General features: G+C 35.0%; 121 protein-coding genes, 2 tRNA genes and 2 pseudogenes. 94 read left to right on the forward strand and 31 right to left on the reverse strand.

Annotated elements, in window-relative coordinates:
• The 3 genes from H964_RS07805 to H964_RS11990 form a co-directional block, all read right to left on the reverse strand.
• The coding region (locus tag H964_RS07805; protein ID WP_039766367.1) for a hypothetical protein at positions 1–1,939 on the reverse strand (1,939 nt) is incomplete at its 3' end.
• A complete protein-coding gene (locus tag H964_RS13540) occupies positions 1,936–2,085 on the reverse strand; it encodes a sigma factor-like helix-turn-helix DNA-binding protein (RefSeq protein WP_083931491.1) in 150 nt (49 codons plus the stop codon). The genes H964_RS13540 and H964_RS07805, both read right to left, overlap by 4 nt.
• A 28-nt stretch (positions 2,086–2,113) precedes the next feature.
• Positions 2,114–2,431, reverse strand: coding sequence for an RNA polymerase sigma factor (locus H964_RS11990; RefSeq protein ID WP_051109322.1), 318 nt, complete (start codon positions 2,429–2,431; stop codon positions 2,114–2,116).
• A gap of 169 nt (positions 2,432–2,600) precedes the next feature.
• Here H964_RS11990 and H964_RS07815 point away from each other — a divergent pair, with 169 nt between their 5' ends.
• The 4 genes from H964_RS07815 to H964_RS07830 all read left to right on the forward strand — a co-directional run bounded on the left by H964_RS07815 (position 2,601) and on the right by H964_RS07830 (position 5,593).
• A complete protein-coding gene (locus tag H964_RS07815; RefSeq protein ID WP_039766369.1) occupies positions 2,601–2,999 on the forward strand; it encodes a flagellar protein FlaG in 399 nt (132 codons plus the stop codon).
• Positions 3,000–3,013: 14 nt separating this feature from the next.
• Positions 3,014–4,639: a flagellar filament capping protein FliD gene (gene fliD / locus H964_RS07820; RefSeq protein WP_039766371.1), complete on the forward strand. Its 1,626-nt coding sequence runs from the start codon at positions 3,014–3,016 to the stop codon at positions 4,637–4,639.
• 97 nt (positions 4,640–4,736) lie between these two features.
• Positions 4,737–5,114: a flagellar export chaperone FliS gene (gene fliS, locus H964_RS07825; protein WP_039766373.1), complete on the forward strand. Its 378-nt coding sequence runs from the start codon at positions 4,737–4,739 to the stop codon at positions 5,112–5,114.
• Positions 5,115–5,128: 14 nt separating this feature from the next.
• Positions 5,129–5,593, forward strand: a complete 465-nt coding sequence (locus tag H964_RS07830) for a flagellar protein FlgN (RefSeq protein ID WP_039766375.1) — start codon at positions 5,129–5,131, stop codon at positions 5,591–5,593.
• A 59-nt stretch (positions 5,594–5,652) separates the two neighbouring features.
• Here H964_RS07830 and H964_RS07835 read toward each other — a convergent pair whose 3' ends face one another.
• The 3 genes from H964_RS07835 to thpR are packed head-to-tail and all read right to left on the reverse strand — an operon-like array spanning position 5,653 to position 7,766.
• On the reverse strand, positions 5,653–5,970 hold the full coding sequence (locus H964_RS07835) for a DUF2442 domain-containing protein (RefSeq protein WP_039766555.1): 318 nt from the start codon (positions 5,968–5,970) through the stop codon (positions 5,653–5,655).
• Positions 5,971–5,991: 21 nt separating this feature from the next.
• On the reverse strand, positions 5,992–7,167 hold the full coding sequence (locus H964_RS07840; RefSeq protein WP_039766378.1) for an MFS transporter: 1,176 nt from the start codon (positions 7,165–7,167) through the stop codon (positions 5,992–5,994).
• A 44-nt stretch (positions 7,168–7,211) separates the two neighbouring features.
• Complete coding sequence (thpR, locus tag H964_RS07845; protein WP_039766380.1) at positions 7,212–7,766, reverse strand: RNA 2',3'-cyclic phosphodiesterase; 555 nt, start codon at positions 7,764–7,766, stop codon at positions 7,212–7,214.
• A 120-nt stretch (positions 7,767–7,886) separates the two neighbouring features.
• On the opposite strand from thpR, the gene H964_RS07850 reads away from it, so the two are divergent.
• From H964_RS07850 to larC, 12 genes are all read left to right on the forward strand, one after another.
• On the forward strand, positions 7,887–8,189 hold the full coding sequence (locus H964_RS07850) for a hypothetical protein (RefSeq protein WP_039766382.1): 303 nt from the start codon (positions 7,887–7,889) through the stop codon (positions 8,187–8,189).
• A 17-nt stretch (positions 8,190–8,206) separates the two neighbouring features.
• On the forward strand, positions 8,207–9,028 hold the full coding sequence (gene proB, locus H964_RS07855) for a glutamate 5-kinase (RefSeq protein ID WP_039766384.1): 822 nt from the start codon (positions 8,207–8,209) through the stop codon (positions 9,026–9,028).
• Entirely contained in the window at positions 9,025–10,284 is a 1,260-nt protein-coding gene (locus H964_RS07860; protein WP_039766386.1) for a glutamate-5-semialdehyde dehydrogenase, read from the forward strand. The genes proB and H964_RS07860 overlap by 4 nt, the downstream gene beginning before the upstream one ends.
• Positions 10,285–10,357: 73 nt before the next feature.
• Positions 10,358–12,721 carry an endonuclease MutS2 gene (locus H964_RS07865; RefSeq protein ID WP_039766388.1) on the forward strand — a complete coding sequence of 788 codons (2,364 nt, stop codon included), beginning with the start codon at positions 10,358–10,360 and terminating at the stop codon, positions 12,719–12,721.
• A gap of 85 nt (positions 12,722–12,806) precedes the next feature.
• Positions 12,807–13,364 carry a signal peptidase I gene (gene lepB, locus H964_RS07870; protein WP_011917232.1) on the forward strand — a complete coding sequence of 186 codons (558 nt, stop codon included), beginning with the start codon at positions 12,807–12,809 and terminating at the stop codon, positions 13,362–13,364.
• A gap of 41 nt (positions 13,365–13,405) precedes the next feature.
• On the forward strand, positions 13,406–13,930 hold the full coding sequence (locus H964_RS07875; protein WP_039766392.1) for a DUF6106 family protein: 525 nt from the start codon (positions 13,406–13,408) through the stop codon (positions 13,928–13,930).
• A 30-nt stretch (positions 13,931–13,960) separates the two neighbouring features.
• Positions 13,961–15,427: an IMP dehydrogenase gene (guaB, locus tag H964_RS07880; RefSeq protein ID WP_039766394.1), complete on the forward strand. Its 1,467-nt coding sequence runs from the start codon at positions 13,961–13,963 to the stop codon at positions 15,425–15,427.
• A gap of 19 nt (positions 15,428–15,446) precedes the next feature.
• A complete protein-coding gene (locus H964_RS07885) occupies positions 15,447–16,319 on the forward strand; it encodes an aldose epimerase family protein (RefSeq protein ID WP_039766558.1) in 873 nt (290 codons plus the stop codon).
• A 19-nt stretch (positions 16,320–16,338) separates the two neighbouring features.
• Positions 16,339–17,151, forward strand: coding sequence for an ATP-dependent sacrificial sulfur transferase LarE (gene larE / locus H964_RS07890; protein ID WP_039766396.1), 813 nt, complete (start codon positions 16,339–16,341; stop codon positions 17,149–17,151).
• Positions 17,152–17,175: 24 nt separating this feature from the next.
• Complete coding sequence (gene larB / locus H964_RS07895) at positions 17,176–17,937, forward strand: nickel pincer cofactor biosynthesis protein LarB (protein WP_039766398.1); 762 nt, start codon at positions 17,176–17,178, stop codon at positions 17,935–17,937.
• A 29-nt stretch (positions 17,938–17,966) separates the two neighbouring features.
• On the forward strand, positions 17,967–18,704 hold the full coding sequence (locus H964_RS13245) for a LarC family nickel insertion protein (protein WP_272943686.1): 738 nt from the start codon (positions 17,967–17,969) through the stop codon (positions 18,702–18,704).
• 2 nt (positions 18,705–18,706) lie between these two features.
• Complete coding sequence (gene larC / locus H964_RS13250) at positions 18,707–19,078, forward strand: nickel insertion protein (RefSeq protein WP_272943687.1); 372 nt, start codon at positions 18,707–18,709, stop codon at positions 19,076–19,078.
• 77 nt (positions 19,079–19,155) lie between these two features.
• On the opposite strand, the gene ychF is transcribed toward larC, so the two are convergent.
• The 6 genes from ychF to H964_RS07925 form a co-directional block, all read right to left on the reverse strand.
• Entirely contained in the window at positions 19,156–20,244 is a 1,089-nt protein-coding gene (ychF, locus tag H964_RS07905; RefSeq protein WP_039766400.1) for a redox-regulated ATPase YchF, read from the reverse strand.
• Positions 20,245–20,421: 177 nt separating this feature from the next.
• Complete coding sequence (locus tag H964_RS12615) at positions 20,422–20,577, reverse strand: hypothetical protein (RefSeq protein ID WP_187147297.1); 156 nt, start codon at positions 20,575–20,577, stop codon at positions 20,422–20,424.
• A 51-nt stretch (positions 20,578–20,628) separates the two neighbouring features.
• On the reverse strand, positions 20,629–21,294 hold the full coding sequence (locus H964_RS07910) for a lytic transglycosylase domain-containing protein (protein WP_039766402.1): 666 nt from the start codon (positions 21,292–21,294) through the stop codon (positions 20,629–20,631).
• Positions 21,295–21,325: 31 nt separating this feature from the next.
• Positions 21,326–21,583, reverse strand: a complete 258-nt coding sequence (locus tag H964_RS07915) for a hypothetical protein (RefSeq protein ID WP_039766404.1) — start codon at positions 21,581–21,583, stop codon at positions 21,326–21,328.
• A gap of 23 nt (positions 21,584–21,606) precedes the next feature.
• Positions 21,607–23,424 (reverse strand): heme NO-binding domain-containing protein, encoded by a 1,818-nt coding sequence (locus H964_RS07920; RefSeq protein WP_011917243.1) that lies wholly within the window; start codon positions 23,422–23,424, stop codon positions 21,607–21,609.
• Positions 23,425–23,542: 118 nt separating this feature from the next.
• Positions 23,543–23,743 carry a hypothetical protein gene (locus H964_RS07925; RefSeq protein WP_011917244.1) on the reverse strand — a complete coding sequence of 67 codons (201 nt, stop codon included), beginning with the start codon at positions 23,741–23,743 and terminating at the stop codon, positions 23,543–23,545.
• 98 nt (positions 23,744–23,841) lie between these two features.
• Between H964_RS07925 and H964_RS07930 the strand changes: the two genes are divergently transcribed.
• From H964_RS07930 to H964_RS07940, 3 genes are all read left to right on the forward strand, one after another.
• Positions 23,842–24,273 carry an EamA family transporter gene (locus H964_RS07930; protein ID WP_011917245.1) on the forward strand — a complete coding sequence of 144 codons (432 nt, stop codon included), beginning with the start codon at positions 23,842–23,844 and terminating at the stop codon, positions 24,271–24,273.
• A 52-nt stretch (positions 24,274–24,325) separates the two neighbouring features.
• Positions 24,326–25,147: an AraC family transcriptional regulator gene (locus tag H964_RS07935; RefSeq protein WP_039766406.1), complete on the forward strand. Its 822-nt coding sequence runs from the start codon at positions 24,326–24,328 to the stop codon at positions 25,145–25,147.
• Between the two features lie 101 nt (positions 25,148–25,248).
• Positions 25,249–25,977, forward strand: coding sequence for an SIMPL domain-containing protein (locus tag H964_RS07940; protein WP_039766407.1), 729 nt, complete (start codon positions 25,249–25,251; stop codon positions 25,975–25,977).
• A 67-nt stretch (positions 25,978–26,044) separates the two neighbouring features.
• On the opposite strand, the gene trxA is transcribed toward H964_RS07940, so the two are convergent.
• Complete coding sequence (gene trxA / locus H964_RS07945; protein ID WP_011917248.1) at positions 26,045–26,371, reverse strand: thioredoxin; 327 nt, start codon at positions 26,369–26,371, stop codon at positions 26,045–26,047.
• Between the two features lie 44 nt (positions 26,372–26,415).
• Positions 26,416–26,685 (reverse strand): metal-sensitive transcriptional regulator, encoded by a 270-nt coding sequence (locus H964_RS07950; protein WP_011917249.1) that lies wholly within the window; start codon positions 26,683–26,685, stop codon positions 26,416–26,418.
• Positions 26,686–27,103: 418 nt separating this feature from the next.
• Here H964_RS07950 and H964_RS07955 point away from each other — a divergent pair, with 418 nt between their 5' ends.
• On the forward strand, positions 27,104–28,264 hold the full coding sequence (locus H964_RS07955) for a glycosyltransferase family 4 protein (protein WP_039766408.1): 1,161 nt from the start codon (positions 27,104–27,106) through the stop codon (positions 28,262–28,264).
• Positions 28,261–29,343 carry a D-glucuronyl C5-epimerase family protein gene (locus H964_RS07960; protein ID WP_039766409.1) on the forward strand — a complete coding sequence of 361 codons (1,083 nt, stop codon included), beginning with the start codon at positions 28,261–28,263 and terminating at the stop codon, positions 29,341–29,343. Before H964_RS07955 ends, H964_RS07960 begins: the two co-directional genes overlap by 4 nt.
• Positions 29,344–29,347: 4 nt before the next feature.
• Here H964_RS07960 and H964_RS12620 read toward each other — a convergent pair whose 3' ends face one another.
• Positions 29,348–29,500 carry a hypothetical protein gene (locus H964_RS12620; RefSeq protein WP_164742588.1) on the reverse strand — a complete coding sequence of 51 codons (153 nt, stop codon included), beginning with the start codon at positions 29,498–29,500 and terminating at the stop codon, positions 29,348–29,350.
• 106 nt (positions 29,501–29,606) lie between these two features.
• Here H964_RS12620 and H964_RS07965 point away from each other — a divergent pair, with 106 nt between their 5' ends.
• From H964_RS07965 to cysK, 6 genes are all read left to right on the forward strand, one after another.
• Positions 29,607–30,269: a tRNA (adenine(22)-N(1))-methyltransferase gene (locus H964_RS07965; protein ID WP_039766410.1), complete on the forward strand. Its 663-nt coding sequence runs from the start codon at positions 29,607–29,609 to the stop codon at positions 30,267–30,269.
• Positions 30,263–31,363, forward strand: a complete 1,101-nt coding sequence (locus H964_RS07970; RefSeq protein WP_039766413.1) for a Nif3-like dinuclear metal center hexameric protein — start codon at positions 30,263–30,265, stop codon at positions 31,361–31,363. Before H964_RS07965 ends, H964_RS07970 begins: the two co-directional genes overlap by 7 nt.
• 35 nt (positions 31,364–31,398) lie before the next feature.
• Positions 31,399–33,420: an NAD-dependent DNA ligase LigA gene (ligA, locus tag H964_RS07975; RefSeq protein WP_039766415.1), complete on the forward strand. Its 2,022-nt coding sequence runs from the start codon at positions 31,399–31,401 to the stop codon at positions 33,418–33,420.
• Between the two features lie 5 nt (positions 33,421–33,425).
• Positions 33,426–35,069, forward strand: coding sequence for an ABC1 kinase family protein (locus H964_RS07980; protein ID WP_039766560.1), 1,644 nt, complete (start codon positions 33,426–33,428; stop codon positions 35,067–35,069).
• Positions 35,070–35,090: 21 nt separating this feature from the next.
• Entirely contained in the window at positions 35,091–35,399 is a 309-nt protein-coding gene (locus H964_RS07985) for a phasin family protein (protein WP_011917256.1), read from the forward strand.
• Between the two features lie 97 nt (positions 35,400–35,496).
• Entirely contained in the window at positions 35,497–36,423 is a 927-nt protein-coding gene (gene cysK, locus H964_RS07990; RefSeq protein ID WP_039766417.1) for a cysteine synthase A, read from the forward strand.
• A gap of 40 nt (positions 36,424–36,463) precedes the next feature.
• On the opposite strand, the gene H964_RS07995 is transcribed toward cysK, so the two are convergent.
• Both H964_RS07995 and H964_RS08000 read right to left on the reverse strand, forming a co-directional pair.
• Entirely contained in the window at positions 36,464–36,826 is a 363-nt protein-coding gene (locus tag H964_RS07995; RefSeq protein ID WP_039766427.1) for a hypothetical protein, read from the reverse strand.
• A 29-nt stretch (positions 36,827–36,855) separates the two neighbouring features.
• The gene (locus tag H964_RS08000; RefSeq protein WP_039766434.1) at positions 36,856–37,752 is read right to left on the reverse strand and encodes a KaiC domain-containing protein; all 897 of its coding nucleotides are present in this window, start codon (positions 37,750–37,752) and stop codon (positions 36,856–36,858) included.
• Positions 37,753–38,089: 337 nt separating this feature from the next.
• On the opposite strand from H964_RS08000, the gene H964_RS08005 reads away from it, so the two are divergent.
• From H964_RS08005 to H964_RS08015, 3 genes are all read left to right on the forward strand, one after another.
• The gene (locus H964_RS08005) at positions 38,090–38,305 is read left to right on the forward strand and encodes a FeoA family protein (RefSeq protein WP_011917260.1); all 216 of its coding nucleotides are present in this window, start codon (positions 38,090–38,092) and stop codon (positions 38,303–38,305) included.
• Positions 38,306–38,328: 23 nt separating this feature from the next.
• On the forward strand, positions 38,329–40,158 hold the full coding sequence (feoB, locus tag H964_RS08010) for a ferrous iron transport protein B (RefSeq protein ID WP_011917261.1): 1,830 nt from the start codon (positions 38,329–38,331) through the stop codon (positions 40,156–40,158).
• Positions 40,159–40,414: 256 nt separating this feature from the next.
• Positions 40,415–40,858 carry a Fur family transcriptional regulator gene (locus H964_RS08015; protein ID WP_011917262.1) on the forward strand — a complete coding sequence of 148 codons (444 nt, stop codon included), beginning with the start codon at positions 40,415–40,417 and terminating at the stop codon, positions 40,856–40,858.
• 12 nt (positions 40,859–40,870) lie between these two features.
• Here the strand turns inward: H964_RS08015 and H964_RS08020 are convergent, their stop codons facing one another.
• Together H964_RS08020 and sleB are read right to left on the reverse strand one after the other, a co-directional pair.
• Complete coding sequence (locus H964_RS08020; protein WP_011917263.1) at positions 40,871–41,176, reverse strand: hypothetical protein; 306 nt, start codon at positions 41,174–41,176, stop codon at positions 40,871–40,873.
• Between the two features lie 17 nt (positions 41,177–41,193).
• A complete protein-coding gene (sleB, locus tag H964_RS08025; RefSeq protein WP_011917264.1) occupies positions 41,194–41,874 on the reverse strand; it encodes a spore cortex-lytic enzyme in 681 nt (226 codons plus the stop codon).
• 207 nt (positions 41,875–42,081) lie between these two features.
• On the opposite strand from sleB, the gene H964_RS08030 reads away from it, so the two are divergent.
• Positions 42,082–43,179: a D-alanyl-D-alanine carboxypeptidase family protein gene (locus tag H964_RS08030; protein ID WP_408605219.1), complete on the forward strand. Its 1,098-nt coding sequence runs from the start codon at positions 42,082–42,084 to the stop codon at positions 43,177–43,179.
• Positions 43,180–43,195: 16 nt separating this feature from the next.
• On the opposite strand, the gene H964_RS08035 is transcribed toward H964_RS08030, so the two are convergent.
• Together H964_RS08035 and H964_RS08040 are read right to left on the reverse strand one after the other, a co-directional pair.
• Positions 43,196–43,274 (reverse strand) — tRNA-Pro (locus H964_RS08035).
• A gap of 45 nt (positions 43,275–43,319) precedes the next feature.
• A complete protein-coding gene (locus H964_RS08040) occupies positions 43,320–44,444 on the reverse strand; it encodes a glycosyltransferase family 4 protein (protein ID WP_039766435.1) in 1,125 nt (374 codons plus the stop codon).
• 78 nt (positions 44,445–44,522) lie between these two features.
• On the opposite strand from H964_RS08040, the gene H964_RS08045 reads away from it, so the two are divergent.
• From H964_RS08045 to H964_RS08115, 15 genes are all read left to right on the forward strand, one after another.
• On the forward strand, positions 44,523–45,458 hold the full coding sequence (locus tag H964_RS08045) for an RluA family pseudouridine synthase (RefSeq protein ID WP_039766436.1): 936 nt from the start codon (positions 44,523–44,525) through the stop codon (positions 45,456–45,458).
• Positions 45,455–46,702: a CapA family protein gene (locus H964_RS08050; RefSeq protein ID WP_039766442.1), complete on the forward strand. Its 1,248-nt coding sequence runs from the start codon at positions 45,455–45,457 to the stop codon at positions 46,700–46,702. Before H964_RS08045 ends, H964_RS08050 begins: the two co-directional genes overlap by 4 nt.
• 27 nt (positions 46,703–46,729) lie before the next feature.
• Positions 46,730–48,538, forward strand: coding sequence for a translation elongation factor 4 (gene lepA, locus H964_RS08055; protein ID WP_039766443.1), 1,809 nt, complete (start codon positions 46,730–46,732; stop codon positions 48,536–48,538).
• Positions 48,539–48,555: 17 nt separating this feature from the next.
• Entirely contained in the window at positions 48,556–49,686 is a 1,131-nt protein-coding gene (hemW, locus tag H964_RS08060; RefSeq protein ID WP_039766444.1) for a radical SAM family heme chaperone HemW, read from the forward strand.
• A 111-nt stretch (positions 49,687–49,797) separates the two neighbouring features.
• Entirely contained in the window at positions 49,798–50,829 is a 1,032-nt protein-coding gene (hrcA, locus tag H964_RS08065) for a heat-inducible transcriptional repressor HrcA (RefSeq protein ID WP_039766445.1), read from the forward strand.
• Between the two features lie 21 nt (positions 50,830–50,850).
• On the forward strand, positions 50,851–51,504 hold the full coding sequence (gene grpE, locus H964_RS08070) for a nucleotide exchange factor GrpE (RefSeq protein WP_039766446.1): 654 nt from the start codon (positions 50,851–50,853) through the stop codon (positions 51,502–51,504).
• Between the two features lie 40 nt (positions 51,505–51,544).
• A complete protein-coding gene (gene dnaK / locus H964_RS08075) occupies positions 51,545–53,365 on the forward strand; it encodes a molecular chaperone DnaK (protein ID WP_039766447.1) in 1,821 nt (606 codons plus the stop codon).
• A gap of 133 nt (positions 53,366–53,498) precedes the next feature.
• A complete protein-coding gene (gene dnaJ / locus H964_RS08080) occupies positions 53,499–54,662 on the forward strand; it encodes a molecular chaperone DnaJ (RefSeq protein WP_039766448.1) in 1,164 nt (387 codons plus the stop codon).
• Positions 54,663–54,695: 33 nt separating this feature from the next.
• Complete coding sequence (prmA, locus tag H964_RS08085; protein WP_039766451.1) at positions 54,696–55,604, forward strand: 50S ribosomal protein L11 methyltransferase; 909 nt, start codon at positions 54,696–54,698, stop codon at positions 55,602–55,604.
• 22 nt (positions 55,605–55,626) lie between these two features.
• Positions 55,627–56,355: an RsmE family RNA methyltransferase gene (locus H964_RS08090; protein WP_039766453.1), complete on the forward strand. Its 729-nt coding sequence runs from the start codon at positions 55,627–55,629 to the stop codon at positions 56,353–56,355.
• 15 nt (positions 56,356–56,370) lie between these two features.
• Entirely contained in the window at positions 56,371–57,519 is a 1,149-nt protein-coding gene (locus tag H964_RS08095) for a cysteine desulfurase family protein (protein ID WP_039766454.1), read from the forward strand.
• Between the two features lie 12 nt (positions 57,520–57,531).
• Positions 57,532–58,710 carry a tRNA uracil 4-sulfurtransferase ThiI gene (gene thiI, locus H964_RS08100; protein ID WP_039766455.1) on the forward strand — a complete coding sequence of 393 codons (1,179 nt, stop codon included), beginning with the start codon at positions 57,532–57,534 and terminating at the stop codon, positions 58,708–58,710.
• Complete coding sequence (locus tag H964_RS08105) at positions 58,703–59,425, forward strand: pseudouridine synthase (protein WP_083931495.1); 723 nt, start codon at positions 58,703–58,705, stop codon at positions 59,423–59,425. The genes thiI and H964_RS08105 overlap by 8 nt, the downstream gene beginning before the upstream one ends.
• 25 nt (positions 59,426–59,450) lie before the next feature.
• Positions 59,451–60,566, forward strand: coding sequence for an aminopeptidase (locus H964_RS08110; RefSeq protein WP_039766457.1), 1,116 nt, complete (start codon positions 59,451–59,453; stop codon positions 60,564–60,566).
• A gap of 72 nt (positions 60,567–60,638) precedes the next feature.
• Positions 60,639–60,941, forward strand: coding sequence for a hypothetical protein (locus H964_RS08115; protein ID WP_011917281.1), 303 nt, complete (start codon positions 60,639–60,641; stop codon positions 60,939–60,941).
• Positions 60,942–61,003: 62 nt separating this feature from the next.
• Here the strand turns inward: H964_RS08115 and H964_RS08120 are convergent, their stop codons facing one another.
• The gene (locus tag H964_RS08120; RefSeq protein WP_039766458.1) at positions 61,004–61,192 is read right to left on the reverse strand and encodes a hypothetical protein; all 189 of its coding nucleotides are present in this window, start codon (positions 61,190–61,192) and stop codon (positions 61,004–61,006) included.
• 187 nt (positions 61,193–61,379) lie between these two features.
• On the opposite strand from H964_RS08120, the gene H964_RS08125 reads away from it, so the two are divergent.
• The 4 genes from H964_RS08125 to truA are packed head-to-tail and all read left to right on the forward strand — an operon-like array spanning position 61,380 to position 64,602.
• On the forward strand, positions 61,380–62,216 hold the full coding sequence (locus H964_RS08125; protein WP_039766563.1) for an energy-coupling factor transporter ATPase: 837 nt from the start codon (positions 61,380–61,382) through the stop codon (positions 62,214–62,216).
• Entirely contained in the window at positions 62,201–63,073 is an 873-nt protein-coding gene (locus H964_RS08130; RefSeq protein WP_039766464.1) for an energy-coupling factor transporter ATPase, read from the forward strand. The genes H964_RS08125 and H964_RS08130 overlap by 16 nt, the downstream gene beginning before the upstream one ends.
• Positions 63,073–63,861 (forward strand): energy-coupling factor transporter transmembrane component T family protein, encoded by a 789-nt coding sequence (locus H964_RS08135; protein ID WP_083931497.1) that lies wholly within the window; start codon positions 63,073–63,075, stop codon positions 63,859–63,861. Before H964_RS08130 ends, H964_RS08135 begins: the two co-directional genes overlap by 1 nt.
• Before the next feature lie 6 nt (positions 63,862–63,867).
• On the forward strand, positions 63,868–64,602 hold the full coding sequence (gene truA / locus H964_RS08140; protein WP_039766466.1) for a tRNA pseudouridine(38-40) synthase TruA: 735 nt from the start codon (positions 63,868–63,870) through the stop codon (positions 64,600–64,602).
• Positions 64,603–64,632: 30 nt separating this feature from the next.
• Here truA and H964_RS08145 read toward each other — a convergent pair.
• A tRNA-Val gene (locus tag H964_RS08145) sits at positions 64,633–64,709 on the reverse strand.
• A 164-nt stretch (positions 64,710–64,873) separates the two neighbouring features.
• Between H964_RS08145 and H964_RS08150 the strand changes: the two genes are divergently transcribed.
• The 26 genes from H964_RS08150 to H964_RS08275 all read left to right on the forward strand — a co-directional run bounded on the left by H964_RS08150 (position 64,874) and on the right by H964_RS08275 (position 87,333).
• Positions 64,874–65,458, forward strand: coding sequence for a YdcF family protein (locus tag H964_RS08150; RefSeq protein WP_039766467.1), 585 nt, complete (start codon positions 64,874–64,876; stop codon positions 65,456–65,458).
• A 259-nt stretch (positions 65,459–65,717) separates the two neighbouring features.
• On the forward strand, positions 65,718–66,218 hold the full coding sequence (gene infC, locus H964_RS08155; protein WP_039766565.1) for a translation initiation factor IF-3: 501 nt from the start codon (positions 65,718–65,720) through the stop codon (positions 66,216–66,218).
• Between the two features lie 29 nt (positions 66,219–66,247).
• A complete protein-coding gene (rpmI, locus tag H964_RS08160; RefSeq protein ID WP_011917289.1) occupies positions 66,248–66,445 on the forward strand; it encodes a 50S ribosomal protein L35 in 198 nt (65 codons plus the stop codon).
• 34 nt (positions 66,446–66,479) lie between these two features.
• On the forward strand, positions 66,480–66,836 hold the full coding sequence (gene rplT, locus H964_RS08165; protein ID WP_011917290.1) for a 50S ribosomal protein L20: 357 nt from the start codon (positions 66,480–66,482) through the stop codon (positions 66,834–66,836).
• A 36-nt stretch (positions 66,837–66,872) separates the two neighbouring features.
• Positions 66,873–67,688, forward strand: a complete 816-nt coding sequence (locus tag H964_RS08170) for a TrmH family RNA methyltransferase (protein WP_011917291.1) — start codon at positions 66,873–66,875, stop codon at positions 67,686–67,688.
• A 76-nt stretch (positions 67,689–67,764) separates the two neighbouring features.
• A complete protein-coding gene (locus H964_RS08175; RefSeq protein WP_011917292.1) occupies positions 67,765–68,019 on the forward strand; it encodes an IreB family regulatory phosphoprotein in 255 nt (84 codons plus the stop codon).
• Positions 67,967–69,469, forward strand: a complete 1,503-nt coding sequence (locus tag H964_RS08180) for a hypothetical protein (protein WP_039766476.1) — start codon at positions 67,967–67,969, stop codon at positions 69,467–69,469. Before H964_RS08175 ends, H964_RS08180 begins: the two co-directional genes overlap by 53 nt.
• A complete protein-coding gene (locus H964_RS08185; RefSeq protein WP_039766478.1) occupies positions 69,456–70,403 on the forward strand; it encodes an aldo/keto reductase in 948 nt (315 codons plus the stop codon). The genes H964_RS08180 and H964_RS08185 overlap by 14 nt, the downstream gene beginning before the upstream one ends.
• A gap of 26 nt (positions 70,404–70,429) precedes the next feature.
• The gene (gene ruvX, locus H964_RS08190; protein WP_011917295.1) at positions 70,430–70,846 is read left to right on the forward strand and encodes a Holliday junction resolvase RuvX; all 417 of its coding nucleotides are present in this window, start codon (positions 70,430–70,432) and stop codon (positions 70,844–70,846) included.
• An 80-nt stretch (positions 70,847–70,926) separates the two neighbouring features.
• On the forward strand, positions 70,927–71,838 hold the full coding sequence (gene nadA, locus H964_RS08195) for a quinolinate synthase NadA (RefSeq protein ID WP_011917296.1): 912 nt from the start codon (positions 70,927–70,929) through the stop codon (positions 71,836–71,838).
• Positions 71,839–71,860: 22 nt separating this feature from the next.
• Complete coding sequence (nadB, locus tag H964_RS08200) at positions 71,861–73,471, forward strand: L-aspartate oxidase (RefSeq protein WP_011917297.1); 1,611 nt, start codon at positions 71,861–71,863, stop codon at positions 73,469–73,471.
• Positions 73,472–74,311, forward strand: a complete 840-nt coding sequence (nadC, locus tag H964_RS08205; protein WP_039766481.1) for a carboxylating nicotinate-nucleotide diphosphorylase — start codon at positions 73,472–73,474, stop codon at positions 74,309–74,311.
• A 23-nt stretch (positions 74,312–74,334) separates the two neighbouring features.
• Positions 74,335–76,269 (forward strand): molybdopterin-dependent oxidoreductase, encoded by a 1,935-nt coding sequence (locus tag H964_RS08210; protein ID WP_039766482.1) that lies wholly within the window; start codon positions 74,335–74,337, stop codon positions 76,267–76,269.
• Complete coding sequence (locus tag H964_RS08215) at positions 76,266–76,865, forward strand: molybdenum cofactor guanylyltransferase (protein ID WP_011917300.1); 600 nt, start codon at positions 76,266–76,268, stop codon at positions 76,863–76,865. The genes H964_RS08210 and H964_RS08215 overlap by 4 nt, the downstream gene beginning before the upstream one ends.
• Positions 76,828–77,424, forward strand: a complete 597-nt coding sequence (locus tag H964_RS08220) for an NUDIX hydrolase (protein ID WP_039766484.1) — start codon at positions 76,828–76,830, stop codon at positions 77,422–77,424. The genes H964_RS08215 and H964_RS08220 overlap by 38 nt, the downstream gene beginning before the upstream one ends.
• Positions 77,425–77,441: 17 nt before the next feature.
• Positions 77,442–78,611, forward strand: a complete 1,170-nt coding sequence (locus tag H964_RS08225; protein WP_039766486.1) for a class I SAM-dependent rRNA methyltransferase — start codon at positions 77,442–77,444, stop codon at positions 78,609–78,611.
• 27 nt (positions 78,612–78,638) lie between these two features.
• The gene (locus H964_RS08230) at positions 78,639–80,006 is read left to right on the forward strand and encodes an RsmB/NOP family class I SAM-dependent RNA methyltransferase (protein WP_011917303.1); all 1,368 of its coding nucleotides are present in this window, start codon (positions 78,639–78,641) and stop codon (positions 80,004–80,006) included.
• A gap of 1 nt (position 80,007) precedes the next feature.
• A complete protein-coding gene (locus tag H964_RS08235) occupies positions 80,008–80,706 on the forward strand; it encodes a pseudouridine synthase (RefSeq protein WP_039766487.1) in 699 nt (232 codons plus the stop codon).
• 33 nt (positions 80,707–80,739) lie between these two features.
• The gene (locus tag H964_RS08240) at positions 80,740–81,324 is read left to right on the forward strand and encodes an ECF transporter S component (protein WP_039766489.1); all 585 of its coding nucleotides are present in this window, start codon (positions 80,740–80,742) and stop codon (positions 81,322–81,324) included.
• A 13-nt stretch (positions 81,325–81,337) separates the two neighbouring features.
• Positions 81,338–81,688 carry an Asp23/Gls24 family envelope stress response protein gene (locus tag H964_RS08245; RefSeq protein ID WP_039766492.1) on the forward strand — a complete coding sequence of 117 codons (351 nt, stop codon included), beginning with the start codon at positions 81,338–81,340 and terminating at the stop codon, positions 81,686–81,688.
• A 20-nt stretch (positions 81,689–81,708) separates the two neighbouring features.
• Positions 81,709–83,349 carry a DAK2 domain-containing protein gene (locus H964_RS08250; RefSeq protein WP_039766494.1) on the forward strand — a complete coding sequence of 547 codons (1,641 nt, stop codon included), beginning with the start codon at positions 81,709–81,711 and terminating at the stop codon, positions 83,347–83,349.
• Positions 83,350–83,356: 7 nt separating this feature from the next.
• A complete protein-coding gene (recG, locus tag H964_RS08255) occupies positions 83,357–85,396 on the forward strand; it encodes an ATP-dependent DNA helicase RecG (RefSeq protein ID WP_039766496.1) in 2,040 nt (679 codons plus the stop codon).
• A gap of 99 nt (positions 85,397–85,495) precedes the next feature.
• Positions 85,496–85,693, forward strand: a complete 198-nt coding sequence (locus tag H964_RS08260; protein WP_011917309.1) for an alpha/beta-type small acid-soluble spore protein — start codon at positions 85,496–85,498, stop codon at positions 85,691–85,693.
• A 124-nt stretch (positions 85,694–85,817) separates the two neighbouring features.
• Complete coding sequence (rsmD, locus tag H964_RS08265) at positions 85,818–86,372, forward strand: 16S rRNA (guanine(966)-N(2))-methyltransferase RsmD (RefSeq protein ID WP_039766499.1); 555 nt, start codon at positions 85,818–85,820, stop codon at positions 86,370–86,372.
• Positions 86,369–86,875 carry a pantetheine-phosphate adenylyltransferase gene (coaD, locus tag H964_RS08270; RefSeq protein WP_011917311.1) on the forward strand — a complete coding sequence of 169 codons (507 nt, stop codon included), beginning with the start codon at positions 86,369–86,371 and terminating at the stop codon, positions 86,873–86,875. The genes rsmD and coaD overlap by 4 nt, the downstream gene beginning before the upstream one ends.
• Entirely contained in the window at positions 86,875–87,333 is a 459-nt protein-coding gene (locus H964_RS08275) for an ATPase (RefSeq protein WP_011917312.1), read from the forward strand. Before coaD ends, H964_RS08275 begins: the two co-directional genes overlap by 1 nt.
• Before the next feature lies 1 nt (position 87,334).
• Here the strand turns inward: H964_RS08275 and H964_RS08280 are convergent, their stop codons facing one another.
• A complete protein-coding gene (locus H964_RS08280; protein WP_039766502.1) occupies positions 87,335–88,312 on the reverse strand; it encodes a nucleoside recognition protein in 978 nt (325 codons plus the stop codon).
• 63 nt (positions 88,313–88,375) lie between these two features.
• Here H964_RS08280 and H964_RS08285 point away from each other — a divergent pair, with 63 nt between their 5' ends.
• Positions 88,376–89,134, forward strand: a complete 759-nt coding sequence (locus tag H964_RS08285) for a patatin-like phospholipase family protein (protein WP_039766505.1) — start codon at positions 88,376–88,378, stop codon at positions 89,132–89,134.
• On the opposite strand, the gene H964_RS08290 is transcribed toward H964_RS08285, so the two are convergent.
• Positions 89,123–90,325, reverse strand: a complete 1,203-nt coding sequence (locus H964_RS08290; protein ID WP_039766508.1) for a nucleotidyltransferase — start codon at positions 90,323–90,325, stop codon at positions 89,123–89,125. The two genes, H964_RS08285 and H964_RS08290, sit on opposite strands and share 12 nt — an antisense overlap.
• 191 nt (positions 90,326–90,516) lie before the next feature.
• On the opposite strand from H964_RS08290, the gene H964_RS08295 reads away from it, so the two are divergent.
• The 16 genes from H964_RS08295 (at position 90,517) to H964_RS08370 (ending at position 106,621) form a co-directional block, all read left to right on the forward strand.
• Positions 90,517–91,662 (forward strand): acyl-CoA dehydrogenase family protein, encoded by a 1,146-nt coding sequence (locus H964_RS08295; RefSeq protein ID WP_039766510.1) that lies wholly within the window; start codon positions 90,517–90,519, stop codon positions 91,660–91,662.
• 18 nt (positions 91,663–91,680) lie between these two features.
• Positions 91,681–92,469, forward strand: a complete 789-nt coding sequence (locus H964_RS08300) for an electron transfer flavoprotein subunit beta/FixA family protein (RefSeq protein WP_039766514.1) — start codon at positions 91,681–91,683, stop codon at positions 92,467–92,469.
• A gap of 42 nt (positions 92,470–92,511) precedes the next feature.
• Positions 92,512–93,507 (forward strand): electron transfer flavoprotein subunit alpha/FixB family protein, encoded by a 996-nt coding sequence (locus tag H964_RS08305; RefSeq protein ID WP_039766517.1) that lies wholly within the window; start codon positions 92,512–92,514, stop codon positions 93,505–93,507.
• A gap of 26 nt (positions 93,508–93,533) precedes the next feature.
• Positions 93,534–94,415, forward strand: a complete 882-nt coding sequence (locus tag H964_RS08310) for a ComEC/Rec2 family competence protein (protein ID WP_039766519.1) — start codon at positions 93,534–93,536, stop codon at positions 94,413–94,415.
• A gap of 17 nt (positions 94,416–94,432) precedes the next feature.
• Positions 94,433–95,218 carry an LPS biosynthesis protein gene (locus tag H964_RS08315; RefSeq protein ID WP_039766521.1) on the forward strand — a complete coding sequence of 262 codons (786 nt, stop codon included), beginning with the start codon at positions 94,433–94,435 and terminating at the stop codon, positions 95,216–95,218.
• Positions 95,219–95,255: 37 nt separating this feature from the next.
• Positions 95,256–96,365 carry a DegT/DnrJ/EryC1/StrS family aminotransferase gene (locus tag H964_RS08320; RefSeq protein ID WP_039766568.1) on the forward strand — a complete coding sequence of 370 codons (1,110 nt, stop codon included), beginning with the start codon at positions 95,256–95,258 and terminating at the stop codon, positions 96,363–96,365.
• A complete protein-coding gene (locus tag H964_RS08325; protein WP_039766524.1) occupies positions 96,365–97,678 on the forward strand; it encodes a nucleotide sugar dehydrogenase in 1,314 nt (437 codons plus the stop codon). The genes H964_RS08320 and H964_RS08325 overlap by 1 nt, the downstream gene beginning before the upstream one ends.
• An 18-nt stretch (positions 97,679–97,696) precedes the next feature.
• On the forward strand, positions 97,697–98,821 hold the full coding sequence (locus tag H964_RS08330) for a Gfo/Idh/MocA family protein (RefSeq protein ID WP_039766526.1): 1,125 nt from the start codon (positions 97,697–97,699) through the stop codon (positions 98,819–98,821).
• Positions 98,818–99,558, forward strand: coding sequence for an acyltransferase (locus H964_RS08335; protein ID WP_039766528.1), 741 nt, complete (start codon positions 98,818–98,820; stop codon positions 99,556–99,558). Before H964_RS08330 ends, H964_RS08335 begins: the two co-directional genes overlap by 4 nt.
• Complete coding sequence (locus H964_RS08340; RefSeq protein ID WP_039766530.1) at positions 99,524–100,720, forward strand: O-antigen ligase family protein; 1,197 nt, start codon at positions 99,524–99,526, stop codon at positions 100,718–100,720. The genes H964_RS08335 and H964_RS08340 overlap by 35 nt, the downstream gene beginning before the upstream one ends.
• Positions 100,698–101,984, forward strand: coding sequence for an O-antigen ligase family protein (locus H964_RS08345; protein WP_039766532.1), 1,287 nt, complete (start codon positions 100,698–100,700; stop codon positions 101,982–101,984). Before H964_RS08340 ends, H964_RS08345 begins: the two co-directional genes overlap by 23 nt.
• On the forward strand, positions 101,981–103,078 hold the full coding sequence (locus tag H964_RS08350) for a glycosyltransferase family 4 protein (protein WP_011917327.1): 1,098 nt from the start codon (positions 101,981–101,983) through the stop codon (positions 103,076–103,078). Before H964_RS08345 ends, H964_RS08350 begins: the two co-directional genes overlap by 4 nt.
• A 39-nt stretch (positions 103,079–103,117) precedes the next feature.
• The gene (locus H964_RS08355; RefSeq protein WP_039766535.1) at positions 103,118–104,455 is read left to right on the forward strand and encodes an LCP family protein; all 1,338 of its coding nucleotides are present in this window, start codon (positions 103,118–103,120) and stop codon (positions 104,453–104,455) included.
• A gap of 85 nt (positions 104,456–104,540) precedes the next feature.
• Complete coding sequence (locus H964_RS08360) at positions 104,541–105,047, forward strand: CarD family transcriptional regulator (RefSeq protein ID WP_039766538.1); 507 nt, start codon at positions 104,541–104,543, stop codon at positions 105,045–105,047.
• A gap of 13 nt (positions 105,048–105,060) precedes the next feature.
• Positions 105,061–105,963, forward strand: a complete 903-nt coding sequence (locus H964_RS08365; protein WP_039766542.1) for a YesL family protein — start codon at positions 105,061–105,063, stop codon at positions 105,961–105,963.
• A gap of 55 nt (positions 105,964–106,018) precedes the next feature.
• Positions 106,019–106,621: a 50S ribosomal protein L25/general stress protein Ctc gene (locus H964_RS08370; RefSeq protein ID WP_039766544.1), complete on the forward strand. Its 603-nt coding sequence runs from the start codon at positions 106,019–106,021 to the stop codon at positions 106,619–106,621.
• A 288-nt stretch (positions 106,622–106,909) separates the two neighbouring features.
• Here the strand turns inward: H964_RS08370 and H964_RS13030 are convergent, their stop codons facing one another.
• From H964_RS13030 to H964_RS13545, 4 genes are all read right to left on the reverse strand, one after another.
• Positions 106,910–107,224, reverse strand: coding sequence for a hypothetical protein (locus H964_RS13030; RefSeq protein WP_237738245.1), 315 nt, complete (start codon positions 107,222–107,224; stop codon positions 106,910–106,912).
• 128 nt (positions 107,225–107,352) lie between these two features.
• Entirely contained in the window at positions 107,353–107,613 is a 261-nt protein-coding gene (locus H964_RS08380; protein ID WP_039766549.1) for a hypothetical protein, read from the reverse strand.
• Between the two features lie 744 nt (positions 107,614–108,357).
• The gene (locus H964_RS08385; protein ID WP_039766552.1) at positions 108,358–108,621 is read right to left on the reverse strand and encodes a hypothetical protein; all 264 of its coding nucleotides are present in this window, start codon (positions 108,619–108,621) and stop codon (positions 108,358–108,360) included.
• Positions 108,622–108,623: 2 nt separating this feature from the next.
• Entirely contained in the window at positions 108,624–109,073 is a 450-nt protein-coding gene (locus H964_RS13545; protein WP_442855729.1) for a DUF6973 domain-containing protein, read from the reverse strand.
• Here H964_RS13545 and H964_RS13035 point away from each other — a divergent pair.
• Positions 109,070–109,424: pseudogene (locus tag H964_RS13035) on the forward strand (ISNCY family transposase); the annotation flags it as partial. The gene H964_RS13545 and the pseudogene H964_RS13035 overlap by 4 nt on opposite strands.
• Positions 109,425–109,490: 66 nt before the next feature.
• Here the strand turns inward: H964_RS13035 and H964_RS13040 are convergent.
• Together H964_RS13040 and H964_RS13335 are read right to left on the reverse strand one after the other, a co-directional pair.
• Positions 109,491–109,697: a hypothetical protein gene (locus tag H964_RS13040; RefSeq protein WP_237738246.1), complete on the reverse strand. Its 207-nt coding sequence runs from the start codon at positions 109,695–109,697 to the stop codon at positions 109,491–109,493.
• Between the two features lie 642 nt (positions 109,698–110,339).
• Positions 110,340–110,480, reverse strand: a pseudogene (locus H964_RS13335) (argininosuccinate lyase); the annotation flags it as partial.

The raw sequence follows: 110,480 nt of genomic DNA on the forward strand, positions 1-110,480 counted from the left end.
CGCTTTTTTCAGCATTATAAATATAAAGTAAATTTGTTTTTTCAAAATTTGTTTCAATTACTAAAGCATGATTTTTCCAATAAAGAGTTCTACAATTAGTGACATCCTTGTTTTTAAATAAATCATTGACATACACCTTTTTATTAGTTTTTAGGTCATAAACAGCGACGAAATTATAAAATTCGTTTTTTGCATTTGCTGATAAATCCAAAGCAATATGGTCGCCAAAATTATCAATGAAGAGATTGACAATTGTTATATCGTACTTATTGTCGATGTGGTCAATTTTATCTACGAATTTTAGTTCTTTAGTTTGAGGTCTGTAAGCAAATAATAATACATATCCCTTATTCATTTCCTGAATTGTAAAGATAAGTAGGTCATGTTTTTGTGAATATGCAAGCGATGAAAGCCTAAAATTGTTTTGTGGCAAAAATGATTTTGGAATCTCATCAAGGGTAAGTAAAGTTTTAGTTTTACCCATGTCTTTTCTTAAAACTAAACTTTTCCCGTTATTAATCGAATAGGACGAAAATACCTCTATCTCTTCTAAAAGTTCCATTTTAATAATTTTGTATTTGCCATCTTTTGGTTCTAAATAAAATCTTGTTCTATTTATACTCCAATATGCATTAGCTGTATCAGAGTAAAATATATCTGCATCCACCGTTTTAAACTTGTCTTTTTGTCCTTCATTTAAAATGTCATACCCTACAACATGTGGATTGCTCCATGTAAGAAATTGAGGAGGATTTTCCATTAAAGTTTTAGCAAAATCATCGTCTCGGCGAACTAATGCTTGGATAAAAATTTCAACTGTTTCTTTTGGGGATAAGCTATTATAATCAGCACTGATTTTAATTATTCTAGAAGGTATTCCTTCAGTATTATATGTTTTTATAGCATATATTTGTTTAGAGTTTTTACTGAAAATCGGATTGTAATAGCTATACATTCCTTCCTCTGAAAAAGTGGTATCGGTCGAGTTTTTAATATATTTTTTAGGTAAATTATTAGTCATGCATTTTTTTGTTTTTAAGTCAAAATCAGCAATCCATATGTTACTTAACACTGCCTTGACTGTTATTTCATTTTCTAATTTGTAGTCAACTGTTGAGGGTTTGACATACACTATATATTTTTTATCAGGTGAAATAGAGGGAAATTTACCTTCGTCAACATAAGTTTCTTTATTTTTCTTAATATCTTTCAAAAATATCTTCCCATTTCTCTCAAATACAATGTAATCATCAACTCCGGAAGGTGAAAAGCCATCTGCTAATTTTGAACTCATTCTTTTTGTTTTTAAATTAATCTTGTATATTCCTGCCTCGACTATATCAAATCCATGTGTTTTTCGGGGTTTTATAACTTCTTTAACAAATACAATGCTGTCATTTGATAAAAATTTTGCATCACTATAATATACATAAGGAGTCTTGTTTGTAAAGATTTCCAATACTTTACCTGTAGAAAGGTCTAAAAGCTTTATATTACCGTTATATGAAATTACCAAAAACTTGCCATCAGGTGAAATGCTAATTGTTTGGGCGTTTTCGCTGGAAATCATTTTTGTACCATTACTGTTGTATCTAAATATTCCCTTACTCTCAATAGAAAAGTAAATAGAACCATTGTATTCACAAATGTCTAAGAAGTTTCCTTCTGCTATATCAATAAAAGACACTTGGTCAGTTACGTATAAATTTTCTGCGCGGGTTTTCTGGAAACTTACCTGGGGTAAATAAAAGAATACCAAGGCAAAAGAGATGGCTATCACAATGGGAAATAAGCTTACTGTGACAAATCTTAAAATTCTGTTACTTTTTTTGTTTTGATTAATTTGAAAGTTATTTTTGAGATTTTCTTTCAATTCAGTATTAACTGGAATTTGATTTCTGAGGTTTTTCAATTGTTTACTCACATAATAATTTATCATATTTTACCACCTTCCGAATATTTTTTGATATGTACCCTCAGCTTTTCAATAATTCTTTTACATTGCATTTTCAATGCTCCCTCACTCTTATTTAGCACAGTGCTAATTTCTTTAAAACTAAGTTGCGAAAAAAATCTTAGGTTAATTAATTCTAATTCTTCCTTATTAAGAGTTTTAAGTGCTTTTTTTTAGAGTATTTAATTCTTCTTTTTCAACGAAAATCTCTTCAAGATCATATGAATAAAAGTCTTTATAGCTATCTTCCAAGCAAAAATTTTTCTTTCTTCTGTAGTAATCAGTTATAACATGTTGAAGTGTAACGAACAAATATACTTTTGGCGAACTTTTTATATTGCTAAAATTCTCATATACTCTTTTAAATGCTTCACTTACTATGTCATCTGTATCCCATTTGTTTCCCACTTTGAAGAACACATATCTATAAGCGTTGTCAAAATATCTGTTAAAAAAATTGAGGAATTTTTCATCCAAATACACGTACCTCCTTTATTTCTGTTTCTATTATATAAGACGTAGAAACTGGGCAAAAGTAACAACATTTTTCTCAATTATTTTATAAAGAAATAAGCCAATAATAAACTTTTAGCCTTTCAAAACCGATAATATAATAAGAAAAGACTAAAAAGAGAGGGAAGCGAAAATGGTTGTTGATGGCATTGGAGTCAAAGCCGTTGATATATCGAATACAGTCTCAAGAGTTCAAGACAGCAGAGCAAAACTTGAAAATATCGAAGTTAGCTTGCAGGAAGAAAAGAGTATAAACAAAGAAGAAGTTAATGATAAGCTGGCAGACAAGAACACCAGAAAAGAGCTTGATGAAGATACACTTATTAAAATGATAAATCAGGCAAATAAAGCGTTTGAGGCAAAGTACACAAGGCTTGAGTTTTCGATACACAAAGAGACACATGAAATTGTTGTCAAAGTATATGACAAAGAAACAAATGAGCTTATAAGAGAAATACCTCCCGAGAAGATTTTGGATATAATTGCAAAGCTTTGGGAACTTGCAGGCATTTTTGTGGATGAGAGAAGATAGGTGGTGATGAAGTAATGAATATAAGCTCAACGACCTCTACAAATTACACAAATCCATACAATGTTTACAAATATTACACAAGAATTGGTGGACTTGCAAGCGGGCTTGATACAGACTCAATTATACAAGGCTTAATGAGTATTCAGAAAGCAAGATATAATAAACTATATCAGCAGCATCAGCTTCTTCAATGGCAAAGAGAAGATTATATGAATATGGCAAAAGAAATCTCAAGTTTTAAAGATTATATATTTAATCTTAAGCTTTCAAGTAACTTTGTTAAGTTCAAAGCAACAGGTCCGGCAATTGATGGCGGCTATATAAATGTTACTGGAACGGCCAATGCTTTAGAGGGTAATTATGAAATAACAATAAATAGTATCGCAAAACCTTCTACGATGGTGCTTTCAAATATTTCTGCAACTTTTGATAGGCTAAAATCTAATAATATCAGCACACTATATGTCAATATTAGCACTCAAACAGACGCCGATATAAACACCTTCGATTATGTAACAGTAAAACTTTCAACTACTCAACCATCCACCTCTGATTATCTTACTATAGATGTGACAAAATTTTCTGATGCAAATAGTTTTGCAGCAGAGTTAGTATCCAAACTAAATTCTACGGGCACAGTGAGTGCTTATTATGATTCGACATTGGGAAAGCTTCTTGTTACCACAAAACAAACTGGTTTAATAGAACTTAAGTTAGATACTGGTGGAGACCCAAACTTATCAGATCTGACGGTAGATAGTAGGACACAAGGAACTAATGCAGAAGTGTCTATCAACGATTTGGCAAGAAATGTTGCTTATTTAAATTTAAAATATTCCCGAAATTCATTTAATTTTTTAGGAATGGTTATAACGTTGAATAAAGATACGACTGGGGCAACAGTGGGATTTACTGTCTCTAAAGACATTGATGCGATTGTAAATAATGTAAAGGATTTTATAAATAAGTATAATGACCTAGTTAGCAAGATTTACAGCAAAATTACAGAAAAAAGAAATAGAGACTATCCACCTCTCACAGAAGACCAAAAGGCTCAGATGAAAGAAGAGGACATTAAAAAATGGGAAGAGGCAGCAAAAAAGGGACTATTGAATAATGACCCTATATTAAGCAGTTTTCTGAACAATATAAGGTATTACCTCTATAAAGCAGTACCTGGTCTTCCTTCAAGTTTGGATGTTATTACAGAAGCAGGGATTGAAACATTTAGTTACTTTGAGAGCAAAGAAGGGAAGCTTTATATAAGAGACGAAGGCAAACTTAGAGAAGCAATATCTAATAATTTAGATGCATTTGTAAAACTTTTCACTTACACCGACTCAGATCCCGATACACCAATAGAAAATCAAGGAATTTTACAAAGATTTTACAAGCTGGCAAATGATACTTTGAAGAAAATTTATGACACAGCAGGCAAGCCTTACTTTACAAATTATTATGATCCCAACAGCTATATTGGTAAACAATTAAGAAGCATTGCAGATCAAATGAATGCTGAGCAAGAAAGATTAAAACAAATAGAGGATAGATACTACAGACAATTTACTCAGCTTGAACGACTGATTGCTCAAATGAATACACAAAGCTCATGGCTTTCTCAACAATTCAGTGGTAAGTAATGAAGATGACAAGAGTTCGGACAATAGAAGTGTTAAATGAAACATAGAGGAGAAACAAAAACTTCAAGTTTAAAAAATATGAGGGGGAAGAGATTTTATGGATGCTGCAGCAAGATATCAAGAAGAGGTTATAATGACAAAACCACCTGAAGAACTAACTTTAATGCTATATGATGGTTGTATCAGGTTTATTAAAGCTGCAATGCAAGCAATTGATGAAAAAAAGCTTGACAAGGCAAATGAGAACATTATAAAAGCCGAAAATATCATCACAGAGCTTATGTCAACCCTTGATATGCAATATGAGATATCAAAAAATCTTATGAGTTTATATGATTTTATTTACAGATGGCTTATCCAGGCAAATTTAAAGAAGGACAAAAAATATCTACAGGAAGCTCTTGAAATTGTTGAAGAGATGCGGGCTACATGGGCAGAGGCAATTAAGATTGCAAGACAGCAAAAAAATAAATAAAAGGGTTGGGGTTTATGTATGAAAAACTGATTAGTCTTCTTGAAGAAAAGGAAAAGCTTGTTGATAAGTTTTTAGAGCTTACAAATCTTCAACAAGATTATATTTTAAATGACAATTTTGATGAGTTGTCTAAAATTGTTGATATGAAGGCGAAGTTAATTGAAAGGATAAATACCCTCGACGATGAGTTTATAAAGGAGTTTGAGGGGATAAAAAAGGCAAAAAATATCAAAAGCTTTGATGAGATAACTGACATAGACAAAGAGACAGGGATTTTACTCAAAAGTTTGACTTCATCTATTATGGAAAAGCTAAAAGTGATAAAGGACATTGACGAAAAAAATAATATCCTTGTTCGCGCAAAGTTTGATGAGGTAAAAAGGACTATAAAAACATTTAGATACAAAAAAGAGGCTATAAAAGATTATACATCTTATAAACAAATAGACTATCACTCTGGATTTGACAAAAAGGAATAAAAGGGTCCCTTTACTTTAACAAATCAGAACCACCAAAGAAGAGGGACCCTTTTTCTTTGCTATTTAGTATTTTTGTCCTCACTTTGTTTAAACAACCATTCTGGTTCGTCAACATCAGGACAGGTCTGATACAAAACAAGTGGGTCTAAATCAAGACAGGTTGTTTCATCATAGTTGCCGCTCACATCCCATGCAAGCGTACCATTTAAAACTGTGCACCTTTCCATAAAAAACTTTTTGTCTTTAAGTCTTTGAAATTCACCCTTTTCAAGAAGACTTGAAGCATCAAAGAGTTTTATGCTGCCGTCATCAAAGTAAATATAAACTTTATAGTCTTCTGTCGGTATAACCTGAACAACCTCAGGATAATATTCCATCATGTTTAAAATCCCCTCCTTTCAAATTTCTATCTTCCTCACAAAATACAAATTCCCCAGCGCAAAGAGAGCTGCAAGTAAGAACACATATTCATACCCAAACTTATTCCACAAAAAGCCAGATAGCATAGGAAGGCTCATAGAAACTGCATGGTCCATGCTTGTACCTGTTGAAAGAGTTGGAGTAAGATCATCAGGATGTTTTATAATTTTCTTTATGTACGTTGACCTTGCCATTGATGTTGCAAACATTAGATTATCAATTATATAGCACGCATATGCCAAGCCCAAAGCCAAGCTTTTTATCTTTATGTTCTCGGTCATAGCATATCCTATGCAGATTAAGAAAATAACAATCGCATCAAATGTCAAAACCTTCTTTTCACCAAGCTTGTCAATAAGCCTGCCTATAATGTTTCTAAATCCAATTCCTAAAATGGAGCAGATTATTCCAACCAGAGCAAAATTTGAAACAGGCTGTCTAAATATTTTAATCAACACCCAAGGAGCAAATGTGATAAAAATCTGCTTTCTTGCACCAAAGAAGATAGAAAGAACGTAGTAGAGCCAGTAATCTTTTTTGATTACAAACTTTAGACCTTTGTGATTTCTTACATTTGGCATTTTGATTGGCATCAAGAAAATTACAGCAAGGATGTACATCATTGCAGCAATGAGGTAAGCTGTTTTGAATGAAAAACTCAGGAATTTAAATCCGACCATGACAATGAAATACCCAATAATTGCAGCGGCGGTTGAAACAGAGCCAATAAGCCCTAAGGTTTTGCCGTAAGAGTTTTCTTTTGAAAGTTCCATTCCAATGCTTGATGTCAAAACCATGTTAAGGTGTGTGCCTGTGTTGTAAAAAGCTGTCCATAAAATCAAAAGAGCAAAGCTTGGCGCAAAATAGCCAAGTCCAACCAGAGATACAGAGCAAAGAAATGTCGCTATAATGCTTACTCTCAAATCCCCAAGGAAGTATAAAAAGCCTATTAAAAAGATTATCAAAAACCCTGGTGTCTCGCGAGGAAACTCAAGCACACCTCGTGCCACAGGTGAGATTTTAAAAGTTGCTGCAATATAGTTATTGAATATGGTGTCATTAATCCCACCACCAATTCCCATAAATGCATTTGCCAAAATAAAAAGTGAAATAGCTGAGAATGCAAATCTAACGCTACCCTGTGTCTTTTGCATATTAAAATCCTCAGTCCTTTCTAAAAATTTTTTATTAAATTTACTTACTTTAGCTTTATCTCAAAAAGTGGTGTGTAGACTCTTTTTCTGTCAATCTCTTCGCTTAAAAATAAAATAACACTCTCAACAGGAATTAGGTCAAATTTGTAATTTTCAACGTACTGCTTGAACTTGTCAAAAGACTCATCCAAAATAACATCCTGAGCAATTGTTATATGGGGAGTATAGTCTCTTTTTTCTTTTTCAAAACCGATTGAATAAAGAGAGTCTTCCACTATTTGATAAAGATTATTTAACTTATCTAAATCACCATCTGGCTTTAAATATACAACACGCAAAGCGTTTTTGCTTCCTTTGAAATATCCACAAGAGAAAATCTTAAGTGAAAAAGAAGAAAAACCTTCTAAATTCTTTGTTAACACCTCTTTAATCTTCTCAACATGGTCATATTCTATCTCACCTAAGAATTTTAAAGTAAGATGAAAGTTATCGATGTACTTCCACCTTCCCTTTTTACTGATTGATTTTAAATAGCTCTGTGCTTCGACTATTTGCTCTTTTAGCTTTCTTGGGAAATCAATTCCAATGAAGGTTCTCATTTTGGTTTTTCTCCTTTCTTTACATCATTTTTTCAAAAACCTTTGAATGCGCGCATACAATTTGGTAGAATTAAAAAGGAGGAAGGTCTATTTTTAAATTTTAGCAGGGGGAAAGAGGCAATGGAAGCACTTTATAACACAAAGCTTCTATATCCCACAGACAAACCTGTATCGCCAGGAATTATCAATGTAGAGATATACAAACCGCAAAAAGGAAAGCTTCCAATCTATGTAAAAAGCCTTGATGAAAATGACATAAAAAAGTATATACCAAACATTGCCACAATTATCCAAGAAGAACTTCTAAGAAGAATCAATATCGATTTAGTTACACAGACAGATTTTTACATCGTCGAAGAAGATAATAAGTATCATGTATATTTTAACAAATCCCTTGAAGATTTTAAAATAGAAAAAGAATAGGTACTGGGGGCAGGCTAATGAGGAATTTTGCTGATGTCAAGAAGATTGTAGTTAAGGTTGGAACAAGCACTGTTACATATCCAACCGGCAAACTAAATCTTTCGCGACTGGAGAAACTTGCAAGAGTTCTTTCTGACATAAAAAATGAAGGAAGAGACGTTGTGCTTGTCACATCTGGCGCTGTTGCCTCAGGTTTGGGGCGGCTTGGGCTTACAAAAAATCACAAAACAACCCAGGAAAAACAGGCGCTTGCAGCTATTGGTCAGGGAATTTTAATGCAGATTTACGAAAAGCTTTTTGGTGAGTATGGAGTTGTTGTTGCCCAGGTACTCTTGACAAAAGATGTTGTTGATGAAGAAAAAAAGATGCTGAATGTTAAAAACACTTTTGAGCAGCTTTTCAAGTTTGGTGCAATTCCAATTGTAAATGAGAACGACGTTGTTGCCATCGAAGAGCTTGAATTTGGCGACAATGACACGCTCTCTGCCTATGTTGCAACGATAATTGGTGCAGACCTTCTGATAATTCTTTCTGACATAGACGGACTTTACTCATGTGACCCTAGACTGAACAAGGATGCAGAACTTATAAGAGAGGTTTTTGAGATTGACTCATACATAGAGAGCATCGCAGGAGGAGCTGGGTCTTTGAACTCAACTGGTGGTATGCAAACCAAAATTGAGGCAGCAAAGATTGCAATGCAAAATAAAATTCCTATGGTAATTGCAAATGGAGAAAATCCATCAGTTTTGAGGGATATCTTAGCAGGGAAAGATGTTGGCACACTGTTTATTTGCAAAGAAGTATTATCAAAGAGGGAGAGTGAAGTGAAAAGATGAGTGACTTGATTTACAAAGCAAAAAAGGTGAAAGAGGCTTCAAAAAAACTTATGAATCTTTCTGAAAGCCAGAAAAACCTTGCCTTGAGCTGCATATCAAAAAAGATTTTAGATAACATGGAATACATTCTTGTTGAAAACCAAAAAGACATGGAAAATGCACAAAACAAAGGTATAAAGGGTGCGCTTTTAGACAGGCTAAAACTAACAGAAGATAGAATAAGACAGATTTGCAAAGGGATAGAAGATGTTATAAAGCTTCCAGACCCAGTTGGCGAGGTTATTTCTATGTGGAAGCGCCCAAACGGGCTTATTATTGGACAAAAAAGAGTGCCAATTGGGGCAATTGGTATAATCTATGAGGCAAGACCAAATGTGACAGTTGACGCAGCTGTGCTGTGTTTAAAAGCAGGAAATAGTGTTCTTTTGCGAGGCGGCTCAGAAGCTATAAATTCTAACATTGCACTTGTCAAGACAATGAAAGAGGGATTGATTGAAGCAGGGATTGATGAAGGTAGCATAGAGATTGTAGAAGATACATCAAGAGAGACAGCAGTTGCAATGATGAAACTCAATGAGTATTTAGACCTTTTGATTCCGCGCGGAGGAGCAAATTTGATAAAGACAGTTGTTCAAAATGCAACTGTGCCTGTAATTGAAACAGGTGTTGGCAACTGCCATGTGTTTGTTGATGAGAGCGCTGATTTTGAGATGGCGGAGAAAATTGTGATTAATGCAAAAACACAGCGGCCTGGTGTTTGCAATGCAGCTGAAAAGCTTTTAGTTCATAAAAATATAGCAGAGAGTTTTTTGCCAATGATTGTAAAAAAGCTTATGACAAAAGGTGTTGAAATAAGAGGTTGCAGTAAGACAGTTGAAATCTGCAAGCAAAACGGTATAGAAGTAAAAGAGGCAACTGAAGATGACTGGTACACAGAGTATTTGGATTTGATAATAGGTGTGAAGGTTGTTGATAGCATTGATGCGGCAATAGAACACATAAATAAGTACGGTTCGAAACACTCAGAAGCAATTGTTACAAGAGATTATTTCAATGCACAAAAGTTTTTGGACTTTGTTGATGCAGCAGCTTGCTATGTAAATGCCTCAACAAGATTCACAGACGGATTTGAATTTGGCTTTGGCGCAGAGATTGGAATCTCTACTCAAAAGCTTCACGCAAGAGGTCCTATGGGACTAAAAGAGCTCACAACTATAAAATACATTATTCTTGGAAGCGGGCAAGTAAGAAATTAAGAAGCCCGCTTTTGTTTTGTGGTATAATTAAAACTTGAGAACTTAAATTTCATATAAGAAGGGGTTTTGAAAGTTGAACCAAAAGACACTCAAAGCGTTGGAGTATGACAAGATAGTTGAGATTTTAAAAAACATGGCAAAGTCAATTCCAGCAAAGGAATATTTTGAAAACCTTATTCCATCAACCAATGTTGCAGATATAGAAAATGAACTTAATAAGGTTGATGAAGGCTACAGGTACGTTCTTAAGTATGGAAATCCACCTACTTTGGAGTTTGAAAATATACTGCCAAGCCTTAAGAAATCAAAGCTTGGGGCAACTTTAAATCCACAAGAGATTTTGCAAATTGGAAAAGTGTTGAAACTTTCTTATGAGATGCGAACTTATCTTTCTTACACACAAGACTTTAGTTTTCTTGAAAGTATGAAAAAAAGACTTGTAAATTTAAAAGAAGTAATCTCAAGAATTGACCAGACATTTTTAACACCAGATGAAATCTTAGATACAGCATCGTCAAAGCTCAAGGAGATAAGAGATAAAATCAGAAAACTTGAAAATAAAATAAGAGACGAGTTAAATAGCATGATTCGCGACCCAAAAATCCAAAGGTTTTTGCAAGAACCAATTATAACAATCAGAGGCGAAAAGCTTTTACTTCCTGTTAAGGCAGAGTTTAGAAATGAAGTGAAAGGAATTGTACATGACCAGTCAGCAACAGGTGCAACTTTATTTGTTGAGCCTTTTGTTTGCGTTGAGATATCAAATCAAATTAGAATTTTGAAAAATCAAGAAAAAGAGGAAATAGAAAGGATTTTACAAGAGATATCTTCTTTGATAGCAAGCTGCAGTGATGAAATTGAAACATCTTTTTATGCACTTGTTGAGCTTGACATAGTATTTACGAAAGCTATTTGGGCAAAGGAAATGAACGCAAGCAAACCAATAATAACTACAGATGGCATTATAAATCTCAAAAAAGCTCGGCATCCATTAATAGAAAAAGACAAGGTTGTTCCTATTGATATTCATTTAGGCAAAGAATTTGACGTTCTTATAATAACAGGCCCAAACACAGGTGGAAAGACTGTAACACTAAAGACGGTTGGTCTTTTTTGCCTTCTTTGCCAGAGCGGAATATTCATCCCAGCAGATGAGGGTTCTGAGCTTTGCATATTTCAAAAGATTTTTGCTGATATTGGAGATGATCAAAGTATAGTCCAGAGTCTTTCCACTTTTTCAGCACATATGAAAAATATTATTGAAATAACAAAAAATGTAGATGATAAAACTCTTGTGCTATTAGATGAGATTGGAGCAGGTACAGACCCCGAAGAAGGTGCGGCTTTGGCGAAGGCAATCTTGAAATATCTTTCTGAGAAGGGCAGCAAGGTGATAGCTACAACACACTATGGTGAGCTAAAAATATTTGCTCAGCAAGAAGATCGGTTTGAAAACGCTTCTTGTGAGTTTGATGTAAAAACCCTACAGCCCACCTACAGGCTTTTGATAGGGATTCCTGGAAGGAGCAATGCGCTTGTAATTTCATCTAATCTTGGGCTTGACAAAGGTATTGTTGAGATGGCAAAAGGGTATTTGTCTCAAAAGACAATTGATCTTGACAGAATAATAAACGAAATGGAACAAAAGAGAAAAGAAGCTGAGGAAAACCTTGAACTTGCTCAGAAATTGAAGCTTGAAGCACAAGCTTTAAAGGCAGCGTATGAAGAGGAAAAGAAAAGGTTTGAGACTGAAAGAGAGAGAATTCGCAAAAAGGCCATAAATGAGGCAAAAGAGATTGTAGAAAGAGCACAGTATGAAATAGAAAATCTTTTTAAAGACCTTCGAAAACTTGCTGAAAACTTAAAAGAAAAAGAGGTTTTAAAGGAGTTAGAAGAGAAAAAAAGAGAATATGAAAGGTTGATTCAAAGCATATCGCAGCAGGAAAAACAAGAAGCTGAGTCCAAAACCAAAAAAACACTGCAAAATATTCGCTTAGGTCAAAAGGTGTATGTCAGAAGCTTTGATGCTGTGGGGTTTGTCGAGAGCCTGCCCGACTCAAAAGGAAATTTGACTGTTCAGATAGGAATTATGAAGCTAAATGTCAATATCTCTGATATTGAAGAAGTGGAAGAGGGAGAAAAAAAAGTTTATCAAACGACCTCAAAAAATGTCAAGCTCAGAGAAAAAAGCGTTGATTTATCTATTGATGTCAGGGGAAAGACCAGTGACGATGCAATTTTGGATGTAGATAAGTATTTAGATGATGCATATACAAGCGGCCTGAGACAGGTGACAATAATTCATGGAAAAGGGACAGGGGTTTTGCGCCAGGCAATCAGGAACTTTTTAAAACGCCATCCGCTTGTAAAGTCTTTCAGAGACGGAACATACGGTGAGGGTGAGCAAGGGGTTACCATTGTTGAGCTGAGAGACTAACTTCTAATTATTGACTTGATAAATAAATTCATTTAAACTTATATTTAAGCCTTTAATTCTATTTTTTGCAAAGAAGGAGACGGTCATGAAAATGGAAGAGCAAACATTAAAACTACAAAACAAGGTACTCAAAGAAGTTATTGAATGGATTTTGTGGATAGGCGGAGCAGTTTTAGTTGCCCTTATTTTAAGAACATATGTCTTTTCGCTTGTAATTGTTCCCACAGGGTCGATGCTAAACACAATTCAACTCAATGACAGGTTGTTTGTGTACAAGCTTGGATACGCTCTGCATATCCAAGATGTAAAACGAGGCGATATTGTTGTGTTCAAGTACCCTGACGACAGAAAAACACTGTATGTCAAAAGGGTAATTGGACTTCCGGGCGATACAATAGAGATAAAAGATGGTGTTTTGTACATCAACGGAAAAGTGTACAAGGAAAACTATCTAAAAGAGCCAATGGTAGGGAGCTTTGGACCGTATAAAGTGCCACCTGGGCATTATTTCATGATGGGTGATAACAGGAACGACTCACACGACAGCCGATTCTGGGAACACAAGTATGTTCCCCGTGATGATATTATTGGCAAGGTTGAATTTAGAATATGGCCTCTTTCCAGAATAGGGATTGTAAAATAGTTTTTTAAAGATAAATTGAGGCGGAGGGTTGATATTTAAATATGAATGATGTATTTCACGAACAGTTGATAGTCAGAAGAAAGACCTCAAGCGAAAGGGCAAAACAGGTTTTGATAATCATAGGTGGGATACTTTTAGGACTTGCTACCTTTTTCATTCCAATTCTAAACACATTAGGACCGGTTCTTTTGGTCTTGGTAATCTGGGGAGCAGTCTATCTTTCGAAAAACTACAATATTGAATTTGAATATGCTGTAACAAACTACTATCTTGATATAGACAAGATTATTGCCCAGAGGAAACGAAGCAGAGTTGTGTCTTTAGACATTCGAAAGATTGACTATTTCATATCCTCAAAAGATAGCAGTATGTACAACGCTCAAAAAAATGACAAAAGCATTGTCCAGTCGTTTGACTGCACTTCTAACAAAGGCGAAGAAAACGTGTATGCTATAATTGCAAACGTCGATGGCAAAAAGACACGCATTTTGTTTGAACCAAATGAAGAGATTGTCGAAGCGATTAAGAAATTTTTGCAGAAAAAGCCTTACCAGATTTACAGGTAACAAAACTTTTCTAAAAGGAGACTGAGAAAAATGGGTTTTAAAGACAAAGTGATAAAAGAGGCACTGACTTTTGATGATGTGTTGCTTGTGCCACAGTACAGTGAAGTGCTGCCAAAAGATGTTGACGTTTCTACTTATCTTACAAAGACAATAAAACTCAATATTCCTCTTATGTCTGCAGGGATGGACACTGTTACAGAGTCGCGTATGGCAATTGCAATTGCGCGAGAAGGCGGTATTGGTGTTATACACAAGAACATGACAATTGAAGAGCAGGCAAGCGAGGTTGACAAGGTCAAAAGGTCCGAGCACGGGGTTATAGTTGATCCGTTTTACCTGTCACCAGAAAATAAGATCTATGAAGCTATGGAGCTGATGGCAAAATACCGCATCTCAGGTGTTCCAGTTACAGTTAATGGAAAGCTTGTTGGAATTATAACAAACAGGGATATTCGGTTTGAAACTGACTATTCAAAGCCTATAAAAGAGGTTATGACATCAAGCAATCTTATCACTGCAAAAGAAGGAATTACTTTAGAAGAAGCAAAGGAAATTATGAAAAAACACAAGATTGAAAAGCTTCCAATCGTCGATGATGAGGGTAACTTAAAAGGGCTAATTACAATAAAAGACATTGAAAAGGCTGTCAAGTATCCAAATGCAGCGAAAGACAGCAAAGGAAGGCTTTTGTGTGCTGCAGCAGTTGGTGTGTCAAAGGACACAGAACAAAGAGTTGAAGCACTTGTAAAAGCTCAGGTTGACGTAATAGTTGTTGACACAGCTCATGGACATTCAAAAGGTGTTATCGAGACAGTCAAGAAGATTAAAGCAAAATATCCAAATCTTCAGGTTGTGGCTGGTAATATTGCAACAGCAGAGGCTGCGCATGACCTTATCAAAGCAGGGGCTGACTGCATAAAAGTTGGAATTGGTCCTGGGTCAATCTGTACAACAAGAGTGGTAGCTGGAATTGGTGTTCCACAAATAACAGCTATCATGGACTGCGCAGAGGTTGCAAAAGAATATGGGATTCCTGTTATTGCAGATGGCGGTATAAGGTATTCAGGTGATATTACCAAGGCTTTGGCGGCTGGTGCAGATGTTGTTATGATAGGAAGCTTATTTGCTGGCTGTGAAGAAAGCCCTGGCGAGTGTGAGATTTATCAAGGCCGAAGGTTTAAGGTTTACCGTGGCATGGGCTCACTTTCTGCAATGAAAGCAGGAAGCAAAGATAGATATTTCCAAGAAGATGCTTCAAAGCTTGTACCAGAAGGTGTTGAAGGAAGAGTGCCATATAAAGGGCCGTTAGAGGATACAGTGTTCCAGCTTGTTGGTGGTCTTAAAGCTGGAATGGGTTATTGCGGTGCAAGGACTATCAAAGAGCTTCAGGAGAAGGCAAAGTTTGTGAAAATTACACAAGCAGGTGTGAGAGAAAGCCATCCGCACGATATTTATATTACAAAAGAGGCACCAAATTATTCACTGCATGTTGAGTAAAAAAAGGGAGGAAGAAAGCTTGGATTTTGTAGAAAGCTATGTAGAAAACGGTTTGGAGTTTATTAAAGTATACTCAAAGACAAAAAACTCATATTTTACAGTTGCACCCGAACGGGGTGCAATTGTTGTTTTACTGAATTTAAGTGGCAAAGACATACTGTATCTTAACAAAGAGACACTGTTTGACAAAACAAAGAATATCCGAGGCGGAATTCCTATTCTATTTCCTATATGTGGAAGGGTTGTGGACGGCAAAATTACATTCAAAGGTCAAGAATATCCAATGAAGAATCACGGGTTTGCACGAGATACTGCTTGGGAAGTTGTAGGTTATATAGATGAGCTTTCTCAAAATGGGGTAGTATTAAAGCTTTCAAGTAGTGGCTTCACAAAAACATTTTATCCATATGACTTTGAACTTTTCATCAAGTACACAATAAACGATGAAATTTTTGGAGTTGAGATGATTGTAAAAAACAACGACAGAGACGAGTTGCCATTTTATGCAGGGTTTCATCCATATTTTCTGTGTAACAAGGATGAGTTTACCCTTAAGCTTGACTGCGAGAAATGTTTTGATGATGTTGAGAAGAAATTTGTTGACCTTGGAAATTTCAAAGAACTTGACTTTTCAAAACCTGAGATTAACCTTGATTTTTTTGATGTTGGAAGCAAGAGCATTGAGTTTACTCTTGACAAGGACAAAAAGCTTTTACTCGTAAAAGACAAAAGCTTTAAAAACATTGTCGTGTGGTCTTTAAAAGACTACGATTTTGTTTGCATAGAACCGTGGATGGGAGAGCATGAAGGATATCTTCAAAACAAGTACTATTATTTAAAACCAAATGATATTTTTAAAGCAACATTTGCGATTATATTGAATAAAGAATAAAAAGGAAGGTTTTGAATAAATGCTTGATCCAAAGCTTTCTTATGAGAAACTTGAGAAATTAAAAGATCTTTTACAGTCATACAAGAGCGTACTTGTCGCGTTTTCAGGGGGAGTTGATTCTACATTTTTATTAAAAGTCTGCCATGATGTTTTGGGCGAAAATTGCGTTGCTGTTTTTTCAAGCTCTGCCTTAAGTCCCAAAAGAGAAAAGCAAGAAGCAGAAAAACTTGCTGGTTCTATAGGAGCAAAACTAATTGTGCTTGAGAGGGATATATTTGCCAATGAGGATTTTTTAAAAAATGACATGTTCAGGTGCTATTATTGTAAAAAGGACTTGATAAAAAAACTGAAAGAGTTAAAAGAAGATCTGAAGATAAACCAAATAGTTGAAGGCTCAAACATAGATGACTTAAAAGATTTTCGGCCCGGAAGAAAAGCCTTAGAAGAAGAGAACATAAAAAGTCCTTTATTGGAGGTTGGATTTACCAAGGATGAGATAAGATTTTTGTCAAAAGAATTTGGTCTTCCTACTTTTGATAAGCCATCAATGGCGTGTTTAGTTACCCGTATACCCTATGGTAGCCAAGTGACCTTGCAAAAACTTGAGATGATTGAAAAGGCAGAAGAAGTTTTGCTTGAAAAAGGCTTCAAACAAGTACGAGTTAGGCACCATGGCGATATTGCCAGAATTGAAGTTGATTTTGAGGAGTTTCCAAGATTTTTTGATTTAGAGCTGATAAAAGATATTTCAAACAAAATCAAAGATCTTGGATTTAAGTTTGTCACACTTGACCTGTCTGGTTATAGGATGGGAAGTATGAACCAGAAATAAAAAGATTAAAATGGAGAGAAGGCTATGGATATAAGAAAGATATTAGAAGATGTAAAAGAAGATAAACTATCTATTGACGAAGCTCTCAAGATACTTTCCAGACTTCCATTTGAAGATATAGACTTTGCAAAGATAGACCATCACAGAAAGATTCGCCAAGGTATGTCTGAAGTGGTTTTTTGTGAAGGGAAAACTGAGCAGCAAGTTTTGAAGATTTTTGAAAGGATGATTGAAAAGGGAGAGGTAAATATTATCGGTACACGTGCGAGCAAGGAACTTTATGAATATCTAAAAGAAAACCTAAAAGAGGATATAGTCTATTATGAAGTTGCAAGGATTGTCTGTGCAAAAAGGGTTGAGGTAAAGAAGAACCCCAAAGGCCATGTAGCAGTTGTGTCTGCTGGAACTGCTGACCTGAAAGTTGCTGAAGAGGCAGCAGTTATTTTAGAGATTTTGGGGAATAATGTAAAAAGAGTATATGATGTTGGTGTTGCAGGAATTCACAGGCTATTTTCTCATCTTAATGAGATTCAGTCGGCAAACGTGATTATTGCAGTTGCTGGAATGGAAGGTGCGCTTGCATCTGTTGTTGCTGGGCTTGTGTCAAGGCCTGTGATTGCTGTGCCAACATCTGTGGGGTATGGAGCAAACTTTAAAGGACTTTCAGCGCTTCTTACCATGCTAAACTCGTGTGCAAATGGTGTTGCGGTTGTCAACATTGACAACGGGTTTGGTGCGGCAGTTGTTGCGCATATGATAAACTCTTTGGCAAACGAAAATTTGTAAAATTTTGAAAGAGGGGATTTGAGAAAACTATGGTTATCTATTTTGATGCACCATCTGGAATTGCTGGTGATATGCTGGTTGGCTCTTTGATTGATGCGGGAGTTGATTTTGAGTATATAAAGTCAAATATAGCTTTGCTTGGGCTTGATGTTGAAATAGACCTTAAAGAAAAAATGGTGAACGGTATTAAAGCCCAAAATTTTGTTGTAAATGTTTTGCAGCATCATCACGATGATTATGCTCACCATCATCATAGAACCTTTAAAGATATCAAAAAGCTTTTACAAGAAAGTAAGCTGCCAGAAGCTGTAAAAGATTTGTCAATCAGAATTTTTGAAAAGATTGCAAAGGCCGAAGCAACTGTTCACGGTATGGACATTGAAGAGATTGCATTTCATGAGGTAGGCGCTGACGATTCAATTGTGGATATTGTTGCATTTTCACTTTGTATTGAGTATTTAAAGCCTCAAGAGGTTTTGTTCTCACCACTATCTGATGGAAGAGGGTTTACAAAATCAATGCATGGAATAATCCCTGTGCCGGCACCTGCTGTTTTGGAGATAGCAAGACAAAATGGTATTCCAATTGCAACTATAGATATTGGTACTGAGCTGATAACTCCGACTGGTATAGGGATTGCAGCAGCAATTTCAAACGGTTTTGCGAACATGCCAAGGATGCAAATAGAAAAAATTGGGTATGGCAGTGGAACAAAAGACCTTCCCATTCCTAATATAGTAAGAGCAATCATAGGAAAAAAAAACTAAACTTGGATAGCGAATACTTTGAAATATTTGCTAACATTGATGACATGTCAGGTGAGGAGTTGTCGCTTGCTCTTGAGAAGATAATGCAAGCTGGTGCATTAGATGTGTATTTTACTCCCATTTATATGAAAAAAGGAAGACCTGCGTATAAGCTTGGGGTAATTGTGAAAAGTGAAAGTTTTGAAGATGTAGTAGATGCAGTATTCAGATGGACATCTACAATAGGTGTTCGATATGTTGAGCTAAAGCGCATAGAGATGGAAAGAAAACAAGAAAATATGAAAGAAGTGCCACTTAGGTTAAAAATTAGCTCGTATAAAGACATAAAAAGGCTAAAATTAGAGTTTGAAGACATCAAAAAATTGACAGAATAAAGTTTCAAAAAAGGGCTGGCGATTGCCGACAACTTGGGTAAATAATCGCCAGCCCCTTTAAATATGTTTTCTTTCATTTACACATTGAATCTGAAAATTACAACATCGCCGTCCTGCATAACATAATCCTTGCCCTCTGAGCGTACAAGTCCCTTTTCCTTTGCCTGAGCAAATCCGCCGCATTCAACTAATACGTCAAACGGAACAACCTCAGCCCTGATAAACCCTCTTTCAAAATCGCTATGAATCTTGCCTGCTGCCTGTGGAGCTTTTGTGCCTTTTTTGATTGTCCAAGCCCTTACTTCCTTTTCACCAGCTGTTAGGAAAGAAATGAGCCCTAAAAGTCTATACCCTGCCTGGATTAAATTGTCAAGTCCTGATTTTTCAATTCCCAGCTCTTTTAAGAATTCCTTCTTTTCTTCATCTGGCAGAGCTGCAATCTCTTCTTCTAACTTTGCACAGATAACAATTACCTCTGAGCCTTCTTGTGCGGCAATTTCTTTTACAACTTTTACATATTCATTTTCTTTTCCAATGTCTTTTTCAGATATATTCGCAGCATATATTGTGGGCTTGAATGTAAGGAGGTTTAAAGAGTTTACAAACTTTAAATCTTCCTCATCATCAAACTTCAAAGTACGCGCCATTTTGCCACTTTCCAAAGTAGAATATATCTTCTCTAAGATTTCAAGCTCATGGGCTGCTTCTTTGCTGTTTTTTGCAAGTTTCCGAGTTTTTTCAAGGCGTCTTTCTAAGACCTCCAAGTCGGCAAAGATTAGCTCTAAATTAATTGTCTCGATATCTCTTTTTGGGTCAACACTTCCTTCAACATGTACTATCTCAGAGTCATCAAAACATCTTACCACATGAACTATTGCATCAACCTCTCTTATATGAGACAAAAACTTGTTGCCAAGACCTTCGCCCTTGCTTGCGCCTTTTACAAGCCCTGCAATGTCGACAAACTCAATAAATGCAGGTGTTACCTTTTCGGGATTATATATCTTTGCCAAAACTTCAAGTCTCTCATCAGGTACAGCCACAACTCCAACATTTGGCTCAATTGTACAGAATGGATAGTTTGCTGCCTCTGCACCAGCTTTTGTAATTGCATTAAAAAGGGTGCTTTTGCCCACATTCGGAAGTCCAACAATTCCAAGTCGCATCTTAATTTTTTGCCTCCTATAAAAACTTTTGTGTAAAAGAATTTATTTACAAGTAAAGAGTATAGAACAAATCAAAAGGAAAATCAATCTATGTAAAAAATAAATTCTTGGTAAAATAAAAAGGCTGCTTTGCTCAAACAGCAAAAGCAAAACAGCCTACCTAATTTCCCACTTTTTTCAGTCCCTTTTTAACTTCTTTCCAATGAGTATTCCTAACATCATACCTTTGCAAAGTCCAGTTAGATACATTCCAAGCATTTTTAGCATATTTTTCTTGCGCTTTAGCATGTTATACATTTCTTTGTGCCTATTATAAAGCTTTCTTGTTCTCATATTACTCATCACACCCCTCTTACAATTAATATGCTCAAAACAAGAGGGGTTTTATACATCATACACTCTATATTTCTGGGATAGCAAAAGCACTTTTTGAACATACTCTACAGTTTCATCAAAAGGTGGGATACCGCCATACTTTATGACATTTGCAGGTCCTGCATTATATGCTGCAAGTGCAAGTTCAATATTACCTCCGAATTGTTCAAGCTTTTCTTTTAGATATCTTATTCCACCATCTAAATTTTCAATTGGGTCATAGGGGTTAACACCAAGCGCTTTTGCAGTTTCTGGCATGAGCTGCATAAGTCCAATTGCCCCAGCTTTTGATATTACATCTTGTCTAAAACCAGACTCTGCTTCAATTACACTCAAAACTAAGCTCGGCGCAAGTCCATACTCTTTTGCCTTTTTTGTTGCAATGCTTATTATTTCACTTTTGCTAAGATTTGTAAATAAATTAAAAGGTGTATAACTTGACTTTTCAAGTTCATAGACTTTATTTGCAAAGCTTTGGTTTTGCAAGGCCTTTGTACTTTCAACGTTTGATAGCTGCTGATAGGTGGTAATTGCTACATCTTTATTTATAGAAGCTGTAAAACTATTTTGGAAAATGGTTTTAAAACTCTGTGGCAGATTATTATTGTTTGCAATCCTCACAGCAATCTCTTCAAACTTTTGGGCTATTATCTCATTTACGTTTGGAATATTCATCTTTCTCTTTCACCTATATCCAAAATTTCTTTTAACATTCTAATTTCATCATCTGAAGTTTTACATGTTCTAAAGTTTTAATGTCACTTTCAAAAGCTTTTATCTCCTCTTCTTTTGCCTGCATGTGAAGAATAATAAGTCCTTGATTTGAACAGCTGTCGCTGCCAGCTTCATGTATACCAAGTCTTGTTTTGATTAAGCAGCCATGTTTTGTCAAAATTTCTTGTAGTTTTGGAGCATCATGGAGCCTGTTGTCAACCAAAATAGCAACAATAAAAGTTTGGCACATTTTAAAAATCCCTCCCTTTAAATTTATAATCGGTATTTTGAAAGCTCTTCTTTAAATACATTTGAAAGATTCTCAAGGTCGGCTACTTTTGTCAAAAGGTCTTTGATGCTCTCTGCGTACATAGAGATTGAAGCTGCCATCTCCTGAGCTGATGCCGAGTTTTCTTGTGAGATTGCAGAAAGTGAGGTAATTGTTTCAAAGACAGAAGAAATCCTTTCTGCCTCAGAAGACAAGGTTTCTATCTGAGAAATTAAAGTCTCAACCACGTTAGATATTCTCTCGATATTTTGGCTGTTCTTATTCACAACCTCATTCAAAGTGGATTCACTTTTAACAAGCTTTTCAAACTGCTGTGTTAAAGTAGTAGAAAGCATTTCAACCTCTTCTACAAATGTCTTTAAACTCTTGTTGATTGTCTTAGCAAAAGACATTGTACTGTCTGCAAGTTTTCTGATTTCGTCTGCCACAACCGCAAACCCAACACCAACATTTCCTGCCCTTGCTGCCTCAATTGATGCATTTAGCGCAAGCATATTTATCTGATTTGAAATCTCAGCAACAGTTGATGTAATCTTCATAACCTCATTAGCTTCTTCAGATAGCTTTGAACCTTTTTGAACTATCTCAGAAAACTCTGTAGAAAGAAGATTGATGTCTTTTGCAGCACTTAAAATATCTTTGCCTGAATTGTTAAGCGTCTGGTTTACATCAGCAAGGACATCTTTTGTTTGAATTTGTTGAGATACAATTGACTTTAAATTTTCTATATTTTCATTTAAAATGGTAACAGCTTTTTCGATTTCCTCTGCCTGATGAACAGCACCTTGGGCCACGTCATTTACAATTCCAGAAACAGAGTCTGAAAGATTTTTCATCTTATCAGCAATCTCTTTGATGTTTTTTGAAAAGTTATAAATCTCATCACTTCCACCTTTTAGCAAAAGCAAATCCTTTTTGATAGAAGACTTTGTTATTGCGACAATCTTTGAAAAGTCTTCAAGCTTGTCATTTGTCTTTATGAAAAGTGAGCCACTAAAATCAAGGTTTTTAAGAGAGCTGAGCTCATCTTTTATAGGCTTTAGAGGTCGTAGGATGAAAAATGCGGCAATGAATGTTGTAATGAAGGTAAGTCCAGCCATAAGAAGATGATTTGCGTATTCTTCTTTGTTGGGATCAAAGAGAAAACTTAAGATAATTACAGCTATTGTAGAAAAGATGGAAATCTTAAACTCTAATGACCTTATAAATCCTAACCCTGCAATTATATTAAATTGTGCTTTTTTAACCTTTCGGTTTGTCTTTTCAAATCTGATTCTTATTTTTAAATGATAAAAACCTTCTTCGTCCTTAAAACGCTCAATTTCTTCAAAATCCAATTTTTCATTAAAAAACGCAGCACTTCCTTCTAAAAGTCCCAAAAAGTAGTCATAAAAACCACGCTTTGAGACATATGTTATGTATGCTTCATTTGCTGAGATTTCTTCAAACAAAATGCGTGGGGGATTTGCTCCTTTTATCATGCGAGTGAGCTGAGAGTGTACATCGTCCATATACTCTAAAAAGCCTTTTAAAGAGAGCCTCTGGAAATATGACGGAAACCATTTGCTAAACGTTTTTATATTGTTTTTTCCAATCTCTCTCCACATCTGCTGAGGCAAAATGTTTGCCTTTTCACATGCCCTTTCGATCATCTTGTGAACTAAACTATCATCAATGTCATCTGTCGGAGAAATTATGGTTGAATCATCTAAACCTATTCCCTTCTCAGCATATCTTTTTACATCGTCTCCCCATATATTTCCAATTGTTTCAAGCCATGTTAGAACTACTGTACCTTTCAATGCTCCATTTCCCCTTTCTAAAGTGTGCGATATATTTTAATAATACCACAAAAATATTGTGTTTTGTCATCAATGTATAATAAAAAATTAAAACTTGAAATAAAAAAAGAGCACATTTTTAAGTGCCCTTTTCATTTCTTCTCTTGGCTTCACTTTCAACAAGCCTATCTAAGAATATTGACTTTTCAAACACCTCTTTCCTGGCGATAATACCCTTGTCGACAAGAACCTCTATCAATGATGTTATCATCAAGGTATTTTTGTAATCAACCTCTTTCAGTTGAGCTATTTGAGATAAAACATCAACTGTCTGTTTCAATTTTTATCAACCCTTTCTTTAAGTTGTAATTGATATCATTTTGATTATTGTCTAAAATGTAATTAGTTATACATCTTTGATATTGGAGGGAAAAGATTATGAACTATTTGTGGCTCATATTTGGACTTTTATCAGCTCTGTTTGCCTCTCTTGTTGCAATCTTTGGCAAGATTGGTCTTAAAAATCTTGACACAAACGTGGCAACAGCAATAAGAGCGGTCATTATGGCCTTATTTCTAGTTTTAGTAATCATATTTCAAGGTAGGCTAAACAAAATAGGAGAAATATTGGCAAGCAAAAAGGCTATTTTGTTTATCGTTTTAAGTGGTGTTGCAGGGGCACTGTCATGGCTATTTTACTTTTTGGCTCTCAAAAATGGAAAGGTTCAGCAGGTTGCACCAATTGACAGGCTTTCTGTTGTGTTTGCAATAGTGCTTGCTGCAATTTTTCTTGGAGAGAAGATTTCGTTTTATACAGGCTTAGGAGTTTTGCTTATCGCTATCGGGTCCATTTTTGTTGCTCTTGGCTAATATAATATGAGATAGAGATTTTATTTGACAAGAAAGGTGATAGACTTTTGCTATGAAAACCTGTTTTATTGTCAATACATCACTTGAAAAAGGGCTTCCAATCTATCTCAAAAGCGTTGGTTCTAATGAATACCAAGAACATGTTATAAGAAAAAATGGGCATCCTGATTATCATTATTTGCATACATTAGAAGGAAATGGATATTTGATTGTTGATGGGCAAAAGTACTTAGTTGATGAGAATACAGCCTTTTTCTTGTATCCAGGCATTGCCCATGAGTATTTTGCAGCAACATCTAAGTGGTCGACCATTTGGCTTACTTTTAATGGACCTGCATCAGAAACAATTCTCAAAACAATGGGAATAAGACCTTTTGAAATATTCAAGCTCACAAACAAAAAGTACTTGGAAGGAATGTTAGAAGCAATATCGAACAAAGCAAGTGTCTATAATTACATTGTGTCAATTGAATGCTCTCAGCTTATCTACAGCTTTATTCTTCACATGTTTTTAAACCTTCAAAATAAGATTGAAAAAAACTTTGAAAATAACTATTTAAAGCTTTTACCAGTACTTCAGTACATTGAAGAAAACTATAAAAAAACTATTTCCCTTGATGAGATATCAAGCATAGTAAATCTTTCGCCACAGCATCTGTGCACAGTATTTAAAAAAACATTTCAAACAACTCCTTATGAGTACTTAATAAGGGTTAGAATTCAAAAGGCAAAAGAACTTTTGATGAGGCAAAGCTCAATTCAAATAAAAGAGGTTTGCTATGAAGTTGGTTTTAAAAATCCAAGCTATTTTTGCTACATGTTCAAAAAATTAGAGGGCATTACCCCTTTGCAGTTTAAAAGGCTTTTTGGATAGATTTTAAAAAGTAAACGCAACATTTACCAAAGTGGAGGCGTTATAATGTTTAGAAAACAGTGTGAAAAGAATTTTATTATTTTTATTTAGGAGGGATTTTAGTGAAAACAAAAAGATTAAAGGTAATGCTAATAGTAATTGGTCTATTGTTTGTAAACGCCTTTATATTTTCTCTATGGAGAGCTGAAGCCTCGTCAGCTCCAGCATCTCAGTCAAAGACAGAGATAAATGTTAAAGGAGTAGCTTCAGTTTTTGCAGAGCCTGACATTGCAGTTGTGACGTTTGGTGTTTTGAGTGAAGATATTAGTGCAGATGCTGCTTATTCCAAAACATCTTCAAAGATAAACAAAATAATAGATGCAATAAAAAAACTTGGCATTGATTCAAAGGATATAAAGACACTTAGAATTAGCGTTTACCCAAAATACTCATATAACAAGGACGACAACGCATCAAAGATAATTGGTTTTTATGCATCAACAGACCTGACAGTCACAGTGAGAAATATATCCCAGGTAGGGAAAGTTGTTGACATTGCATTTAAAAACGGCGCAAATACTTTTTCTGATCTGCGATTTGACATTTCAAACGTAGGAGCATATTATAATCAAGCCCTTGCAAAGGCACTTGAAAATGCAAAAGAAAAAGCAAATGTTCTGGCAAAAGGGCTTGGGGTTAGTTTAGGAAAACCAAGAATTGTGAACGAAAATACCTATGTAAACGCACCACCAATTGTATACAAGACTCAGGAGATGGCACTTTCAGCGTCATCTTCACAAGTACAAGCAGGGACAATAGAAATAAAAGCAGAGGTTACGCTTACTTACTAAAATTTTTTCAAAACAAAAGCAAAAAACAAATGGCAGCACTTTAATAGTGCTGCCATTTTTGAGGTCTTTATAAGTTTCTGTTTATGAAGTTTACAAAATCACTCTTTGGTCTTGCACCAATTATCTTGTCAACAGCTTGACCATTTTTAAAGAGCATGATAGTTGGTATACTCATAATTCTAAATGCATATGCAATATCGCCATAGTCATCAACATTTAATTTTGCGAACTTGACTTTGCCAGCATACTCTTGAGCGAGTTCTTCAATAACAGGCGCAACCATTCTGCATGGTCCACACCATGCAGCCCAAAAATCAACAACTACAGGGATATCCGATTGTAATACTTCCCTTTCAAAGTTTTCGCTTGTTAAAGTTACAATGTTGTTTGCCATCTTTATCACAGCTCCTTTCAATTTTTATATATACCCATTTTTATTTATTTGATAAACCTTAGTAAGGTTTCTATCAGCTCATCAATGCTTTTTTCATTTTCGGTGTTTTTGTACTCAGCAATACATGACTTTGAATACTTTTCAAGAATAATTGCACCTACCTTGTTGAGTGCAGCCTTGACAGCTGCTATTTGAGTTAAAACCTCATTACACGACTTGTCATTTTCAATCATCTTCTGGATACCCTTTATTTGTCCTTCAATTTTGCGAAGTCTCAAAAGCAGATTTTCTTTTTCTTTATAAAGCTCATCCATTTTTCAACCCTCCGTATACCATATACCCCTATCACTTATTTATTATACCCACTTTCATTATTTTGTCAACAGAAATTTATAAGAAAATAAATGGTATTATTGATACAAAAATACATAAATAAGAATTTTGAAGAAAATTAAAGCTATAATTAGTATTACGGCTGAAAATCTTATTAAATAATTGCTAAAAGCTAAAAATTGCAAAAAATCGAGTTAATATCAACTTGACAAAAATTCGCAGATATTTATAATGAAAATCAAGGAAGGTCAAAGTAAAACAAGTCAGGGTATAAAGTCTAAACTCCATGTCGTTCGCGGTTTTCCAGAAGGCAGAATAAAAAGGTATAGTGCAAGATAAATAGGGAAAAATAATTATGTCCTTTTAGTAATTAAAATTATTGAAAAGGGAGGGATTAAAGTGTCTATCAAACCAGTTTTTGTAAGCACTTATCCCCCAAGAGAATGTGGTATTGCCACATTTACACAAGATTTGGTAAATGCAATTGAAAAATATAATGATGTAAGACATTGTTATGTAATTGCACTTAGCAAGGACAAACATCTTTATGACAATAGAGTTTTGTATGATATAAATCAAGATAAATTTTCTAATTATGTAAAAGCTGCTAATTTAATTAATGTGTCAGATATTGATGTTGTTATAATTGAGCATGAGTATGGTATATTTGGTGGGGAGGATGGGGACTATATAGTTCCATTTGTAAAGCTTATCAAAAAGCCAATCATTACAACATTCCACACAGTTTTGAAAAATCCAACAGCAAAACAATTTGAGATACTCAAAAAACTTGCTGATGCAAGCTACAAGGTAATAACTATGGCAAAGACAACAAAAGAGATATTGACGGATGTATACGACATTGAAGAGGAGAAGATAGAGATAGTTCACCATGGAGTACCATATATGGACTTAGAAGATAAAGAAACCTTAAAAAGAAAATACAATCTTGGTGGGAAAAGGGTTATAAGCACATTTGGATTAATTAGTCCCGGCAAGGGTTTGGAGTATGCTATACAAGCTATGGACAAAGTAAGAAGGGAATTTCCGGATACAGTGTATTTGATTTTGGGTCAGACACATCCAAATATAAAGAGGCTCAAAGGTGAAGAGTACAGAGACAAGCTTGTAAATTTGGTAAGAGAATTAAAATTAGAAAACAATGTGATATTTGTTGACAAGTATCTTACAAAAAGAGAGATAATGGAATACCTGCGCCTATCCGATATCTACCTCACTCCTTACATAGGGAGGGAGCAGGCGGTATCAGGGACACTGGCATATGCAATTGGCAGCGGCAAGGCAATAGTATCAACACCATACACTTACGCACAAGAGATGCTCTCTGACGGAAGAGGAATGCTGGTTGAATTTGAAGATGCTCACTCTATTGCAGATGCTATCATAACCCTCTTGAGGGATGAAAACCTCAGGAAAGAGATTGAGAAAAAGACGTTGGAGATTGGAAAAGAGATGTACTGGCACAATGTTGCAAAAAGGATGATTGATATATTCTACGATGTAGTACAGCTTAATAAGAAGGTTGGGGTGATAGCATGAAGAAAGGTATGAAACGCCTTGTCCTACCTTCGTTAAACACAAAGCACCTGTTTAGAATGACAGATTCAACTGGTATTTTGCAGCATGCAAAATTCTCTGTTCCAAACTACAAAGAAGGATATACAACAGATGACAACGCACGAGCTTTAATTGTTGCACTCAGGCTTTTTGAAAAGACAGGTGACAAGGCATATTTAGATTTGGTTTACAGATACATGGCATTTTTGTATAATAGCTATACTGACGATGGATATTTCAGAAACTTTATGAACTACTCAAGGGTGTTTATTGACGAAAAGGGAACAGAGGACTGTTTTGCAAGGTCACTCATAGCCCTCTCTTATGTCTATTCTTCTGATGTGCTTGACAGCAGCATAAAAGAGCTCTCATATGTAATGTTAAAGCGCTCGCTCAGAAATGTCCTTGAATTAAAGCATCCTATCAGTATGGCATACGCGATCATAGCTCTGTCTATGCTGCATGACATTAAAGAATTTTCAAATGAGGCAAAGATGTACTTAGAAGTCCTCTCTGAAAAACTTCTTAACCTTTACAGAAAACATTCCGATGAAAATTGGAAATGGTTTTCTGACAAACTCACATATGCAAACGCGATCATTCCTTATGCACTTTTCAGGGCATTTGCGGTAACCGAAAAAGAAAAGTATCTAAAGGTTGCAAAAGAGTCACTTGATTTTCTTACAACCATTTTATTTGAAAATGGAATTTTGCGTGTGATTGGTAACAGAGGCTGGTATGAAAAGGGGAAAGAGCGTTCATACTTCGATGAGCAGCCAATAGATGCATGTGACTGTGTACTTGCGTATACAGAGGCGTATAAGATTACTGAAGATAAAGAGTACAAAGAAAAAGCACTAAAAGCGTTTAGATGGTTTTTGGGCGAAAATGTCCACAAACAGCCTTTGTACGATGAAAAAACTGGCGGGTGTAGAGATGGAATTGAAGAAGATGGAATAAATCAAAACCAAGGTGCAGAGTCTACAATTTGCTACCTTTTAGCAAGACTTTACATTGAAGATTTGATAAAAAGTGAAGAGAAGAGCAAAGAGGTTGTGTAAAATATCACAACCTCTTTTTTTCTTCTAATTTTTTAAAAATTGACTGGTTTTGTTTTTCGATGGTGGTTGTAAGTTCATCTTGCAAACTTCCTTTGTTTACATGAAGAAAATTCTGGAATGTTTCTCTTTCGCTTTCAAAATCCTTAAGTTTTTTCATTTTTTAGTCATCTTCTTTTTTAACAAAAGTTTGATATTATTATTTACAAAAACTATAATTGTTATTAGAAAAATTTTTAAAACATGAAAAGAAGGAAAGAGCACAGGTGTATTCAAAACGAATAGAAGCAATTTTGAAAATTTTAGAAAAGTGCACCACGCTTGCTGACATTGGCTGTGACCATGGCTATGTTGCTGTTGAGGCAATAAAAAGAGGGCTTGCATTGAGGGTATTTGCAGTTGATATAAATCAAAAACCTCTTCAAAAAGCAATAGAACTTTCAAAAAAAGAAGGAGTTTTTAATAAAATAGAGTTTTTCGTGGGAAACGGATTTGAACCGATTAGAGAGCCAGTTGACCAAGCTGTTATTGCTGGAATGGGTGGAGAGACAATCTCAAATATTTTGTCTTCTGCTAAAGACAAGGTTAAAAACACAAAGCTCATTTTGCAGCCCATGAAGGATATAGAACTTTTAAGAAGATGGCTTTTTGAAAATGGATTTGATATAAAAGAGGAATTTGTTGTAAATGATAAAGAAAGATTCTACGTAATAATGAAAACAGAAAAGTCATTTAATATTGAATATTCGGAGATTGACGTATATGTAGGAAGACACGTTCACAATAAAAGTGAGGAATCATTAGAATATCTTTTGAGAAAAAAAGAGAAACTGAAAAAAATAGCAGAGATGAAGAAAGAAAATAAAAAAGATTTTTCGGAAGAAAAAAAGGTCTTAGAGATGATTGAGGAGGTTTTAAATGAATGGTAAGCATCCAAGAAATTGCAACGTTTTTGGAAAACTACTTTCCTAAGAAACTCTCATATGATTGGGACAATGTAGGGCTTCAGGTGGGGAGTTTTTCAGCAAAGGTAGACTCAATATTGATTTGTGTTGATGTCACAGAGGATGTTTTAAATGAGGCAAAAGACCTTGGGGTGAGACTCGTTATCTCACATCATCCTTTAATCTTTCAGGGGTTAAAATCAATTAAAGATGACACACCTGAGGGAAGATTAATAATAGATACTATAAAAAATGATATAGCTATTTTATCTTTTCACACAAATGCAGATGTCTCAAAGCATGGTATAAATTTTTATCTTGCAAAGCTATTAAACCTTGAGAATATAGAAGGTTTGAGTGTAAAACAAAAGAATGGGTATTTTAAGATTGTTGTGTATGTTCCCTCAGATTACAAAGATGAAGTATTAGAAGCAATGGCACAAGAGGGTGCTGGTTTTGTAGGAAAGTATAGCCACTGCTTTTTTGCAGTTGAAGGGCAAGGTTGTTTTAAGCCGCAGGAGGGTGCAAATCCTTTTGTAGGAAAGATTGGCGAGCTTGAGAGGGTGGACGAGGTAAGGCTTGAGAGCATTGTTCCAGAGGAGAAGCTCCAAAAAGTGATAAAAGCCATGCTAAAAGCCCATCCGTATGAGGAGGTTGCGTATGATATATACAGGCTTGAAAATGAGATTTCGTATGAGTGTATAGGTGTTATTGGACAAAGGAGTATTGAAGCTGAAAATCTTATAAAGGAATTGAAAGAAAAACTTAATCTCTCATTTGTAAAAGCAAGTCTTGTAAAAAATCAGTTTAAGAAGATTGCAATTGTTAGTGGCTCTGGCAAGGATTTTATAAAGGATGTTTATTTTAAAGGTGCTGACTGTTTCATTTCTGGTGAGATAGGGCATCATGGGATACTTTTAGCAAGGTCGCTTGGACTTAGTACAATTGAGATTGGTCATTATGAGAGTGAAAAGGTTTTTATTGACATAGTTTTTGAGCTCTTTGACAAATTTGATAAAAAGGATAAATTAAAAATATACAAATCACAAGTAAATACAAGTTATGCTAAGATTTACTGAAGTAGAATTAAACCAAAAAAGAGGGTGGGAAGTGTATGAGTGAGTTTATTAAAAAGAGGATTCGAGAGCTTGTTGACCTTATAAATTATCACGATTATAAGTACTATGTTGAAGACAATCCAGAGATAAGCGACTATGAATATGATATGCTCTACAGGGAGCTTGTTGAGCTTGAAAAACAGTATCCAGAATATATCTTTCCTGACTCCCCCACACAAAGGGTTGGTGGCAAGGTAAAAGAAGGGTTTAAAGAGGTGGTTCACAGGGTACCGCTTTTGTCACTTTCGAATGTGTTCAGTGAAGGGGAGCTTTATGACTTTGATAGGAGACTGAGAGAACTTCTTGGTACAGATGATTTCAATTATGTTGTTGAATACAAGATTGACGGGCTTTCTGTTGCGCTTGAGTATGAAAATGGTCTTTTTGTAAGAGGCGCAACACGCGGCGATGGCAATGTAGGTGAAGATGTTACTGAAAACCTAAAAACAATTAGGTCAATTCCATTAAAACTTAAAGATGATATAAACATAGTTGTGCGTGGCGAGGTATTTATGCCGAAAGACGAGTTTATCAAGCTTAATCAAGAAAGAGAAGAAAATGAAGAGCCGCTTTTTGCAAACCCACGAAATGCCGCAGCAGGGTCGCTTCGCCAGCTTGACCCCAGAATAACGGCACAGAGAAAGCTTGATATATTTGTTTTCAATGTTCAATGGTGTGAAAAAGAACTCAAAACTCACGATGAGGCGCTAAGGTATCTAAAATATTTAGGATTTAAAGTTTCACCTGACTATGTTGTTTGTAGCAACATAAAAGAGGCATATGAGGCGATCAAAAAGGTAGAAGAGAAAAGGGGGTTGCTTCCTTTTGAGATAGACGGTGCTGTTGTGAAGTTAAATCAATTAGCCCTGCGTGATGTGGCAGGCTCAACTGCAAAGTCGCCAAGATGGGCAGTTGCTTACAAATTCCCGCCAGAGAAAAAAGAGACAAAGCTTATAGACATTGAAGTAAATGTAGGTCGCACAGGTATTCTCACTCCAACTGCAGTACTTGAACCTGTTAGAATATCAGGGTCGGTTGTGTCCCGTGCAACCCTTCACAATATGGACTATATAAGGCAAAAGGATATCAGAATTGGTGACACAGTAATAGTTCAAAAAGCTGCGGAAATAATACCAGAGGTTGTTGAGGTTGTGTTTTCAAAGCGCACAGGAAATGAAAGGATTTTTGAGATGCCAAAAAAATGTCCTGTGTGCGGAGCAGATGTTATAAAGTTTGAAGATGAGGTTGCATACAGATGCACAGGTGTTGAGTGTCCTGCAAAGAGCTATAGGTTAATTTTGCACTTTGTATCGCGTGATGCGATGGACATTGCTGGCATGGGCGAGATGATAGTAAAAAATCTATTTGAAAGGGGTTTAATCAAGACACCTGCTGATATTTATGATTTGACATTTGATAATTTGGTAAATCTTGAAAGATTTGGAGTTAAATCTACAAACAACTTATTAAAGGCTATAGAAGCATCTAAAAAACGGCCTCTTGACAGACTAATATTTGCCCTGGGTATAAGACACATTGGGCAAAAGGCTGCAAAGACATTAGCAGAGCATATATCCTCAATTGACGACCTTTTTACAATTACTGAAGAAGAACTTCTTAAACTTCCTGACTTTGGTGAGAAGATGGCAAAAAGTGTTGTGACCTTTTTCCGTCAAGATCAAACTAAGCACCTAATTGAAAGGCTCAAAAAAGCAGGGGTTAATACTGTAGCTGAGAAGAAAGCAAAGTCAGACCTTTTAAAAGGATATACATTTGTGCTAACAGGTGCTCTTTCAAAGTACTCAAGAAGCCAAGCAAAAGAGATTTTAGAGTCTTTGGGTGCAAGAGTGAGTGAAAGTGTCTCTAAGAAGACTACTGCTGTGATTGTTGGTGAGGACCCTGGCAGCAAACTTACAAAAGCCCAAGAGCTAAACGTAAAGATTTTGTATGAGCAAGATTTTGAGAAGTTAATTTCTGCAAAGTCACGTGAAGAGGTTGAAAAGATTTTAATGGAGTGAGTTTGTTGGCAAACGCAAGAAAAAGAAGAATCAATAGGTTAAAATATATCACTAATGTGTTTATAAAACATGGCTTTGGATATGTGTTCAGCAGCACTCCACTTGTGCGATTTAAAAGATTTTCTGAAAATAGGATAAACAGAGGCCAAAGACTAAAAAACGCTTTAGAGGAGCTTGGCACAACATTTATCAAGATGGGCCAGCTTCTTGCAAACAGACCAGATTTGGTTCCAGAAGACATTATTGTGGAGCTAAAAAAATTACAAGAAAATGTAAAGCCCTTTTCTTTTGAAGAAGTAAAAAATGTATTAAAAGAGGAAAATTTGCTTGAAAAGTTCGAATACATTGAAAAAGAGCCAATTGCAACAGCGTCAATTGGGCAGGTTCACATCGGATATGTAAATGGTCAAAAAGTGGCCATTAAAGTAAGAAGACCAAATATTGACAATGAAGTAAAAACTGATATAGAGATATTGAGAAAGCTTGCATCTATTTTAGACAGGTACTCACCAGTTAAAAGTATTATAAGCTTTTCTGAGATTGTAAATGAGCTTGCAAATGTCCTTTTGCATGAGATTGATTTTAGGTTTGAACAGAGCAATATGAAAAAACTCAAAAAAGCTCTATCAAACAAAGAAGTTATCATTCCAGATGTCTATGATGAACTTTCATCAGATAAAGTTTTGGTTACAAGCTTTATTGAAGCGAAAACTTTAAATGCTATTGACGTTGATTCTCTTCCTCAAAATGAGAGAGTAAAACTTGGGAAAAAGCTTATAAATCTTTACCTATCACAAATATTTGAACTTGGAATATTCCACGCAGACCCTCACCCTGGTAATATTCTAATTACAAATGACCATGACATTGCGTTTGTAGATTTTGGTATGATAGGAAGACTCAGTAGCCAAGACAAAGAAAGCCTTTCAACTTTGTTACTTGGAATAGTTCTAAATGACAAGAAAATGGCAATAAAAGCGTTTAAAGAGCTTGGAATTATTGGCAGAGGTGTTGATCCTAACAGGTTTTACAGGGAAATTGAGAGTATAGTTAATCACTATATCAACCAGCCTATTGCTTCAATTAAAATTGCGGAGATATTCAATGACGTGTTCAAACTCACATTTAAGTATAAGCTAAAAATTCCTGAGCAGCTTGTTTTACTTGGGAGAACTCTGAGCCTTCTTGAAAATAGCATAGCAATTTTGAAGGTTGATTTGAACATCTTAGAAGCAATTTTACCTTATGTAAACAGGCTAATTTTGAAGAGTAGATTGTCAAAGCTGAGACTTACAAATATCCTAAATGTGCTATTTTCATATTTTAATTTATTTGAATTTTTGCCCAAAAAAGTTGAAACAATCCTTGACAAGCTTGAAGATGATGAGTTTATCTTAAACATTGAGCTAAAGAATTTAGACAAGGTACTGCAGAGAATTGAGAGGCTTGCAAATAAATTTTCACTTTCGATTATACTTCTGTCTGTGAGTATAATAATTGCAGGGATGACAGTTGGGGGGCTTTTGTCCCCTGCATTATATAAAACAATTTTATCTACTTGGTATTTATGGGCTTTAAGATTGGGTATATTAATATTGATTAGCCTTATTATTGTCATGCTTTTGATGATTATAAGAAAAGAAAAATAAAATTATGGAGGTGTAAAAAAAATGAAAGACCTTTTAGAAAAGGTTATCAACATTGGGCTTGGTGTATTTGCGCTATCTAAAGAAAAGGTAGAAAGGGTTGTGAACGAACTTGCTGAGAAAGGTGAGATTAGCAAGAATGAAGTACAAGAGGTAATTCAAAAGATAATGGAAAAAGGTGAAGAACAGAAAAAAGAGCTAAACGAGTATATATCAAAACAGGTTGAAAGTATATTGAAGAAGATGAATCTTGCAACAAAGTCTGAGGTTTTGACAGAAGAAAGAATAAGAGAGATTGTAAGAGAGGAAATTTCAAAGTCTCAAAATCAATAAATAAAACTACTTTTTTTAATTTTTTTTGACATATTGATGAGAAAGTTATATAATAAAATAAAAACCGACTATTTCGATTGGATTTGGGGGTATATAAATGATTTACAACAATATAACTGAGTTAATTGGAAAGACACCGCTTGTGAGGCTAAATAAGCTTTCAAAAGAACTTGATGCAGAAATCATTGCAAAGATAGAGTATTTCAATCCTGGCGGAAGTGTTAAAGACAGGATAGGTCTTGCAATGATTGAGGATGCTGAGAAAAGGGGACTAATTAACAAAGACACAGTGATCATTGAGCCAACAAGTGGCAATACAGGTATTGCTCTTGCAATGGTATGCGCTGTAAAAGGCTATAAACTCATTTTGACCATGCCAGAGACAATGAGCATTGAAAGAAGAAAGCTGCTTCGGGCGTATGGTGCAGAAATTGTTTTGACACCTGGTGAAAAGGGAATGAAAGGTGCAATTGAAAAAGCTTTTGAGATTTACAACTCAACTCCTAACGCTTTTATGCCTCAGCAGTTTGAAAATTTAGCAAACCCAGAAATTCACAGAAGAACAACTGCGCTTGAGATTTGGAATGATACAAACGGTCAGGTTGACATATTTGTTGCAGGTGTTGGCACAGGTGGTACAATTACAGGTGTTGGAGAAGTGTTAAAAGAGAAAAAACCAAGTGTGAAAATTGTTGCGGTTGAACCTTTTGAGTCTGCAGTGTTGTCAGGTGAGATGCCCAGACCTCATAAGATACAAGGAATTGGTGCTGGGTTTGTACCAAAGGTTTTGAACACAAAGATTTATGACCAGATAATAAAAGTAAAATCTGATGATGCATTTGAGATGTCAAGGTACTTAGCAAGAGAAGAAGGGATTTTGGTTGGAATCTCATCAGGTGCAGCTTTATACGCAGCAGTTGAGGTTGCAAAAAAGAGTGAGAATAAGAAGAAGATGATTGTTGTTCTTCTTCCTGACACAGGTGAGAGGTATTTATCAACAGATTTGTTCAATGTGAATGTGTAAAAAATTCCGGCTCTATGCAGTCTCTGCATAGAGCCGTTTTTTATTTTCCACTTTGGCTTTCCTTCCATGTTTTGTATGCAAGTTTTGCAATGCCGCCTGCAATGTGAGTTTTTTCGACACTATCACCACTTTCGAGCTTGTTCTTTGCATACTCAGGTTTGCTTTGCAAAATTGCTTTTGTTGTTTGAGTGCTAATTCCCAAAAATTCAGCAATCTCATCTGCTGATTGGTTTTCTTCGCTGTGAAGGTAAATGACAAAAATAGCTTCCATCAGTGATGCAAGCCATGTAAGTCTTTTGTACTCAACAAGCTTTCTTGGTCCACCTAAGATGTCTATTGCAATTGAGAAAATTTGTTTTATAACCTCATCAATATTTTGCTGCACCAAATCTATCCTTTTCATGGCCTGCACCCCCTTTTTTCTATTTTTATTTATTCTTTGTCGTCTTTTTGCTGACCTGCAATATATCCGAGTGGATACAGAACCTTTATAAGCCCGTTTTGCTCAATCTCAAATACATATGTTTTTGAATCATGGCCACACATTCTACAGCCATCTACCCTCAAAAGACGAATAACATCACCAATTGGTCTTTTGAATGTGCTGCTGTCAAACCTGTTCATAATGACTTGTTTCGAAAATACAATTGTGCCGTCAACAATATGACTTACTGCATATCCGCCTGCAGCCTCAGCAGAGAGATGTTCCTGTCCACTTCGCTTTTGTGAAATCATCAGGGTTGTGAGTCTTTTTGACTTTAGAAAATTATAGATAGTTCTTACAATTTCTCTTGCGTAAATCTCTTTTGATTCAAATAATCCTGTAACAGAGTCAATTACCACGTTTTTTATATTAAATCTTGTAGCTGCATTTTCTATTGTCTTAATGAAGTTATTTATGTTACCGCGAATATTAAAGTCTTTGGTAATATCAAGCATGTACACATTTTCTTCAACTTTTGACTTGTCAATATTCATGGCAGCAGCACGTGAAAGAAGTGAAGAATACAAGAACTCCGCAGGTGTTTCAACTGTGATATAAAGAACGCTATTTCCTTCATTTGCTTGAGTAACAGCAAACTGCTCAGCAAATAGACTTTTCCCAGTGTCAGCAACACCACTTAGATTTATAACAGAATACGCGGGAATTCCACCAAGTGGTTTTACAACAGGCTTGCCAGTTTCTTTTGAAAATTCAGCCTTGTAAAAAAGCTTATCTATGCCATCCACTCCAGTTTTTACTCCAAACAGCTCTGGTGCAGACTTTGACAGGTCTTTGAGCTTTACAGCATCTACTGTGGCTTGTACTTCACTGCTTGTTTTGTTCACTTTTTTTCACCCCCCTTTTTTTGATTAAAGGAGGATTATATACTCTTCCAATTATAAAAATAATTACAAATATAGACTTTGTCAAGGTCAAAAAAGGTCAAAATTTGCGAAATTTTGCGTCAAATGGCTAAAAAATTGAGAAAAATTACTCTTTTCTTTCACAGCTTTGATTTTTAGCTTTATTCTGAAAACCTTCTGAGATTTTGCTTGACTTGTTAGAAAAAATTTGATATCATTTAATTGAGAATAATTCTCAATTAAAATAAACTATCAATTACAACACGTTTTCAAAGACAAACTTGAGCATTGAAGATTGTAAAAAAAGAGGTGAGGATTTATGACATTGGACATGGTATCAAAAGGGCAGGAAGTTGTGATAAAGAGTATAAAGAGCAAAAATGCAAGGATATATGCACTGAGATTTGGGATAAATGAAGGAAGTAGAGTCAAGTGCATTGCTAAAATAAACAATGGGCCTGTTATTTTACGCAAAAACCATCAAGAGGTTGCGATAGGGAGAGAACTTGCAAAACAGATAGAGATTGAACAATGATATGAAAGGGGTTTGAAAAGAAAATGCATTGTCACTGCCAGTCATTTGAACTACTCAAACTTCCTCAAGACAAAGAAGTCATAGCTCTTGTCGGTAATCCTAATGTTGGAAAGTCAGTAGTTTTTAGCAAACTCACTGGTAAATATGTTGAAGTTTCAAATTTTCCTGGAACAACAGTTGATATAAACTATGGATTTTACAAAAACTATGTAGTAATTGACACCCCCGGTGTTTATGGCATCTCTTCTTTTAATGACGAGGAGATAGTTACAAGAGATATTGTTCTGAGCGTTGACAAAGTGATAAACGTTGTTGATGCTCTTCACCTTGACAGAGATTTATTTTTAACCCAACAGCTCATAGACTATCAAAAGGACATAATTGTTGTTTTAAACATGTTTGATGAGGTTAAAAAAAATGACATGAAGATTGACATAGATGCCTTAAAAAAGACCTTAGGTGTTGAGGTAATTGTCACTTCAGCAACCAAAGCAGAAGGCATAGAAAAGCTCCAAGAGGCGATTGATAAAAACCTTTTTAGAAAAGGCAATCCTACACCACAGCTTCAAAAACTTTTACAGGAGGCAGGTATGGAATTTTCTAAAGATGGCCTTGCTACAGCTGAAAATATCTTCAACCCTTCGATTTCAGAGTTGCAAGAGAAGATTTACAGTTTAAGAAGATCTCATGTTGATAAGATATTTGAAAAAGCAGTAAGATTTGACACAAAAAAGCTTGAAATTAAAAATAGAATAAGTGAAATACTTGTAAATCCTATAACTGGTATTCCCATTTTAGCAGCAACTCTTTATATAATGTACTACTTTATGGGTGTGCTTGTTGCTCAGAGAGTTGTTGATTTTACAATGAATAAGGTAATGGGTGAGTATTATCTTGGATTTGTGAAAGGCTTACTCACTCCATTTGTAAAAAATATCTATATACAAAAAATTTTAATTGGTAACTACGGCCTGCTTTCTATGTTTCCAGTAGTTTTTTTAGGTCTTCTATTTCCTCTTGTGGTTGCCTTTCACCTTTTTATGAGTATATTAGAAGACAGTGGGTATCTTCCAAGAATTGCAGCACTTGTTGACAAAGTATTTAACAAGATTGGTCTTAATGGCAGAGCTATAATCCCGATTATATTGGGGTTTGGATGTGTCACAATGGCTACAATGACAACAAGGATTTTGGGCTCAAAAAGAGAGAGGGTTATCACTATGTTTTTACTTGGGCTTGCAATTCCGTGTTCTGCTCAGCTTGGAATTATAAGTGGACTGATAGCAAGACTTGGTTATTGGTATCTTGTTATATATATACTCATTATTGGTTTAGTATTTGGGATTGTAGGAAGGATATTGAACAAGGTTATACAAGGCAGCTCAACGTCGCTATTTATAGACCTTCCTACTTTAAGAATTCCGCTTATATTAAACGTTATTAAAAAGACATATTACAAGTCTAAAAACTTCCTGATTGAAGCACTGCCTATATTTGTTTTGGCAACACTTATACTTGGATTTTTGGACGCAACAGGTTTTCTTAAAATTATTGAAAATATAGCACAGCCCATTGTTACAGGTTTTTTGAAACTTCCAAAGAGAATGACAGAGGTGTTTATTCTGAGCATTATAAGACGAGACTATGGTGCAGCAGGGCTTGTCACAATTCCTACCACAAAAAGACAGATGTTTGTGGCACTTGTAACAACTACTCTGTTTGTTCCTTGTATAACATCCTTTGCCATGATGACAAAAGAAAACGGGCTAAAGTATTCACTTTTTATTTGGGTTTCTTCGGCTGTAATAGCCATTTTGGTGGGAGGACTTTTAGCACATATTATGATTGTTTAAAAATTCTCGAAAAAGAGGTGCAACTTCAAAATGAAGACAAAGTGTCCTGTATGTGGTTATGAAGCTGACATTACAAACAAAAAATGTCCAAGATGCAACTCTTCGCTTTTGGATTCTTTAAAATGCAGAGGTAATTGTAAAGGTTGTAAGCAAAAGTGCTCTATAAGATATTGACATGTCAGTTTGGTTGAGAATAAAATGTATATCATAAAATAGAGAAGTTATAATTTTAACTAAATGGAGTTGGAGAAAATCAATGAGCAAAAATCAATTAGAGGAGATAAAAGAACAACTTAAACAAAAGGGATATAAGCTAACAACACAGAGGAGGATAATTCTTGATTCTATCTTGGACAATCAAGATAAGCATCTGAGTATAGAAGAAATTTATAGGATAGTTAAAGAAAAGATGCCAGAAATAGGACTGGCAACAGTGTATAGAACAATAATGCTTTTAAGTGATTTAAAAGTGCTCAATAAAATTGACCTTGACGATGGATGTTCACGGTTTGAACTTTCAAATAGTGAAGATTCGCATAACCATCACCATTTGATTTGTATCAAATGTGGTAGGGTAGAAGAAGCAGAAGACGACCTTTTAGAGGCTTTAGAAGAGCAGATTGAAAAGAAAAAGGGATTTAAGGTGATAAATCATATGGTAAAATTCTATGGCATCTGCAAAGAGTGTAAAAAGGAATGAGAGAAAAGCCTCTCATTCCTTTGATTTTATAAGAACCTTATAGAAACTGCCGTTGTTGTCATCTTTGTTTCCAAAGCTATCTTTAAATGCTAAGTATAAAAATCCATTTATCAAAGTTGGGATTACCATTAGATATTCTGAGTTTTTTCTGATCATTTTGCACTCATAAATTTTTTCTATCAAATCATCTCTTCCAAACCCAAATTGAAGGTAAATATCCTTCTTTAGTCCATCAAGTAAGATGCCTCTGTTATAAATTATCATCAGCTTATCACCAGAGATAGGTTCTTGAGGGTATAGCTTAAATGGCAGGTCCATTTTAAAATTTTTTCACCTCACTTTGCAAACACATGATTGCCTATAACAGCAACAATTGGCCTGCTCCAAATCCATTTATTTGTTGTCTTTGCCGGGTTGAAAAAGTAGAGAGCTCCCCCTGTTGGGTCCCAGCCGTTTAGAGCATCTCGTGCTGCATTTATCGCAGAGGCTGTTGGCGGTAGATTAATCTGCCCGTTTGAAACAGACTCAAATGCCCCGGGTTGGTATATGACACCTGCAATGGAGTTTGGAAAGCTTGGATGCCTTACTCTATTTAGCACAACAGCTCCAACTGCAACCTGTCCAACATAGGGCTCACCCCGTGCCTCTGCACTGATTAAGTGGGCAAGAAGGTTCAGATTAGAATTGTAAGATGAGCGTGAAGTTGTGGTTACAATTCCAAGTGCTCTTAAGGTCTCACTTCCCGCAATTCCATCAACTTTTAGACCGTTTTTGGCTTGAAAATATCTCACAGCCATATATGTTTTGTACCCGTATATTCCATCGATTGGTCCATCATAATATCCCCATTGTTTAAGTCTTCTTTGAATTTCTATAACCTCACTTCCAGTTGAACCATAGTAAGATAAAACAATGGGGTTCACTACATATCTGAATTTTATCTGTTCATAATGAGAAAGTGTATAAAGAGTAGCAATCAAAAGAGCACATGCCAATAAGACCTTTATATACCTCATTCCTTTCACCTCATGTAACTTCAAAAATTTAAATAGCTTTTTAAAAATAGTATGTCTCTTGATTTTTGAGAATATGTATTGTGAATAACAAGCCGAGGTTGTGTAGATAATTTAATTATAGGAAAATAAAAGGAATTGGGGTGAAAGGTTGTGAAAAGAATTTTAACACTTTTAATTTTATCTTTCTTTCTTTCGAGTTTAAATTTTATAAGAGCTTTTTGTCAAACGCAAAATAATGAACTCACAAATAGTCCTGAACTTTCTGCAATGTCTGCAATACTTGTTGACTTTGACACAGGCAGAGTACTTTTTGAGAAAAACTCTCATGAAAAACTTCCCCCAGCTTCAATTACAAAGATAATGACAATGATTTTGATATGTGAGGCAATTGAAAAAGGTAAACTTAAGCTCTCTGACAAGGTAATTGCAAGTCAGAACGCTGCAAGTCTTGGTGGCTCCCAGGTATACCTAAAAGAAAATGAAGAGATGACAGTAGAAGAACTTTTAAAATCCATTGCAATTGCATCTGCAAATGATGCCTGTGTTGCCTTGGCCGAGCATTTGGCTGGAAGTGTTCAAGGGTTTGTTTATATGATGAACCAAAAGGCAAAAGAGCTTGGTATGCTCGATACAAACTTTGTAAATCCATATGGACTTGATGCAGAAGGACATTATACCTCTGCATATGATGTTGCTGTTATGTCAAGAGAACTATTAAAACACAAACTCGTAAGAAACTATCTTACAACATGGGTTGACACTGTAAGAGACGGTAAGTTTGGGCTTACAAACACAAACAAACTTGTGAGATTTTATAGAGGTTGTACAGGTGTAAAGACAGGTTCAACTGACAAAGCAAAGTTTTGTATCTCAGCATCAGCCCAGAGAAATGCTCTTCATCTTATTGCAGTTATAATGGCTGCACCAGATAGTAAAACAAGATTTAACGAGGCTGTACGACTTCTTGACTGGGGATTTGCAAACTTTGCGATGTATGCCCCATATGCAAAAGATTTTAGTTTTGGCAAGGTTAGGGTTAGAAATGGGCTAAAAAAAGAGGTAAGTGCAGTTTTAGAAAGGGATGTAAAACTCCTTGTTAAAAAAGGAGATGAAAACTCTATTGAAACCAAAACTATCTTACCAAAAGAAATACCAGCACCTGTGAAGCTTGGTCAAGTAGTGGGTAGAATAGAACTTATAAAGGACGGTAAGACTCTTGCAATTTATAACCTTGTTGCAAGTGAAGATGTTGAAAAGAGGAATATATTTGACATCTTTAAGATGCTTTTAAGATTAGAGATGTAAAGAGCCCAAAAATAAATGGTCGGGGCGACTGGACTTGAACCAGCGAACCTCTAGCACCCCAAGCTAGCGCTCTAACCAAACTGAGCTACGCCCCGACCTTTATTATTTTTGTTCTACAAATACATTATATTCTAACTTCTCTAAGATTTCAAGGCAAAAATTTGTTGATAGATAGCTATAGTAGAGCTTATAGTTTTCTCCCAGCTATACTTCTTAGCTAAGCTATAACCTTTTTCAGAAAGCTCTTTTCGAAGCTTTTCACTTTCGAGTACAAGCAAAATCTTTTCTGCGATGTCTTCCTCAAAATAAGGATTGACAAAGATAGCTGCGTCTTTTAACACTTCTGGCAGAGAAGTCGTGTTGCTGGCAATTGTAGGAATTTTACAAGCCATTGCTTCAAGTGGCGGAAGGCCAAATCCTTCATATAAGGATGGATAGACAAATAAAATGGCACCATTATATAAATAAGGCATTAGTTCTACCTCAACGTATGAAACAAAATGTACACGCTCACAAAGCCCAAGTTCTGCAACAAGACCTTTCACCTCTTCAAAACTCCTACTAAATTTTCCAGGAATTACAAGATGAATACCATCAATTTGATCTCTTATCATATTGTAAGCTTTAATCAACCTTATGAGATTTTTCCGAGGTGAAAAACCACCTACATACAGGATATACGGAAAGTCTATATTGAATCTTTGCTTAAGCATGTTTTCAACCTCTTGTTTTGAAAGGGGCTTGTAGATATCTTCTGGTGCTAAGTGTGTTACAAACACCTTTGATGGATCATAGTCAAAGTACTCACATATATCTTTTTTAGAGAATTCAGAAACAGTTATCACGCTATCTACAATCTTCAAAATCTTCGGAACATTTTCTCTAAAGATTTTTAAATAGCCCGGTCCCACTGTCTCAGGCAACCTAAATGGGATTATATCGTGAAGGGTTATAATATAACTACACTTTTTAGAAAAAGGAATGCCTATTCCGTTTTGAGGAACGTGGTAAATCTCAATATCATTTTGGATTATTATCTCCTTTATCATTATCTCTTCCCAGAATCTGTCTAGTTGTTGAGGCAAAAGATTTATGTTAATATTTTCTGCTGAAACAAACTCTATTTCAGATTTGTCGGGCCATATGATAAGGTATTCGTTTTGTTTGTCAAGTTTTTTGATATAATTTAAAAGTTGATAAGTGTAAGTTCCAATACCAGAACCTCTATACCATTTAGCTGCTCTACCATCAATGCCAATTTTCATGTTTTTTTCATTTTCAATTTGGTCAATTTTATTATATGATAATATTATTCAACGTGTTAAAAAGTGAGGTATATGTAAATGACAATAGAAATGTTGATTGAGAAAAATTTTGCAGGTATGAAACTTGAAAAGGCTATAAAAAAGAAATATCCGACAATCCCAATGAGTGTAATATTTAAACTTCTGAGAAAGGGCAGAATAAGAGTTAACTTTGAGGTTGCTCAGAAGGGTCAGATATTACAATTTGGAGATTTAATTAGCTTTGACATAGAAGAGAAGTACTTAGATCAGAAAAAAGTTGAAATTTCAAAAGTATATGAAGATGACAATATAATTGTCATTGACAAACCATATGGTATTCCTTCGCACCCCGATACAAATAACGAGTATTCTGTTGTAAATTGGATTGAAGATAATTATTCTGGCAATCAGTTGCCTGCACTTTGTCACAGGCTTGACAGGAACACTTCAGGTCTTATGATTATTGCAAAAAATAGACAAGTTTTAAACGAGATGTTAAAATATATGAGTAGAAGGGCTATTAAAAAGAAGTATTTATGCATAACAAAAAGGGTGGATTTGCCAAAAAGTGGAGTACTCGTGCACTATCTAAAAAAGGACTCTAAAAAAAGCAAGGTTTACATTTCAGATTTACCGGCTGAGGGTTATTCAGAGATTGTCACTAGGTATAAAATAATACGAGGCAAAGACGACTTGCTGCTTGTTGATGTTGAAATAGAAACAGGGAAAACACATCAAATTAGGGCCCAGTTTGCGCATGTTGGGCTTTGCATTTTGGGTGATAGTAAATATGGTGACTGGGCGCTAAATAAGAAGTATAATGCAAGTATTCAGTGTCTTTGTGCTTATTACCTTAAATTTGACATAGGTAGAAAAGGAATTTTAAGATACTTAGATGGCAAGAAGATTGTCAAGGATATTGTTGAATTTCCTATTCACATTGAAAATTTAAGTAAAATAAATGTTTATAAAGAAAGAGGGCTTGAGTTATGAAAAAGATTTTGTATGTTCTGGGTTCATTTATTATAGTCCTTCTTATTGGAATAAATGCAATATTTTATTATGAGAACATGTATGTAAAAAATTATATCCCGGTTTCCCAGGAGGTTTATGATACTACAAAGAAACAAAATACATCCACACCTGCAAGGGAAAAAACTGCGGCAGATACTACTAAATCTTCTTCTGTTCAGCTAAAAAACCAGCCAAAAGAATACAAAGCAACAATCTCGCTTGTTGGCGATGTGTTCTTCAATGGGTATCTTTTAAAATCGTATTATAACAGACAAACTCAATCATATTCATTTGGAAATATAATGGAAAATGTTAAAGACATAACCTACGCAGACTTAAGTATTTTCAAGTTTGATAGCAGTTTAACGTCTAATTTGCCAGTTTCAACATATGGCAAATACAATGCTCCAAAAGAAAGTTTAGGTTTGCTAAAGTCTGCTGGCTTTAATGTTGCAGTACTATCTTCTTCACATATTTTTGATGGCAAAAAGCAAGGCTTAGAAGATACAATCAAAAATCTAAAAGAGGCAGGAATTAGCTCTGTTGGGGTAAGGCTCTCTCCAGATGAACATACCTCAAAGGTGTTTGACATAAACAATATTAGAGTGGGGGTTGCTGCATTTACAAAGGAACTTTCAAATGTGTATCTTGGAAGCAACTCTTCATATAAAGATTATGTTGATATTTTGGACAAAGATACAATTCGAAACCGGCTTGAGTACTTGAAAGGACTCAATTGTGACATTATAATAGCATATGCAAACTGGGGATATGAAAATTCAATAAACCCAACTTCAGAGCAAAAGGAGTTTGCAAAAGAGCTCATAAAATACGGAGCTGACATTGTAATTGGAACACATACGCATACCATTCAGCCATTTGAAAAGATACAAGTTGAAGATGGAACTTCTGGCAAAAGAGAGGGTATAGTATTTTATTCCCTGGGAAATTTCCTTTGTGACCAGACAGTTATTTTCCCATACAATAGGTTTGGGTTGACTGTAAGAATTGAGCTTACCAAAAAGGATAATAAACTTACAAAAAAGATTTTAGTAGAGCCTATATATATTTTCAGAAAGACAAGAATAAATGGCAATTACTATGATTTTATGCTTCTGAAAGCAAAGGATATTCTAAACAGGAGTGATGTAAGACAATCTTACATTCGGTATGCCAAAAAGCTTTTAGATGAGGTGCAAAGTCAACTTCAAAATCTACAATAATTTGATTTTGTAGGGGGATTACTTGAGGTGGAGAGAAGACAGGACAGAATTAGGAACTTTTGCATAATTGCTCATATTGACCATGGAAAATCAACTCTTGCTGATAGAATAATTGAGCTGACAGGTGCTTTGAGCGAACGGGAGATGCAAGACCAGGTTCTTGACACAATGGAGATAGAGAGAGAAAGGGGTATTACTATAAAAGCGCAGGCAGTGAGGCTAAATTATAAAGCAAAAGACGGTAAAGAGTATATATTTCACCTCATTGACACACCAGGACATGTAGACTTTACCTATGAAGTTTCAAGAAGCCTTGCTGCTTGTGAAGGCGCAATCTTGGTTGTGGATGCAACTCAAGGTATTGAAGCTCAAACTCTTGCGAATGTTTATCTTGCGCTTGAACATAACTTAGAAATAATACCAGTTATAAACAAAATCGACCTTCCAAGTGCAAGACCAGATGAGGTTAAAAAAGAGATAGAGGATGTTATTGGACTTGACGCATCAGATGCCCCTCTTATTTCAGCAAAACAGGGAATTAACATTGAAGAGGTTTTGGAAAGGATTGCAAGAGATATTCCACCCCCCAAAGGTGATGATACAAAGCCTTTGAAGGCTTTAATATTTGACTCTCTTTATGACAACTACAAAGGTGTTTTGGCATATGTTAGGGTATTTGATGGAGTAGTAAAACCCAATATGACAATAAAGATGATGTCAACTGGTGCACAGTTTACAGTCACGGAGGTTGGCTATTTCAAACCCGGCATGTTAATTCCTTGTGAAGAGCTAAGGGCAGGTGATGTTGGATACATTGCAGCATCGATAAAAACTGTCAGAGACACAAGAGTTGGTGATACTATCACTGATGCAAACAATCCAGCTGATGAGCCTCTGCCTGGTTTTAGAAAGTTAAACCCGATGGTGTTCTGTGGAATCTACCCAACTGGTGATACAAAATATGAAGAGCTCAAGGAAGCACTTGAAAAGTTGCAACTCAATGACGCAGCACTGTTTTTTGAGCCAGAGAGCTCTGCTGCGCTTGGTTTTGGTTTTAGATGTGGCTTTTTAGGCCTTTTGCACATGGAAATTGTTCAGGAGAGGCTTGAGAGAGAGTATGATTTGAACATTATTACAACAGCACCATCAGTTGTTTACAGGGTTACAAAGACAAATGGAGAGGTTTTGTATATAGACAATCCCACAAAACTTCCACCACCCAATGAAATAGACAAGATGGAAGAGCCAATGGTAAAGGCCACCATCATGGTACCAAACGAATATGTTGGAGCAATAATGGAGCTTTGTCAGGAGAGAAGAGGAATTTTTAAAGATATGTCTTATATAGAAACAACCCGTGTCATACTCACCTACGAAATGCCGCTGATGGAGATTGTCTATGACTTTTTTGATGCGCTAAAATCACGCTCTAAAGGTTATGCTTCATTTGACTATGAATTCATAGGATATGCAGAGTCCAATTTAGTAAAGCTTGATATAATGATTAAAGGCGAGGTGGTTGATGCACTTTCGTTCATTGTGCACAGGGACAAGGCTTATCAGAGAGCAAGAAAGATAGTGGAAAAATTGAAAGAAGAGATTCCCAGACATCTATTTGAGATACCTATTCAGGCATGTATTGGTAGCAAGGTGATTGCAAGAGAAACTGTAAAGGCACTGAGAAAAGATGTGCTTGCCAAATGTTATGGCGGGGATGTGACAAGGAAGAAGAAACTTTTGGAGAAGCAAAAAGAGGGTAAAAAGAGAATGAAACAAATCGGAGAGGTTGAGATACCTCAGGAGGCTTTTATGGCTGTTTTGAAGTTAGAAGAGTAAAAGGAAGTGCAAAAAGGTTGGGAAAGAAGATTGGGCTTTATATCCACATTCCATTTTGTAAGAAAAAGTGTCTTTACTGTGATTTTGTATCGTATGAGAATGTTGAAAATGGTCTTGTATCTGAATATTTTAATTCTCTTCAGAGAGAACTTATTTTTTACAAAGAAAACTATGACATTGAGATAGAAACAATTTATATTGGGGGAGGTACACCGTCGGCAGTAGACACTAAGTATATAGAAAGATTGATTGAATTTATATATTCAAATTTCAAAGTGAAAAAGAACTGTGAGACAACAATTGAAGCAAATCCAGAGAGTTTAAATGAAGAGAAGCTAAAGATTTATAAGCTCTTAAATATAAATAGGCTGAGCATTGGGGTTCAATCTTTGAATGACACTGAATTAAAAGTGCTTGGAAGGATTCATACATCGAAAAGAGCTCTGGAAATATTAGAGCTTGCAGCAAGATACTTCGAAAACTTCAATGTTGATTTAATGATTGGACTTCCATACCAAAATATAGAGAGCTTTTCAAAGACTTTGGAAACAGTAATTAGTTTCGGACCTCCTCATGTCTCTGTATATTCTTTGAAGATTGAAGAGGGCACATATTTTTATTATGAATATGACTCATTGAAAAACTATTTGCCTTCTGAGGAAGAAGAGAGAAGTATGTACTGGCTTGCAGTAGAAAGACTTTACGATTTTGGTATATATCAATATGAGATATCAAACTTTGCAAAAAAGAATTTTGAATGTAAGCACAATCTTAAATACTGGAACTACGAAGAATATATTGGAATTGGCTCAAGTAGCCATTCTTTTTTTGAAAGATATAGATATTCCAATGTAAGTGACCTTAAAGAATATATAAGTAGCTTAAAGAATGGGTATCTTGCAGTTGATACAAAGGAGTATATAGATGATGAAGAGATGGAAAAAGAGTACATTATTTTGGGGCTTAGAAAAATTGAGGGCATTGACCTTTTGGAGTTTGAGAGAAAATTTAATATAGACTTTATGAAGAAGTACAAAACCCAGATAGAAAAACTAAAAAAGTATGGACTTGTAGAGATAAATTCGCATTTTAGACTTACAAAAAAAGGAATGGACCTTGCAAATATAGTGTGGCAAGAGTTTATTTAAAAAGGTCAAAGAAAGTCAAAAAATCTACTTGACAATTATCTACTAAAGTGATATCTTATATCTTAGAATTAGCACTCATCAAATGAGAGTGCTAACAGTAAGGTGAGGAAAATGCTGGATGAAAGAAAAAAAAGGATACTTCAAGCAGTCATAGACGATTATATAAATACAGGGGAGCCAGTTGGTTCACGCACTATTGCAAAAAAGTACATCTTTGGTATTTCTTCTGCAACTATTCGTAATGAGATGTCTGATTTAGAAGAGATGGGGTATTTAGAACAGCCACATACTTCAGCAGGAAGAGTTCCGTCTGATAAAGGGTACAGATACTATGTTGATGAATTAATGAAGGTTACAAGGCTTTCACCGCAAGAGGTTGAGTTTATAAGGTCACAGCTTGATGTGAAGTTCAGCGAAATAAATGAGTACATGGAGAACATAGCAAAGATTATCTCGAATCTTACAAACTATACTGCTGTGCTCTCAACTCCAAATGTAAAGAAAAGCTATATCAAGCATCTACAGCTTTTGCCGGTTGATAGCAAAAAATATATATTAATTTTGGTTACAAATACAGGACTTGTAAAAGATATTCTTTTAGATAAGCCGGAAAATATTGATAGCAAAGATTTTATATATATCACTAACGTACTTAACCAAAAGCTAAGTGGACTTAAATTAGAAGACATTGATGAAAATACAGTTTTGGACATTGAAAATAGCTTGGGCAAGAACAGGACAATCCTTTCACCAATCATTGACAATGTGTTAAGAACAATCAGTGCAGCGGACAGTACAGAAGTGGTCCTAAGTGGTATCAAAAACATGTTTGACTTTCCGGAATTCAATGATGTTCTAAAAGCAAAGATATTCTTGCATATATTTGAGCAAAAAGACATGCTACGAAAGATTATAAACTCTTCAATGCACGACCATATAACCATACGCATAGGTACAGAAAACCCAATTGAAGATTTAAAGGAGTGTAGCATTATTCTTTCCACTTACCGAATAGGCGACAGTATTGCCGGTTCAATTGGTATAATCGGGCCAAAGAGGCTCAAGTATTCACAGACAGTTTCTTTGATCGATTATATTTGCGATACGTTGTCTGATATTTTGACAAGACTTTTCACAGAATAAATAAAGAGGTGATCTTTGAAGATGTGCGAGATGGAAAACAAAGAGTTAAAGAGTGAAGAGACAAACATTTCTGAAAGTCCTCCAGCTACTGAAGAGGCGGTAGAAAAAGAGGTTTCTTCAGAGCAAAAAATCGAGGCACAAAATGAAAATAATCAAGCTGAAAATGTTCAGCAGGATACCCAGAGTCAAGAGCAAGAAGACCCAATTGAGGCGTTAAAAAAACAGCTTGAAGAGAAAGAAAGGGAAGTTGAGGAGTACAAAAGCTTGTGCCAGCAAATTGCCGCTGACTTTGATAACTACAGAAAGCGAATCGCAAAGGACAAGGAAAATATGTACTATGAAGTTGTTGCAGATGTTATAGGAAAGCTTCTTCCTATTGTTGATAATTTTGAAAGAGCAATCAGCTCTGCTAAAGAGTCGGAAAATACAAATGAAGAGTTTTTAAAAGGACTTGAGATGATAAAAAAGCAAATTGATGATATCTTCTCAAAACTTGGTGTTGAGCCTATTGAAGCTTTAAATAAGGAGTTTGACCCATACCTCCACAATGCTATTATGCATGTGGAGGATGAAAGGTATGGTAAGAACATTGTGATTGAAGAGTTCCAAAAAGGTTATAAGATAAAAGACAGAGTTATAAGATACAGCCTTGTTAAGGTTGCTAATGCAAATTAATTAATAATCAAATCGAAAATAAAAAAGGAGGTTGATAACAATGGCTCATATTTTAGGTATAGACTTAGGTACAACAAACTCTTGTATGGCAGTAATTGAAGGTGGGCAGCCTGTTGTCATTCCAAATGCAGAAGGGTTTAGGACTACACCGTCTGTTGTTGCTTTTACAAAAACTGGTGAGAGACTTGTTGGTCATGCTGCAAAAAGACAGGCAATTACAAATCCAGAGAGGACAATTATCTCAATCAAAAGAGATATGGGTACAAACAGGAGAATCAAGATAGACGACAAAGAATATTCTCCCGAAGAGATTTCTGCAATGATTTTGATGAAACTAAAAGCTGATGCTGAGGCATATCTTGGTGAAAAGATTACACAAGCTGTTATCACAGTTCCTGCATACTTTACAGACTCACAAAGACAAGCAACAAAAAACGCAGGTAGAATTGCGGGACTTGAGGTTTTGAGAATTATCAACGAGCCAACTGCTGCAGCTTTGGCTTATGGCCTTGACAAGGAAGGACATCAGAAGATAATGGTATATGACCTTGGTGGTGGAACATTCGACGTTTCAATTTTAGAGATTGGCGAGGGTGTTATTGAGGTTTTAGCAACATCTGGTAACAACAGACTTGGTGGTGATGACTTTGACCAGAGAATTATTGACTATATAGCAGATGAGTTTATGAAAGAACATGGGATTGACCTGAGAAAGGACAAGGTTGCACTCCAGAGATTAAAAGATGCAGCAGAAAGAGCAAAGATTGAGCTCTCGTCTGCACTTCAGACAACAATTAACTTGCCATTTATAACAGCAGATGCAAACGGTCCAAAGCACATTGACATGGTATTGACAAGAGCTAAATTCGAGGAGCTTATAAAAGACCTTGTAGAAAAGACAAGAGAGCCTGTTGAGACAGCACTTTCAGATGCAAAGCTCACACCAGAGCAGATTGATAAGGTCATTTTGGTTGGCGGTTCAACAAGAATACCTTATGTTCAGGAGTTTGTCAAAAAGCTCACAGGAAAAGAACCATTCAAAGGTATAAATCCTGACGAATGTGTTGCAATTGGTGCAGCAATCCAGGCAGGTGTATTGGGAGGACAGGTAAAAGACATCTTGCTGTTAGACGTAACACCACTTTCCCTTGGTATTGAGACCTTAGGTGGCGTGTTCACAAAAATAATTGAGAGAAATACAACAATTCCAACAAGAAAGAGCCAGATATTTACCACTGCTGCAGATGGTCAGACTCAGGTAGAGATTCACGTTTTGCAAGGTGAAAGACCACTTGCAAAGGACAACAAGACACTTGGTAGGTTCATCTTGGACGGAATTCCACCTGCTCCACGTGGTGTTCCACAGATTGAGGTTACATTTGACATAGACGCAAACGGAATAGTACACGTTTCTGCAAAAGACCTTGGCACAGGTAGAGAACAGAAGATAACCATAACATCCCAGACACACCTTAGCGAAGAGGAGATTCAAAGAGCAATAAAAGAGGCAGAGATGTATGCAGAGCAGGACAGGAAGAGAAAAGAGCTCATTGAGACAAGGAACAAAGCAGACTCTATCATCTACCAGACAGAGAAGCTCTTGCGTGACCTTGGTGACAAGATGACAGCAACTGAAAAAGAACAAATCGAAGCAAAACTCAAAGCCCTCAAAGATGTTATGAATGGTGAGGATAAAGAGAGAATTGAAAGAGCAATTGATGAGCTGACAAAATCATTCTACGATGTTTCAACAAGGCTGTATCAGCAAGGTTATACTCAAACTGGACCACAGGGAGGCACAAACCCTGGTGGTCAGAGCGGAACTGATGGTAATGTCAACACTGATTATAAGGTATATTAACAAATTTAGATTCTTTAGAAAAAGGGACCAAAGTCATAACACTTTAAAAATGGCTTTGGTCCTTTTTAATGATTTGTTAAAAGTTTTGCGTTGGTATATAATAATATTCAGTAAGCTAAGTAGGTGATAAAAAATGGCACAAAAAAAAGATTACTATGAAATTTTAGGTGTTCCACGAAACGCAACACAAGAAGAGATAAAAAGAGCATATAGAAGACTTGCAAAGCAGTATCACCCTGATGCCAACCCAGGAAACAAAGAAGCAGAAGAAAAATTTAAAGAGATAAATGAAGCATATGAAGTTTTAAGTGACCCTGAAAAGAGAAGAAAGTACGACCAGTTTGGCCATGCAGCATTTGACCCAACATATGGTGCTCAGGGCGGAGGATTTTCTGGTGGCTTTACAGGTGGTTTTGCAGATTTTGACTTTGGAAGTTTTGGGGACATATTTGAAGACTTGTTTGAAGGGTTTGATATCTTTGGCTCATCAAGAAGAAGAAAAGAAGCACCAAGAAAAGGTGCTGATATACAGGTTGATTTAGAACTGACTTTAAAAGAGTCGGTCTTTGGCTGTGAAAAAGAGATTCCTATTTACAGAACAGAGAAATGTTCTGTCTGTGGCGGAAGTGGTGTAAGACCGGGTGCCACACCTGTCAGATGTCAAAAATGTGGTGGTACAGGACAAATTAGGTCAAGACAGGCAACATTCTTTGGTGAGTTTACTACAATAAAAACATGCGATGCATGTGGTGGAGTTGGAACTATCATCACGGACCCTTGCAGAGAATGTGGTGGTACTGGAACTGTTAGACGTCAGAGGAAGGTGAAGATAAACATTCCAGCTGGAATTGACGATGGCCAGGTAATAACTTTAAGAGGTGAGGGTGAGAGTGGCATAAAAGGTGGGCCAAATGGTGATTTGCACATTAGAATCAAAATAGCACCTCATCCTGTTTTCAAACGAGTTGGGCAAGACCTTTATGTTGAGGTACCAATCACATTTGTCAATGCAGCACTTGGTGGAGAAATAGAAATACCTACATTGGATGGAAAGACCAAGGTAAGAGTTGAACCAGGTACACAAAATGGAGATGAGGTGAGAATTAAAGGCAAAGGTGTTCCTTATTTGAGAGGTAGGGGTAGAGGCGATTTGGTTGTGAAATTTGTTATTGAAGTACCAAAGAAGCTTTCTGAAAAGCAAAAAGAGCTTTTGAGAAAGTTTGAAGAGCTTTCGTCTGAAGAAGGGTATGAAAAGAGAAAACATTTTTGGGACAGGATAAGAGAAGCCTTTTCGTAAACTCTTTAAAGAAAAAAGGAGAAATGAATTGGTATGAAATGGTTTGAGGTTGCGATTAAAACTGTAGAAGAAGCAGAGGATGCTATTTCAAATATCTTATATGATCTTGGGGCAAATGGTGTTGTAATAGAAGACAATGAAATTTTAAAATATCCAAATTCATGGGATTATATAGATGAAAATCAATTTCCTAAACGAAATTTCGCAGTTGTTCGTGCGTATTTTCCTGAAAGTGTGAATATCTCAGAACTTATTTTCAACATTGAAGAGAGGTTAAAAGATGCTTCACAGTACCTTAATATTGGCGAGGGCGAGATTGACATCTCTGAGGTTGATGAGAAAGACTGGGCAAACGAGTGGAAAAAGTATTACAAGCCTGTTGAGATAGGGAATATTGTCATTGTACCATCGTGGGAAAACTACCCAAATACAAAAGACAAGACAGTTATAAAACTTGACCCTGGTATGGCATTTGGTACAGGTACACATGAGTCAACAATGCTTTGTTTAGAGGCAATTCAAAGATATGTAAAAGCAGGGTTTGATGTAATTGATATTGGTACAGGTTCAGGAATTTTAGCAATTGCAGCAAAAAAGCTTGGAGCCAATAGAGTTTTAGCAGTTGATATAGATGATGTTGCTGTAAAGGTTGCAAGAGAAAATGCTGCTTTGAACAATGTAGAAATTGAAATTAGGCAAAATGACTTGGTTTTTGGAATTGAAGAAAAGTTTGACATAGCAATTGCAAATATCATAGCTGATATAATAATAAAATTGGCCAATGATATTAAAAACGTTCTCAAAGAAGATGGACTTTTTATCTCATCTGGAATTATTGAGGATAGACTTGATGATGTATTAAAAAGCTTCAAAGAAAATTCTTTAGAAGTAGTTGAAATCAAAAAACTTAATAACTGGTGCTTAGTGGTAGCAAGAAAGTAAGAGGAGTATAGGGTGATAAACATTGCCTATTTTTTTTATTGAGAGCAAGAACATTGTCAATGACATTGCATATATAACAGACAAAGATGATTTAAACCACGTAGTAAAGGTTTTGCGCAAAAGAGAAGGTGAAGCTTTAAATCTTTGTGATGGTGTGTATGATTACAAAGCTAAGATTTTAGAAATTTCAAAAGATAAAATAAAAGCAGCAATAGAAGAAAAGATTCTCAACCAGCGCGAGCCACAAAAAGATGTTTTTTTATTTCAGAGCATTATAAAAAATCAGAAGATGGACATTATAATTCAAAAGGCAACAGAGCTTGGTGTAAAAGTTTTAATTCCTGTTATTTCAAAAAGAGTTGTTATTGATATCAGCGAGAAGGAAGAAAAAAAGATACAGCGTTGGCAGAAAATTGCTAAAGAGTCCCAAAAGCAATGCCTAAGACCATATTCGCCACAGATTCAAAGACCTATTGAAATTGGTAAAGTCAAGGACTTTTTAGATGAGCTTGACCTCCTTATCATTCCATATGAGAAGAAAATCGAAAGGGTTCACTTGGATGTTGAACCCAATATAAACAGAGTAGGTATATTGATTGGACCGGAGGGTGGTTTTGAAGAAGAGGAAATAGAGATTTTTAAAGACTTGCAAAAAGTCAGAATAGTCTCACTTGGAAAGCGCATTCTAAGGAGTGAAACTGCAGCTATTTCGGTAATTTCTATTGTCATGCACCTTCTTGGTGAGATGTGAAAGGAAGGGTAGAAGATGGTTGTATATTTTGACAATGCAGCAACAACACGTCCATTCGATGAGGTTATAGAAGGTTTGAAAGATTTTTTGGCCCAAAATTATGGTAACCCATCATCCTTGCATAGGCTTGGAGTCAGCGCTGAAAAGGTGTTAAAAGAGGCAAGATGGAAAATAGCTCAAAAGATAAATGTAAATCCTGAAGAAATATACTTTACATCTGGGGGTACAGAGGCAAACAATTTAGCACTGATTGGAATTGCCTTTGCTAATCAGAAAAGAGGAAATAAAATAATCTCAAGCCCTGTTGAGCACCCATCAGTATTAAATACACTTGAGCACCTGAAAAGATGTGGATTTGAAGTGCGCTTTTTAAAGGTTGATCAAAACGGAAATATTGACTTTGAAGAGCTCGAAAATGAAGTGGACGATGAGACAATTTTAGTAAGCGTCATGCTTGTAAACAACGAAACAGGGCATATTTTTGATGTAAAAAAGATAGCTGAAGTGGCAAAGAGGAAAAATCCAAATGTGATTGTTCACACAGATGCGGTTCAGGCGTTTATGAAGGAAAAGACCAATGCCAAAGAACTAAACGTTGATTTGATGTCAATAAGTGGGCATAAGATTCACGCATTAAAAGGGATTGGAGCCTTGTATATCAAAAAGGGGATCAACATTCAACCAATAATTTTTGGTGGGGAGCAGCAAAATGAAGTAAGACCTGGGACAGAGAATATGCCAGGTATTTTTTCAATTTATAAGGCAATTGAGGTGTATGAAAGGCTGCAAAATGAGCAGCCAAATAAGCTAAGAATGATAAAACAAAGATTTATTGAGGGGCTAAGAAGTTTTGATGATGTTGTGATAAATTCACCACTTGACAATACATCTGACGCAATTTTAAATGTGTCATTTTTAGGGATTAAATCCGAGGTTCTGCTCCATACTCTTGAAAGCTATAATGTATTCGCATCGTCTGGTTCTGCTTGTTCATCAAGGGGCAGAACATATAACAAGGTTCTTTATAGCATGGGAAAATCAATGGAAATTGCACAAAGTAATATACGTTTTAGTTTTTCTTATTTGAATAACCTTGAAGAAGTTGATTACACACTTGAAGTATTGGAAAAATCGCTCAAGTTTTTGCAGAAAATAAAAAGGTAAAGGATGAATGGAATGAAGGCTATTTTAATAAGGTATGGTGAGCTTGCCTTAAAAGGATTAAATCGTCCTTTGTTTGAAAACAGGCTTGTGAGGAACATAAAAAGAAAACTCAAGAATCTTGAGAATATCTCAATTACGAAAGAACAAGGTAGAATATTTATTGAAAACCTCTCTGAAAATGATTTTTATTTTGCAATTGAAAGGCTAAGGAAGGTCTATGGTCTTGTTGGTTTTACTATCTGCGAAGTTGCAGAAAAACAAGTAGAGGCTATCAAATCTGCAGCTTTAAACGTTGCTCTTAATGAGATTCAAAAAGGCAAGAAAACCTTCAAAGTTGAGACAAAGAGGGCTGATAAGACATTTGAATTAAGGTCGCCAGAGCTTTCAAGACTTATTGGCGCACATATTCTTAAAAATCTTGCTGACAAATATGGTCTTAAGGTTGATGTGCACAATCCAGACTTTGAGGTAAATATTGAGATAAGGGACAAAGCATATGTGTATTCGTCAGAAGAGAAAGGCATTGGTGGTATGCCACTTGGCACAGGGGGCAAGGCACACCTTTTGCTCTCTGGCGGGATAGACAGCCCCGTTGCAGGGTTCATGATAGCAAAAAGAGGTGTTGAAATAGAAGCGGTCCATTTTTACAGCTTTCCATATACAGGTGAGAAGGCAAAAGAGAAGGTCATTGACCTTTGCAGGGTTTTAGCTCAGTTTACAGATAGACTAAAGCTTTACATTGTACCTTTTACTGAGATTCAAACTACTATCTACGAAAAATGTAATGAGAGGTATCTTACAATTATTATGAGAAGATTTATGATGAAGATTGCAGAAAGGATTGCTAAAGAAAACGGCGGTTTAGCTCTTGTGACTGGTGAGAGTATTGGACAGGTTGCAAGTCAAACAATGGAAAGTATCATTTGTACAAACGCTGCTGTATCAATGCCAGTCCTAAGACCTCTTATTGGCATGGACAAAGAAGAGATAATAAGAATTGCAAAGAACATTGGCACATATGACATTTCAATCTTGCCATATGAGGATTGCTGTACGGTATTTGTTCCAAAACATCCAAAGACTAAGCCCAAACTTGAAGAAGTTATTAAAGAAGAGGAAAAATTAGATGTATCATCATTGATAGAGAATGCCATTTCGAATACTGAGTGGATGGTGATAGAAGATAGGTGATTTAGTTCGCCTTCAAAAGTTTATGGCTGACTGTGGGGTTGCGTCACGCCGAAAGTGCGAAGAAATTATTCTCCAAGGAAGAGTAAAGGTAAATGGTAGAACCATTACAGAGCTTGGCTTTAAAGTTGACCCTCAAAAGGATGAGGTCTTGGTTGATGGCAAAAAGCTTGTACCAGTCCAAAAGAAAGTTTATATAATGCTCAACAAGCCATTTGGTGTGATATCTTCTGCAAGGGATGAGAAGGGTAGAAAAACTGTTGTAGACCTTGTAAAAGACAAAGTGGATGTTAGAGTTTTTCCTGTAGGAAGACTTGACTTTGACACAATAGGGCTTATACTTCTTACAAATGATGGAGAGTTTGCATATAAAGTTACACATCCCAAACATGATATTGAAAAAACATATATTGCACTCATTGAAGGTGTGCCAACAAAAGAAGAAATTGAGCAGTTTGAAAAAGGCCTTTTGATTGATGGAAAAGTAACCTCACCTGCAAAGTTTAAGGTTTTAAAGGTTTTGAAAGGAAGATCTCTTGTTGAGATAAAAATACACGAAGGAAGGAACAGACAAGTAAGAAAAATGTGCGATGCAATTGGACACAGAGTATTAAAACTTAAAAGAGTTGCAATAGGCAAGCTAAAACTTGGCAAGCTAAAAGAAGGAGAGTTTGTTTTTTTAGATGAGAATATGGTAAATAAGGTGTTTGAAAAATAAGAATTTTAGAAAGGAGACGGTTACATTGGTAGATGAAAGAGTAAAAGTACTTGCAAAAAATCTTATAGAATACTCTGTTGATCTAAAAAATGGTGAAAAGATTTTGATAGAACTGATTGGGGAAGAAATTGATTTGGCAAAGGAGCTTATAAAGCTTTCATATCAAAAAGGCGCAATGCCGTTTTTGTGGATTAAGAATCAAAGTCTATTAAGAGATCTTCTTTTAAATGCCACTGAAGATCAAATAAAAATAATTGCTGAAAATGAAAGACAACTTATGGAAAAGATGGATGCTTACATTGGTATCAGATCAAGCCAAAATCCATTTGAACTGAGTGATGTGCCAGATGATAAGATGGCGCTGTATCAGAAAATCTGGTTTCACAAAGTACACGGTGAGGTAAGAGTGCCAAAGACAAAATGGTGTATTTTAAGATACCCCAATTACTCAATGGCTCAGCAGGCAAGGATGAGCAAAGAGACATTTGAAGATTTTTATTTCAATGTTTGCAACCTTGACTACAGAAAGATGTCAAGGGCAATGGATAAGCTGGTGGAACTTATGGAAAAAACAGATGAAGTGAGAATAGTAGGTGAGGGCACAGACCTCACATTTTCAATAAAAGGTATGAAGGCTGTAAAATGTGATGGACATATGAATATACCTGATGGTGAAGTATACACTGCACCTGTTAAAGACTCTGTCAATGGGTATATAACCTATAACACCCCTTCAAACTATGCAGGTTTTAAGTTTGAAAATATTAGGTTTGAATTTAAAGATGGAAAGATTGTAAAAGCTACTGCAAACAACACAGAAAAGTTAAATAAGATTTTGGACACAGACGAGGGTGCAAGGTATATAGGTGAATTTTCAATTGGACTAAATCCATACATTACAAAGCCTATGGAAGACACGCTATTTGATGAGAAGATAGCCGGAAGCATACACTTTACACCGGGCAGTGCTTATGAGGATGCTGACAATGGCAACAGATCAGCTGTGCACTGGGATATAGTGTTGATTCAGACCCCTGAATATGGCGGCGGAGAAATTTACTTTGATGGAAGACTTATTAGAAAAGATGGAAGATTTGTCATACCTGAGCTTGAAGATTTAAATCCAGAAAATCTCAAATAAATTTTTCTCACAAACTCAAGTTTTCATGAATAACATAGAAGTAGACATAAAATTTTGTAGGGTGAGAATACTTTGGATAGCTATTTTTCAGCTCAGGAGCTTGGTACATTTGCAGGAATTACAGTTGCTACAAATGTTATTGTTCAGTTTACAAAAGGCATATTCAAAAAATGGTGCAAAGATTATGTAATTAGAATCTACACCTTTTTTGTAGCATTTGTTCTATCCTTTGTTTTTATTCCACACCAAAACACGTTAAAAGATATTACGCTACTGATGATAAATTCTATACTAATCTGCATGGCATCATTTGGGAATTATGAAATGATAAAGGACACATATCGAAAAAAGTCTACAGATGAAAAACACACCTAAATTATTTTAGGGGGATGATTTTTGGCATCCCCCTTTTTATATTCCCTTCCTACCATCCTACTTCATTGAATTTCCTTTATCTTTTCATCAAGTTCTTTTAGTTCATCTGTGATATGGCTTTTTAGTTTTGAAATCTCTTCAATCTTTGAAAACTCTTCTAACAGCAGGTTTTCTGTTTCAATTGGTATGTTGAACTCCTTTAAGTTAACTAAGTTTGTGTCAAAGTATATGTCACACTTGGGAGTAAACATGTTAAATCCCCCCTTCTAATATATATTATACCCGGTGTATTATAAATATGTTCAATGTATCCACGAATACTTCAAAAATACATGTATATTTAAACTTTAAAATCTTTGCTATAATAAAAGGTAGTTTATTGCAAGAGTAATTCCGCTTATTGAACATAAAAACACTTTTTAAGGAGAAAAAAGAAGGATGAGTGCTTTTATAAAATTTATAAATGTCAACTTTTCGTATACAAGTTCAGACGGGAAAAAAACTCCTGCGTTGATTGACATAAACTTAGAAATAGAAAAAGGAGAATTCGTGTCAATCTTAGGGCTCAACGGTTCAGGTAAGTCCACTTTAGCAAAGCTAATAAATGGGCTTTTAATACCTGAAAAAGGTGATGTACTGGTTGACGGTATGAACACAAAAGATGTAAGTCAAATTTGGGAGATAAGAAGAAAGTGTGGATATATATTTCAAAATCCTGATAATCAATTGGTTGCCTCGGTCGTTGAAGAAGATGTTGCTTTTGGGCCAGAGAATTTAGGGTTTGAACGTGAGGAGATAATAAGAGCTGTAAATGAGGCACTTGAAACTGTTGAGATGATTGAATATAGAAATCACGCAACATACAAGCTTTCTGGTGGGCAAAAACAGAGGGTTGCGATTGCCGGAATTTTGGCAATGAGGCCGGAATGTATCATTTTAGATGAGCCAACTTCTATGCTTGATCCAAAAGGGAGGAAAGAGGTCATATCGACCATCTTAAGACTCAACAGGGAAGAAAAAAAGACAATAGTTTTGGTTACTCACAATATTGACGAGATGATATACAGTAATAAAGTGGTGGTTTTAGAAAATGGAAAGATAAAATATATAGGGACTCCGAAAGAGCTTTTAAAGCTTGATTGGTTTTATGAGATGGGATTTGACATGCCTCAGATTTTAAAACTTTCTTATGAGCTTAAAAAAAGAGGTATTGATATCGATGGTGAAATCTGGACAGTTGATGAAATGGAGAGATTTTTATGTTCATTGAGATGAGAGATGTTGAATATGTGTATGGTTATAAAACACCATTTGAAAAAAAGGCATTATTTGAGGTTAACCTCACAATCTCAAAAGGCGAATTTATTGGAATAATAGGAAAAACAGGTTCAGGAAAATCAACTCTTGTGCAGCTTATGAACGGACTCCTTGTACCTCAGCGGGGAGACGTCATTGTTGATGGAATAAATACCAAGGAGAAAAAGAAAGTAAAAGAGATTCGAAGAAAAGTTGGGCTTGTTTTTCAATATCCTGAATATCAGCTTTTTGAAGAGACAGTGTATAAAGACATTGCATTTGGTCCAAGGAATTTAGGGTTTTCTGATGAGGAGATTGACAAGAGAGTAAAAGAGGTATGTGAACTTTTAGAGATACCTAATGCTATTCTAGAAAAGTCACCATTTGAGCTGTCGGGCGGACAAAAGCGAAGGGTTGCAATTGCCGGAATTTTGGCAATGGACCCTGAATGCTTAATCTTGGATGAACCCACTGCTGGGCTTGATATGAGGGGAAGAAAAAGAATATTCAATATTATAGAAAGGCTTCATCGAGAAGTAAAGAAAACTATAATTCTCATTTCACACAATTTAGAAGATGTTGCGTCAATGTGTGAAAGAGTAATTGTTCTGAATAAAGGAAAAATTTACTTTGATGGACCAAAACATGAGATATTTGAAAATATTCACCTTTTAGAAAAAAGTGGTTTGATTGCACCAGATATATTGTATCTTCAGCACAGGCTCAAAATGAAGGGGTTTCAAATTGAGAGGTTTGAGTACAGGGTGGAAGATGTTGCTGACATGATTGTGCAAAATATAGCAGGAAATATTCCAAAAAAGGGTGAGAAAGAATAATGGTGGACTTTGTAATTGGTCAGTACATCAAAAGAGATTCATTTGTGCACAGACTTGACCCTCGAACAAAGATAGTAGTCTTGGTATTTTTCTGTATTTCTATATTCGTAGTGAATAATTTTTATGGGTATATATTTCTATTTGCCTTGATATTTCTGTGGACAATCTTTTCAAAGACAAACCCAATATTACTTTTACGTGGCACAAAACCTGTGTTTATTTTAATTCTAATAACTGTCATTTTTAACCTTTTTTTGACCCAAGGAAGGCCAGTGGCAAGGTTTTTAGGTTTGACAATTACAGACAAAGGGATAATTCTCTCATTATTTTTAGTAATAAGACTTCTACTACTTATATTTTCTACCAGCTTGCTTACTCTTTCAACCTCCCCAATTGAGATAACAGATGCTTTAGAAGAGCTATTAAAACCTTTGAAAAAACTCAAATTTCCTGTACATGAGATTTCGATGATGATGTCAATTGCTTTGAGATTTATCCCTACAATTTATGAAGAGACAGACAAGATTATGAAAGCTCAAATGTCAAGGGGTGCTGATTTCGAAAGTGGAGGACTTATGAAAAAGGCAAGGTCACTTTTGCCACTTTTGATTCCACTTTTTATGTCAGCATTTAAAAGAGCAGATGAACTTGCAATTGCCATGGAAGCTCGATGCTATCGAGGATCAGAAGGCAGAACAAAACTAAAAAAACTTCAATATTCAATAAACGACTATATTTCCTTTTTAATAGCAGCAATTATAATAGCTTTGGCTATAATGGTGAGGTGAGTTCTTTTGAGAAACATTCTTCTCACAATTGAGTATGACGGGACAAACTATTTTGGCTGGCAAAAGCAGCCAAACAAAAAAACAGTCCAAGGTGTTATTGAAGATGCAATAAAGAAAATTACAGGGGAAGATGTAAATCTTGTTGGATCAGGTCGTACAGATAGAGGAGTACATGCTTTGGGTCAAAAGGCAAATTTCAAAACAGAAAGCAAAATTCCAACAGAAAAGTTTCCACTTGCTCTTAATTCAGTCCTTCCAAATGATATCTCAATAAAAGATGCCGCTGAGGTTTCACTTGATTTTTCAGCACGATACAGTGCCAAGCAAAAGACGTACAAATATCTGATTTACAACCACAAAACAAGACCTGCTATTTTACGAAATTATGTTTATCACTTTCCATATAAGCTTGATATAGCTTCGATGCAAAAATCTTGTGAGTATTTCATTGGAGAGTATGACTTTAGCAGCTTTTGTTCAAGTGGCAGTGAAACAAATTCAAAGGTACGTCGTATTTTTGACTGCTATTTAACATTTGAAAATGGCTGTATTGCAATATACATCACTGCGAATGGATTTCTTTACAATATGGCAAGAATAATAGCAGGAACAATCTTAGATGTGGGGGTTGGCAGAATCAAACCAACAGACATTCCTCTTATAATAGAGAGCAAAGACAGAACCAAAGCTGGCAAAACTCTTCCGCCTTGGGGACTCTATCTTGTGGATGTTGTTTACTGAACATTTTTTTAAACAAAGCGAAAAATAAAATGGTGGGGATAATAGGACTCGAACCTATGACCTCTTGCATGTCAAGCAAGCGCTCTAACCAACTGAGCTATATCCCCACCAGTCATTATTTAATTTTTGCAGTATGTATTATAGCATAGATTTTTAAAATTTGCAAATAGAATAATATAGCTGAAATGCTTAATTTTAGCTGTATAATCAATAGAATTCTTAAAACAAGGTTTCTATCGTTTGACAAACAATACAGATGGAGAGGTTGAGAATGAAACGAATTTTTAAGCTCTTAGGGATTTTGATTGGAAGTGTAATTATCGCATTTATTATATTAGAGTTAATAATTATCTCTTTTGGTGTAAATAGCAAACCTAAAAAATCTGATGCTATTATTGTGTTAGGCTGTGCTGTGTATGGAAGCTTCCCAAGTCCTTTTTTTAGAGCAAGGCTAGATGAAGCTCTAAGACTTTACAATAAAGGATATGGCAGATACATAATAGTCTCTGGTGGAAAAGGACCGGGAGAGAATATTTCGGAGGCAGAGGCAGGCAAAGAATACCTTGTGGCAAGGGGAGTGCCATCTGAGTTTATTCTCATTGAAAATAAATCTTTCTCTACTTATGAGAATTTATTGTTTTCCAAAAAACTTATGAGAAAGTATTCTTTAAAAAGTGCAGTGATTGTATCAAATAAATTTCACTTAAAAAGAGCAAGTATAATTGCAAAAAGAGTTGGAATAGAAGCAAGTTTTTCTGGAGTTTATGTTGGTCAATACCTTTATGAAGAAGTCCATGGGTTTCTGCGAGAAGTGCTAGCAGTTTTGTATACATATCTCATATACTTAAGGCAATGAGCGCTTTATAAAAGTGAGGGCATATTGACATCATCCTACCACTTATGATATTCTTATAAAGGTAAAAAAGAAGTAGAAGTCTATCGCTTCTCACCTATCCGACAAAAAGAGTCGGAAGGTCAATAGGGGATTTGAGCCAAAAAAGAAGGCTCAAAGTATGCCTATGGAGTGGATAGACTATGCTTCTATCCACTTTTTGTTTAAATCAGAATGTATTATTTATTTTTCCAGGAGGTGTTTTAATATAAATAATAAAGATTTGCTCATCAATGAGCAGATAAGAGACAAAGAAGTAAGGGTTATTGATGAAAATGGTGTCCAGCTTGGAATTATGAGTGTTAAAGAGGCACTGAGGATCGCTGAGGAGAAAAAACTTGACCTTGTTAAGATTGCTCCTCATGCAAACCCGCCTGTGTGCAAGATAATGGACTACGGCAAGTACAAGTTTGAACTTGCTAAAAAAGAGAAAGAGGCAAAGAAAAATCAAAAGGTTATCAATGTAAAAGAGGTAAGACTTACAACTACAATTGAAGACCATGACTTTAACGTTAAAGTGAAAAATGCTATAAGATTTTTGCAAGATGGCGATAAAGTAAAGGTTTCTATTCGTTTTAGAGGAAGAGAGGTTTTGCATCCCGAGATTGGTGAGGAGATAATAAATAAGTTCATTGAAATGGTAAAAGACTATGGAATTGTTGAAAAAAAGCCAAAGCTTGATGGTAAAAACCTTACAGCGGTTATAGCGCCCAAACAACAATAAAAATTTTCAAGTAGGGAGGAGTAAACAGAATGCCGAAACTAAAAACACATAGAGGTCTTGCTAAGAGAATAAAAATTAGCGGAAGTGGGAAATACCTTAGAAAAAAAGCAGGTAAAAGCCATCTTTTGAGTGGCAAGTCAAGAAAGAGAAAGAGAAATTTGAAAAAGACAGTTATTGTTGATTCAACAAACGTAAAAGCTGTAAAGAAGCTTTTGCCATATCTATAAAAACTACACAAAGTGAATGGGAGGTAATCGGCAAATGAGAATAAAGAATGGTGTTTGGGCAAGAAAGAGACACAAAAAATGGTTAAAACTTGCAAAAGGTTATTGGGGTGCAAAGAGCAGGGTATTTAAACAAGCTCATATTGCTGTGATGAGATCATTGAGATATGCATATATTGGTAGGAGACTCAAAAAGAGAGACTTCAGAAGACTTTGGATAACAAGAATTAATGCTGCAGCAAGACAAAATGGGCTTTCATACAGCAAATTTATAAATGGTCTTAAAAAAGCGGGAATTAGCCTTAACAGAAAGGTATTGGCTGACATGGCTATAAACGACCAGAAAGCTTTTGCTGAGCTTGTTGAAATAGCTAAAAAGCAGATAAATGGTTGAGATAACCTTTAAATTAAAGGTGTAAAAGTTGAAAAAATGTCTACGAGTAAGAAAATTGAGCTTATCAAAAGTAAAGAAAATGAATGTGTAAAGAGGTTAAAAAAACTTCATGATAAAAAACACAGAGAAGAGTTCAAAGTTTTTTTAGTAGAAGGCGTTAAAGCAGTCAAAGAAGCCTTGGATTATGCAATAGAAGACATAAACCTTTTAATATTTTCACAAGAAGCATCCAAAAAGTATGAGGAGTTTTTCAGCAGGTGCATAAGCCTTTTGAACTCTGGTAAGCTAAAGAGGATTGTACAAGTGCCAGAAAAGATTTTTGAACATATCAGTACAACTACAACACCGCAAGGGGTTTTGGCAGAGTGCTCTTTCTTTGACAAAGAGTTAGATGTTTTAAAAAAACATAATAGAGTTGTTGTTATTGACTCTGTCCAAGACCCTGGCAATTTGGGAACAATTATAAGGTGTGCTGATGCGTTTGGGTTTGAATGTGTTATTACTGTGAATGGCACAGTAGACGTGTACAATCCAAAGGTAGTTCGCTCAGCAATGGGTTCTATGTTTCATGTGGACGTTGTTAGAGAAAGAAAGAAGGAAGAGGTGCTGGAAGCTTTAAATAAAAGAGGCTTTGCTTTGTATGTGACAACTCCATATGGAGATGTTGATATATCAAAACTCTCTGTTGATGATAGGTTTGCAATAGTAATTGGCAACGAATCAAAAGGTGTTGATGTAGCTTTTTTAGAAAATGCGACAAAGAAGGTTAAAATCTCTATGCCTGGGAAGGCAGAGTCACTCAATAGCGCAGTGGCAGCTGCAATTGTGCTTTATGAACTTAGAAAGAAATAGAACTTTTGAAGCCTTCATCCAAGATTTTTAAAGATGGATGAGGGCTTAAAAATTAATTAAAGGTGGTAGTTTGAAGATGAATGACAAAACTCAACATTTTTCGTTTGACGATGCTATGGAAAAAAAGGTAAAAGAGATTTTAAGTGAGGTCTACAGTGCTTTGAAAGAAAAAGGTTACAATCCGATTGCTCAGCTTGTTGGTTATTTGATATCTGGTGACCCTACCTATATTACTAACCACAAGAATGCTCGTTCAATCATAAGGAGAATTGAAAGAGATGAGATATTGGAAGAGATTGTTAAGTTTTATATTGACCATAATATTGAGTAGCGCTTTTTTTAGTACTTGTTTTTCGATGAATTTTTTCAAGTTTGAAAGCAAAATCTTCAGCAATTCCAACTTTTATGAATATATAAAAAAAGGTTTGGAAGACAAGAAAAACGGATTTGTAGTAATTGTTGTGTTAAAAGGCAAAAAACATTCTTTGAATGTCAGAGATTATCTGGAGAAAAACGGAATAAATTTAGAAAACAATAAAGAGGCAATTTATACTCAAAAGAAAGGCTTATTTTTTTTATACAGTGGTGATGGCAGGCTTGCATTTGTTTTTGACAGCAATTTAAAAAACGGCTTTTGGACAGAAAAGTCAGCTGATACAAAGAGAAAAGGGCTTGTATTAGAAAGAGAGTTTTTAGAACTAATAAAAGATGACTACAAAAAAAGTGGCAACGTTCCTGTTTCAAAAAGCTTTGTTGTAAAATTGTGGCGACATTTTTGGATTTTGAATTATCAGCTGCAACATTTAAATAACTTTTTGATACCCTTATTTGCTATTATAATCATCTTTTCGGTGCTGGGTGCAATAATTTTTCTCTCAAAACCAAATGAAAAATACAATAAATTCTTTTTGAAATTTATACCAACAACTGTAATGGTAGGGTATATATTTGTTATCTATTCCCCCTTGCTTATTTTGAAGATAAACAACATTTTTTTATTTTTAGCAATATTCTTTTTAATAGTACTTATCACTTCTTCTCTTAGTTTAAAAACTTCACAACTTATATGTTCTCTTTTTGGAATATTTTCAATCTTGATTCAGGCATTTTTATTCGACAATATTCTACAGCTTTTATCAACAGCAGGATATCATCCTTCGTTTGCAAATAGATTCTATGGGATTGGAAATGAGTTTTTTTCGTATTTAATGGGTTTCATATTTATATTATCAATTGTTAGCAATATGTCTCTTAGGAATCTATTTATAATTTTATTCTTGACTACCTTTGTTTTGATAATTCCATATTATGGTGTGAATTTCGGAGGATTTTTATCTATTGTAGTTGGCATTATAATATTTTTGCTTTTCAAAACAAGATATAAAATCAAAGTATTAGCAATGCTACTTGTTTTTATGCCACTTGCTTTGATTTTAATTTTGAAAAATAGCTATGTATATAAAGCATTTGCAAGTTTTGATACTTTTGTTTCTATTGCAAGAAGAAAAATGCTTATGAATCTTTCCTATCTTTTTCAGTACCCTGCAACAATATTGGTGCTTTTGGCTTTTGTGATATTGTTCTTGAGCATTGTTCAAAAAAGATTTAATATACTGCCTTCAGTAGAAGGTCATAGGGATAAATTTGTGGTATTTTTTATGATTGGACTATTTGCGTATTTGCTCAACGACTCTGGGACAATAATTATAGCATTACTCATGGGTTTTCTTGGCCTTGGAATATACTATGCAAAGATGGTGAATGAATATGGAATACGTTAAGTTAGGCAATACATCCCTTATTGTGAGCAAGCTCTGTTTTGGGACACTTACAATTGGACCTCTTCAGAAAAATCTTCCAATTGAAGAGGGGGCAGAGCTTTTAGCATATGGCTATCAGAGAGGGATTAACTTTGTTGATACTGCGGAACTGTATGATACATATAAATACATAAAAAGGTCTATTGAGATAAGTGGAAAAAGGCCAGCGATATCAACAAAATCGTATGCTTATGATAAAAAAACTGCTGAAGCCTCTTTAAAAAAGGCCTTGTTAGAGCTAAATGTAGATTATATAGATTTGTTTATGCTACATGAGCAAGAAGGTGAGCACACATTCAAAGGACACTTCGAGGCGATAGAGTATTTTTTAAAGGCAAAGGAGAAAGGATATATAAAGCATTTTGGAATATCAACCCACTATGTAAAAGCAGTGAAAGATTCTCTAAAGTATCCTGAGATTGAGGTAATACATCCCATATTCAATTTCAAAGGTGTTGGAATTGTTGATGGCACAATTGACCAGATGATTGAGGCAGTAAAAGAAGCATACCAAAGGGGCAAAGGAATCTTTGCAATGAAGATATTTGGTGGAGGAAATCTTCTTTCAGATTTCAAAAAAGCTCTTGAGTTTGTATTTGACTTTCCATACCTTCATTCAGTTGCGATTGGAATGCAAAGTAAATTTGAAATTGATTACAATATAAAGTGTTTTGAAGAAAAAAAGGTATATTTAGATGATAGATTGTTCGAAAATATAAAAACAAAAAGACTTCACGTGGAAAGCTGGTGTGAAGGGTGTGGAAGGTGTGTAAATCATTGTCATCAAAAGGCGCTTAGGGTAGAAGATAGAAAGGTAGTTGTGGATTATACAAAGTGCTTGTGCTGTGGATACTGCAGTAGATACTGCAGTGTATTTGCGATCAAGATAGTTTAAAAAAAATTTGTGCAGGTGATTTGAACTTGAGGATTTTATGCCTTGACATAGGAAGCAGGAGGATTGGGGTTGCAATCTCTGACCCACTTAAGATAGCTGCCCAGCCTTTTTGTGTGCTTGACCTTCAGAAAGAGGATTTATACTCTTGCCTTGACAAGATTTTTAATGAACATCAGATAGAAAAAATTGTAATTGGGTACCCTGTAAGCAAGTTTCATCCAGATAAGGCTACAGAGAAACTCCAAAAAATTGACGAGATTTGCAGTGAGCTTGAAAGAAGGTATAAAGTGGGAATTATCAAGTGGGATGAGAGGTTTTCTACAAAGGCTGTTGAAAGGATACTTAGGGAAGAAAATGTGTCGTGGCAGAAGAGGAAAAAGGTGGTCGACAAGCTTGCAGCTGTTTATATCCTTCAAGGCTATCTTGACTTTATAAATTCTTAAAATACCTCTGAAATGTTGATTTTCTAAGTTTTAAATGCTATATTAGTAATAAAACCTAAGTAGAAAAGCGAGTGATTTTCTTGGATATTGAAAAGATTAAAAGAGAAATAGAGGAGTTAAAAAGACAGAAAAATGCGATAATTGTTGCTCACAACTATCAGATTGATGAGATTCAGGAGATAGCAGATTTTGTAGGTGACTCGTTTTATCTGAGCAAAGTGTGTGCAGAGCGTACAGAAGATGTAATAGTATTTTGTGGAGTGCATTTTATGGCAGAGAGCGCAAAAATTCTATCACCACAAAAAAAGGTTCTTTTACCAGAGATAGATGCTGGCTGTCCGCTTGCTGATATGATAACTGAGGAAGATGTTGATAGCTTGAAAGAAAAGTATCCAGATTATTCGATTGTATGTTATATAAATTCACCTGCAGCTGTAAAAGCAAAGTCTGATGTCATTTGCACCTCATCAAATGCGGTAAAAATTGTAAGAAATTTTCCGAATGATAAAATTATTTTTTTGCCAGACAAAAATTTAGGCAGCTTTGTAAAGAAACAGGTACCTGAAAAAGACATAATCTTGTGGGAAGGTTTTTGTATTACTCATTACAAGATAAAAAAAGAGGATGTGCTAAAGGCCAAAGAAGCTCATCCAGAGGCATTGCTTTTGGTTCATCCTGAATGCAGACCTGAAGTTGTTGAGCTTGCTGATTTTGTTGGCAGCACAAAACAGATTATTGACTTTGCAACTTCATCAAAAGCAAAGGAGTTCATAATCGGAACTGAGATGGGAATATTATACAGTTTGAAAAAACGAAATCCTGATAAAAAGTTTTATATTCTCCATCCTGGAATGATATGTCCTAATATGAAGAAAAATACTTTAGAGTCTGTGAGAAATGCTCTTTTGTATGATAGATATGAAATTAATATTGAAGAAAATGTTGTAGAAGGAGCAAGAAAGGCACTTTTGAAAATGCTTGAGCTCAGCTAAATAGAAATTGGGGATGGTTAATTTGGTTGAGTTTAAAAGATATTGTGTTGATTTTGATACGAAAAGTGATGATGTGTTAAAGTTTGATGTTGTTATCGTGGGAACAGGTGTTGCAGGGCTTTATACAACAATTAATCTTGATAGGTCATTAAAAATTGCTCTTATAACAAAAGAGAGTATTCAGATTAGCAACACAACCTTGGCTCAAGGTGGAATTGCCGCGCCACTTAGCCAAGATGACAGTCCTGACATTCACTACATGGATACAATTAAAGCTGGTGCAGGGCTTTGTGATACTCATATGGTAAGAATCTTAGTTGATGAAGCAATAGAGAATATAAACATTTTGCTCAAGATGAACATACCGTTTGATTTGGACGACGAAGGAGAGATTGTATTAGGTCAAGAAGGTGCGCATAGCAGGCGTAGAATTGTCCATGCAAGTGGTGATGCAACAGGAAGGATAATTTCAGAACATCTTGGGCTGAAATTGAAATCATATAATAATGTGACGGTATTTGAAAATACCTTTCTTGTTGATATATTGACTGATGATGATAAAGCAATTGGAGTTGTACTTAAAAGAAAAGATAAAAATCTGATAATATTTGCAAGATATATCGTGCTTGCATCTGGTGGTTATGGGTATTTATACAAGTACACTACCAACCCTGAAGTAACAACTGGAGATGGTTGCGCAGCAGCCCTGAGGTGTGGTACAAAGTTAGTTGATATGGAGCTTGTGCAGTTTCATCCAACAGTATTATATCATGAAAAGAACAAGAGCTTTTTGATATCAGAGGCTGTAAGAGGCGAAGGTGGAATCCTTTATAATATAAACAATGAAAGGTTTATGCCAATGTATCATCCTCAAGCAGAGCTTGCACCGCGCGATATTGTTTCAAGGTCGATATATTTTGAGATGAAAAGAACAAACTCACACAATGTTTTTCTTGACATAACTCATCTTAATAGCCAGTTTATTAAAAAAAGGTTTCCAAATATATACAAAACATGCTTAGAACTTGGCTTGGATATAACAAAGGAAAGGATTCCTGTTGCGCCTGCCCAGCATTATAGCATGGGTGGGGTGTTGGCTGATGAGTTTGGAAAAACTACAGTCGAGAACTTATTTGTCTGTGGTGAGGCGGCAGGGACGCGCGTACACGGTGCAAACAGGCTTGCATCTAACTCGCTTTTAGAAGGGCTTGTTTTTGGAAGAAGGATAGCAGAGTATATCAATAGCAGAAATATTGGAGAAGTAAAAGAAAAAGATGTACATTATTTCTCTAAAGATTCTGAAGAGTTTAAAGGAGATGTAATCTCTGAGATAGAAATTTTAAGATCAAAGATGAGTGAATTTGCTGGAATTGTCAGAAATAATGAAGGGCTTGAAAATTTAATTAGCTATATTTTAGATAAATTATCTACTTTGAGCAAAGTAAAACTTCAGACTCCGAAGCAAATAGAGTATTACAACATGCTTTTGATTGGATATACAGTGGTATCTGCTGCTTTGATGAGAAAAGAAAGCAGGGGATCTCATTACAGAGAGGATTTTCCTTACCAGGACGATGTTAATTGGAAAAAGCATCTCGTGTTCTCTCTGAATGGATGGGAGGTATTAGAATAGATGTTGAATTTTTTAATAGTCGATAAGCTTATCAAGGAAGCATTGATAGAAGATATGCCATATGGAGATATAACAACAGACCTGTTGATACCTCAAGACAGTATATCTTCGGCCATTTTAATTGCGAAAGAAGATGGAATTTTATGTGGTATAGATGTTGCGAAAAGGGTATTTGAGATACTGGATGAAAATATAGAATTTGAAAAGATAAAATCAGATGGAGAACCTATTAAAAAGGGAGATATATTAGCAAAGATTAAAGGAAATACTCGAGCAATTTTAAAAGGTGAAAGGTTAGCCCTGAATCTGCTTCAGAGGATGAGCGGGGTTGCAACTGTTACAAATAGACTTTCTCAAAAGATAAAAGGTTACAGGGCAATTGTGACAGACACAAGAAAGACTGTTCCTCTTTTGCGGATGCTTGACAAGTACGGAGTTTTTGTTGGTGGTGGGAAAAACCATAGGTATTCCTTGTCTGATGCAGTTTTGATAAAAGACAACCATATCAAAGCTGTAGGAAGTATAAAAGAGGCAATAAAAAGAGCAAGAGAAAACATACCTCACACAATGAAGATAGAGGTTGAAGTGAGGACAATGAATGAATTTGAAGAAGCACTTGAAGCAGGTGCTGATATTATCATGCTTGACCACTTTGGGCTTGATGATATGAAAAAAGCTGTAGAAGCAGCATCAGGGAAGGCTTTGATTGAGGCATCTGGCAATATAACATTGGAGAATATCGAGGAGATTGCAAAAACAGGGGTTGACATTATATCAGTCGGTAGTATTACTCATTCTGTAAAAAGTCTTGATATTAGTCTTGACTTTGTAGAAATGTGAAAAAAATTTTTGGGGGCTATATAATGATTAAAAAAGTTTTCTGCCCGCTTGATTGTTTTGACAGCTGTGCAATTTTGGCAGAAGTACAAGATGGTAGAGCTTTAAAACTTTCAGGTAGCAAAGACCATCCCATTACTCAGGGTTTTTTGTGCAAAAAAGGCTATAGACTACTTGACAAAGTTTACTCTGAGGAGAGAATAAAAAAACCCCTCTTGAGAGTGAAAAACGATTTTCACGAGGTTGACTGGAATACTGCACTTGATCTGATAGCAGAGAGAATAGAAGAAATTTTGAAAAGATACAATTCAAGTGCTATCTTGTACTACAGTGGCGATGGATACGAAGGATATTTAAAAAATATAGAGAGGCTATTTTTTGATTACTTGGGTGGAGCTACATATTCTGAAGGTAGCCTTTGTTGGGGTGCTGGCTTGCTTGCACAAAAGGCAGACTTTGGAAATTCACTTTGTCATTCACCTTTTGATTTGTTCAATTCCAACTGGATTGTGCTGTGGGGAAGGAATGCATTATGGACAAACCTACACCTTTATTATCTTGTTTTAAAGGCTAAAAAACAAGGCAAAAAGGTAATGGTGATTGATATATACAAATCTCCTACTTTTAAGATAGCTGATATAGGAATTGTGATAAAACCATCTTCTGACTCTTATCTTGCTTATGGAGCAATTAAGTGTATAATTGAAAATGGCAAAGAGGATAGGAATTTTATTGATAATCATTCTATTGGGTTTGAAGAAGTAAAGAAAATTGCCGAAAGTCTTTCATATAAAGAGGTTGAAGAAAAGTGTGGGATATCGAAAGCAGTAATTGAACAAGTTGCACAGGTTTTTTTGCAAAAGCCTGTTTCAACCTTTATTGGCTATGGACCACAGAGATATACAAATGGTGTTAATACAGTCAGGACAATTGACTATCTTGTTGCAATTTCTGGGAATGTAGGCATAAAAGGTGGCGGTGCGAATTTTGCTCACAGGTTTACGGAAAACCTTGAGCCAGTTTTCAAAGATGACAAAAGGGCTGTGAAAAAGCGTTTTTATAATAGAGCAAAACTTGGAGAGTATCTCAAGAGTTTATCAGATCCGCCAATTGAATTTGTTTATATCTCAGCAGGAAATCCTGTTTCGCAATGTCCTGATTCTGACTTGGTGTTCAGGGAACTTCAAAAAAGGTTTGTTGTCAATGTAGATATGTTCTTAACAGCAACTTCTTATGCCTCTACCTTAGTTTTGCCTGCAGCAAGTTTTCTGGAAAAGGAAGATATATTCATCCCGAATATGTGGCATGACTATATAGGTATTTCAGAAAAGGCTATTGAGAAGATAGGTGAAGCCAAGTCAGAGGTTGAGATAATAAATGAGCTTGCAAAAAGGCTAAATCTTGATTTTCCTATAAAATCCGAAAAAGAGTGGGTAGATGTTGTAAAACAGCACCTTGAGAAAAACCTGAATATAAAACTTGAAGGCCATTTTACAAGAGGCTGTGCAATCGATGTGCCATGGGAAGACAGAGTATTTTTGACAAAGAGTAAGAAATTTGAGTTTAAAAATGACATCTTAGGAGTTGCTGTTCCGTGTACAGATGACAGCCAAAAGCTTTTAAAAAATCAGTTGAGGCTTGTGACGATTCACTCTGACAAGACGCTGCACTCTCAAGAGTTTTTTGAAAGAAAAAAGCTTGCTTATATCAATCCTCTTGATGCAAAGAGGTTAAATATCTCAGACAGGGATAGAATTTTAATATACAATGGATGTGGAGGTTTTATTTTGGAGGCTTGTATAAGCGAAAATGTTGGCAGAGGATTTATAATTGTTGAAGAGGGATTTCAAAATGAAAAGATTGAGACAATAAACTCTTGTCTTTTTGGTTTTACAGCTGAAAAAGATTCTCAGGCTGCTTTTAATTCTAATTTTGTGTTTGTCAAAAAGGTGGCAACATGAAAAATCTATTTATACTTGCAGGTGGAAAATCAAGCCGACTTGGCTTTGACAAGCTAAACATAACTATTTGTGGGAAGAACGTTGTTGAGATAATAGACCAAAACATAGGAGATTTATTTGATCAAAAGTTTATTGTTGTAAAAGAAGAAAAAGTCTTAAAGTTAAAAAATTTTAAAGTGATAAAAGATGCACTTAAAATTGATGCACCTGTGGCAGGAGTTATTACAAGTTTGATATATTCTCAAAGCGATAAAAATTTTATTTGTGCATGTGACATGCCATTTATCAACAGAGATTTAGTAAAATATATGCTACAGTTTGAAGGGTATGACGCAGTTGTGCCATTTTACAATGGCTATTTTGAACCTTTATGCTGTGTGTATAGCAAAACATTTTTAAAAAGTGCACTTGAGTGTGTCAGCAAAGGGATATTATCGCTTAACTTTGCACTAAGAAATTCAAATATAAAAAAGATAGAGCTAAATGAAATACTACAATTTGATAGCATGTTAATGAGCTTTAAGAATATAAACACTATACAAGATTTGGAGGAGGCAAATGAGCAATTTAAAAGTGCGTTTGCCGAGCATGTTTGATTTGAGTGAGATAGATGTATCAAGGGATTTGATAGAGAAAAAAATTGATATAGAGATTGAAACTCAAGAATTTTTTGAATATGTAAACTCTAAGATAAACGTTGACAGAATTGGTGAGGTTGTATTTGCTGTCAAAAATGGTGATTTTATTTTGCTTGTAAGGCAGGATGAGTACCCTCAAGGTTTGTACAGAGTACCATCAGGTGGGATTGGAATTGGTGAAAAAGTGGTTGATGCCTTGAAAAGAGAAGTAAAAGAGGAGCTCGGGATTGATGTTCAAAAGTTTTCTTTGATAGGTGTTATCGAGTACAATCTTTGTTATAAACACAAATCATATAAGTTTTTCTCTTTCGTCTTCTTAATAGATGATTACAAAAAAGACAGCTTTGCAGAAACTGATGGAGAGATTTCTGAAGTTTTGCCTGTTGAAGTGCCAAAGATAAAAGACCATTGCGATATTATTGAGCAGCAGAGCGGTTTTTGGAAAGACTGGGCAAGATTGCGCTACCATTCTACTTATCTTGTATATGAGTACCTGACACAAAAGAGAATAAAATAAAGAGGTGTTTTTATTATATGGCAAAGGTATTCTTGGCAAAAGGAAAAGGCTTGAGAGTTGAAAGTGGGCATCCTTGGGTATTCAGACATGAGGTTGAGAGAATAGATGGGGAGTTTGAAGATGGCGATATTGTGGAGGTTTATAATTTCAAAAATAGGTTTGTTGGGAAAGGGTTTATAAACTCAAAATCACAAATTTTAGTTAGAATTCTTACAAGGAAGAACGAAGAGATTAACATAGATTTTTTCAGAAAAAGAATTCAAGATGCGTGGGAGTATAGAAAGAGTATAGGATATGTTAATAATTGCAGACTTATTTTTGCAGAAGCTGATTTCTTGCCGGGACTTATTGTTGACAAATTCGGCGATGTTCTGGTTATGCAAACACTTTCAAAAGGTGTTGACAGATACAAGGATAAGCTGGTAGATATATTAGTTGATGTGGTAAATCCAAAAGCAATATATGAGAGAAATGATGCAAAGGTAAGAGAGATTGAAGGACTTGAGCTTAAGAAAGGCTTTTTATATGGAAAGTCTTCTACAGAGGTTGAGATAGAAGAAAATGGTATAAAGATGATTGTTGACATAGAAAATGGACAAAAGACAGGGTATTTTTTGGACCAAAAAGAAAACAGGGTTGCAATCAGAAATTTTGTAAGTGACAAGACTGTTCTTGACTGTTTTTGCCATACAGGCGGTTTTACAGTAAATGCTGCAAAGTTTGGGGCATCGAAAGTCATTGGAGTTGACATTTCAGACACAGCAATTGAGCAGGCAATGAAAAATGCAAAACTGAACGGTGTTGAAAGCAAATGTGAGTTTGTAGTTGCGAATGTCTTTGACTATTTAAATGAGCTTGATGACAAAAAGGAAAAGTACGATGTTGTGATTTTAGACCCGCCTGCTTTTGCTAAAAGCATTCATACAATTGAAAATGCAAAAAGAGGATATAAAGAGATAAACTTAAGAGCTATGAAAATACTCAAAAAAGGTGGTATTTTGGTCACGTGTTCATGTTCACACTATATGAAGCCAGATTTGTTCTTTGAGGTAATAAAAGATGCAGCGAAAGATGCCAAAAAGACCTTGAGAATGATTGAGTATAGAACACAGGCAAAAGACCATCCGTATCTTATAAATTATGAAGAATCACTATACCTAAAGTGCTTTATATTCCAAGTTTTATAGAGCTTGAAGAGGAGGTAAATTTTAAAATTGAACTTACCAGAAGAGTTTTTGTCAAAGATGAAAGAGATTTTGAAAGATGAGTTTGAAGATTTTGTAAAGGTGTATGATTTTGATAGTTACAAAGGATTTAGGGTAAATACTGCAAAGGTTTCGGTTGATGAATTCATGAAGCGGATTGGTATAGAGTTTGAAAAAGTTCCATGGTGTGAAGATGGGTTTTATATCAACGATGAAATTAGACTGAGTAAACACCCTTACTATTTTGCTGGACTTATCTACATCCAAGAGCCATCGGCAATGTTTCCTGTTGAGGCTTTAGATGTAAAAGAAGGTGAAAAGGTTTTAGATTTGTGTGCAGCACCAGGCGGCAAGACAATCCAGATTGCAGCAAAGATTGGACCAAATGGTATGCTTGTTTCAAATGATGTCAAACCAACAAGGATAAAGGCCCTTGTTAAGAATGTAGAAAATCTTGGACTTACAAATGTTGTAATTTTGAATAACAAGCCAAAAGAAATAGCTGAAAGCTATGGTGCATACTTTGACAAAATTTTGGTTGATGCACCTTGTTCAGGTGAAGGGATGTTTCGCAAAGACCCGACTTCTGCCAAAAAGTGGACTTCAAATCATCCACAAAAATATGTTAATTTGCAAAGAAGTATTATGACAGAAGTAGATGAGCTTTTAAAAGTAGGTGGTGAGATAGTCTACTCTACTTGTACATTTGAGCCTGAAGAAAATGAAGGGATAATTGATTGGTTTTTGAAAAAACATAAAAACTACGAGGTAGTTGAGATAAAAAAATACCCAGGATTTTCTGATGGGCTTGAAATAAATGGAAATCTAGAGCTTAAAAAAACTGTTAGAATCTATCCCCACAAAGTTAAAGGTGAAGGGCATTTTGTATGTAAGCTGAAGAAGGTAAAAGAAAGTGGCAATGAATGGGTTTTTGAACCGAAAAGATATCAAGTTGACAAAAGTGATTTAGAGATTTTTGAAAAATTTTGCCAAAAGCACTTTGATATAGATTTTAAAATGTTTGAAAACAGGGTATTTTATAAAAAGGCTGACAAGCTTTATTTAGGATATGAAGGACCGTTTGACAAAATTACTCCTATAAGAAATGGGCTTTTGCTTGGAGAGGTTTACAAAGGGAGGTTTTATCCTTCAGCGCACCTTATCTCAAGTCTTAAATTCGAGAATTTAAAAAAAGCAATCAACTTTTCTGTAAATGATGAAAGGCTAATTAGGTATCTCAAGGGTGAGACTATTGAGAATGTTGAAAATTTAAAAGGATTTGTTGCTGTGTGTGTAGATGGTTTTACACTTGGCTGGGGTAAGGCAGAAGGGCATATAATAAAGAACTATTTTCCAAGAGGGTGGAGATTAGAGTAATATGAGGCTTGACAGGTTTTTAGCACACAGTGGTTTTGGAACAAGAAGCGAGGTAAAAAGGTTAATAAAGAAAGGCCTTGTAAAAGTAAATGGAAAACAAGCTAAAAGCCCTGATTTGAAAATTGATGAGGACAAAGATGTTGTACAGGTGGGAGAGGAAATAGTAGAGCTTCAAAAGAGGGTTTATATTATGATGAACAAACCTCAAGGGTATGTTTGTTCAAATGATGACCCATTTTCACCTACTATTTTCTCGCTTATTCCGGAAAACCTAAAATATAGAAATTTGCACACGGTTGGTAGACTTGATAAAGACGCTGAGGGTCTTTTGATAATTACAAACAATGGAGAGTATACGCACAAAGTTATATCACCAAAAAAACACATAGAAAAGGAATACATTGTTAAGCTTGAAAAGGAGCTTAATAGAGAAAAAATAAAGATATTTGAAGATGGTGTTGTTTTAGATGATGGTTATAAAACCTTGCCAGCAAAATATACTATATTAGACGATTTCACAGTTAGCCTTAGAATTTATGAAGGAAAATACCATCAAATAAAGAGAATGTTTGAATCGATTGGGAATAAGGTTGTGTATTTAAAACGTATCAGAATAGGTAAGTTAAAGTTAGATGAAAATTTGAACCCTGGCGACTATAAGGTGTTAGATGAGCTTGATGCTTTTTTAGTGTTTGAGTAACAAGCGTTTGGTAAAAGGAGGAGATCAAAAAGAATGAGCCAGACAGGAACAAAAAACCTTATTAAGATTTCTATATTTGGTGCACTTGCTTTTGTTGTAATGCTTATTGAGTTTCCGCTTGGAATATTTCCAGACTTTCTGAAACTTGATTTCAGTGATTCGATAGCTCTTATTATCTCATTCGCTTTAGGACCTTTACCTGGAGTTGCAGTTGAGCTTTTAAAAAATCTACTTCACCTTTTTGTCACAAAAACAGCTGGAATAGGTGAGTTTGCCAATTTCATGGTAGGTGGTTGTTTTGTATTTGTAGCTGGATACATATACAGTCGCAATAAAACAAAAAAGGGAGCAATTTTGTCTTTAATAATATCTACTGTTGTTTTTTCTATCTGGGCGGGAATTTTAAACTATTTTGTTTTTCTTCCTTTGTATGAAAAGGCGTTGAAATTTCCTATAACAGAAATAGTAAAACTTGCTGCAAAGTTCAATAGTCTTATTACTGACAAATTTACCTTGATATTGTTCTCAATTATTCCGTTTAATCTTATAAAAGGTACTATAATTTCCATTATTACGTTTGCTCTTTATAAACGACTTTCAAAGATTGTAAAAAGATAGGGGATGGAAAGATATGGGTGTGTATTTTGAAAATGAGTTTGGTAAGATAGAGATAACAAATGATTGTATTGCAACAATTATAGGGCTGAGCAGTATGGAAAGCTATGGCGTTGTTGGGATGGCATCAAAAAGCATAACAGATGGAATTGTAAACCTGCTTGGGAGAGAAAATCTACAAAAGGGAATAAAGGTTACAGCAGAGAATGGTGTTGTCAATGCTGATATCCATATAGTTGTTGAATATGGAACAAGAATTCCTGTAGTTGCTGAAAATATAAAGGAAAGGGTTTCGTATGCAATTGAAAAGTACACTGGATTAAAACCAGGTAACATCAATATTTATGTGGATGGTATTCGCTTGTAAGAAGCTGAGGAGGATGTAGTATGAAATTTTTAACAGCAGATGTTTTAAAAGATATGCTAAAGGCAGCTAATAACTATTTAAAATTGAACATAAAAAAAATTAATGCTCTGAATGTCTTTCCTGTACCAGATGGAGATACAGGCACAAACATGTCTGCAACACTTGATAGTAGCATTAAAGAGATTAATGGCAAAGTATTTGAAACTGTTGATGAGCTTATGAATACTGTTGCTTTTGGCAGCCTAAAAGGTGCCAGAGGAAACTCTGGAGTTATACTTTCACAGCTTCTGAGAGGCTTTGCAAAAGAGCTAAAAGGAAAGGATGTATTGGACATTCCAACGTTTGTTGCCTGTCTTAAATCGGCCGCTGCAAGTGCTTATAGAGCAGTAATGAAACCCACAGAAGGTACAATGCTTACCGTTGCAAGAGGGATAGCCGAGGATGTTGAAAAGGAAGTATTGTCAAATTCTGTAAGCGAAATAGAAGAACTTCTCGAGATATGTGTTCTGAGTGGGAAAAAGTGGCTCAGTAAAACCCCTGAGATGTTGCCTATATTAAAAGAAGCAAATGTTGTTGACAGTGGTGGTATGGGGCTTGTTGTAATTTTTGAAGGGATGTATAAATTTTTGAAAGAAGGGATTAGTTTTGAAGATGTACAAGAGGAAGAAGCTTATAAAGTAGCTTCTGTTAAAACTGAGGAGATAAAATTTACTTATTGTACAGAGTTTTTTATAACAGGACTGAAAAAAAATATAGAGGATGAGTTTAAGCAATATCTTCAGACTGTAGGTGATTCAATTATAGTAATCCAAGATGGTGAGATTTTAAAAACCCATGTTCACACAAACTCACCTGGCAAGGTAATAGAAAGGGCTTTAAAATATGGGGAGCTTATAAATATAAAAATTGACAATATGAAATATCAGCACCAAGAGTTTGTGAAGGCTGAGACAGACCAAAGAAATAATGAGAATATTGAGGATGAAATAATTACCAAGGAATATGGGTTTGTTGCTGTATCTCAGGGTGAAGGCTTTAACGAGATCTTAAAAGGTTTGGGTGTTGACTATATTATAGAAGGCGGACAGACAATGAACCCCAGCGCAGATGATTTTATAAGTGCCATAAAAAATGTCCCGGCTAAAAATATATTTGTGTTTCCAAACAACAAAAACGTTATAATGTCAGCTGAACTGTCTCTTCAGCTAATCAATACAAAAAAGAACATAAAAGTAGTAAAAACTAATAACATTCCAGAATGCATTGCAGCACTCATACGGTTTGACATAAACTCAGATGTTGAAACAAATATCAAGCGCATGCAAGAAGCGATAAATTCTATAAAAGTTGCTGAGGTTACTCAGGCTGTAAGAGATACAAAGATTAATGGTTTTGAGATAAAAGAAGGTGATTTCATAGGAATATCTAAAAAAGAGATAATACAATCTGGCAAAGACCTTATAGAGGTTGCAATATCTTGTGTAAAGAAGATTGTTGATGACAGCACTCAAATTTTGAGCATCTACTATGGTAAAAATGTTAATTCTGATGATGTTCAAAAATTGGTAGATGAACTCAAAGCTGAATATCCTCAAATTGACATAGAAAGCTATGAAAGTGGGAATGACATTTATCACTTTATAATTGTTGCTGAGATGTGAGGGAAAAATGAAGTTACTTGAAAAGGAGATAAGGTACCTAAAAGGAGTCGGAGAAAGTAGAGAAAAGCTTTTTAGAAAGCTTGGTATTAAAAAAGTTGAAGATTTGCTCTGGCACATTCCAAGAAAATACCTCGATTATAGTAAACTAAAGAAGATAAAAGAGCTTTCAGATGGCGAGATAGAGTCATTTGTGGGAACTGTTTGCGGAAAGCCAACTGAGATAGAGACAAAAAGTGTTAAGATAATAAAAATACCTGTTGAAGATGGTACAGGTGTTGTTACAACCGTTTGGTTTAACCAGGATTATATAAAGAGTGTTTTAAAAGAAGGAGAGGTATTTTGTTTTTCGGGCAAAATAGAGAGAAGAGGTTTTTATATTGAAGTGAAAAATCCTGAATTTGAAAAATATGACCAAAACCTTCTTCACACGGGAAGGATTGTCCCTGTTTATAACTCAACAGAAGGGCTATCTCAAAAGGTGATGAGAAACATTGTAAACAATCTATTAGAACAGGTTGAAGGACAGCTTGAAGATGTCATTCCGCCGTACATAAGACAAAAATATCATTTGAGTGAAATAAACTTTGCGATGAGAAATATTCATTTTCCAGATAACATGCTAAGTCTTAGCCTTGCGCGAAGAAGGCTTGTGTTTGAAGAGTTTTATCTTTTGCAGCTTTCTCTTTTACTACTTAAAGAGAACATTGAAAAGAATGAGGGAGTAAAGGTACAAAATGCAAAAGAAAATATAGAAGAGTTTAAAAGGCTTTTGCCGTTTGAGCTAACAAATGCCCAAAAACGTGTTTTGGATGAAATAGCAGATGATTTAGAAAGCTCAAAACAGATGAACAGGCTCATACAAGGTGATGTTGGCTGTGGAAAGACGGTTGTTGCTTTAGCTGCTGCATACGCTACAATCAAAGGTGGCTATCAGGTTGCACTAATGGCGCCAACTGAGGTTTTGGCTATCCAGCACTACAATGAGAGTAAGAAATATTTTAAAAATGGAATAAATGTACGGCTTCTCATTGGCTCAACACCTAAAAAAGAAAAAGAGGTAATTCTAAAAGAGATTGAATATGGGCTTTGTCACATGGTGATAGGCACTCACGCCTTAATTCAAGAAGATGTCAAATTCAAAAATTTGGGCCTGGCGATTACTGATGAACAGCACAGATTTGGTGTAATACAAAGAGTAGAGCTTGCAAAAAAAGGAAATTCTCCAAACATACTTGTTATGACGGCAACTCCTATTCCAAGAACATTAAGTCTTGTATTATATGGCGACCTTGATATATCTATAATAGATGAGATGCCACCAGGGAGAAAGAAGATTTTGACATATGCAGTTGATGAGAGTTTTCGCCAGCGCGTTTACAACTTCATTAAAAAACAGCTTGACGAAGGAAGACAAGTTTACTGGATTTGTCCTTTGATTGAGGAATCTGAGACTTTAAATGCAAAGTCTGCTGTGGAGTTTGCAAAATCGTTAAAAGAAGGGTTTTTTAAAGATTACAATATAGGTTGTCTGCATGGAAAACTCTCTTCAAAAGAAAGAGACAAGGTATTGCAAGAGTTTAAAGAAGGCTTGATTCATATATTAGTGTCAACAACAGTGGTTGAGGTTGGTATAAACGTTCCAAATACGACTGTGATGGTGATTGAAAACGCAGAGAGATTCGGCCTTGCACAACTTCACCAGCTTCGTGGTAGAGTTGGCAGAGGAGAGCATCAGTCATACTGTATACTGTTTAATCAAAGTGATTCTGAGATATCCAAAAAAAGAATGATTGCAATAACAAAAAGTCAAAATGGATTTGAGATTGCCGAGATGGATTTGAAACTGAGAGGACCTGGTGATTTGTTTGGAACCAAACAACACGGTCTTATGAACTTTAAAATTGCAGATATAGTAAGTGACATGGAGATTTTAAAAGAAGCGCGGAAGGCGGCTGAAGAGACCATTAAATTAAACCTTGTTGATAAGACTTTAATGGAAAGAATTAATAAACAATTTTACAATAATATTGAAAATATTGGTCTTTAAACCCTTTCAAAAATTTCTTGTTATAATAGTTTGAAAACTGCACATATTAAATAGTGAAAACAGAAAATAAAGCGGATAAAAAAGGGGGGTTTAAAGGTCATGGCAAGAAACAGAAAATTAGTTCCAGAAGCAACAAAAGCATTGGACCAGTTAAAAACAGAGGTTGCAAGCTCAATTGGTGTTCAACTCAAGCCTGGTTACAATGGTGATTTGACAGCAAAGCAAGCAGGTTCAATTGGTGGATATATGGTAAAGAGAATGATTCAGGACTATGAAAACAGGGCTGCTGGCAAGTAATAGAACTGACAGGGGTTTTAAAGATACACAACAGCGAAGGGACTTTTGAGGTCTCTTCGTTGTTGTTTTTTTAGAGGGATTTTTATATAATCAATATATAAACAAATTGTAGGCAATATCTAAAATGAGAGTAATTAGTGGGCAAAACAAAGGAAGAAGGCTAAAAAGTGCGAATATTCAAGGTTTGCGACCAACCTCTGACAGGGTAAAAGAAGCTCTTTTTAATATGCTATCTCCTTTTTTAAATGAAGAAGTTGTTGTTGCTGACTTTTTTGCTGGGACAGGAAATGTAGGGATTGAATTTTTGTCCAGAGGAGTAAAAGAGGTTGTGTTTGTTGAAAAGGATGAAAGGTGTGTGCAACTTATGAAGGAAAATCTCAAAGATTTAGGTTTATCGGAAAGAGCAAAAGTATTTAAAACTGATGTATTGAGATTTTTGAGATCAAAACATTGTCCCATTTTTGACATTATATTTTTGGACCCTCCTTATAAATCTACCTATGCTGCAGAATGTATAGAGGAGATACTTAAGAATAATAAAATCTCTCAAAATGGACTCATAGTTGTTGAATCAAATTTAGATTTTAATTTTGAAAGTGCAAAGCTTACCATCTTGAGACAAAGAGAATATGGGGATACAAAAATCACAATATTTAGCTTTGGGGGTAGACAATTTTGAAGATAGGAGTATATCCAGGGAGTTTTGACCCGGTTACAAATGGTCATCTTGATATCATTGAAAGAGCTTCTAAGATTTTTGACAAATTGATTGTTGCAGTGTTGGTGAATCCTAACAAAACGCCTGTTTTTGATATAGATGAAAGAGTAGAACTTTTGAAAGAGACAACAGAACATCTGCCAAATGTTGAAGTAAAAGCGTTCAAAGGTCTTCTGATTGATTTTATGAAACAGGAGAATGCAAAGGTTATAGTCAAAGGCTTGAGAGCAGTGTCAGACTTTGAGTATGAATTTCAAATGGCACTTTTGAACAAAAAATTAGAGCCGTCAATTGAGACAATCTTCATGATGACCAATAGCAAGTATTCATATTTGAGCTCAAGTATGGTCAAAGAGGTTGCAAGGTTTGGCGGGTGTATTGAAGACTTAGTACCTGAAAAGATTGCTAAAAAGGTTATGAAAAAATTGAATAAGAAATATGCTGAAATGGAGGAAAATAAGTAATGAGTGAACTCAGCATTTTAGAACTTTTAGAAAGAATGGAAGAGATATTAGAAAGTAGTAAGTCTATACCATTTACATCAAAGGTGATGGTAGAAAAAGATGAACTTCTTGAGATTATCAAAGAGATTAGGCTGCTACTTCCGCAGGAGTTGTCGCAGGTCAAATGGGCAAAGGAAGAGAGAAAGAAGATTTTAGAAAGGGCACAAAAAGAGGCAGAGGCTATTATAAGCGATGCTGAGAGCAAAGTTAAGGGATTAGTTGATGAAACTGAGATTGTAAAAATGGCAGAAAAAAGAGCTGAGGAAATTATCCAAAAGGCTAAAGAACATGCAAAAGAGTACAGGATTATGGCACAGACATATACAATAGAGCTTTTAGAACAAACCAAGAAGACTATAGAAAACATAGTAAAAGAGCTAAATGATAATATTGACCAGATAAAACAGAAAAATACATAGACTATATGACTACAAATATTATCAAAAGTATTATAACTGACAGTATTGCATGAAAGCATTTTCCAATAAGATATGTTTTAATAGGCAACTCAGCTTCTTTCAAGAACGAAATAGCTTGAAAATGGACGCTCATTCCACCCCAAGAAATAATAAATACGCATGTTAAAAGTTTATAAAAGACTGAAAGAGTTTGAGATTTGCTAATTAAAATTGTGCCGCTTGTAATCTCAAAAAATCCATATAAAAGTCCTTGTATGAAATTCTTATCTATTCCAAGAAGTTTGTGTAAGGTATTACAAAAAAGCGGGTATATCTTAAAATATTCAAGGACAAAATTTAGATTGAAAAACAGTGTTATAAACCCACCAATCAGCAATATTGCTTCAATGGAGTCTTTTACTGACCGTGACAGAAGATTTCCAAGGTCGAAGTTTATATTGACATTGTAGTTTTTATATGAAACCCATTCTATTTTAGAAAAAACAGAAACAAATAGAGCAATGATTATGCTTGCCAAGGTATGGGCAAAAAAAAGGATATATCCTTGGGTTTTTGAATTTAAAAAGTTAATTCCCACAGTACCAATTATAAAAAGTGGACCTGAATTATTGACATAGTGTAAAAGCTTAGTTGCCTCTTTTTTAGTTATGAGGTTTTCTTTATATAAACTGCATACCGTTTTAATGCCTACTGGATATCCAGACAGAAGCCCAATTATGAAAGCAAAGAAACCTTGGGAAGAGATTTTAAAGATGTTCTTTGCTACAGGTAAGAATATGTACGAAACATAGCTTATTATTCTTGAATTTACAAACACATTGATGATGAGAAAATAAGGGAAAAGTGATGTCACAATCTTTTGTGCCCACAAGAGTATAGATGTTTTGGTTGTTTCAATGATTGCATGAGGATTTAAGAATATACATACAAAGTAAAGTAGACATAAAATAATTATGGTAAAGTTATATATGTTTTTCAAAATAAATGACCTCAGAAGTTCATAAATGTCTATTAAAAATTCTATTATTTTTTGGAGGTAAAGATGAAAAAAGTATCAGTTGCCCTTGGATCTGGAGCAATGAGAGGATTTGCTCATATTGGAGTAATAGAGGTTTTGGAAAGGGAGTTTGAGTTTGAAGCATTCTCAGGTTGTAGTATCGGCGCTGTAATAGGTGCTTTTTATTGTTTAGGATATGATTTGACGTTGATTTATAAAATTGCAAGAGAGATGAGAAATGATATATTGATAGACTTTAAAATCAAAAAAAACGCTCTTATCTCTGGCAAAAATATAGAGGAGATATTGAAGATTTTTTTGAGGGATAAAAAGTTTAGCGATTTGAAATATCCATTTTATGTTGTGGCAACAGACCTATTGCGAGGGGAAGAGGTTGTTTTCAAAGAAGGAAGTCTGTATGACGCAGTTAGGGCAAGTATATCAATTCCAGGGATTCTTCCACCTGTTAAATTAAATGATATAGTTTTAGTAGACGGTGCGGTCGTGGACAAGGTGCCAGCAAAGGTCTTAAAAGAAAACCGACATGGATTTATAATTGGTGTTGACGTTTCTGGCAAGAGCACCAAAAAAGAGCCAAAAAATATTTTTGAAATGATAATGACAACAATAGACATCATGGGTGAGGAAATTTTTAGGCTAAAACAAAATTATATTGACTATCTTATAAAGATTGATCTTGACGATATTAATCCTTATACACTTGTTGACATAGATAAAGCATACAAAAAAGGGAAAGAAAGAGCAAAAGAGGCAGTTGATCACATAAAAAAACTACTCTCTTGAAGGAATATATATTGGGTGCTGCTTAAATTCTAACTGGAGGTATTTATGAAACTCTTTGTATTTTAACGCGTGAATTTGAGAGGCCCTTATCTCTAATTCAAGAAGGCTATTGCACTCAGGATTTTTCATGATGTAACTGTCAAGCTTTGTAATGTACTTTACTTTTTCCTTGATACTATTTAAATACCTTTTACCTCTACTGTTGAATCCTAAAACTCGTATATAAGGCTTTGTAGAAAGAAGCGTTTTCTGATTTACTTTGCTATCTACAAGACAGTGAATGAATATTCTCTGAAGTCGAGTAAGTGTGTATCTTTTTGTCTTTACTTTTGAAAGAAGGTCTTCGAGACTGCTTGAGCTAAAAATGTGGTTATAGAACCTATTTTCAAGCCCTTCTTTTACATCAAACTGCTCTTTTAGAAAATCCTTATAAACTATTGCTCTGTAGAGAAAAAACTCAAAAAAGTCATTGAGGCTAACAGGTCCTCTTCCACTTTCGATCTCTTCCATTAAAACTTGATAGGAAAATGGAGGCATTTTATCCCTGATGAGCTCTAAGTTATTTATATTTTGCCTGATTGCTGTTGCTGAGCAAAAACTGCCACTTCCTAAGTTTGGATCATTATAAAGGCTTCCAACTCTTTTTATTGTCAGCGGTTCTATCTTCGAATCTGTTCTCAAAATCCATTTAATATACTCAACACCAAGTATATTATTTGGTAAAAATTCAAAATCCTCACTGCTTACTTTTTTTAATGCAAGTTCACGTGCCTTTGGGAATGAATGTCCTTCCTTTAAATATATTTTCAAATATTTTCTAAATTCCTCCTCTTCAAAAGCCAAATGCATTGCTATCTTTTTTAAAAGACTTATATCTCCCGCTTCTGAGCCAAATACTACCCAGTTTACGCCTAAGCTGTTTAAGATAGAGATTGCACCGTAGGCAAAAACTTCAGCACTGTTACAAGCATACGCAAATGGAAGTTCAAAAACCACATCCACACCATTTAAAAGTGCCATTTTAGTTCGTGCCCATTTATTGACAATTGCAGGTTCTCCTCTTTGTATGAAGTTTCCACTCATCACGGCAACAACAACATCTGCCCCTGTTATTTCTTTTGTTTTTTGTAAATGGTACAAATGCCCATTATGAAAGGGGTTGTATTCGACAATTATTCCAGCAGCCTTCAATTTAAGTCAAAGCACTCCTTTTCCTTTGAGGTAAAGTCTTAAAAAGATAATATCAGAAAAATTTTTTACAAACAAGAAAGATTTTAAGAGTATAATTTTAAATATAGAAAATGGTTTGAGTTTGACAATAAAGATTTTCATCTGATAAACTATCAAAAAAAGCTATTTAAAAATAGGGGGCGAAAGTTTAAGTGGATTACTTCTTAAGTGAAGAGCAGAAGGTTATAAAAAGGTTGGCAAAGAAGATTTCTGATGAGGTCATATCAAAGGTAGCAGGCAAATACGATAAAGAAGGAATATTTCCAAGAGATGTATTAGATTTATTAGCATACACTGAGCTAACAGGTGTTTACATTCCAAAAGAGTACGGTGGCTTTGGTGGCGGTGTGATGGAGATGTGTCTTGTTGTTGAAGAACTTTCAAGAAACTGTGCAGGGATAGCTGTGTCATATGCAGCTTCTGCTTTGGGTGCATATCCAATAATGCTTTATGGAACACAGGAGCAGAAGGAAAAGTATCTCACAAAGATTGCCAGAGGTGAGGCAATTGCTGCATTTGCTTTGACAGAGGCTGATGCAGGAAGTGATGTCAGCAATATTAAGACAGTGGCCGAAAAAAATGGGGATTTTTATATCTTAAACGGAAACAAACACTGGATAACAAACGGTGGTGAAGCTGATATCTATGTTGTGTTTGCAGTAACAGATAAATCAAAAGGACCACGAGGTATTTCAGCGTTTATTGTAGAAAAAGGATATGAGGGCTTTTATTTTGGCAAGAAAGAAGACAAGATGGGGATCAGGGCATCTTCTACTACAGAACTTGTGTTTGAAAATTGCAAAGTACCAAAAGAGAACCTCTTGGGAAGAGAAGGCACGGGATTTATTATTGCAATGAAAACATTTGACAGAACAAGACCGGGTGTTGCTGCGATGGCGGTTGGAATTGCACAGGGTGCATATGAACATGCATTAAAGTATGCAAAAGAGAGGGTGCAATTTGGTCAGCCTCTTTCGTCATTCCAGGCAATTCAGCACATGCTTACTGATATGTACATAAATATTGAAGCTGCAAGGGCCCTTTTGTACTCTACATGTAAGATGATTGACAGTGGTGCAAAAGACTATACAAAAGAGTCTTCTGCCTGTAAGGTGTTTGCATCAGATGTAGCTATGAAGGTCACAATTGATGCTGTGCAGATTATGGGTGGGAACGGGTATGTAAAGGATTATCCTGTTGAGAAGATGATGAGAGATGCAAAGGTGACTCAGATATTTGAAGGTGCTAATCAGATTCAAAGAAATATTATTGCATCTGAGATTGTAAAAGAATTATAAAAAGAGGTGGAAAAAGGTATGAAGATTCTTGTTTGTGTTAAGCAGATAATAGACCCGGATAAAATAGAATATAGTCCCGCCACGAAAACAGTAAAGAGAAATCCTCAACATTTGATGAACAACCCAGCCGATTTGAATGCACTTGAGTTTGCCTTGAGGATAAAAGATACATTTCCTGATTCTCGAGTGTATACACTTAGCATGGGTGCTTTTGAGTGCAAGGATAGAATAAAAGAACTTGTTGAGCTTGGCGTTGATGAAGCAATTCTTTTGAGCGACAAAAGGCTTGCAGGTTCTGACGCGTCAGCTACATCTTATGCACTCTCTTGTGCTATTGAGAGTTTAGGAAGGTTTGATTTGATACTTTGTGGTGAGCATTCGCTTGACGGTGAGACATCTATTGTTCCACCCCAACTTGCTGAGTATTTGGGAATCTGTCATCTGACATCTGTAGTTGATATAAAACCTAAGGATCAAAATACACTTGAAGTTGTAAAGAAAATTGAAAATACCTTAGCAAGGTTTGAGGTAAAACTTCCTGTATTGCTCTCGGTTAAAAAAGATAGTAATTCTGTAAGATTTCCAAAACTGAGTTTCATGATAAGAGCACTTTCATATGAGCCTAAGATTCTAAGCTTAGATAGTTTAAGAAATATAGATGTTAAAAGAGTAGGACTTGACGGTTCAAAAACAGCTGTGGATGAATTTGAAGAAGAAAAGATAGAAAACTTTAGTTGTGAGATTTTTGAACAGGGTAGCTTCAAAGAGATTGAGTGTATAGTTGATGCAGTATTGAAATATATCTAATGTTTGTAAAATTCAATACGTCAAGGGGGTTATAAGAAGTAAATGGAATATACAATATTTGTACCTGTTATTTTCGATGGGGATAATCTTCAAAAGGTCAATTCACTTTTATCTCTTATTGAGAGCAAGGTTAGTAAACAGAAGAAAATAATAGTAGGGATATATACAAATACATTTTTGGATGAGGTTTTGTTAAATCAGCTTAAACTTTTTGATGACTGTAAGGTTTTTATATATCCAAATAGTAACTTTAGTTTTTATGAAGGTCCATACATTGAGGCAGTTACTAAAAGTATAGAAGAGTTCAAACCTCAGATGGTGGTAGCACTTTCAGATGAGTTTATGAAGTCAGTTTTGGCAAGGGTTGCAGCAAGGTTTTCAGCAGGCTTTGCAGTTGATTGCTTTGACATACAGTTTGACGAATCATCTGAAAAGTTTATCTTTTTAAAGCCTGCATATGGATCAAATATAAATGCCAAAATCTCTATAAAGGATTCTTATATTACATTCGTTACTATAAAGTCCAAAAGTGGTATTGAATGCTTATATAAGAGCCCAAAAAATGTTGAAATTTCCAGAAAGCAAATAGAAATTGAAAATAAAGCTGGTCAGATTAGTTTTATAGAAAAAATTGCGATTGAAACTATTGATAACAAACTTGAAAGTGCTAAAATAGTTATTGGTGTCGGGAGAGGAATTAAAGACAAAGAAAATCTAAAGTATGCTTTTGAGCTTGCAGATCTTTTAGGTGGTGCAGTTGGTGTTACACGACCTCTTGTTGATTTGGGATGGGCTGACAAAGAGCTTCAGATTGGACAGAGCGGCAAGACTATCTCTCCTGATGTTTATTTTGCATTTGGTATATCAGGTGCTGCTCACCACATCTGTGGAATTGGAAAGCCAAAGCTCTTGATTGCAGTAAATAAAAACAAAGATGCAGAGATATTTAAAATTGCAAACTATGGGATTGTAGCAGATGCAACACAAACTATGAAGTCTTTTATCAGAGTGTTTAAAGAAAGGTTGGAAAAGTGCTAAAGCAAGTGAAATAGTGGGGGAATGCGATGAAAAGAAGGGCACTTTTGGCTTTATTATTGATTTTTATTTTATTGTTTTTGGCTTATTATTTTTTTATAAATACACAAGAGAGTTTTTGGCAAAACAATCTGAAAGAATTTTTGGCTAAGGATGTTTGCACCTTATTCTTTTTAGATGTTGGGCAAGGCGACAGCATATTAATAAAATCTCCAGAAAATAGATTTATTTTAGTAGACTCAGGACCAAACACTGCTGAAGAGAGGATTTTAAAAATTTTTAATATCTTAAATATAAAGACCTTTGACATGATAATTGCCACACACCCGCATGAAGACCATATTGGAAACATGGACAAAGTAATATCAAACTTTGGTGTTAAAAAGTTTTATACCATAGATAAGACCACAAATACTCAAACATTTGAAGATATGCTAAAGGCACTCAAAGAAAAAGGTCTAAAGATAAATATTGTAAGGCCATATGATAGAATCTCAATAAACGGTGTTTTGCTTACATTTTTATCTCCGTTAAAAGATTACGAAGATTTAAACGACTCAAGTGCTGTGACAATGGTAGAGTTTGCAAAAAGAAGAGTACTGCTCACAGGTGATATTTCAAAAGATGTAGAATATGATATGCTAAGAGCAAATGAAGATGTTAGAGCTGATGTTTTAAAAGTTTCTCATCATGGAAGCTATGCTGCAACAAGCAATAGTTTTCTTAAGCAAGTAAATCCCAAGCTTGCGGTAATAAGTGTTGGGAAAGATAATCCATATGGTCATCCTCATGACTCCACGTTGAAGAGATTGAAAAATTATCGCATAAAGGTTTTAACAACAATGGACAATGGTAATATTGCAGTTATAATCTCACCAGATGGAAATGTAAAAGTCTTAACAGAAAGGTAGAAAGGAGAAAAAGATGAATGACTGAGATTTTTAAAAAGAGAATAAAAGAGATTGTGGCAATTGTACTTATTTTCATGATATTGTCGCTTGTAGTTGTGCAGTTTTTCACCAAAACTCTTTGGACTGCCGAGATAAATCTCAGGCTTGATAATAACCTTCTAAATCCGCTGAGTTTTAATATGTCTTCTCCGTCTATTTCAAACATTGTACAAGGTCTGTATTCCAATATTACGTCTATTGATTTGAATAAAGAATATTTAGAAATGGTAGCATTAAACCCACCTTTTATAGATTATGTAACCAGCAAATATGGAGATGATGAGAGATTTGGTGTGTTTGTTGAGCCAAAGGCATCAAAAAGTGGGGTAAATTATATTGTTGTTAAAGCGGTTGCCGATTCTTCTGCTGAAGCAGAGAATATGCTAAATAGGTACATGGATAGCCTAAACAAGAAAGTTTTAGCAGACTTAAAAAGTAGGTCTGATGCTGCTCAAAAGCTTTTAAATGAACTTTTAAAGGAAAAACAAAAGTATGACAAGCTAAAATTAACAACAGCTGAACAGGAACAGTATAGCCAAATTTCTTCTGCTATAAACCTAATAAAATGGTTTAATGAGAATTATAATAAAGTGATTGATTTAAAAAGTGCCATAGATGAATATGGCAAACTCAAGATATATGAGTCAGCAGGTAGCAAATTTGAAAAGGCGGTAAGAGTTGTTGCTGGAACCTTTGCAGGAGTTATAATAGCAGTTTTGTATGTCATTTTTAGAGAAAGAAGATATATACTTTCTAAACTGTAATAACAAAAATAATATTTTACGAATGGAGATGAAAAAAATGATATCTCTAATTGACCTAAAACGACAGTATACAATGTTGTCAAATGAGATAAATGAGGCTATAACCGAGGTTTTGCAAAGTGGCCAGTACATACTGGGACCAAAGGTTTCAGAATTTGAAAAAAGGTGCAGTGAATATTTAAATGTTAAGCACTGCATAGGCGTTGGCAATGGAACAGATGCTTTAGTAATAGCACTTGAGAGTATGGGCGTAGGAAATGGTGATGAGGTAATTACAACACCATTTACTTTTTTTGCAACAGCAGAAGCTATTGTGAGAGTTGGAGCAAAACCAGTTTTTGTTGATATTGATCCCTTTTCTTATAATATAAACCCTGATGAGATTGAAAAAAAAATTACACCAAAAACCAAAGCAATCATTCCTGTTCATATCTTCGGCCAGGTATGTGATATGGACAAGATATTAGAAATAGCAAAAAAATACAACTTATGTGTCATAGAAGATGCGTGCCAGGCTTTTGGAGCAGAATACAATGACAAAAAAGCAGGGACAATTGGTGATGTTGGATGTTTTTCATTCTTCCCAACAAAGAACTTGGGTGGTTTTGGAGATGGTGGTTTAATTGTAACCAATGATGATGAGGTTGCAGAAAAAGCAAGGATGCTTCGCCAACACGGGTCAAAGAAGAAATACTATAATGAACTTATTGGGTTCAACAGTAGGCTTGATGAAATTCAGGCTGCTATTTTGCTTGTAAAATTAAAATACATAGATGATTGGAATAAAAGAAGATCTAAGATTGCACAAAGGTACAATCAAGGCTTAAAACTTGATGGGTTGATCACGCCTGCAAAGACAAATACCTATGAAAGAGGACATATTTACCATTTATATGTCTTGCAGCATGAAAGACGTGATGAGCTTATTAAGTATTTATCACAAAAAGGGATTGCAACAGGCGTATATTATCCTGTACCGCTACATTTGACAAAGGCTCTGCAGTTTTTAGGGTATAACGAAGGAGACTTTAAAGTGGCAGAAGAGGTCTGTAGAAAGTCATTTGCCATTCCAATGTTTCCAGAACTTACAGAGGAGGAGATTGAATTTATCATCTCCTCAATAAATGAATTTGGAGGGAGTATATAATGAATGAAATTGCAAAACAGCTTTTAAAAAAGATTGAGGAAAAGACAGTGGTGATTGGTGTTGTTGGGCTTGGATATGTGGGGTTGCCTTTGGCTGTTGAAAAAGCAAAGGCAGGGTATAAGGTAATTGGATTTGATATACAGCAAAAGAGAGTTGACATGGTAAATAAAGGACAAAATTACATCGGAGATGTCGTTGACAAAGAGCTTGAACAGCTTGTCAAAGAAGGAAGAATTTTTGCAACCACTGATTATAGCAAGATTGCAGAGGTTGATGCAGTGGCTATTTGTGTTCCAACTCCGCTTGACAAATATAAACAACCAGACATCTCGTATGTTGTAAACTCAACAAAAGAGATTGCAAAATACCTTCACAAAGGTATGCTTGTAGTTTTAGAGAGTACAACATATCCTGGGACAACAGAAGAGGTTGTAAAGCCAATCTTAGAAGAAAGTGGACTTGTGTGTGGTCAGGACTTTTTCTTGGCCTTTTCGCCTGAGCGTGTTGACCCTGGAAATAAAGTGTATAATACCAAAAATACACCTAAGGTTGTAGGTGGAATTACCCCAACATGTACAGAAATTGCTGCACGGCTATATGAAAATGTCTTAGAAGGCGAAGTTTTTAGGGTAAGTTCACCAAAGGTTGCAGAGATGGAAAAGATTTTAGAAAATACATTCAGAAACATAAATATTGCACTTGTAAATGAAATGGCTATTTTATGTGAAAGAATGAACATTGACATTTGGGAAGTAATTGAAGCAGCAAAGACAAAGCCGTATGGTTTTATGGCGTTTTATCCCGGACCTGGCCTTGGCGGTCATTGTATACCAATTGACCCGTTTTATCTTACTTGGAAGGCACGTGAGTATGACTATCATACAAGGCTTATTGAAATTGCTGGCGAGATAAATAACTACATGCCAGAATATGTTGTTGAAAGGGTTATGAAAATACTGAACAAATTCAAAAAACCACTGAATGGTTCAAAAATACTGGTGTTAGGTGTTGCATATAAAAAAGACATTGATGATATAAGAGAGTCACCTGCTTTAAAGGTAATTGAAAACTTTGAAAAGGAAAATGCGATTGTAGAATATAATGATCCATATGTTCCAAATTTTACTTATAAAGGAAAGCAATATACATCAGTGGATTTTACAGCTGAGACTCTTGGTCAATATGACATTGTTGTAATTACAACTGATCATTCTAAGTATGACTATCAGTTTATAGTGGACAATGCGAAGCTTATATTCGATACGAGAAATGCTACAAAGGGAATTAAATCAGAAAAGGTATACAAACTATAAGTTTTTGGAGGATGAAACATGGACAAACTTAGAATTTGCTTAGTTGGATGTGGGCGAATATCGTTCAAGCATGCAGAAGCTTATGCAAACAACTTTGACAGCTTAGAAGTTGTTGGATTTTGCGATTTGATTGAAGAAAGAGCCCAAAGGACCAGACAAAAATATTATGAGCTTTTACAAAGCAAAGGGATTGAAATAAAAAAAGAAATTCCAATATATACCGATTATATTAAGATGTTGAAAGAGCAAGACACTGATATAGTTGATATTGCTACATTCAGTGGCTGTCATGCCCAGCAAACGCTTGTAGCGCTTGATTTTGGTAAGCACGTGGTTGTTGAAAAGCCCATGGCACTTTCTATTGATGATGCAGACAAAATGATTCAAAAGGCAAGGGAAAAGAAAAAGGTTTTGGCGGTATGCTTACAAAATAGATTCAACAAAAGTGTGCAGAAGTTAAAAAAGACAATTGAAAGTGGCAAGTTTGGGAAAATCCTTTACGGTGTTGCGAACATAAGATGGAACAGAAACAATGAGTATTATAAACAAGATGCTTGGCGTGGTACATGGGAACAAGATGGCGGGGCGCTTATGAACCAGTGTACACATAACATAGATCTTTTACAATGGATTATAGATTCTGACGTTGACGAAATTTATGGAGATATCGAAACATTTTTGCGGCCAATTGAAGCAGAAGACACAGGTTTTGCTTTGTTGAGATTTAAAAATGGTGCGCGTGGTATTATAGAGGGTACAACATGTGTATGGCCGTCTAATTTAGAAGAGACGCTTAGTATTTTTGGTGAGACAGGTACAGCTGTGCTTGGGGGCACGTCTGTTAACAAGATTGTTGTATGGCGTGTTCCAGAGGAAGATGAGAAAGAGGTAATAGAGAAGTTTGCTGAAAATCCTGATAATGTATATGGATTTGGACACACACCTTTATTTAAAGATGTAATTGAAGCTATAAAATCTGGACATGACCCGCTTGTGACAGGTGAACAGGGAAAAAGGTCGCTTGAGATAATCTTAGGAACATATAAATCTGCTATTGAAAAAAGGCCTGTGAAATTTCCACTTGGCAGTTTCTCGACGCTTGATGTAAAAAAAGAATATGAAAGGCAGAGACTTGGGAAATGAGGTATATAAGTGATAGTGCTAAGATAGGCAGTAATGTTGAGTTTGGGTATTTTGTTGTAATAGAAGATGATGTTGTCATTGGAGACAACTGTAAGATTGGCCACAATGTTGTTATAAAAACTGGAAGTATAATAGGAAACAACGTAGAAATATCGGATGGCACGATTATAGGAAAGTTTCCTCAAAAGGCTTTGACAAGCAAGACAACTGAGGATGTAACATTTCCACCGGCGTTTATAGAAGATGGTGTAAAGATTGGTGCAAACTCTATTGTCTACAGAGGTGCTCACATTTGCCAAAATGTCTATATTGCAGACCTTGTGACAATAAGAGAAAATGTAAAGATAGGTGAGTATACGATTATTGGAAGAGGAGTTAGTATTGAGAATAAAACTAACATAGGATGCTATTGCAAAATAGAGACAAACGCATATATCACAGCAATTTCGGAGATTGAGGATTGGGCTTTTATTGCGCCTTGTGTTGTCACATCAAATGACAACTTTGCAGGAAGAGGCAAGGACAGAGTAAAGTATTTCAAAGGTGTAACAATAAAGCGTGGCGGGAGAATTGGCGCAAATGCAACAATTTTGCCTGGCAAAGTGATTGGCGAAGAAGGATTTGTGGGTGCTGGTAGTGTTGTGACAAAAGATGTAAGGCCACGCAAGATAGTTGTTGGAAATCCTGCAAGGGAGCTTAGAGATGTACCAAGTGATCAGCTTCTTGAAAACCAGTAAAACTGAAATTATTTTGAGTATAATAGGGATAGTTTTATTTCAGATTGTAAGGTTTTTTTATATACCTTTTTATCTTTTTCTGCTGTTTATCATTGCTTTAATACTCTACTATTATAAACCAAAGTTAAAATTTGAATTTATTGACCTCATACCTTTGTTTTTTTACATTGTAATGCTTCTACTTTCAACTTTATTTTTTAAAAATGTCATAGATAAAAACAAAGCTATTTTAGGTATATTAAACGCTTTTGTCATTCCAGCTCTGTTTTATATCTTGTTTATTCTAGCTGACGACAACCTTTTGTATCGAACTAAAAAAGTTTGGCTTTGCACATTTGTTATAGCTTCAATAGTGTGTGTATTTGAATACTTATATTATTTGTTGTTCAGAACTTATAAAGAAAGGACAATTTCGATTTTTTTCAATCCTAACATCTTTGCGTTCTTTTTAGTAATGGTTTATCCCTTTATATTGAGCTTTTTAAAGAGCGATAGGCTGAAGATAGGAGCGACCCTCGTTATATTTTTAGAGATTTTGCTCTCTGGATCAAGGACGGGCTTTTTGGTCTATCTCTTTGAGGCGGTCCTTATAAACATAAAACTTGTTCGCAAAAATATAGGAAAGTTTTTTATGGGTTTGAGTTTGATTTTGTGTTTGTTCTTACCTAAGATTATTTATAGAATTCCGAGAGTTTCTGATATATACAATACAAAAAATGCGGTGGGACAGAGAATCTTTGCAATAGAGTTTGTTCTAAATTACTTTAAGCACAAAAATCTATTTGAAGGAATAGGAGCAGGGCAATTTGAAAGTCTGTTTAGAAGTTTGAAACCACCTGGGATTGTCTTGCTTCACTCAGCCCATAATTTATTTTTAAATGCTCTTATTGAATATGGTATAATAGGATATGGGATGTTTATTTTTTTAGTATATTTTCTTGTCTTTGTTTCTACATTTAATATTGCGAGGTCAAACGAAGATTCTGATTGGATGGTATTTGTTGGTCTGATTTCTATCACGATATTCCAAATGTTTGACATGGCTGAGATAACAAACGTGAGAATGATGGTTGTAAACTTGATTTATGTTTATTATATAGCTTTGATTTTACGAAAATTTAGAAGGTGGAGACAAAAGGATGAACAAGCCTTTTCATCTTAGATTGAAACAGGAATATTTACCATTATTTATATACCTCACTTTTTTGGCCAGTTTTTTTGGCAGTACACTTGCGTATCCTCGTTTGAGTTATCTTTTTTTATATAGGATATTTTTAGGATTTTTATTTGTACTGATTTGCATAGATATAATCTTAAATAGGGTTGAGGTAAAAAGGTTTTTGAATTTTTCTTCGTATTTTTTAGTCGGATGGAGTGCCTATTCTCTCCTTAGCTTTTTATGGGCACAGGATATTAAAAGTGCTCTTCGCGACCAGGTATTTTTAACGGTAAATATCGTAGTTATTTTAATTTTTATGTATTACTCGAACTACATAAGATGGAATGTTTTAGAAAACATTATTTTGTTCTCGTATGTAGTAAACATCCTTGTTGGATACTGGGAGATTATAACAGATAGACATCTTTGGACATCCAAGATTCCTCTATATAACTTACACAGAACACCATCAACCTTTTTTGCAAACCCAAACGATTTTGCTACTTATTTGGTGTTGTATCTACCGTTTATTTTGAATTTTATTGTACGTGAAAAGCTACTAACTCTTAAGAAAATAGTAGCTTTAACTGTAACTTTGTTGTCAGTGCCTCTTTTAATACTTACCACGAGCAGAGCAAATTATATAGGTTTTGTTTTAGCTTTAATAGTATACTTTTTGTTAATTAACAACTCAGAACGAAGGGAATATTTGAAGCATGCGTTTGTCATTTTCTTATTTTTAATAGTTCTCATTGGTTTTAAGTTGGACTTTGGTTTTTTGAGCAAAATAGGAGGGATGATTGCAACTCAACTATCCTCGCTTTCTGATTTTTCAACAAGCTCACTTACATCAAATGTGAGAAGAGAACTTTTGATTGTGTATGGTCTTTCATTTTTGTATGACTATCTTTTCTTGGGTGTTGGAGCAGGAAACAGCAGAGTTTTGATGGAAAAGGTAAGACAGTATACTGTAAACGTGGAACTTCATAATTGGTTTTTAGATGTGCTTGTATGTTATGGTTTAATTGTTTTTGCACTCTATGTAATTTGGATTTTTTATGTAATATACAAACTACTACACGTTAAAGGTTCAAACAATAAATTAAAATTGCCAGCAGTTTCAACAATAGCTTCACTTGCTGCATTTGGTATCTCAAGCATAAGTTCGTCAAAGATGATAGAGATGAGGATCATGTGGTTTTTGTTTGCACTTGCACTTTTTATAATAACAAGTCCACAGGAGGACAAAGGAGAGCCAGAAAATTGAAAAAGGTATTAGTTTTGTCATCTGCACATCCTTGGGACGATGAAAGAGTGTTTAATAAAATTGCAAAGAGTTTAAAAAAAAGGTATGAAACAGTTTTATGTGCCGTAGCAGAGGATGATTTACAGGTTGTAGACGGTATAAAAATCTACGGATTAAAAAAGCTATCGAGAGCAAAGAGGTATAAAAATTATTCAAAGATTATAAGGATAGTAAAAGAAGAAAAGCCAGACATAATTCATTTTCACGATCCAGACCTTTTGCTTCTTGCTTTATATTTTAAGTTGATACTCAAGAAAAAAGTTATATACGATGTTCATGAAGACTACTCCTTAGCGTTTAAGGACCGCGAGTATTTACCAAAACTTTTAAGAAACCTTTTTTCTTCTATTTTTAATCTCTTTGAAAAAAATGTGAGTAAATTATTTGATGGTGTGGTTGTTGTCACTGAGGACATTTTTAATAAATTCAATTGCAAAAATAAGGTTATATTAAAGAACTTCCCAACTATTGATATGTACGAAAAAAGGGAGGAGTATAACTTAGATGGCACAATAAATCTTGTTTATATTGGAAGTGTATCATATCAGAGGGGAATTACAAATTTAATTTTAGCGGTAAAAGATTTGCAAAATCTTAATATAAAGTTAGATATTGTAGGACCTGCCGAAAGCAGTAATTATTTTGAAGAAATAAAGAAATTTGAAAATGAAAAGATAAAAATTTGGGGAAGAGTGCCCAAAAGCTGTGTTCCTGATATTTTGAAGAATGCACATATTGGGTTTGTCACTCTTTTGCCATTGAAACGGTATTTGACATCACTTCCACTCAAACTTTTTGAATACATGGCGGCAGGTGTGCCTATAGTTGCTTCGAACTTTGAGCTGTGGGAAGGTATAATTGAAAGTAGCAACTGTGGGATTATTGTTGATCCTACGGATATTGAGCAGATTAAAAGTGCTATTTTGTATTTTTATAACAATCGTCAAGAGATTATAAATAAAGGACAAAATGGATATAGCGCTTTTATTGAGATGTACAATTGGTCAAAAGAAGAGGAAAAACTATTCGATTTTTACAAAAGGATTGTAGGTTAAAACATTTAAAATGGCGGGGAAGGGAGATAAGTTTTGGGTATGGGGAAAATACTAAAAAACAAACTATTAATCATTTTAATAAGTGCAGTTGTGGTTCTTGGGGGCATATTAGGGTATTTGTACAAGATATTTATAATTGATGCAAAACACATTGAAAAGGTTTTTGTTAAAAAAGTGCCGGCAAAAAGTAATAAAGCACAAGTTAAGTACCCATTTGACGAAAATAGTGTCAATGTGTTAATTATTGGACTTGACAAGGCAAGTAATCGCAGTACATATGATTTGCACAGAACGGATACAATCTTATTTTTAAACATAAACTTTAAAGACAAGAAGGTAAAAGGTATTTCTATCCCACGAGACACCTTGACTGAAATATACAAGGTTGGTAAGTGGGACAAGATAAATAGTGCATTTGGCTATGGAGGAGGAGAGAAGGAAGAAGGTTTTTTTTACACAATGGAGACTGTTAGCAAGCTATTAGGTGGTATGCCAATTGAGTACTATGTAGGCTTTGACCTTGATGCAGTAAGAAAAGTTGTAAATATCTTAGGTGGGATCTATGTAAATGTTGAAGTTCCTGTAAAAGTGAAGACAAAATGGGTTAACATAGATTTAAAGCCTGGGTATCAGAAATTAAATGGTATTGAAACGCTTTACTACGCTCTTTGGAGAAAAACCCCAGGTGGTGATATTGATCGTATTAAAAGAGACAAAGAACTTATTCTTTCGGTTTTTGAACAGTTAAAAGCAAGTAACAAAATAATAACTCTTCCAGAGATATACTGGAAAATAAGACGACATTTTTATACAAATTTATCTCTTCAGCAGATAACATCTTTAGCCTATTTTGCTCAGAATGTAAAAAAAGAAGACATTGTATTCGAAAGTATTCCCGGTGATTATTTTAACTACATGGGAGTAAGTTACTGGAAACCTGATTATGAAGGGATAAAGAAGCTTGTTAAGGATTTGTTTGGATATGATATAGAAATTGACCTTAAAATGCCAGAGAAATATAAATATGCAAAAAAAGTTATTGTAAAGGCCAGAAAAAAGAGTAATATAGGTTATGGTCATACAAATAGTTCTTATATTACTGAAAGTGGCCAGAATCAAAAAAACAGTCAAGGTACTCCACAAGAAAATTTAGTTGAGAAGCAGACTGAAACTATAGAAAACAGCACGCAAAGCTCAAGTCCATTTGATGCGCAATGGAGAAATAGTAGTGAGGACACTCAAGCTTTGCCACCTGAAAATGACAGCCAAACTACTCAAGGTGCTCAGCAGCAACAAGCTACAACTGAATCTGAAATTCAAGTCGATACACCGTCTACTTCTTCAGATGTAGTTTCAAATGTATATGGTGGAAGGTAGAAAAAAGATATTTTTGACAAAAACTTTTTAATTAGATATACTTTATTATGTAAAGTTATTGGGGAATGTCATGGGGTGGCAAAGAATGTACAAAGTGGGAGATACCATAATACACCCTTTGCATGGAGCAGGAGAGATAGTTGAGATAGTGGAGGAAAAGGTATTTGACACCGTTCAAAAATACTATGTTGTGAAGATTTTATATAACGGTATGAAGGTTTTAGTGCCTGTCAATAGTGCTGCTGAGATTGGTATTCGCAATGTCATTTCTGAAGAAGAAGCAAACAAGGTGTTTGAGCTTTTAAAAGACAACAATTTGAAGGTTGACATAAATAGTTGTGGCAATTACAACAAACGAATCAGAGAAAACCAGCAAAAGCTAAAGAGTGGGAATATTTATTGTGTTGTTGAAGTTTTGAAGATGCTTGCAGCAAGAGAAAAGGTTAAGGGTTTATCAACCAACGAAAAGATGATGTTCAACAATGCAAAACAGATTTTGGTAAGTGAGCTTGGACTTGCAAAAGGACTTGATATTGAAGAGGTTGAAAAGATGGTAGATAGCATTCTTTTTGAGCTTGAGACAGCAGAATAAGGGGGCTATTTATGTGGCTGGATTTTTTGGATTTTTTGATTATACAAAGCCTGGGCCAGGAGTGCCAGAAGATCTTCCACCAAAGTCAAAGTTTATAGTGTTTTTTGAAGTACTTGCACGTAAGTTCTGGAAGCTTTGTTGGTTAAACATTCTCTATTTTCTTGTATCGCTTCCAATATTAATAATCTTATATTTTATAATTGGAAATTATTTGTTGTCTATAATAGAGTCAGTTACAAAAGGTGTCCAAGGCGCAAAGGATGTCCAGACATTGCAGTCTTTTTTGATGACAGCTTTGAGTCTTCTACTTCTAAGTGGTTTTATGGTTTTTGGAATAGGACCGACAACTGCTGGTTTTACCTATATTGTTAGAAATTTTGCAAGGGAAGAGCATGCATGGGTTACAAGTGACTTTTTTGAGCATTTGAGAAAAAATATAAAAGAGGGCTTTATAAGCTTTATTGTTGATATATTAGTCATATTTGTGTTTTCTGTTAGTATAAGATTTTACTCATATCAGAGTATAAAGTACCCAAGCGTTGGCATTATAAAATACTTCTTAATATTTACCTTTTTAGTTTATCTCATGATGCATATTTACATCTATCCGATGATGGTGACATATAATCTCAAGGTAAGGCATATATACAAAAACGCATTTATCTTTACAATATTAAAGCTTCCTCATACAATAGGTATGTTTTTATTGATGGTCGGAGTATGGGTAATACCATTTTTGCTACTGTTTGTGACAAAATTCCTTCTTGTTTTACTACTCTATCCTCTCATTTGGGTAAGCATCTTGGGTCTTATGCAAAACTTTTATACAAATTACGTATTTGGAATATATTTGAATCCTCAAAAACAAGAAGAGCAAACTGAAAATAAAAGTGATGACAAACACGAGGATAATTAGCTATAATAAAATACGTTAAATTACACGTATATCAAAAGAGGGGAGGTACATCTTTATGGAACCAGTACTTGTCTACAATAAACGGGATACCTTCACCAAAAGTAATTTGAACAGGCTCAGAAAAGAAGGATATATCCCTGCTGTTGCATATGGTGATGACATAAAGAGCCTTCCTGGTTATGTTTCTAAAAAGGAGTTTGAAAAGTTATATCAACAAAAAGGCTTGGCTGGAAAGATAAAGATATCTATTGACGGAAAAGAGAGGGTTGCTCTTATAAAAGAAGTACAGACTCACTATGTAAAGGGCAATATTATTCATGTAGATTTTCAGATATTGTCTGAGAACAAACCTATATATGTTGAAGTGCCAATAATATTTGAAAATGCAGAGATATTAAAGTCGAGAGGACTTGTGTTGCAAAGACAGATAGACACAGTAGAGATAGAAGGACTTCCGAAGGATATTCCTGAACACTTAGTAATTGACCTTATGGAGTATGAAAAACCAACAGCTATAAAGTTAAGAGATATAAAGCTTCCAGAGGGTATTAAGATAACAGAGGACTTGGATGAGGTTGTTGCAGTAATTGATGTAAGCGAGGTTACAGAAGAGCCAGAGGCAGAGGAGAAGAAAGAAGACACTTCTTCAAATGCATAATAACACAGAAAAGATTAAAAAATGTGACTAATATAAAATTGCGAATAAAGAAAGGTGGCAACAACAAACAAATATGCCACCTTTCTTTTTCCATGATTGTCTATTTCAAAATCAGATATTCGCTATAAGAATTTGATGAATTATCCTTTTCATAACTTCTTAAGAACAGGGGAGTAACAGATGATTCTGAGTACAGCATGATGTTGTTTGAATATTCTTTCTGGACTTTCAGGTATGGAATTTTGTAATATTTTAAGTCTTTTAGCGAAAAGATATAAATACCATCCTTTAAATAGTTACCATACCATGAAAGAAGTCCACCAGAAATGTATGGGTCGGTGAAGGTAAAGATTGCGCTGTTTTTTGTAGAGTATAGGGAAGGGTTTCAATAATTTTCCATTTATATGGTTGTTTCGATTTGTGTATTATATTCTTCTTACCACTTCTCATGTCTTTGACAAAATATGCATCTTCTTCTTTTGAAAGCCCAATAAATCTGTTTGAATCGATAGCAATAATTAGATTTTCGTCCTTATTTCTTTTAAAGGTTTTAAGAAGAATATCACTAAATCTTCTTTCTTTTTTGGGAAAGTATTCAAACATCTCTTTGCTTTGAGCTGTAGCTGATTTCAGGCTTGAAAGTACTTCTTTGTTGGGGATAAAAAAGAGACACAAGACAAATAATGATTGTTAAAAAATGAATATCTTAGGTTTACTAACTTTTTTATTATTCATTGTTGCTTATCTCCTTCATTAATTATAACACCATATGAGGAAAGCGTTGTTTGATATCCAGTGTCACAAATAAAGTAAAGATGATCTTCCACTTTCTTTTGTTTATCCACTTTTTTAATTTTTTTAGTGTTATCAGGGTAGGTTATAAGAATATTTACGTTTGTATCTTTATTTCTATTTATTTTGACAACTCCTCCTACTACTGTGGCTATTTCCGGAAGGCCATTTTTTGATATCACTATAATTAGCACAAACAATTGTTTTCTCTGAAATTACAGGCAACAAGATCTTAGTTGCGTTATATCGTCTGTTACCTTGTTTTACTATACTAAGAAACCCTACATATCTTGTATTATTTGTACGTTGTTCAAATAAAAATATCCTCCATTGATTTCTTTCAATACTAAAAATTATATTATTTTCTTTTATGCCATTTTTCAACATTACTCCTTTTATGGTGTAATTTAAAAACCAAAGTGACAATACAGTTAGAGTTAAGCTTCCAATTAAAATTAAAATCAAGCAATATTTTAAAAATTTTCTAAGAGAGATTTTCATAAAAATGCTCACCTTCTAAACATTATTTAATTAACTTCTCTCATTCAGAATTTGTAGGTACTAATTTATTATCTACAATTCTTTTCATCTGCTCACTTCTTACTGCGTTTTGAATAATATCAGCAATATCTCATCTAATGAAAGTATAAAACAACATGACAAAAAGTCTCCTTTCTACTATACAAATATTTAGATATCTAACCATGACTATGTATTATCATTAATATTTTGTTAACTATACTTTTGTATAGGGATTCGGATCAACTTTTCCATTTACTTACGAGAAAGCTGTTGAAGTTGAAGGATTTGCATAAGTATTAAAAGTAAAGATGATGAAAAAAGGTGACAGTTGCAAATTCCGAACTGCCACCTTTCTCATTTTTATGAGTTTAGAAACTTTAAGTTATCTTGATACAAAACATTTGATAAAAGAATTAACAAAATCAATTTTTATTTTTTACAAAACAATAGATAAGAATACCTAAATTTATTAGGATAGCTACACAAGTTACATAAAAAGGATAGTTAATGACAACCTGAGCAGACGTACCAACAATTTTTATTCTAAACCAGTTTATATCAATATATTTTAATCCTTCACTGTGAGCAACTAAACTATATTTTCCATTAAATTCAAACAAAAAAAACATGAGCGACAGAAGAATTAAAATCATAATTATTAGATTTATTAATGCAACTTTTTTCATGATTACTTCTCTCCTTCAGAGTTAGTTGGAACTAATTTATTATCTACAATTCTTTTCATCTTTCCGTTTCTAACTGCATTTTGTATTATATCGGCAATTTCTTCATCAGATTTTGATTCATTACCGAGCACTAACGTTCGACCCATCATATTATTATATAAATCCATTTCTTTTTCTATAGCAGGCTGTCCAGTAGCGCCTTCTTCATGAGCTGTTGCCCAATCATAAGCCCAGCTATAATCAATATACTTAACCATTAATGCATTCCAATATGCATGTCTAAATGCATCGCCATTGCCATTGTGTAATACTGAATCATTATATTTTTCTCTATCTTCAGTATCAGCTTTATATCCAGCCCATATTGCTTTTAATCCTTTAATGAGATTTTGATTAAATAGTTCTTGTTCATTTAAAACAAATATGCTACTATAAAAAGGAAATGCAAATATTTAACAACAAACCTAAACAACTTTCTTTCTTAGACCTCTATTCCCATATAAAGGCCTCGGCTCTTTACTTGCCAGAGAGCCTCCTGGGCTTGTGCGAAAAATTCATCGACCTGTCTTAATTCATCCCTGAATCTTTCTACAAAGCAAAGCTTACTAAAAATACTTAGGTAAACACAGAGTTTTCTCTTTAGAGTCTATTGCTATCTGCTTTCTTCATCCAAAAAATCCTTAAACTCAATACCATCACTTAAGCTTTTCGCCATCTTCTTTAAATCACATGAACTTTGCACCTTCTGTAATTTCAAAAAAGTGCTTTCTATCTCTACTTTCTCAAGATTTAGAAAACTCTTTAATTTCAAAAGATGATATCTCTCTATATATATCCCAAAAATTCTTTTAGTTAATAAAAGATAGTCTTCATAAAAGCTGTTTTAAAATATTTAGTATGCACATATTATTTAAATAACCAGTTGTATTTCCTATTTTTAAATCTCTATTTACTCTTGCCTCATATTCAGCAATCCAATCCATTCTACCATCCCTATCGGGTTGTGTCAGGAAAATATTTGGTTTTATTCTTTGAGGTGACTCACTTGGATCAAAAGTTAAAATTCCGTGATTCAATAGAGAAATCTGTCCTGCTTTATACAGCTGATAAGAAATATTTTTAATATCACTAAAGAAGCATTTCTGATGTTATATTTGCTTGACAATTCATTCCAGATATCTGAAGAATTATTTGTTTTATCATTATTTCTTATCACAAATGTATTAGAAATTTCTTGTCTTTTATCATGTTTAGTAATTTTAGAGTAATGTAGCATGTACTGTTGATAACATAAAGGCATTATCATCATTTCTATCACTTCCCTAAATAAATTATTGATAGTTTTACTTTATATATATGAAATCGGACATTGTATTCCATGGATAGTTTGAGATTGTTTTGACTCGCCTCTTCTCTTCCCACCTTTTTGTAAACGGCTATTTAACATACATTTGTACAAATAAACTGGAGGGCATTATTAATACCTAAGAACTATTAATGAAAGTACTAAACAACATGGCAAAACGCCTCCTTTATACTATCAAATATTTGGATTTTCTTACTATAACTATATACCACTATTAATATTTTGTCAACTATACTTTTGTATAGTCTTTCTTGAAAATCTAAATAGATTCTGGCTACAAAAAGCAAAAAAAAGGTGAATGTCCAACATCCACCTTGAACACCCACCTTAAATCTAATTCATTTTCAATGTATTATTCTAAGTTTTTCAAAAATTCCTTTATATTATCAATTTGCTTTCTTACACTCTCCAGCGAAGTTCCGCCATAGCTTTTTCTGCGATTTACGCAGGTTTCAATCTTTATAAATTGATATACATCCTCTTGAATCTTCTC

It is taken from the genome of Caldicellulosiruptor sp. F32 (genome assembly GCF_000404025.1).
GTDB lineage: Bacteria > Bacillota > Thermoanaerobacteria > Caldicellulosiruptorales > Caldicellulosiruptoraceae > Caldicellulosiruptor > Caldicellulosiruptor saccharolyticus.

Bases quoted from the DNA above. Each gene is read 5' to 3' on its own strand.
- H964_RS07815 (WP_039766369.1), top strand. From the start codon at position 2,601: ATGGTTGTTGATGGCATTGGAGTCAAAGCCGTTGATATATCGAATACA.
- fliD (WP_039766371.1), top strand. From the start codon at position 3,014: ATGAATATAAGCTCAACGACCTCTACAAATTACACAAATCCATACAAT.
- fliS (WP_039766373.1), top strand. From the start codon at position 4,737: ATGGATGCTGCAGCAAGATATCAAGAAGAGGTTATAATGACAAAACCA.
- H964_RS07830 (WP_039766375.1), top strand. From the start codon at position 5,129: ATGTATGAAAAACTGATTAGTCTTCTTGAAGAAAAGGAAAAGCTTGTT.
- H964_RS07835 (WP_039766555.1), bottom strand. From the start codon at position 5,970: ATGGAATATTATCCTGAGGTTGTTCAGGTTATACCGACAGAAGACTAT.
- H964_RS07840 (WP_039766378.1), bottom strand. From the start codon at position 7,167: ATGCAAAAGACACAGGGTAGCGTTAGATTTGCATTCTCAGCTATTTCA.
- thpR (WP_039766380.1), bottom strand. From the start codon at position 7,766: ATGAGAACCTTCATTGGAATTGATTTCCCAAGAAAGCTAAAAGAGCAA.
- H964_RS07850 (WP_039766382.1), top strand. From the start codon at position 7,887: ATGGAAGCACTTTATAACACAAAGCTTCTATATCCCACAGACAAACCT.
- proB (WP_039766384.1), top strand. From the start codon at position 8,207: ATGAGGAATTTTGCTGATGTCAAGAAGATTGTAGTTAAGGTTGGAACA.
- H964_RS07860 (WP_039766386.1), top strand. From the start codon at position 9,025: ATGAGTGACTTGATTTACAAAGCAAAAAAGGTGAAAGAGGCTTCAAAA.
- lepB (WP_011917232.1), top strand. From the start codon at position 12,807: ATGAAAATGGAAGAGCAAACATTAAAACTACAAAACAAGGTACTCAAA.
- H964_RS07875 (WP_039766392.1), top strand. From the start codon at position 13,406: ATGAATGATGTATTTCACGAACAGTTGATAGTCAGAAGAAAGACCTCA.
- guaB (WP_039766394.1), top strand. From the start codon at position 13,961: ATGGGTTTTAAAGACAAAGTGATAAAAGAGGCACTGACTTTTGATGAT.
- larE (WP_039766396.1), top strand. From the start codon at position 16,339: ATGCTTGATCCAAAGCTTTCTTATGAGAAACTTGAGAAATTAAAAGAT.
- larB (WP_039766398.1), top strand. From the start codon at position 17,176: ATGGATATAAGAAAGATATTAGAAGATGTAAAAGAAGATAAACTATCT.
- H964_RS13245 (WP_272943686.1), top strand. From the start codon at position 17,967: ATGGTTATCTATTTTGATGCACCATCTGGAATTGCTGGTGATATGCTG.
- ychF (WP_039766400.1), bottom strand. From the start codon at position 20,244: ATGCGACTTGGAATTGTTGGACTTCCGAATGTGGGCAAAAGCACCCTT.
- H964_RS12615 (WP_187147297.1), bottom strand. From the start codon at position 20,577: ATGAGAACAAGAAAGCTTTATAATAGGCACAAAGAAATGTATAACATG.
- H964_RS07910 (WP_039766402.1), bottom strand. From the start codon at position 21,294: ATGAATATTCCAAACGTAAATGAGATAATAGCCCAAAAGTTTGAAGAG.
- H964_RS07915 (WP_039766404.1), bottom strand. From the start codon at position 21,583: ATGTGCCAAACTTTTATTGTTGCTATTTTGGTTGACAACAGGCTCCAT.
- H964_RS07930 (WP_011917245.1), top strand. From the start codon at position 23,842: ATGAACTATTTGTGGCTCATATTTGGACTTTTATCAGCTCTGTTTGCC.
- H964_RS07935 (WP_039766406.1), top strand. From the start codon at position 24,326: ATGAAAACCTGTTTTATTGTCAATACATCACTTGAAAAAGGGCTTCCA.
- trxA (WP_011917248.1), bottom strand. From the start codon at position 26,371: ATGGCAAACAACATTGTAACTTTAACAAGCGAAAACTTTGAAAGGGAA.
- H964_RS07950 (WP_011917249.1), bottom strand. From the start codon at position 26,685: ATGGATGAGCTTTATAAAGAAAAAGAAAATCTGCTTTTGAGACTTCGC.
- H964_RS07960 (WP_039766409.1), top strand. From the start codon at position 28,261: ATGAAGAAAGGTATGAAACGCCTTGTCCTACCTTCGTTAAACACAAAG.
- H964_RS12620 (WP_164742588.1), bottom strand. From the start codon at position 29,500: ATGAAAAAACTTAAGGATTTTGAAAGCGAAAGAGAAACATTCCAGAAT.
- H964_RS07970 (WP_039766413.1), top strand. From the start codon at position 30,263: ATGGTAAGCATCCAAGAAATTGCAACGTTTTTGGAAAACTACTTTCCT.
- ligA (WP_039766415.1), top strand. From the start codon at position 31,399: ATGAGTGAGTTTATTAAAAAGAGGATTCGAGAGCTTGTTGACCTTATA.
- H964_RS07985 (WP_011917256.1), top strand. From the start codon at position 35,091: ATGAAAGACCTTTTAGAAAAGGTTATCAACATTGGGCTTGGTGTATTT.
- cysK (WP_039766417.1), top strand. From the start codon at position 35,497: ATGATTTACAACAATATAACTGAGTTAATTGGAAAGACACCGCTTGTG.
- H964_RS07995 (WP_039766427.1), bottom strand. From the start codon at position 36,826: ATGAAAAGGATAGATTTGGTGCAGCAAAATATTGATGAGGTTATAAAA.
- H964_RS08005 (WP_011917260.1), top strand. From the start codon at position 38,090: ATGACATTGGACATGGTATCAAAAGGGCAGGAAGTTGTGATAAAGAGT.
- feoB (WP_011917261.1), top strand. From the start codon at position 38,329: ATGCATTGTCACTGCCAGTCATTTGAACTACTCAAACTTCCTCAAGAC.
- H964_RS08015 (WP_011917262.1), top strand. From the start codon at position 40,415: ATGAGCAAAAATCAATTAGAGGAGATAAAAGAACAACTTAAACAAAAG.
- H964_RS08020 (WP_011917263.1), bottom strand. From the start codon at position 41,176: ATGGACCTGCCATTTAAGCTATACCCTCAAGAACCTATCTCTGGTGAT.
- sleB (WP_011917264.1), bottom strand. From the start codon at position 41,874: ATGAGGTATATAAAGGTCTTATTGGCATGTGCTCTTTTGATTGCTACT.
- H964_RS08040 (WP_039766435.1), bottom strand. From the start codon at position 44,444: ATGAAAATTGGCATTGATGGTAGAGCAGCTAAATGGTATAGAGGTTCT.
- H964_RS08045 (WP_039766436.1), top strand. From the start codon at position 44,523: ATGACAATAGAAATGTTGATTGAGAAAAATTTTGCAGGTATGAAACTT.
- H964_RS08050 (WP_039766442.1), top strand. From the start codon at position 45,455: ATGAAAAAGATTTTGTATGTTCTGGGTTCATTTATTATAGTCCTTCTT.
- hrcA (WP_039766445.1), top strand. From the start codon at position 49,798: ATGCTGGATGAAAGAAAAAAAAGGATACTTCAAGCAGTCATAGACGAT.
- grpE (WP_039766446.1), top strand. From the start codon at position 50,851: ATGTGCGAGATGGAAAACAAAGAGTTAAAGAGTGAAGAGACAAACATT.
- dnaK (WP_039766447.1), top strand. From the start codon at position 51,545: ATGGCTCATATTTTAGGTATAGACTTAGGTACAACAAACTCTTGTATG.
- dnaJ (WP_039766448.1), top strand. From the start codon at position 53,499: ATGGCACAAAAAAAAGATTACTATGAAATTTTAGGTGTTCCACGAAAC.
- prmA (WP_039766451.1), top strand. From the start codon at position 54,696: ATGAAATGGTTTGAGGTTGCGATTAAAACTGTAGAAGAAGCAGAGGAT.
- H964_RS08095 (WP_039766454.1), top strand. From the start codon at position 56,371: ATGGTTGTATATTTTGACAATGCAGCAACAACACGTCCATTCGATGAG.
- thiI (WP_039766455.1), top strand. From the start codon at position 57,532: ATGAAGGCTATTTTAATAAGGTATGGTGAGCTTGCCTTAAAAGGATTA.
- H964_RS08120 (WP_039766458.1), bottom strand. From the start codon at position 61,192: ATGTTTACTCCCAAGTGTGACATATACTTTGACACAAACTTAGTTAAC.
- H964_RS08125 (WP_039766563.1), top strand. From the start codon at position 61,380: ATGAGTGCTTTTATAAAATTTATAAATGTCAACTTTTCGTATACAAGT.
- H964_RS08130 (WP_039766464.1), top strand. From the start codon at position 62,201: ATGTTCATTGAGATGAGAGATGTTGAATATGTGTATGGTTATAAAACA.
- H964_RS08135 (WP_083931497.1), top strand. From the start codon at position 63,073: ATGGTGGACTTTGTAATTGGTCAGTACATCAAAAGAGATTCATTTGTG.
- H964_RS08150 (WP_039766467.1), top strand. From the start codon at position 64,874: ATGAAACGAATTTTTAAGCTCTTAGGGATTTTGATTGGAAGTGTAATT.
- rpmI (WP_011917289.1), top strand. From the start codon at position 66,248: ATGCCGAAACTAAAAACACATAGAGGTCTTGCTAAGAGAATAAAAATT.
- rplT (WP_011917290.1), top strand. From the start codon at position 66,480: ATGAGAATAAAGAATGGTGTTTGGGCAAGAAAGAGACACAAAAAATGG.
- H964_RS08170 (WP_011917291.1), top strand. From the start codon at position 66,873: ATGTCTACGAGTAAGAAAATTGAGCTTATCAAAAGTAAAGAAAATGAA.
- H964_RS08175 (WP_011917292.1), top strand. From the start codon at position 67,765: ATGAATGACAAAACTCAACATTTTTCGTTTGACGATGCTATGGAAAAA.
- H964_RS08180 (WP_039766476.1), top strand. From the start codon at position 67,967: ATGAGATATTGGAAGAGATTGTTAAGTTTTATATTGACCATAATATTG.
- H964_RS08185 (WP_039766478.1), top strand. From the start codon at position 69,456: ATGGAATACGTTAAGTTAGGCAATACATCCCTTATTGTGAGCAAGCTC.
- nadC (WP_039766481.1), top strand. From the start codon at position 73,472: ATGTTGAATTTTTTAATAGTCGATAAGCTTATCAAGGAAGCATTGATA.
- H964_RS08210 (WP_039766482.1), top strand. From the start codon at position 74,335: ATGATTAAAAAAGTTTTCTGCCCGCTTGATTGTTTTGACAGCTGTGCA.
- H964_RS08215 (WP_011917300.1), top strand. From the start codon at position 76,266: ATGAAAAATCTATTTATACTTGCAGGTGGAAAATCAAGCCGACTTGGC.
- H964_RS08220 (WP_039766484.1), top strand. From the start codon at position 76,828: ATGAGCAATTTAAAAGTGCGTTTGCCGAGCATGTTTGATTTGAGTGAG.
- H964_RS08225 (WP_039766486.1), top strand. From the start codon at position 77,442: ATGGCAAAGGTATTCTTGGCAAAAGGAAAAGGCTTGAGAGTTGAAAGT.
- H964_RS08235 (WP_039766487.1), top strand. From the start codon at position 80,008: ATGAGGCTTGACAGGTTTTTAGCACACAGTGGTTTTGGAACAAGAAGC.
- H964_RS08240 (WP_039766489.1), top strand. From the start codon at position 80,740: ATGAGCCAGACAGGAACAAAAAACCTTATTAAGATTTCTATATTTGGT.
- H964_RS08245 (WP_039766492.1), top strand. From the start codon at position 81,338: ATGGGTGTGTATTTTGAAAATGAGTTTGGTAAGATAGAGATAACAAAT.
- H964_RS08250 (WP_039766494.1), top strand. From the start codon at position 81,709: ATGAAATTTTTAACAGCAGATGTTTTAAAAGATATGCTAAAGGCAGCT.
- recG (WP_039766496.1), top strand. From the start codon at position 83,357: ATGAAGTTACTTGAAAAGGAGATAAGGTACCTAAAAGGAGTCGGAGAA.
- H964_RS08260 (WP_011917309.1), top strand. From the start codon at position 85,496: ATGGCAAGAAACAGAAAATTAGTTCCAGAAGCAACAAAAGCATTGGAC.
- rsmD (WP_039766499.1), top strand. From the start codon at position 85,818: ATGAGAGTAATTAGTGGGCAAAACAAAGGAAGAAGGCTAAAAAGTGCG.
- H964_RS08275 (WP_011917312.1), top strand. From the start codon at position 86,875: ATGAGTGAACTCAGCATTTTAGAACTTTTAGAAAGAATGGAAGAGATA.
- H964_RS08285 (WP_039766505.1), top strand. From the start codon at position 88,376: ATGAAAAAAGTATCAGTTGCCCTTGGATCTGGAGCAATGAGAGGATTT.
- H964_RS08300 (WP_039766514.1), top strand. From the start codon at position 91,681: ATGAAGATTCTTGTTTGTGTTAAGCAGATAATAGACCCGGATAAAATA.
- H964_RS08305 (WP_039766517.1), top strand. From the start codon at position 92,512: ATGGAATATACAATATTTGTACCTGTTATTTTCGATGGGGATAATCTT.
- H964_RS08310 (WP_039766519.1), top strand. From the start codon at position 93,534: ATGAAAAGAAGGGCACTTTTGGCTTTATTATTGATTTTTATTTTATTG.
- H964_RS08315 (WP_039766521.1), top strand. From the start codon at position 94,433: ATGACTGAGATTTTTAAAAAGAGAATAAAAGAGATTGTGGCAATTGTA.
- H964_RS08320 (WP_039766568.1), top strand. From the start codon at position 95,256: ATGATATCTCTAATTGACCTAAAACGACAGTATACAATGTTGTCAAAT.
- H964_RS08325 (WP_039766524.1), top strand. From the start codon at position 96,365: ATGAATGAAATTGCAAAACAGCTTTTAAAAAAGATTGAGGAAAAGACA.
- H964_RS08330 (WP_039766526.1), top strand. From the start codon at position 97,697: ATGGACAAACTTAGAATTTGCTTAGTTGGATGTGGGCGAATATCGTTC.
- H964_RS08335 (WP_039766528.1), top strand. From the start codon at position 98,818: ATGAGGTATATAAGTGATAGTGCTAAGATAGGCAGTAATGTTGAGTTT.
- H964_RS08340 (WP_039766530.1), top strand. From the start codon at position 99,524: ATGTACCAAGTGATCAGCTTCTTGAAAACCAGTAAAACTGAAATTATT.
- H964_RS08345 (WP_039766532.1), top strand. From the start codon at position 100,698: ATGAACAAGCCTTTTCATCTTAGATTGAAACAGGAATATTTACCATTA.
- H964_RS08355 (WP_039766535.1), top strand. From the start codon at position 103,118: ATGGGGAAAATACTAAAAAACAAACTATTAATCATTTTAATAAGTGCA.
- H964_RS08360 (WP_039766538.1), top strand. From the start codon at position 104,541: ATGTACAAAGTGGGAGATACCATAATACACCCTTTGCATGGAGCAGGA.
- H964_RS08370 (WP_039766544.1), top strand. From the start codon at position 106,019: ATGGAACCAGTACTTGTCTACAATAAACGGGATACCTTCACCAAAAGT.
- H964_RS13030 (WP_237738245.1), bottom strand. From the start codon at position 107,224: ATGTTTGAATACTTTCCCAAAAAAGAAAGAAGATTTAGTGATATTCTT.
- H964_RS08385 (WP_039766552.1), bottom strand. From the start codon at position 108,621: ATGAAAAAAGTTGCATTAATAAATCTAATAATTATGATTTTAATTCTT.